We start from the raw sequence: 90,337 nt of genomic DNA on the forward strand, positions 1-90,337 counted from the left end.
ATGAAAAATCCCCCGGGGCTCGCGCCTCGGGGGTTTTTTTTGCGTGCGGGAAAAGGCGGTAAGGCACTCCTCAGCGTGTCGGATCAGCCGCCCACCCCAGCAGCGCTTTGCGCTGCATCGCCGGCTGAAGCCAGTTCCCACAACGCAGGGACAGGTCAATCCATAATCTACGATGTTATGGAACGCCTTCGTTCTAATGTGGGAGCTGGCTTCAGCCGGCGAAGGCACCGTCAGGTGCCCGGGATGGAAGAGGCCACCGTACCTGCTTGCTCCCACCCCAGCGGGGCGGGGCACCACATCACTGGCTAAAGCCGTCTCCTACAAAAAAGCCCTACCATACGTGTGCGATAGGGCTTTGTAGCTTTATGGCGAGAGGGCTAGCCGCAGAGCACTTCAAGTGCTTCCATCATGCTATCCATCTCATCATCGGTGCCAATAGTGATGCGCAAGAAGTTATTAAGCTCCTGCGTATTAAAGTGGCGCACCAGGATTCCACGTTCCCGCAGTCCAGCGAACAGCTGTGCCCCAGCAATCGTTGCGTGTTGTGTAAGGATGAAGTTGGCACTCGACGGCAGTACTTCAAAGCCGAGCGTTTCAAGGCGTTGGCGGGTGCGCTCGCGCGTGGCAATCACTTTTTCGCGGCATGCATCAAAGTGAGCCTGATCTTCAAGCGCGGCAATACCTACCAGGCTTGCCAAACTATCCACCGGGTAAGAGTTAAAAGAGTCCTTGACCCGCTGCAGGCCATCAATCAGCTCGGCTGAGCCTACGGCATAGCCCAAGCGCAAACCGGCCAGGCTACGCGATTTAGAAAAAGTACCGGTGACCAGCAAATTCGGGTAGCGGTCGATTAACGCAATGGCACTCTCTGCGCCAAAGTCAACATATGCTTCATCGACCAGCACAACGCGGTCCGTCACCCGCTTGAGCAACGCTTCTATGCTTTCTAGTGAGTGGGCATGCCCGGTAGGTGCGTTGGGGTTGGCAAAGATTACGCCACTGCGCTCTGACGCCGCCCCTAACGCTTCTATATCCACTTCCCACTGTGTATTCAGAGGGTGGGCGCGCAGCGCCACGTTATAGAGGTTGGCGTACACCGGGTAAAAACTATAGGTAATAGACGGGGTATCAAGCGGTGTGTCATGGCAAAAAAACGCTTGAAACGCCAGGGCCAGTACTTCATCTGAACCGTTGCCCACGAACACCTGCTGGCTTTCTACGCTAAACGTTTTGGCAAGCGAGGCGCGAAGTGCCGCCGATGTGGGGTCGGGATAGAGACGCAGATGGTCCGTTGCATAGTCGCGCAATGCCCGACCAACGCCCGGTGCCGGGGGGTAAGGATTTTCATTGGTATTGAGCTTGATAACACGCTCACGCGGCTGCTCCCCGGGTATATAAGGGGTTAACGCCTTAACAGCGGGACTCCAGTATTGGCTCATGCGGGTAACCTGATTATCCTAGGTATAATAGGCCATGGTCGCTTGATGCTCGCTCAAGCGCAAGCATTCAACTATGTTATTCAACTGCGTATTCAAATACGCATTCAGGTACGCATTCAACGATGACTAGGGGTGGGCGTCGCACCTTGTAACGGTTATGCTGTCATAATCGCGCGAAAGAAATGTATGACCAACACGATAAGGAGACACCCAATGCAATTCAGGAGTTTGCTAGCCGGTTCGGCTATGTTGGCATTGTTGGCAGGCTGTGCAACCGGCGGGCCTTCGGGCCAAGACGCTGATGCAGGCGTTAGCGCGTCCCAAGAGCAGTACAAGGGAACGCTGCCTTGCCGCAACTGCGATGGTATTGATCTAGACGTTACCATGGTAGGTCAAGAGATGAGTCCGGCTGAAGAGCGTACCTTTACACTGGACGCGACTTACCGTAACCATCCTCAAACACCGCCCCCAGAAAACTATGCCGGTAACTGGGAAGTATTAAACGGTACTCCGTCTGACCCGGACGCGACTGTTTATGAGCTTACCCCGAATGGTGATGGTCAGGTTTACTACTTCCAGCGTATCAATGAGCGCACGTTAGAGTTAATCGACCCAGAGCGTCGTCGCTTTGAAAATGGCGAAATGTTGCAGCTACAGCGTCAATAAGCTAGCAGTAACATCCTGAGGCGGCCATTGGCCGCCTTTTGCATTTTAGGGCCAGACAGCATTAACGATGATCTAACAGTAACGGGAGTATTAGCGCGGTGGCTAAAGCCAAAAGTGCCTTTGTATGTACCGAGTGCGGCGCGGAGTATCGCAAGTGGCAGGGCCAGTGCTCCAGTTGCAATGAATGGAATACGCTTAGTGAAATTCGTCTGGCTAGTGCGCGCCCCGGCAGCGGCAGTGCTGGATCTGGCCGAGCGGGCTACGCAGGTGACCTTTCCAAGGATGTGGTCGACCTAAGCAATGTCGATTTAAGTGAAGTGCCCCGGTTAAGCTCGACCTTCAACGAGTTCGATCGCGTATTAGGCGGCGGCTTGGTGCCCGGTTCAGCCGTGCTCTTGGGGGGTAACCCAGGGGCGGGTAAATCAACGCTGTTACTGCAAACCGCCTGTAAGCTTGCTCAAGAGCGGCGCATTATCTACGTCACGGGGGAAGAGTCACTGTCTCAGGTAGCCATGCGCGCTCACCGCTTGCAGCTGCCTACCAGCGGCTTAAAAATGCTTGCAGAAACCAGTGTAGAAACAATTCTTGCCGTAGCAGAACGTGAGAAGCCCGAAATACTGGTCATTGACTCTATTCAGACCATGCACCTTGAAGATATCAGCTCAGCGCCGGGTGGAGTCGCTCAGGTGCGCGAGTCCGCCGCCGCGCTTACCCGCTTTGCCAAGCAAACCAATACGGTACTGCTATTGGTTGGGCACGTAACCAAAGACGGCACGCTGGCAGGCCCCAAGGTGCTTGAGCACATGATCGATGCCTCGCTGTTATTGGAAGGCGGCGCGGATTCGCGATTCAGAACGCTGCGAGGCCAGAAAAACCGCTTTGGCGCAGTCAATGAACTGGGCGTTTTTGCGATGCTCGAACAAGGCCTGAAAGAGGTTAAAAACCCCAGCGCCATTTTCCTCTCGCGTCAGGAAGAGCAGGCGCCGGGAAGCTTGGTGATGGTGGTGTGGGAAGGCACCCGGCCCATTCTTGTGGAAGTGCAGGCCCTGGTGGATGAATCTGCCTTGGGCAACCCACGCCGTGTGGCAGTCGGGGTGGACCAAAACCGGCTTGCCATGCTGTTGGCCGTATTAAATCGCCATGGCGGTCTGTTTACCGGCGACCAGGATGTGTTTCTCAACGTAGTAGGCGGCGTGAAGGTTCTAGAAACCAGTGCGGATCTGGCGGTGCTGCTGGCCGTGGTCTCTAGCCTGCAAAACAAGGCATTGCCTAAGGAGCTGGTGGTATTTGGCGAAGTGGGGCTTTCCGGCGAGATACGCCCTGTACCCAGCGGGCAGGAGCGCATCGCTGAAGCGGCCAAACATGGCTTTCTGCGCGCTATCGTACCGCGGGCCAACGCACCGAAGCAGTCACCCAAGGGAATGGAAGTCATTGCGGTGGATAAGCTTAGCGACGCGCTAGAGGCGCTTTAAGTAGGCTACGCTATAAAGATTGTTATAAAAACATCGAGTGCCAAGGAGAGACACTATGAGTTCGATTCGCTTAACCCAATACAGTCACGGTGCTGGCTGTGGCTGCAAAATAGCCCCTGATGTACTTGACGGTATTCTCGCCAAGGCGGGGCCTGCGGCAGGGCATAAGCAGCTTATTGTGGGTAACCAGGGGCGAGAAGATGCCGCCGTTTACGATCTGGGCGATGGGCGGGGTATGATTGCCACTACTGACTTCTTTATGCCGATTGTCGATGACCCGTTTGATTTTGGGCGTATCGCCGCCACGAACGCCATCAGTGATATTTACGCCATGGGCGGTACGCCCGTTATGGCACTTAGCATTCTTGGCTGGCCGTTGGATAAGCTAAGCGCCGAAATTGCCGGTGATGTGGTTGCCGGTGCTCAGGGCGTTTGCCGTGAGCTGGGTGTGGCCTTGGCGGGCGGCCATTCGATCGATGCGCCAGAGCCTATCTTTGGCCTCGCGGTTAACGGGTTGATCGATCTGGACAAGCTCAAGCTCAATAGCCGTGCCAAGCCAGGGGACCTGCTGTTTCTGACCAAGCCGCTCGGCATTGGCTTGCTGACCACGGCTGAAAAGCAGGGGCTGCTGGAGGCAGGACATCACGGCTTAGCTCGGGAAACCATGCTTAAATCCAACCGTATCGGCATTAAGCTTGCCGATGTGAAAGGCCTCAACGCCATGACGGATGTCACCGGGTTTGGCTTGGCAGGACATTTGTCGGAAATATGCAGCGCCAGCAATGTCATGGCCCAGATCGACTTTCGCCGCTTGCCTCGCCTGGCCCAGGCAGAAGCCTACCGTCGTCAAGGTGCTGTTCCTGGCGGCACACGGCGCAATCGTGATGCATTGGGTAAAAGCTTACCTCATATGGATGAAGCCCACTGGCAGTGGCTTTGCGACCCTCAGACCTCAGGCGGCTTACTACTGAGTGTCGACCCCGCCTGGCAGGATGATATCGAGCGGATTGGCCGCGAGTTCGGCCTATCGCTTCAGTCGTTTGGCGTTATGAAAGCCCGCGAGGGCGAGGCCCTGATTGAGGTCGTGGGATAGTGCCTAAAATAGCACCTGAAACAGTTCTTAAGACGGTTCTTGAGACAGCGCTCGAAACAATACCTGCTTCACTACGTTTGATCAGCGAAGCGCGGCCTTTGATCGATGTGCGTGCCCCGGTAGAGTTTGCTCAAGGGGCACTGCCGGGCGCGGTAAATCTTCCCTTAATGGTCGATGAAGAGCGCCGCCAGGTGGGCATCGCTTATAAGCAGCAAGGCCAGAGTGCGGCCATTGCCCTGGGCGAGCAGTTGGTCAGTGGCGATATCAAACAGGCGCGTATCGCCGCCTGGCAGGCATATCTGACAGAGCGCCCGGACGCAGTCATTTATTGTTTTCGCGGCGGGCTACGCTCGCAAATTGCCCAGCAGTGGTTGAATGATGCGGGAATTGTCAGGCCGCGAATTGCCGGTGGCTGGAAAGCCATGCGTCAGGCACTTTGCCAGCGCGTAGACGCCGCCGCTGAGCAGCCCATGCTTGTGGTCGCAGGGTTAACCGGGTGTGCTAAAACCACGCTGATTAATCGCCTGGATAACGGCGTTGATCTTGAAGCCTATGCCAATCATAAAGGCTCTGCGTTTGGTCGCCAGCCTGAAGCACCTGCCACGCAGATAGATTTTGAGCATGCGCTCGCCGCACGGCTGTTAGCTCTGCCGGGTAATTTGATCATGGAAGATGAATCTCGCCTAATCGGCAACGCCAACATACCGCTCACCTTTTGGCATGCTATGCAGAAGGCGCCTCGTGTACGCATAGAAATGCCGCTTGATTGGCGCCTTGACCAGCTCCAACACGACTATATTATTCAGCTGGAAAAGGACTATGTCGCGCACTTTGGGCCTGCGCAAGGCTGGGAACTGATGCAGCGTCAGTTGGGCAATGCGTTAATTCGTTTGGGGAAACGCCTAGGCAATGCCCGCCTTCAGCGTTTACAACGCTTACAGGTTATGGCCTTTAAAGCCCATGAAGAAGGCAATCCGCAGGCTCACGAAGCGTGGCTTGCGCCACTGCTCACCGAATACTACGACCCGCTTTATCGCTATCACCTTGAAAAACAGCGTGCGACAGCGGCGCCGGATCTGCATATAGGGGATTGGGACAGCTGTTTGGAGGCCGCTAAGCAGTGGAGCGCCTAGCGGCTACGTTAGGATGTCATTAGAAAGCTTTGAGCCATTGCATCATGACGCGATCAAGCAGTGGTGCCAACTGGTGAAAGCGGGCTGTATCCTCAAGAATTTGGCTGTCTTCCTGGATAAAACGCTGGCCGGCAGGCGTCGTGGTAGTGCCCGATGATTCGCTGTCACCCAGCAGCTGGGTCACGCTGGCAAGCGTGACTTCCAAGTGGCACAGTAAGCCAATAACGCGACCGCTATCCCAGCTGAAACCCTGCAGCGGCGCCGCCGGGCTACCGCCCAACGGCAGGGCGCTTTCAGGCAGGCTAAACACATGGCGATGCCACATGAACGCCTCAAACTGCTCGGGTAAATCAAACGGGCTTTCCGGGGCCAGGGAGACAGTATGCCAGCCTCTTTCGGGATAGGTGCCTGGGGCCACGACCGCATCAAGCGCCTGAGCTACCCAAAGGGCGCCCAGGCCAATGCCCAGAAGCGGTTTCTGGCCATCCAGGTAGCGGTTAATCAGTTTATTCTCGGCTTTAAACCAGGCGGGCGGTTCGTTAAGAAACGCCTCCGGGCCATCTAATATAATCAGCGCATCGCTTTCTGCCGGACGTGGCGTCAGTTCGCCTGCGTAAAGATGAAAAACGCTGTAACTATGCCCCATACTGCTCAACCAGTCGGTTAAGCGGGCGGGGTCATGATCAGCGCTGTGCTGTAGCAGATGTATATGCATGGTAATCTCCTCGCCGACCGTCCACAGTAAAGGCTGTCTGTGTTTATAACAGCGCTGTTGCGACCATAACGTATTGCCCCCATTTCACCAATATCGCGCGTTAGGAAATCAGTATGGAGTCTAAACCCTTAGGTTTTTATCAGCAGTTACAGGTGCTTCCGCTAGCGGCCCAGCAAGCATTTATGGCTGCGCTGTGTGAGCGCTTACTGCCTAACTATGCCCTATATGAACAGACGACCGGTCAGGGCGATGGTCACACGCTGCGTACCGTACTTAACTTGGTGTGGGAGCGGTTGAGCGTACCCAATGCGAGCATTGATTTTGCCCGCCAGGCTGAAAAACTGGCCGAGTGCGAGCCGCCCGCAGAGGATGAAAGTTTTGGCGCCCGCCGTGCGCTGGATGCCGTCGTTTCCATCTCGGCGCTGCTGGACACCTTGCAGGGAGACTCGCCTGAGGCAGTGCTGGATGTCAGCCGTACCTCACGCGCCGGGGTGCGCGCTTTTATTGAGCTGACGGAAGGTGAAGAGGATGCCCAAAAACTTGCGCTGCTGATCCGTGATCATCCGTTAATGGAAGACGAAAACGATTTTCAAGACGCGGTATTGGAAGCGGTAAGTGAGCCGCTCAGCAAAGCCGCGCTTAAAGAGATTCGTCAGTTAGGGCGCAATAACGGCATCAGCAATCTGGGGCTAAGTCTGGACGAAGACGACGAGTAAAGCATGGCCTGCCTAAAAGCGCAGGCCTGCGGTTACCATCATGCCGGCAGTGCCGAATATGATTAAATCGGATTCAAACCGCTCCCACTGCACTCCAATACTCGGCAGCAGCACCGGGGCAGTTTCAAAGTGGTTGAGCGGGATTTTGTCCCGGTACTCGCCTTTGTAGCCATGCAGTAAGCCCCCGGTTAGCTTGGCTCTGATGTTAACCTCTTCCGAGAACTGCCACAGAGGAAATTCACGCCCTGCATACACGTACCAGGTGGGCTGCTCATAGGAGTTCTTAAACCGTCCTATTCCCGTCAGCCAGCGATCGGGATTATGTAGCTCAACGCTGATTAAATTCTGGTGATTGTTATGTTCGGGGTCCGGATTAAAATGGCGGGTATAGAGGCTGGTTTGGACAAGCGTATGGTCAAGCTCAAGGGTAGGCGGCCAGTCGGGTAGGGAGAAGGCTGAGGCAGAAGCGCTCAGCCAAAAACCGATTAGCCCTCCCAGGTATGGGAAGCAACGAGACATTTAAAACTCCTGAGAAGAGGGCTATGCAGTGAAAGCGGCCGCTATAGCCGCATTTCGATGCCGCGTTCCGCCATGTACCGCTTTGCTTCAGGAATCGTGTATTCACCGAAGTGAAAAATACTGGCCGCAAGAACCGCATCCGCGCCGCCTTTAAGCACGCCATCTACCAAGTGGTCCAGATTGCCCACGCCGCCGGAGGCAATGACCGGAACGCTTACCGCTTCTGAAATCGCGTGGGTCACGCCGAGATCAAAACCGATCTTGGTACCGTCGCGGTCCATGCTGGTTAACAGCAGTTCGCCCGCTCCCAGCTCGACCATTTTCTTGGCCCACTCCACCGCATCAAGCCCGGTTGCACGACGGCCGCCATGGGTGAAAATCTCCCAGCGCGGCGGCTCGCCTTCACCGGATACCCGCTTGGCATCAATCGCCACCACAATACACTGGCTGCCAAAGCGCTCCGCTGCTTCACGCACGAACTCAGGGTTAGTAACCGCTGCCGTGTTGATCGAGACTTTATCGGCCCCGGCATTGAGCATGGTGCGAATATCGTCACAGGTACGAATACCGCCACCTACGGTTAACGGAATAAACACTTCGCCGGCAATGCGTTCGACCATTTCCACTGTTGTGTCACGGTCTTCATGGCTTGCGGTAATATCCAGAAAGGTAATCTCATCGGCACCCTGCTGGTTATACCGCTGGGCAATTTCCACCGGGTCGCCTGCATCGCGAATGCCGACAAAGTTGACGCCTTTCACCACCCGCCCAGCGTCTACATCCAGGCAGGGGATAATACGCTTGGATAAACTCACGCGCCGCCTCCTGTTAGCTGATCGCTAAGGCGTTGTGCTTCAGCCACATCCAGGCTGCCTTCATAGATCGCCCGACCGGTAATCGCGCCTAAGATGCCGCTATCCGCAACACCGCACAGCGCTTTAATATCGTCTAGGTTAGTGACGCCGCCAGAGGCAATCACCGGCAGACCGCCTTCACGCGCCAGTTGAGCCGTCGCTTCGACGTTAACCCCTTGCATCATGCCGTCGCGAGCGATATCGGTGTACACGATGCTGGAAACGCCGTCATCGGCAAAGCGCTTGGCCAGATCCACTGCCTTCACGGTAGAGACTTCCGCCCAGCCGTCGGTGGCCACAAAGCCGTCTTTAGCGTCCAGCCCGACAATCACATGGCCGGGGAAGGCGCGGCACATCTCGCCCACAAACGCGGGTTCTTTAACGGCCTTGGTGCCAATGATCACGTAAGACACGCCTGCATTCAGGTAATGCTCGATGGTCTCGGCATTGCGGATGCCGCCGCCAATTTGAATAGGCAGGTTGGGATAGGCACGTGCTATAGCCGTGACGGCATCGCCATTCACCGGCTTGCCTTCAAAAGCGCCGTTCAGGTCGACCAGGTGAAGGCGGCGTGCACCGGCTTCTACCCAGCGGGCGGCCATTGCAACCGGGTCATCGCCGTAAGAGGTCGCATCGTCCATACGCCCTTGTTTCAACCGCACACATTGGCCGTCTTTGAGATCGATCGCAGGAATTACCAACATAAATAAACCTCTTAGGGCGTCCAGGTGACAAAGTTTTCGAGTAAGCGCAGGCCTGCTCGGGAGCTTTTTTCCGGGTGAAACTGTACGGCAAAGGTGGCATCACGGCCAATCGCCACGTGGGCGCCTACCTTGCCATAATGTGTGGTGCCAAATACCTGGGCATCGTCGGCAGCATTCACGTAGTAGCTGTGTACGAAGTAGAAGTGCTCGTTATTATCGATACCGGCCCACAGCGGGTGATCATGGTGCTGCTCAACCAGATTCCAGCCCATGTGGGGTACTTTCAGGCGCTGCTCGTGTTCGTCGCGCATGTCGGTGGGGAACTTATCAACGCTGCCTTTGAAAAAGCCCAGACAATCAACGCCGCCGTTCTCTTCACTGCGCTCCAGGAGCATTTGCTGGCCTACACAAATTCCCAGTAGAGGCTTTGCCTGACGCGTCAGCATATCATCAACCAGGCCTCGCAAATCGGTGCGTTCAAGCTCGCCTACGCAGTCGCGGATGGCGCCCTGGCCTGGCAATACCAAACGCGTGGCGCCTAAAATGCGCCGCGGATCGCGGGTAATAATGACGTTTTCATGGGTAACGTGTTCGAGCGCCTTCGCGACAGAATGTAGGTTTCCCATCCCGTAGTCGATTACAGCAATGGTCATGAAGCGCTCCTTAATCGAGTGAACGAACAGTTGCTTGCACTGTTGCCTATCCTACAGCGCGCCATTATAGGCTCCCTTTGGTGGAAGGCATCTGCCCCGCCATACGTGGGTCTTCGGCGACAGCCATACGCAGAGCACGCCCAAAGGCTTTAAAAATTGTTTCGGCCTGATGGTGAGCATTAAAGCCTTTAACGTTGTCGATATGCAGCGTTACGCGGGCATGGTTGACGAAGCCCTGGAAGAACTCCCAAAACAGCTGGGTATCCATGCGGCCTATCGTATCGCGAGTGAAGTCGACATTCATATAAAGACCGGGCCGACCTGAGAAATCAATCACCACGCGCGAGAGCGCTTCATCAAGCGGTACATATGCATGCCCATAACGATAAATGCCGCGCTTATCGCCAATCGCTTCGTTAAATGCCTGGCCTAATGTAATTCCCAGGTCTTCAACGGTATGGTGGTCATCAATATGCAAGTCGCCCGTCGCCTGGATATCAAGGTCTATCATCCCATGGCGCGCAACTTGATCAAGCATATGATCTAGAAAGGGAACGCCAGTTTCGCAGCGAAGATGGCCTTCGCCATCCAGATTGACGCTGACAGTAATCTGGGTTTCATTCGTATCACGGCTAACCGTGGCAATACGCGCTGCCATGTTGTATCTCCTGCGCTCTAGCGCATTCTGAGGGTAAGGCGATGGGCTACATTGTCTCACCACCGTATAATCAGGACGTAAATCTGTGGCAAAGCGACCATTATAGAGAATCGGTGCACTCATCCGCTACAATGCGCGAAAGGTAGCCGCCGTTTAGGGCATTAAAAACTGCAGCCTGTCTGCTTTGGCGAAGAGGAATTCACCATGCCGGTGACACTAGAGCACGTCGACTTGGCTCGTTGGGACGCCGATGAGCAAGTGCGCCTCGACCTGATACGCATTTATGAAGATGCGCCCAAAGAGCGGGTGCCTGCCCAAGACGTCCTGCCGTTTATTGAGCAGCATCTGAATGCTCACCATTTTTTTGCCTGTGCCCACTTTAATGATCATTTATTGGGGGCGGCGGCTATTCAAGAGGGTCCCGACCGGGCCTGGTGGCTCTCTGAGCTATGCGTTCGCAAAATCACCCGCCGCCGGGGCGTAGGCTCGCGGTTGATGGCACTGCTCGGAGAGCAGGCCAAGCAGGAAGAGCGTAAGCTGCGCATTGAAACCACGCACCTACCGCTGGCCGATCAGGTTCTGCTTTCCAAGCTTGGCTACCGCCCTGGCACCAATGCCGAAGGGCCAACATCAGGCAAGCCGCTAATTAGCAATTTTGTTGAGCTAGACCCACAAGGGAAAGGGTAATGAAACAGTTATTACGTATTTTGCTGGCTGCTGTCGGTATTCTCGGCATTGTGGCAGTGGCGGCGGTGGTCTATGTCACCACCTTTCTGGATCCCGAGGACTTCAAGCCGCGCCTGACATCGGTGGTGGAAGAACACACCGGGCTGCATCTGGCGCCTGAAGGGCCGATCACCTGGTCATTCTACCCGCGTATTGGGGTGAGCGTGGAGCAAGCCCGCGCTTGGCTGCCGGAGCAGTCTGAAGAGGACACCTCGTTTGCTGCCATCAATCGTGCTGAAGTCAGCGTTGCCTTTGCACCTCTGCTGCGCGGGGAAATTGCCATTGATGGCTTAACGCTGGATGGTATGCGCTTGAACCTGGAGCGAGACGCCGAAGGAGAAGGTAACTGGGAGCCCTTGCTTGAGCGTCTGGCTGAAAGCGGCGACGAAACGGCGGAAACGGTCCTGGCCCCGGCTAGTGCCGGGCCGCATGCCGATGCGGGCAGCCTATCGGTGGTGCTGAATATTGCCAGTGTCGAAGTCAGAAACGCCGATATCCGCTTCCGTGATGTCCAAAGCCAAGCGCTGTGGCGCCTTCAGTCGCTTAATGTTTCAGGCAGCAACGTCAATCCGGTAAGTCCTTTCCCGTTAAAGACCATGTTTACCTTAACCAAGCATAACCGCCTGGATGCCGAAGCGCTGGAGCGCCCACCTGAGCTAACCAGTGATATTGATCTTGAAACACGCATGCGTCTCCAGCTTGCTGAAGACCGCGTAGTGCTGGAAAACACCCGGCTAAACACCCAAACGCGTATGGGAGCAGAGGGTGAACCACAGCGGCTTAGCTTAAAAGCCGCTGAAATGATCGCCCGCATGGATGAGAAGCAGCTAAGTATTAGCGAAGGCGTTTTAGAGGCGGGTCTGCAGAATGCAGAAAAATGGCAAGGTAGCCTGGCGCTAGCGCTCGCCTTTGGCCTGGAAAGCAACTGGCAGGCGCAAACGGCGCAGCTGAAAGATTTTCAGCTCACCGGGCCTGACGGACTGCGCATGAGCGGCCACCTTAATGTTGAGCAGATGTTCGATGCGCCCGAGTACCGTGGGCAGATTACGGCCGCGCCCTTTACGCTACGTCCCTGGCTAACGCGTACAGGCATTGAGCTTAATACCACCAGCGAAGCCGCCCTTAGCGATATTGCCATGACCAGCCCCATTGAGGGCAATGCAGAGCAAGTGTCGTTATCCAGCCTGTCGTTGGTTGTCGACGACAGTACCTTTACGGGGCAGGTGTCGGCCGCTCTGGATGGCTCGCAGGTAGCGTTTGACCTGGAAGGTGATCAGCTTGACATCGACCGTTATCTTCCTGGTCCCACGACCGCCCAGCAGGCCAGCTCGGGCTTGCTACGCAAAGCGTTTGCTCAGAGCTCGAATACCTTGCTGCCTCAGGTTTGGTTGAGTGAACTGTCACTTAACGGCGATTTAAGCGTTGAATCCTTTTTAATGGGCGGCCTGACCTTTAACAATACCCGCCTGCAGCTGCGTGGTGAGGACGGTCTTCAAGAGCTAACGGCGTTTGAGTCCCAGTTCTATGGTGGAGAGCTTAATGCCACGGGGCAGCTGGATGCCCGTGAGCGAGTGATGGAGTGGGCGCTTGCCCCCACCGTTAACAACGTACAAATGGCGTCACTCATCGAAGCCATCAGCAACGATGAGGATCCTTCACCGCTAAGAGGGCGCCTGCATTTGGATGGTGAGCTGACCTCACGGGGTAACAGCCGTGAAGCGTTAACCAGCAACCTTAATGGGCAGCTCAATGCCCGCCTTAATGAGGGCGCTATTTTAGATATCAATATTTCTCAGCAGATGTGTGAGCTGGTCGCCCAGTTGGAAGGCGAAGGCACGCTGCGTGATTGGCATACCGACACGCGTTTTGAGCGCTTCGACGCGACGTTCCAGGTACGCAATGGCGTGGTAACCAGTGATAACCTGTTGATTAAGCTTCCGGGAATTGATGTGAACGGTGAGGGCGAGCTCGATTTCAACAGCCTGAACTTCGATACCCGTGCTAACGCGCGCTTGGTGGATACCGCTGACGCCGCATGTAAGGTGAATCCACGTTTGGAGCAGTTGCCGCTACCGGTACGCTGCGAAGGCCATCTTGGCGGTGCCACCAATGAGTGGTGCCGTTTCGACCGCTCTGCCTTTCAAACCGCTGTGGTTGACCTGCTGCGTAATGAAGCCGGTAATCGCGTAGCAGACGAGCTGGAAGAGCGTGTAGAAGGCTCTTTGGACAAAATAGATGAGCGCCTTGGCGAAGGTGCCGGTCAGGAACTTCGTGAAGGCATCCGTCGTCTATTTAACTGAGCATTCATGCAAGACACTCTGCGCCGGCCTCAATGCCGGCGCTTTTTTATTGCCCCATGATTAATTGGCACGCTGCGCCAAGTATTTTACGAACGCTCTATCGAAGGAAACCGCATGGCTGATATGCCCACTCCCAGGCTTACGGCAGAAGAGTTCTATCGTCGCCTGATCGCCTGGTTCGACGAGTATGGCCGTCATGATCTGCCCTGGCAGTCGCCCCGCAGCGCTTACCGCGTGTGGGTGTCAGAAATCATGCTCCAGCAAACCCAGGTAACGACGGTTATCCCTTATTTCGAACGCTTTATGGCGCGCTTCCCTACGCTTGAGTCGCTAGCGCTGGCCCCTCAGGACGAAGTGCTGCACTTATGGACAGGGCTTGGCTATTACGCTCGAGCTCGCAACCTACACAAGGCCGCTCAGTTGGCGCTGGAAGAGCACAGCGGCGAGCTGCCAACTACAAGTGTTGAAGCGCTCACCGCGTTGCCGGGCATTGGCCGCTCAACGGCGGGTGCGATAATTGCCCAAAGTACCGGCCAGCGAGCGGCGATTCTGGACGGCAACGTCAAACGCTCGCTAACGCGACTGCACGCTATCCCTGGCTGGCCTGGTAAGCCAGAGGTAGAGCGTAAGCTATGGACGCTTGCCGAATACTACACGCCGTCTAACCGCCTGGCGGACTTCACTCAGGCGATGATGGATTTTGGCGCCACGCTATGTAAGCGTAGCAAGCCTGACTGCAAGGTCTGCCCGTTTAATGATGTTTGTCTGGCATATGCCCAGGGCGAACCTCAGCGCTACCCGGAGTCCAAGCCTAAAAAAGCCCTGCCTACCCGCAGCACTATCATGCTGCTGCTACAGGATAGCCAAGGGCGGGTCTGGTTAGAGCAGCGCCCGCCTAGCGGATTATGGGGCGGCTTATGGAGCCTGCCGCAATTTGAAAAACACAGCGAGCTCAATGACTGGCTGGAGATGCATGCCGTATCGCCCAAGCGCCAACCCACCATGCCCAGTTTTCACCATACCTTTAGCCATTTTCGCCTTGAAATTACCCCTCAGCCGGTTTCGTGCGATAGGCTGAGCGAGGTACGTGAAAGCGGCGTATGGTATGACGTTGAAAATCCGCGTGAGCTGGGCTTGGCAGCCCCTGTAAAAGCGCTGCTTAGCCAACTAACGCCCTTTACGCTTAACTTAACGCCAGGACGCGTATAGGTGCCTGGGCCTGTAGATCACAACTCGATCAAGACCAATCCAATAAGGAGCATCCATGAGTAACACGGTTTTTTGCCGCAAGTACCAAAAAGAGCTGCCGGCTCTCCCGTTCCCGCCGCTACCCGGCAAGCAGGGCCAGGAGATTCAAGCAACCGTTTCCAAACAGGCCTGTGAAGAATGGCAGGCACTGCAGACTCGGCTGATCAATGAAAAGCATCTTAATATGCTCGACCCGGAAGCCCGTGCGTACCTGATGGAGCAAATGCAGCGCTTTCTGGATAACGAAACAACCGATCAGGCGGAAGGTTATGTGCCGCCTACGCAAGCGTAAACGAACACTCAGGCTGGCAGAAAACGCAGGAATTACGGGCGTTTCAGCCCTGCGCCGTTAGTCGTAAAGTTAGCCTAAGCGACGGTTAGAAAAGAAAGTTTCACAAAGGTGTTGACGAAAAGCTGAATTTTTAGTTTAATACGCACCGTTGGCAAGGGCCAGATAGCTCAGTTGGTAGAGCAGGGGATTGAAAATCCCCGTGTCGGCGGTTCGATTCCGTCTCTGGCCACCAAACGTTGGGGTATCGCCAAGTGGTAAGGCACCGCTTTTTGGTAGCGGTATTCCCAGGTTCGAATCCTGGTACCCCAGCCATTGCCAACAAGATTTCTTGTTGACTGATTAGCTTAACCGCAACCCAGTCATTTTCTCAAGAAAATGTGAAGCGCCGACATAGCTCAGTTGGTAGAGCAACTGACTTGTAATCAGTAGGTCCCGGGTTCGACTCCTGGTGTCGGCACCATCAAAAGATGGTTAAAAGCAACATATTAGAGAATCCGAAAAAGCCGTCCGAAAGGGCGGCTTTTTTGTGCGCGTTTGAAAAGTACTCATAGCCAATTAAGCTGCCGACTTTTCTATCAGAAGACGAATTGAGTTATATCCTAGGTAATCGCCGTTAGCTTTTTATACGTACTAGAGGATAGCGCTCAACCAACGAAATAGTTGCTAGGTAGTATGCTTCAGGAAGGTTGCTATCGGCTTGTGCTGCTGGCGGTGGATACAACGCTACAAGTGATAGCCCGATAAAATTAACGGATAGATAGGGGCTGTTTGTTAGCCTGGGTAGAAGTGGTGGGGCCCTCCTTGGCCTATCGCGCTTCCTTGATCCTTTCGCATATTGCCTTCCATTGCCCTTCCCTGGGCTAGCGCGACTCAAGTGGGCTACTGCGATTAGTAGCCCTTAGAAGTGTAGCTACTTTGATAGAAAATAATGTAGTCAATCGACGACAATATTTGTAAGCATTTTCTTACATGGAAACAATAATCTTATAAATTTCAAGGATTTTTGCTATGCCACATTAAATTTTCTTACGATTGCCATCGCGACGGTGCCAACACGTTAGGAGGTCGCGATACAGCTAGGATGATCCGAGCCTTTGCAAGGTCAGCACGTGGTGGGTAAAGGCGAGATGTAAAGACAGGTAATACAGAAGATAAAACAGCAACGCCTCTATACAACAACGCCCCTATGAAGGGGCGTTTGGTGTACTCATGCCTTCCTGGCATTTGGTCACTCATCCTGAGTGGAAATTCCTTTTCGTTGGTAGCTTCCTGCCGCCGACAACTTTATACTAGACCATGTATAATATGTGCACAATAGATGAGTAAGAAAAAATTATACCAAAATTTATACCATTCCTTTCTAAGCTTAATTTTTCCTTTTCTATACATCACCAGTTTCCAATCTGTGACCGCAAAGCCGCTGCAACACTCTCCGATACGGGTTAGATACATTACCGAATGCCCTGACTGCCAATGCTCTACCCATCAGCCTTTGACCCTTGGCGGGCGAAGCCAGTTTTATCTGTTATCCATGTGCTGGCGATGAGAGGGCAGAGTCAAACAAACAAGCTGCTCCCTTTGGTTTGCTTAAGCAATCGCCACCGGCTGAAAGTCCCTCTTGAAGCGTTTGGTAATAAAGCCTCTATAAATTTAATGTTATTAAACTTTTACAGATGTCTTTATCATTAATTTAAAGTTTCTATTTATTTAAATTAATTGGATTATTGACATGAAATAAAAGCTTGTTAATTACAAAGATTAAAAAGCTTTCTTATTGACTATATCGCTTGAAACAACTTATGAGTTGGCTACTCTCAAATTACTCGATTAACTAATCGAGTTCCACGGAATGATTTGGTTTTACCGAATGCATGAAAGGAGATGAATCATGGCTAACAATCGCAACGACAATGGAATGAGTCGCGAAGAAGCAGGCAAGAAAGGTGGCGAAGCTACCTCTAAGAATCACGATAAAGAATTTTACGAAGATATCGGCCATAAAGGCGGCCAAAAGAGTGGTGGTAACTTCGCGAATGACCCAGAGCGCGCTTCCGAAGCTGGTAAGAAAGGCGGAGAGAACAGCCAAGGAGGCCGTAATTCCTGATCACAGCCGAATGAGATTGGCCATTAGGTTTTACGCAAGCGCTTAAATGGTAACCCTTTATAAAACGTAGTGGTGGCATATATGTGTTACTGATTTTTAAAGGGTTGTTATGCAGAAGATTGAGTTTCTTAACCAGAATTAACTAAGCGTTAGTGCTTTTAATGAGCAAGGAAGCTTTTGTTAAACCTTTATGGAAAAAGGTGGTTGAGTAATTAGATCGATACTGCATAGCGTTTAAGTTTTCTGCCAGGGAGTTTTCTCCCTGGCAGTTACTGTCGGAGAGGTCACCATGTTTCACCATTCAGCAAAACTTCAATATCCGGTTAAAGTCGATAAACCTAACCCTGAATTTGCCATGCTGCTCCAGCAGGCTATTGGTGGCATTGAAGGTGAAATTCGAGTAGCGATGCAGTATTTTTTTCAGGCGATGGGCGCGCGTGGCGATGACCGCATTCGCGACCTGTTAATGTCGACAGCGACAGAAGAACTTTCGCATATTGAAATGCTTGGTCATGCGGTTGCGCTTAATTTGGAAGGGGCGCCGGTTTCTTATCAAGAAGCTACCGCAAAAGATCCCATCATGAATGCCATTCTTGGCGGTGCCAATCCTCGCCATTTGCTGTCATCAGGGCTTTCTGCCATGCCGGTAAATTCTAATGGCGTGCCGTTTGATATGAGCCATATCTACGCGACTGGTAACGTAGCCGCCGATATGTTGGCAAACGTGACGGCTGAGGCAAGTGGCCGAGTATTGGCATCACGTCTCTATAACTGGACTGACGATCACGGCATGAAGGATTTTCTTTCTTTCCTGATCGCTCGGGATACTTACCATCAGCAGCAGTGGCTGGCAGTGATCGAAGAGCTAGGTGGGCTGGGCGCAAATCTTCCCATCCCCAACTCAACACCTGAAGATCACGAAGCAATGCAACACTCGTATTATTACCTCAATACGTTGCTTGATAAAGAAGCACCTAAAGGACGCTGGGGTGAAGGCCCATCCTTTGATGGCCGTAGCCAGTTCTCGGTTCGCAACCAGCCAGCACCTGAAGGTCAGGAGGCGACGCTTGGTATGGCTAAGGAAAAATCAGGCGCTCAGAAGGACCAGATTGATCCGTCTAAGTAAACAGCTATGAATTGCTCAGTTTCTTAAAGGAGAATGCACGATGGAAACCAAGTATCTAGAGAACTGGTTGCGTGATGCACATGCTATGGAGCAGCAAGCTGAGAAAATGCTGAGATCCCAAGCAGAACGCTTGGAGGATTATCCAGAGCTTAAAGCGCGAATTGAGCAGCATTTAAATGAAACCCGTCACCAGTCTGAGCGATTAGAGCAGGCTATGGCCGGAATAAATATTGATACTTCCGCGCTAAAAGATCTGGGCGGCAAGTTAACCGCGTTCGGTCAGGCGCTCGGCGGCATGATGGCAGGCGACGAAGTCATGAAAGGTAGTATTGCCAGCTACGCCTTTGAGCATTTTGAAATTGCCAACTACAAGGCATTAATCCAGGCGGCTGAAAGTGCAGGCCAGACTGGAGTGGCCCAGGTATGCAGAGAGATCCTCAAAGAAGAAGAGGATATGGCTGCTTGGCTTGCCGATCATATTGAATCTACTACTACCGAGTTTTTGCACCGTGCGGATAATGACGATCTGCGCGCCAAGCGGTAAGTGCTTTCGCCGCATACCCTACTAATTAGGCCCTTTCCTCGGTAATTATTTGCCGAGGTTTTTTTCTGGCTAGCTGTGCCTTATGCGTTAACGTATATCGCTCTACAACAAAGCCGCCCACGCGTTGGGCGGCTTTGTTGATTTTAAGGCGAGCTAACCTCTGTAAGGCGCGGCTTACAGAAGATCCCGGGGAATAGTTGACTCCCAATTTTTTGAGAATACCCGGTACTGCCCTTCATAAGCATCCATCTCGGCATGAATGATAAAATTAGTTTCGGTGCAGGTAAGCACGGTGCGCGTGTAAACCTGCGTATGCCAATCATCGCGCTTGAATGAGCTTTCTGTGACGGTTTCCCCGCGTGCAGAGGTAAAGTCATTACCTACCGTAGTGTAATACTCACGGGCACACCGATGAATTTCGGTACCTATATCGTTAATTCGAAAGCACCCCTGATCGTTAACGACTTCCAGCGTAGAGCTTTTAGTCGCCAAGTCTTGATGCAATAACCAATTATGCTTGCTGGGTGCAAGATTGGTGATCTCAAGAGGAGGGGCAGACTGCGGAGCGTCAAAGTGCGTTAAGCCATCCTCTTCATGACCTGCGCAACGCACGGGTAGCTTGAGCACGCAATGATTAAACGAAATATCTACCTGAGCAGGTTTTGGGGGCAACCAGGCAAGCGGCCAGTAGGAGGTTGATACAGAAACCCGTAATTGATGCCCCGCCGGAAACTGTTGCGCAATACCGTTCATATCAATGGTGACCCGATAAGTCCGGTGCGGCTCAAGCGGCGTTGGTTCCGCATTGCTATCGCGGTGGGTAAGGTTGAGTAAACCGTACGTTACCCGGGTGGCTTTACCATCTGGCGCTACATCAGAAAGACGCACTGCCAGCATTGCCTGTGGCTGATTGCTTGAAACTTCCAGCTCTAATGAAGGCGTACCAAAAATATGTAACGGCTCAGCTAAAGCATCGGTACTAAAAATAAGCGAGCCGCCGTCTTCCTCGCGCTGATCACCGGGTAGATCCGGCGTGGCGGCATATGAGCACCATTTGCCTGCCGCCAAGCCTACGCTTAACGGTGACTGTAGCCCCATGGTGGTAGGCTCAGTGCCGCGTTCAGGTTCGCTAGCCGAAGACAGAGGCGTTAACCGATAAGGGGACAATAAATAGTGTTGCTCCTGAATATTATTGGATGGCCATAAAGGCTCTGCAATCCAGCGGCCAGGTCTGTCTTCGTAGGAGTTATCTGGAGGGACGCTGTCTTGCTCCCAGGCGCGCAGCATGGGTTCATCCATAATGCCGTTGTCTTTGCCTTTCAGCCAGTAGTCCCACCAGCGCAGTGCCTCTTGAAGAAAGCCAATGGCAGGTCCCGGAATACCTTGATGAGGATACTTATGCCCCCAGGGGCCAATAAGCCCTTTGCGTGGGACCTCTAAATGCTCCATTAATCTGAAAACGGTATTGGTAAAGCCATCCGCCCAGCCCCCAACAGCATATACCGGGCAGCGTATAGCGTCGTAGTATTCGCAAACGGAGCTTGCCGACCAATATTCACTGCGCCGCTGATGGCGCAGCCACTTATCAATCCATAGGCCGCTTTCTTCCATGCGTTCGTGCCACATATCTCGCCAGCGGTCGCCGACAATCAGCGGGTCGGGCGGTAAGGCGTTAAAGGCGAGCATGACGGTGGCTTCAGATAAATTATCCCCGAGAAGGCAGCCACCCATATAGTGCATGTTGTCGGCATAAAGATCGTCGCTTGAACATAAGCTGATAATCGCTTTTAGCGCCGGCGGCTGCTTGGCGGCAACTTGTAGGCTGTTAAAACCACCCCACGAAATACCCATCATGCCGACGCTACCGTCACACCAGGCTTGGCGGGCAATCCACTCGATGGCATCCACCGCATCTAACTGCTCTTGCTGGGTATATTCATCAGTGAGCACTCCATCGGAGTCACCGCTGCCACGCATATCCACTCGCACACATACGTAGCCATGGCCCGCCAGATAAGGATGATTGGTAGCATCGCGGCCACGCGTGATATCGCGCTTGCGATAAGGGATATACTCCATAATGGCGGGCAGAGGGGTATCCTGGGTAGCTTCAGGCAACCAAATGCGCGCCGCTAAATGTTGGCCATCGCGCATGGGGATAAAGACGTTTTCTATCTCGCGGACGTTATAAGGAAAGTCGTTGATAACTTCCATTTTACCTCCTTCAAAGATCCACTTTTTCGATTTCAAAATCTAAAAAGTCTAAACAGAATTTATAGCGTTCCTCGATCTCCTCATGGTTGTTACCGGTGATATACAGCGTACCTAACCGATAGCAAAAACTATCCTGATGAAGCAAATCGCTAAGGCGCTGACCTGGGGAAACGTCCAGGCATACGTCGGTATGAGGTAGTTGCTGTTGCAGTGCCTGGATGTTTTCTTGGCTAGGCACCCGCGTAACGATGCCATCTTCATGGGCGTAAGGGATAAAGCATTTTGCCGCCACAGGTGCCACGCCCTGGCGGCTTAATAAAGAAGGGCGCTGACCCAAGGCGATGTCGATCGCCACCTCATGGTTGGACATGCCATCCACCAGAACGAATATCTCGCTATGTGACTGTGAAATACGCGTATTGACTTCTATCAGCCAAAGTTTGTCAGTTGCTTCGTCCCACATGAATTCAGCATTAAAGCAGCCATTATCGTAGCCAATATGGGTAAGAAACGTTTTAGCGGCTTCCACCATTTTATGGTGTACATGCTCGGGTAGATTGCTGGGGTATTCCAGGCGGTCATAAAGGGTTAATGAGTCATCAGCTCTGGGCTGTGAAATAATTCCATGCACATTGAATTCGCCCTGAAAAACCGTGCCCTCAGGAGCCGCCTGTACCCCTTTTATGATCTCTTCAACAATGCAGGAATTACCATCCAGTTCTTTGATCTCTTCCGGTAAGTCGGCGTACTCAAGCGCTTCATTGAACGGGTCGCCAAGCTGGCGAATACCCTGACGAATTTCCTCAATAGCCTGATCAAATTGCGCTTGGTTCTCTACTTTGAAGCCCAAATGAGACGAGAATGCTTTTACCGGCTTTATCCAGAAAGGAAAATCAAGGGTGACCTGATCAATCGGGTTCTCTTTGAAGGGATCTACGCCGCAGAAGTCAGGTACGACGTCAGGAATAACCTTCTGCTGCTCAATACGGCTCCAGAGTTTATGCTCACAGGTTAAAACGCTGGTAATAGACGGCGAAGGGATATCATATTGCTGACAAAGTAAGGGGACTAATACGCTAGTTGGAAAGTCCCACTGAGCGATGATGCCATCGACAGTGCCAGCGAAATTCTCTAATTGAGCCTTCGCCACATTTAAAAGCTGATTAAACGACAGACTTTCAGCCTCAACTGCTGTATTAACACTAAGTAGCTCATGAATATCCAAAGCTTTAGCTTCTCTTAGCGTTTCCATCGCGCGACGCTGTTTATCTTCTAAAGCAATAACAAAGATATTACGTTTCATCATTCTCTCCTTGAATTAGAAAGCCTACTCCTGATGCTTCAGATTAAGTGTAAGATAACTATCCAGTAACATCCTTGATATATGTAATTTTTAAAAGTTCCTTAAGCACTGGCTGAGTTTAATTTTTAACAGGTTTTAAAGTGAGGTTTATGCGGTTTTTAAAGGACATAGCGTTTTCATTGTGTTTATAAATGTAACGCTTTTTATCAGATGCGATACTTCACAAAAAAACCGTCAGGTAAGTAAAGTGAGGTTTTAGAAGGAATCATTTTAAAATTTAATAATTGTTAAAATTCTCCATCGATAACACGTTAGAGCTGTACTCTTAATCAGATTGATGAGGCAAATAGTCCTTGTTTATATTTTCGGCGTTGACTATATTTTTCTCGCCCCTAATCTCTTTTGGTTGTATTACGACTTTACTTTAAGATTATTATGTATAGCTTGTGTCTAACTACAAAGGAGTGTAGAAATGGAACAGGTAATCGCTGGAAACTATAAGCTTATGGATAAGAAAAGCTTTAGTAACTTTTTTAATGACTTCGAAACTAAAGGTTTCGATATAACTTTGGAAAATGTGCTGGGCCTATATGGAGAATTAGGCCAAGAGTCATTAAACAGTTTGTATGAAATACCTAGAAAGATAGTTGAACTAAAGAGAAATCAGAAGATGTTCTCTTTATGTGATGATCGTGCGGACGTATTCGTTGTTAAAGAAGGATGGGCTAGCCTATGTCATTTCAATGATAAACGAGGCCAGGATATATGTAACGTGTTTATGCCTGGTGATATTATTGGGGTTAGAGAAAGTTTCTTTGAAAGCCATGAAATCACCATTTTAGCGCTTACTAATTGCAAGCTAGAAAGAGTGCCGGTTGAAAGTATTCATAAGCTTTTTAAAACAGACATGGATATTAGAAAGGCCGTTATGTCCTATATTATGGTCAACGATAATATCACCATTGAGCGCCTGAGAAGCTGCACACATCACCGTTCTGAGGAGCGTGTCGCCCATTTTTTATTGGAAATTTATACGCGATTTTGTTTTAAAGGATTGCTGCATACAAATATTTACTCATTCCCTGTTACCCAAGATGTGGTGGGTGAACTGTTGGGTATAACCAGTGTTCACGTAAGCCGATGTATGACTGCTTTAGAACAGAAGAAGTTTATTCGTAAGACGCGAAGCAGTATCAAGCTTCTAAAGCCTGATGAGATGGCTAAGATAACAGGCTTTGATAGCGATTTTATTTATGGACATATTCGTCTTGATTGAATTATTTAAATTCATTGTCGATGGTTGTCAAGTGATCGCTAATAGGTTTGTCAGAGAGCTTAATGTTTCGTTGCGTTAATTATTTAAACTGTGAATTTTAATGATTTGAAATGCAATATATATAGTTTTCATGAATTGAAGGATACCTATTTTTACTAATTAAAGTGAGTGATAGGCCTGCTGAATTAAAAGTGTCGAATTATTGATGCCTCTGCCCGATGCGATAGATTTTCGCGTGAGCTGTTTTGTAAAGCTCATGCTTTTTTGCGTACAGTTTTTCTAATATTCTTGTTAAAAGTTAACCTATGTTTGTTTTTTTAAAAATGCTGGGTGATTCGTGGGCTAGTAGATAGTGGTTGGTGCCCCCTAGTGATCTAAGAATTAAGGCTGAAACGTTATAAGACTATTGCCTAGTGTTCAAAGGCTGCCAGGGATTGCCGCTTAAAGCGGCAGGCGGCGTAATGCTTGGCCAGTATTTTGATAAGGTTGCCCAAATAATGAGAGTGGCTTTCTACTCATAAAAAATTAAGACGAATCTCATAACGCACGTTATAAAAGCCGGATAAAAGGTTGCAGTCATGTATAGGTTGGCTACCTTAGTTATGGCATGACATTGATCTGAAATTTAATCATACAAGGAGTGGATTAGATGACAGTCAGCAATCTATCTTTCCATAATGTAATGGCTCATAAGCAATATAGTGAGCTAGCGGATGTACCATCTTCTAATCCTTCAATGGCGCAGGATGTTTATCCTTCGCGCTTGGCCGAGTCGCCCCAGGCATTGTGGCAGCCTCGCCAGGATGCGGTAATAAAAGGGCGGCATCTGTCCGGTCCGCTTAGTAAAGCGCAGTTGGAAGAGTTTGAGCGTAAGGGGTTTCTTTTTATCCCTCATCTTATTAGTGGCGATGAGCTTGATGAGCTATGCGATGAGATGCAGGCGTTAATGAGCACTGATGCATACCGTCATCAGGATTTCAGTATTACCGAGCCTGAAAGTAATGAAATCCGCTCGCTGTTTGCGGTACATAAGTTATCAGAACGCTTAGGTGCCTTGGCAAGCGACGAGCGTGTGGCCGGTGCAGCGCGGCAGATCATCGGTGATGATCCGTACGTGCATCAGTCACGCATAAACTATAAGCCTGGGTTTGCCGGTAAGGGGTTCAACTGGCACTCAGACTTTGAAACTTGGCACGCGGAAGACGGTATGCCGGGTATGCACGCAGTCAGCGCCTCGTTAATTCTGACCGACAATCACGAATTCAATGGTCCGCTGATGCTGATTCCCGGCTCACACAAGAAGTTTGTGCCGTGCCTGGGGGAAACGCCTGAGGATAACCATAAGAGTTCGTTAAAAGCGCAGGAGGTGGGTGTGCCAAGCCCTGAAGCGCTGACTGAGCTGGTGGCCGAGCACGGCATTGAAGCGCCCAAGGGAAAAGCGGGCGGACTGCTGCTGTTTGACTGCAATACGCTGCATGCGTCCAATGCCAACCTGTCGCCAGATCCGCGTAGCAACGTATTCTTTGTATTTAACCGCCCGGATAATCGTTGCCGTGAGCCGTATGCGGCACCCAAGCATCGCCCGGATTTTCTTGCTCATGCGCCTGATGACAGTCAGTCATTAGCTAAGTGATTTTCCGACTAGCGACAATCGCGTATTAGGTTGTGGAACATGCACATAGGTAGGGTAGACTGTTGCGTCTGTCGTTAAGAACGCGGCACGTATAATGAGAAGGAGAATACCCCCCATGCGTCTTGTTCCACAATTTACCGATGGTCAGGCATTTTCCCATGCGTTGGGCAAAGTCGTGTGTGTTGGCCGCAACTACGCTGACCATGCTAAAGAACTCAACAACCCGGTGCCTAGCGAGCCGCTGATATTTATCAAGCCAGCCACCAGCGTTGTTGATATTACGCAGCCGCTTAACCCGCCTTTTTCGCGTGGTGATGTGCATTACGAAGCTGAGCTTGCGCTGCTAGTGGGTGAAACCATTACTCATGCAACGCCTGATGAAGCAGAACGTGCGATTGTGGGGATCGGGCTTGCTCTGGATTTAACCCTGCGTGATGTACAAGCGCAGTTGAAAGAAAAAGGTCATCCTTGGGAAATTGCCAAGGGTTTCGATGGTTCATGTCCGCTATCTCAATTCTTACCGCTTAGCCGTGTGCCCAACTGGAACGCGCTCACCTTTACGCTGGAAATCGATGGCGAAGAGCGCCAGCACGGCGAAGGTTCGGATATGATTTTTGCGATCCCGTCACTGGTCGCAGAAATGAGTCGTCACTTTACCCTAGAGCCTGGCGATGTGATTTTAACCGGTACCCCAGCAGGCGTTGGTGAGTTATCCCGCGGTATATCATTACGCTTGACCCTGACCGGTGGTTTGGAAATTAATACGTCGGTAGTTGAGTAAACCAACTGGTTGAGTAAGCCAACGTTTTGCTATTACAAAAACGCCCCAAGGTTGATCCCAAGGGGCGTTTTTAATGCCGCCGCTATTACTTCAAGGCGTTACTCTAAAGACGCTACTCTAAATAGGTATAGCCTTCCAATCCTTCACTCAGGCTGGCCGCAAAGCTTTCACGCTCCTGGTCGGAAAAACCGCTCTGCGCTATTTGCTCGGTCAGCTTGCGCTTTAACACCTCTGCATCAAAGTTAACGTAAGCCAGTACGTCCGCCACGGTATCACCAGCAAGCGGGTTGGAAAGCACCCATTCGCCGTTTTCGTTCAAGGCGGCATCTACCGAGTCGGTATCGCCGAAAAGGTTATGTAAGTCGCCAAGAATTTCCTGATAAGCGCCGACCAGGAAAAAGCCTAGCCAGCGCTCATCTTCTGAAGGCCACTCAGGCAGCGGCAGCGTGCTTTCCACGCCCTGGCCATCTACGTAGCTGTCAATTCGCCCGTCAGAGTCGCAGGTAATATCCTGAATAACCGCTCGACGAGTCGGTGGCTGGTTTAACCCGCTCAAGGGGAGCACGGGAAAAATCTGCTCAATGCCCCATACGTCAGGCACCGACTGGAAAAGTGAGAAATTAACGAACAGCTTGTCGGCAAGCTTCTCCGCCAGTTCGTCCATGATTTCACGATGGGCACGGTTGCGGGTATCGAGCAGGCTGCGTAGGCGGGCACACGCCGCTAGATAAACACGCTCGCCTTCAGCACGGGCGTTGATATCGCTTAACCCCAGAACAAAACGATCTTGAAGCTCACTAACTGCTTGTAGCAAATCGTGCCACGCTTCCACCAGCATGCGCGGTTCCTGAGGCGTGGCAAGCTGGTCAAATACGCGCCATAGGGCATCGACCTGTATATCGTCTTGCGGCGATTTTTCAGGGGGCGTATCGTCGATACGCTCCTCGCCAATCACGTTGGTAATCAACACCGCGTGATGCGCAGTTAAGGCCCGCCCTGACTCGCTGATTAAGTGCGGCTGAGGCAGGTCGGCTTCTTCGCACAGCTGGGCGAAGGCACTGACTACATTGCGCGCGTACTCGCGCATGGAGTAGTTGGCCGAACAGTAGCTACGCGAGCGAGTGCCTTCGTAGTCGATGCCCAGGCCACCGCCCACATCGACCGTATCAATGGGCGCGCCAAGAGTGATGAGGTTTTCATAAAAGCGTGCGCACTCACGCAGGCCGCGCTGAATGTCGCGAATATTGGCGATCTGCGAGCCCAGGTGAAAGTGGACCAACTGAAGGCTCGTCAGCGCGTCCTGGGCACGCAGCGTTTCGACTACCTCAAGAATCTGGCTGGCGGTCAGGCCGAACTTGGATTTCTCACCGCCGGTGTTTTGCCACTTGCCCTTGCCTACCGAGGCAAGGCGGGCGCGTAGACCAATGCGGGGCGTAACATCAAGCTCCCGAGCCTCATCCATGATCAGCTCAAGCTCTGAAAGCTTTTCCACCACCAGATAAACGCGATGGCCGAGTTTTTCGCCCAGCAGGGCAAGGCGTACGTACTCGCGATCTTTATAGCCGTTACACACAATCAGCGAAGAGCCGCCGTCCGACAGGGCAAGAACGGCCAAAAGCTCGGGCTTGCTGCCTGCTTCAAGGCCTACTCGGCCATTGCCACGCTCGGAGGTTGCCAGAATCTCTTCCACCACGCGGCGCTGCTGATTGACCTTGATCGGATAAACCGCGGTATAGCCGCCCTGGTAGTCAATATCGCTCATGGCCGCGTCAAAGGCGCCGCACAGCTGTTCTACCCGGCCATGAAGAATGTCGCTAAAACGCACGAGTACCGGCAAACGCAGACCTGCATCCTGCAATTGGCACACCAGCTCACGCAAGGGGAGAGCAGGGCCTTCAGCATCGGTGCCCAAGGGGCGTACCAGCGCTTGGCCGTGGTCGTCGACATCAAAGTAGCCGCTGCCCCACTGATCGATATTCCATGTGCGGCGGGCACTTAGTGCCGATCCGTTCGTCTGCGTTGCACTCATAAATCAGCCTCAGGCAGTGGTAAGGCGCCATACGCAATGCGCGCGTTTAAAATGGTATGAAAACGCTCAGGGTCGTGGGGCGTCAAGTCATGAGCGGGTGGGTCGACATAAACCACCAACAAGCGCGACAGCCAATAGCGTAGTGCGGTCATGCGCAGCATGATCGGCCATACGTCGCGCTCATCCGGTGTTAGCGGGCGACGTGCCTGATAGGCGCTCAGCACGGCGTTATAGCGCTCGGCATTGAGCGTGCCGTCTTCGTTAGAGGCCCAGTCGTTGATCACAATGGCCAGGTCAAACAGGAAATCCCCCGTGCAGCCGTTGTAAAAATCGATAATGCCGCCCAGGTGATCACCGTCGAACAGGGTGTTATCGCGAAACAGGTCGCCGTGGATCGCGCCTTGGGTCAACTTGTCGTACTGGCTAAAAGCGCTTTCGAAGTCCTCGACCTCGTTTTTCATCAAGGTCTGGTCATCCGGGCTTAAGTAGGCCAGCACCTTGTGGTGCATGGCCTGGAGCCAGTGCAAATCGCGGGGGTTCGGGCGATGACCGGAAAAGTGCTGGGATACCACGTGCATGCGCCCGAGTGTATCGCCCAATGCCTCGCACTGGGTCAGATTGGGGGCATCGGGATGCCGGCCCGGCATGCGCGGAAACAGCAGGGCAGGCTTATTGGCCAAACTGTGCAGTGCGATGCCGTCGCGGTCATGAACCGGGCCTGGCACCGGCAGGCGGTGCTCGTCCAGATAATCGAGTAGTTCCACGAAGAACGGAAGCTCCTCGTGTTCACCTTGTTCAAACAGGGTTAGCACCAGTTCGCGGCGTTCAGTAGTAACAAAAAAGGTCGAGTTTTCCGTGCCGCCCGCCACTCCTTGCAGAGAAACAAAGCTGCCAACATCGAATTTGTCTAAAAACGCAGCGACCTGTGCGTCGCTAAGCGGAGTAAATACAGCCATTAAGGTCTCGCCCAGGTTGCTAAGCCCATTATTGTAGCGGCTTGCTGGCTGAGTTGGCAGCGTTGTTAAACGCTTAAGCTGATTTGTCTGGACGGTTTGTTTCAGCCCGCAGCGCTTAGCGCGTATCATGAAGCTATACTTTTTTTGCAATGGATATTGGTTATGGCCCGTGCTCCGATCGTGCTCGTCGATGGTTCCTCGTACTTGTATCGTGCCTTCCACGCGTTGCCGCCGTTAACAAACACCAAAGGGCAGCCGACGGGGGCTGTGAAGGGCGTGCTCAACATGCTCAAGCGGTTGATCAAGGATTATCCGCAAAGCCCCATGGCGGTGGTGTTTGATGCGCCGGGCAAAACCTTTCGCGATGAGCTCTTTGAAGACTACAAGTCGCATCGCCCGCCGATGCCTGACGATTTACGCAGCCAGGTAAGCGCGCTGCATGCCTGCGTAAAAGCCCTAGGCTTGCCGCTTTTATGCATCGAGGGCGTTGAAGCGGATGATGTGATTGGCACACTGGCCCACCACGCGACGCAAGCCGGGCGGGATGCGGTGATCTCGACCGGCGATAAAGATATGGCGCAGCTGGTTAACGCGCATATTACGCTGGTGAATACCATGAAGGATGAAACGCTGGATGAAGCCGGCGTGGAAGGCAAGTTTGGTTTGCCGCCTTCACTGATTATCGATTTCCTCGCCCTGATGGGTGACAAGGTGGATAACATCCCCGGCGTGCCGGGTGTGGGCGAAAAAACCGCGCTTGGTCTGTTGCAGGGAATGGGCGGCGGGCTGGACGCCATTTATAGCGATCTTGACCGGGTTAAGACGCTGTCGTTTCGCGGTGCCAAGACGCTGTCCAAAAAGCTTGAAGAGCATCGTGAACAGGCCTATCTCTCCTATCAGCTAGCCACGATCAAAGTTGACTGTGATTTGCCGGTTGGCCTCGATGATCTGGACATCGCCCATCCGGATCGTGAGCAACTGGTGGCGCTTTATCAAGAGCTGGAATTCAAGCAGTGGCTGGCCGAACTCCTGGAGGGTAAAGACGAAGGCGTTGATGACGTAAAAGGTGGCGAGCCGGTGCCAGCCAACGCCGAGGAAACCAGCGATGCGATGCCTTCCAGCAGCCAGAGCCGTCAGGACCATGTCATCGTTGAGCAAAGTGATCTTGACGCCTGGCTTAAGCGGCTAAAAAGCGCCCAGCGGTTCTGCTTCGATCTGGAAACGACCAGCCTGAATTACATGGAAGCTGAAATCGTGGGGGTTGGCCTGGCGCTTGAAGCCGGTGAGGCGGCCTATATTCCGCTGGCCCACGATTACCTGGATGCGCCCGCTCAGCTGGATAGAACCAGCGTATTGGCAGCACTCAAGCCGCTGCTCGAAGATCAAAAGACCATCAAGATTGGCCAGAACCTCAAATACGATATTTCCGTACTGGCCAACTACGACATTAGCGTTGCCGGGCCGCTCGCCGATACCATGCTGGCCTCTTACGTGCTGAACTCCACCGCTACGCGCCACGATATGGATTCACTGGCGCTTAAATACCTGGGCGAGAAAACCATCTCGTTTGAAGAGATCGCCGGTAAAGGCGCCAAGCAGCTGACCTTCAATCAGATTGCGCTGGAGCAGGCGGTGCCTTACGCCTGTGAAGACGTGGATATCACCCTGCGCCTGTACGATACGCTGCGCCCGCAGGTAGAAAGCGAAGGGCGTCTTGCAGAGGTGCTGGATCGCCTGGAGCTGCCGCTAATCAAGGTGATTTCCCGCATTGAGCGTAACGGCGTGGCCATCGATGCCGAGCGCCTGCACGAGCAGAGCCAGCAGCTTGATAAACGCATTCGCGAGCTTGAGCAAAACGCATTCGAGCTGGCCGGGCGCGAGTTCAACCTGGGCTCACCCAAGCAGCTGGGCGAAATTCTGTTCAATGAGCAGAAAATTCCGGTGATCAAGAAAACCCCCAAGGGCGCGCCTTCCACGGCGGAAGCGGTGCTTGAGGAGCTGGCGTTGGATTACCCGCTGCCCAAGGTGATCATGGAGCACCGCGGGCTTTCCAAGCTGAAATCCACCTACACCGACAAGCTCCCCAGGCTGATCAACAAGCAGAGCAAGCGCGTCCATACCAGTTACCATCAGGCGGTCACGGCCACCGGACGGTTATCGTCGTCAGACCCGAACCTGCAAAATATTCCCATCCGTACCGAAGAAGGGCGCAAGATTCGTCAGGCGTTTATTGCCCGGCCTGGCTATAAGATCGTTGCCGCCGACTACTCGCAGATCGAGCTGCGCATCATGGCGCACCTTTCTGAAGACAAGGGCCTGCTAGAAGCATTTGCCGAGAACCGCGACATTCACACCGCCACGGCGGCGGAAGTCTTCGGCACTGCGCTGGATAAAGTATCAAGCGATCAGCGGCGCAGCGCTAAGGCGATCAACTTCGGACTGATTTACGGCATGAGCGCCTGGGGCCTGGCGCGCCAGCTGCGTATCGAGCGCAATCAAGCGCAGACATATATCGATCGCTACTTTGACCGTTACCCGGGCGTGGCCCGCTACATGGACCGAATCCGTAGCCAGGCGGCGGAAGATGGCTTCGTCGAAACCGTGCTGGGGCGCCGTTTGTACCTGCCGGAGATTCACTCGCAGAATCGCAACCGCCGCCAGGGCGCTGAGCGTACCGCGATCAACGCCCCCATGCAGGGCACAGCAGCGGATATCATCAAGCAGGCGATGATCGACGTGGATGCCTGGCTTGCAGAGGGCGAATTCGATGCACTGATGGTCATGCAGGTACACGATGAACTGGTGTTCGAGGTTAAAGAGGACCAGGTGGAAGCGTTTATTGGTGAAGTGCAGGCGCGCATGCAGGCGGCTGCCGAGCTTAAAGTGCCGCTGATTGTCGAGGCCGAAAGCGGGGCTAATTGGGATGAAGCCCACTAAGGTATACCGCAAGACGGCCCGCCAGAAGGCGGGCCGTTGATAGCCCAAGCTGACCATGGGCAGCTTTTGTCTACATTCGCCTAAAAGACTAGAAAATATTGTTAGAGTAGCTTCGTGCCGACCGGAACAGGCTGATCCGGTACACATAGCGCAACGTCACCGTTCTCATTGTTAAAGCCCGTGATTAGGCATTCCGACATGATAGGCCCAATCTGCTTTGGTGGAAAATTAACCACTGCCACTACCTGCTTTCCCACTAGTGCTTCAGGTGTGTATAGCTGAGTCACTTGTGCACTCGACTTCTTCTGGCCGATCTCGGGGCCAAAGTCCACCAGTAGCTGATAAGCAGGCTTGCGCGCTTCGGGAAACGGCTCCGCTTTAATAATCTGTCCCACACGCAGTTCTACTTTAGTGAAGTCATCCCATGCAATCGTCATTATTAAAAAAACCTCTATCGCCTTTAGGTTGGGTCCGCCAGGTTAATCATGCCTTATTGTTCAACACACTAACGCTTAGCTGATGACCTTGTGCACTCATTTGGTCTGTGCCGAGAAGCTCAGGCAGGCGCACCAGAGCCGTTATGCTTGTCCTGCACGTCGCGCACTGGTCCGTGACAGCGCGGCCCAATCCAGATGACCCTCCGCATGAGCCAGGCTTTCGATATGTGCATCTGATAGCGTACTGGCCAGGGGGAGCGGCACATTGACCTGTTCTGCTGCCGCCTGCGCTAGACGAACATCCTTCAAGCCTAATGATAGTTTGAAGCCCGCCGGTTCAAAGCGCTCCTCCGCAATGGCTAAGCCATAGCCCTGATACACGGGAGCCGAGAAGACCGTGGAGGTCGCTAACTCCAGAAAGTCGGCTGCGCTGGCATTGTGGCCTCGCACTAGCGCTGCCGCTTCACCCATCGTGCCGATAGCACTGGCAATCATAAAGTTGACCGCCAGCTTGACCGCATTGGCCTGTTCAGGGCGCTCACCTATGTGCCAGGTCTTGCCGCCGAGTACATCAAACAGGGGCTGTACCGTTGTCAACGCAGCGGCATCGCCCGCCGCGAGAATATTGAGCTGACCAGCTTCGGCCACATTAACCCGACCCAGCACCGGTGCGGCAAGGTAGTCAATACCTTGCTCGCGGTGTGAGTCGGCAAGCTCAGTCGCCAGAGCGACGGAAACTGTTGCCATATTGATGTGGATAACGCCTGGACGGAGTGATGCAAGCACCTGAGCGTCCAGTACAATGGCGCGTGTAGCGTCATCATCAGCCAGCATTGAGAGTACGATGTCTGCCTGTTTAACGGCGTCGTCTGGTGTGGTTGCCACCTTGGCGCCGAGTGATGCAAGTTTTTCAACTGGTGCTGGCGAACGATTCCAGACATGTACCGCATAGCCAGCATTGAGAAGGTTGATCGCCATTGGCAGGCCCATAGTGCCAAGGCCGAGAAATGCAATGTTCATGTGATGTCCTTTGAATGATTATGGAAGTGATCGTTTTCTAAATGGCCAAAAAAAATCAGCCCAGTGCCTTTAGCGCGGCATCCACCACTGCCAGCATATCTTTACGGCGACGACCGGTTTTTCCCACCACGCGCATTCCCTGGGTAAGGCACAGCAGCATGCGAGCGGTTGTTTCGCAGTCCACATGGGGAGCAAGAGACCCATCCTGCTGGCCCTGGCGGATCATATCGGCCAGCATGGATTCATTGCGGGTTAGCGCCGAGATGACATGCTCGGCCACATACTGATCGAATGCCGAAAGTTCGGTTGCGCTACCAACCACCAGGCATCCCTGCTGCCCTTGGGCACCTTGAGCCGATTCGGCGTAAAAGATAAGCACATTGCGCAGGCGTTCAAGCCCCGTGCCTGTGGTGTCCACTGCCATACGCAGCAGCTGTGTGCGTTGTGCGCGATAATGCTCGAAGGCCGCCAGGAAGATGGCTCGCTTGCCCTTAAATGCCTTATAGAGGCTCCCCTGGGTCAAGTCCATCGCCTTGGTTAGATCAGTGATCGAGGTGCCGTGGTAGCCACGCTTGCTGAACACCTCTACAGCTCGATCTAGCGCTTGATCAATATCGAACTCGCGTGGGCGGCCGCGGCTGCGTGAAACGGTTGATGTTGGACGATGCGATGTGGTCATGGAAAACACATTGGAAAATGATCGTTTTCAAATTTAGCATAAAATCCATGTAATGGCATTGTTTGTTGACTATGTCCTTTACAGCTGATGTTTTAGGTCACAGAAGCCGCTAAACAGCAAAACGGCCCGCCAAATGGCGGGCCGTTTTGTTTGCGTGGGGGAGGGCTTAGCGCCAGCCCACACGGTCAAAAATACGAATGGCTTCGGGATTGTTCTCACCCAGCACATTGATATTCAAATCATCCTTCTTGAAATCACCCCATGATTCCAGAACCGGGTCTTTCTTGATGCCGTCGACGACCGGGAACTCATAGTTACGCTCGGCGAGAATTTCCTGGGCGCCGTCAGACGACAAGAACTCCAGGAACTTGATGCCGTTTTCAGGGTTTTGCGCATTGGCAACCAGGCCCGCGCCGCCAACGTTAACGTGGGTGCCACGATCATCCTGGTTGGGGAAAATGACCCCGACCTTGCGGGCTGCTTCGCGGTCAGATTCGGTGTCGGAATGCAGCATGCGCACGTAGTAGTAGTGGTTGGCAACGGCCAGGTCACACTCACCGCTGGCAACGCCGAGGATCTGGTCGGTATCGCCACCTTCCGGGTTGCGCGCCAGGTTGTTGACTACGCCCTGGGCCCACTCTTCGGCACCTTCTTCACCGTGGTGCTCAATCATGGATGCAAGCAGCGACTGGTTATAGATGTTGTTGGAGGAGCGAATGCAAAGTTTGCCTTCAAACTGCGAATCCGCTAAATCTTCGTAGCTTTCGATCTGGCTGGGGTCGAAGTTTTCACGGTTATAAAAGATCACTCTGGCGCGCTGGCTAAAGCCAAACCACAAGCCGTCAGGCTGGCGCATCGACTCAGGCAAGCGCTCGTTGAGCACCTCAGAATCAACGCTTTGGAACAGGCCATCCTGCTCGGCGCGCCATAAACGGCCCGCATCCACAGTCAGCATGACATCCGCAGGGCTGGCAATGCCCTCACGCTGCATGCGCTCCATCAGCTGGTCGGAGTCGCCTTCCAGAACGTTCACTTCAATACCCGTCTCGTCGGTGAACGCTTTATACAGAATTTCATCCGAATCGTAGTGGCGGGCAGAGTAAATGTTGACCGCATCGGCAAGTGCCGTGCTTGAAACCGCGGCACCCGCAAAAATAGCCGCGATAGACGCTGAAAGGCGTGTTATTTTCATATGGTTAGCATCCTAAATGATTATGATAATAAGTTGCATTAAGGTTGTTGCTATTGAAGCCTTTCGCAATGCCGGGGTCAAGAAAAAGTGCCAGGATCAATAAAAAATAAGAACAAGGCGTTCGTGGTCGCGCAACCCCGCGTGCATATCGGGGCAATGAAAAATACAATGGCAGGATATTCAACGTAGCCTGCCGGGCAGCACGACATATGTGCTGGTCAAATAAGACGCTGGTTCAACGAGAGCATGGTGACATTATGGCGGTAACCGTTTCATCCCTCGAAAACACCACTCACATGGCCCTGTCGCTAGACAAAGTCCATCACACGTTTGCGGCAAACCAGGTGGTAAAAGGCGTCTCGTTAGACATTGCCCCGGGCGAAGTCGTTTGCCTGCTGGGGCCATCGGGGTGCGGTAAAACCACGTTGTTACGTATTGCTGCGGGGCTGGAGATTCTTCAGCAAGGAAGCGTTAGCCTGGAAGGGCAGGCCATTGCAGCGCCCGGTCAGCGCCACCTGCCGCCGGAAAAGCGTAACGTCGGGTTGGCGTTTCAGGACTCGGCGCTTTTTCCCCACTTGAGTGTGCTTGAAAACGTCACCTTTGGGCTCAAGCAGATGCCCGCACGCCAGCGCCGTGAACGCGCGGTCGAGCTGTTGGCTCAGTTGGGAATGGCGGACTACATCGATACCTATCCGCATATGCTGTCTGGCGGTCAACAACAGCGCGTTGCCTTGGCCCGGGCGCTGGCGCCAACACCCAAGCTGATGCTGCTCGACGAACCCTTTTCAAGCCTGGATGCACGCCTGCGTGACCGCATTCGCGACGATACGCTGCACGTGCTGAAGAAGCTTGGGTCAGCCACGTTACTGGTGACCCACGACCCGGAAGAAGCCATGTTCATGGCTGACCGAATTGCTCTTATGCGCGACGGCCGGATTATTCAAACGGGCACGCCGCGTGAGCTTTACTGCACGCCGGTCGACCCGTTTGTAGTGACCTTTTTTGGTGAGGTAAATGAACTCAGCGGTACGGTGAATAATGGCCGTGTGCAGACCCCGGTAGGCGAGATAGATGCCAGCTGGCTGCCCGAAGACAGTAAGGCGCGGATCATGATTCGCCCTGAGGCGCTGCGGCTTCAGGAGCGCGACTTGCCCGCAGACGCTCACCGGCATAGCCATGTCGTCATGGCAAAGCTACTGGGCCGTTCCAGCCTGATTCACCTGTGCGCCCACGGAGCTGATGGCCAGGAAGCGCATCTACATGCCCGCGTGCCCGGTGTCTTTCTACCCCAGGAGGGCCAGCCGATTGATATCGACCTGGACCATTCTCAGGTGTTTGTTTTTCAGGATGAAGCTTAGGTAGAACTGCCCAGTAGGTTTACTGAGCATGGCTGCCGGGCCGAGCCCGGCGCATGGCCAGGCTAAGCAGAATCACCGGCAAGATACCCACCACGACAATGGCCAGCGACGCGGTGGAGGCCTCAGCCAGACGCTCGTCGGACGCCAGGCTATACGCGCGTACCGCCAAGGTATCGAAGTTGAACGGCCGCAAGATAATCGTCGCGGGTAGCTCCTTCATGACATCCACAAACACAAGAATTCCGGCGGCCAACAGGCTGCTGCGCATCAGCGGCGTATGAATACGGCGCAGCGTGCCGCCCGCCGTTTGGCCCAGGGTACGCGAGGCGGCGTCCATATTGGGGGTCACTTTGCCAAGGCTTGCCTCAACTGCATTAAACGACACGGCTAAAAAGCGCACGACGTAGGCGTAGATTAAAATAAACGCCGAGCCGCTAAACACTAGGCCGATAATTTTTCCGTAGTGGGCGTGTAGCCACGTATTCAGCGTGCTATCCAGCCAGGCAAAGGGGATCAAGATACCCACCGCGACCACCGAGCCGGGAATGGCATAGCCCATGGCGGCGACCCGAGTAAATAGACGGGCGCCGGGCGAGTTATGCAGCCTGACGCCATAGCTCAACAGCACAGCAAGGCCTACGGCAATCAACGCCGCTACCGTGGCGAGGCTTAAGCTGTTGGTAGCAAAGCGGATAAAGCGCGTGCCCAGCAAGGCGTCGCCCTGCTGAATAGCAAGGTTCAGCAAAATACCGCTCGGCAATAAAAAGCCGATGACGATAGGCAGTAAGCAGGCGAGGGTTGCGCCGAGAGCGCGCCAGCCGTCCAGGCGGTACTCAGGCAACTGTTGGTAGCGGTTGGTGGTATGAAAATAGCGCCGCTTCCCACGCGAGAAGCGCTCCAGCAGCACCAGCACCATCACGAACGTCAGCAAACAGGCCGCCAACTGAGCGGCTGCCACGGGCTCGCCCAGCCCAAACCAGGTTCGGTAGATGCCGGTGGTAAAGGTATCCACGCCAAAAAACTGCACCGCGCCAAACTCGTTGAGGGTTTCCATCAGTACCAGCGAAACGCCACCCACCAGGGCCGGGCGCGCCAGCGGCAAGGCAACGCTTGCAAACAGGTGCCAAGGGCCACGACCCAGCGTGCGCCCTACATCAAGCACGCATACCGATTGCTCAAGAAAAGAGGCGCGGGCAAGCAGATAAACGTAGGGATACAGCACAAACGTGATCAGCGTCGCGGCGCCGCCTAGCGAGCGCACGTTGGGGAAGTAGTAATCGCCGTACTGCCAGTCAAACCACCCACGTAGCGCACTCTGTAGCGGTCCAGCCACCTGCAAAAAATCCGTGTAAGCGTAGGCGATGACATAGGTCGGCACCGCCAGTGGTAATAAAAGCGCCCACTCAAAGATTCGTTTGCCCGGGAAGCGGCACATCACCACCAGCCAGGCGCTGCCAGCGCCAATGATTAACGTACCCAGCCCTACCCAGAGCACGAGCCAAAAGGTATTCGACAGATAGCTGCTCAACACGGTGCTCGCCAGGTGCTGCCAGACGCCTTCGGTGGGCACGAATATATAGCTCAAGACGACCAGAATCGGCAGGGCTACCGTCAGCGCAATCAAGAACAGCGCACATGACCACGGTGTGAGCGACAGCGTAAAGCGTGATATAGCGTCTGGAAGTAGCGCCAATCGTGAACGGCGAGCGGGAATTGGCACGTCGTTGTCTCCTGGGACGAGGCTGGCAGCGCTGACTCGTCAATGCGAAAAAGTAACGGCTGCAAATAGTATCACTTGGGCACTTCGGCTGCAGCTAACCCTCTATCTATATAAAAAAACCATACAAAACCCCCGCCTAAGAGCGGGGGAGTAGCGGTAGAAGGTGAGTGCTGAACGTGTTGGCCGGTTAGTAGCCGATCATCAAGCTGGGCAGGCCCGTGACCAGCCAGGGGAAGAATGACATCAGTACACAGGCCAGCAGTATAAGTGCCACAAACGGTACTACGGCTTTATACAGATCGACGATCTCGACCCCAGGCGGAGCCACGCCTTTCAGGTAGAAAAGCGCATAGCCAAACGGCGGGGTGAGAAACGAGGTCTGCAGCACCACGGCTACCATGACCACAAACCATAGCGGGTCGACACCCATCTGCTGAATGATCGGCAGCATGATGGGAAAGCTCAGCAGTACGATGCCGGTCCAGTCGAGGAACATGCCTAGCACAAATACCAATAGCAGCATCATGATAAGTGCACCGGTATTGCCGCCGGGCATGGCCAGCAGCAGGTCTTGAATCACCTGCATACCACCGCCGCGCGAGAATACGCCGGTAAACGCGGTGGCGCCCACGAGCACCAGCATTACCATGGTGGTGGTTTTTCCCGCTTCAAGCAGCGTTCTGAAACAGGTGGAAAGCCGCCTGTCGCCAAAGATCAAAAACAGAATAAAGGCGATGAAAACGCCAATCGCAGAGGCTTCTGTTGCAGTGGCAATCCCGGTAAACAGCGCACCCAGCACCCCAAGGATCAACGACATGGGCGGCACCACATATTTGCCCAGCATGATTAGAAGCTGCTTGGTGCTAACTTCAGCGCGCTCCTCTTTAGGCACGGGCGGGCCGTAAGAGGGTTTAAAGTGGCAGATCAGCAGGACGTAAAGCGCATACATCACGCCCAGCATCAATCCAGGCACCATGGCGCCCGCAAACAGCGCACCCACCGAAACCGGCGAGTAGCTCGCCATCAGGATCAGCATAATGCTCGGCGGAATCAGAATGCCCAGGCAGCCGCTGGCCATGATCACGCCTGCACTGAGCTCCTTGTTATAGCCATACTTGAGCATCGGCACTAACGCGATCATGCCCATCACGGCAATGGAGGCGCCGACAATGCCGGTCGTCGCGGCCAGCAACACCGAGACGATGACCACCGTTAGGGCTAATCCGCCGCGCAGGTTGGCCAGCAGTAGACGCATGGCGTCAAACATTCGCTCGGTAACCCCGGAGTCGTTGAGAAAGCGGGCCATGAGTACAAAAAGCGGTATTGCCACAAGTACGTAGTTATCCATGGCATTGCCATAGATATTATTGATCAGCGTGCCGAGCACTCGCTCTCCTGGGCCAAGGAATGCGCCAATGACCGCTACCCCGCCCAGCACAAACGCAAGCGGGTGGCCCATAAAAAGCCCCACCAGCAGGCCGCCAAACATGACTAATGCGAGCAATTCGGGACTTAGGTTCATGTCGGCGTCTCCTCGCGTAACTGCATTATGGTCCGCAGGACAATGGCGATGGCTTGCAGCAAAAGTAGCGCTGCCGCCAGCGCAATCACGCCCTTAATGGGATAGACCGGAATCGACATCATGCCGTAGGTGGTTTCGCCACGGCTAAACGCTCGCTCGAAAAACAGCCACCCGTACTTGAGCAGCATCCAGATAAACGGCACGAAGAAAACCACATAGCCCACTAGCTCAAGCAGTGCCTGTTTTTTGCGCGATAGCAGACGCTTAAGAACATCCACTTCTACATGAACATGGTGACGTAGCCCGTAGGCCGCCATCAGCATGAAGTGCGCGCCAAACAGCATCTTGGTGATATCAAAGGCCCAGTCGCTTGGGCGGCCGAACACAAAGCGAGAAATAATATCGAACAGCACTATCAGAGTAATGATGGCAATCAGCGGCGCAATCAGGCGTCCAAACGCTTCATTGAGTGCATCAATGGCTTGGGCAACGGCATTCATGGGAGATCTCCGGTCAGCACAACAACCGCCCCGGCAATGCCGGGGCGAAACATGAGCGCCTTACAGGCAAGCTTCGATCTCTTCCAGGGAAGGCAGATTGTTCATGGTGCGGCTCATATTGAAAGGCACTGAAACGTCACGCCACGTCGCGTACTCCTGCAGGTACGTAATCATAGAGTGATAAACCTTAGCGTGATCGGGGTTTTCACAGGCGCCCTGTACGATGACCTGGTTAGTGACGTCTTGAATGCGTGCCAAGTCCTCTTCAGAAAACTGGTTGATCGTTACCCCTGCATCGATAAATTGCTGGGTGGCGGCGTTGGACTCATGCTCAGACCAGGACAGCGACCAAGCCATAGTGGCGTCAGCGGCAATGCGCAGCTTCTCCTGGGTCTCTTCAGAAAGCGCGTTCCAGGCATCCATGTTGATCATGACGCCAAACACGCTGGCCGATTGGTGCCAGCCCGGTGTTGCCCAGTTATCGGCGACTTCGGCAAAGCCTGCCTTGAAATCCACGCCTGGGGTTGAAAACTCACCGGCATCGATCACGCCACGCTCGATTGCCTGATACACCTCACCCCCGGCAAGTGTTACCTGTGAGCCGCCTAGCTGCTCCAGAACACGCCCTTGGTCACGGCCTGAGAGACGTAGACGCTTGCCTTCAAGGTCCGCAATGCTCGCGATTGGCGTGCGTCCCATAAAGCCTGACTCGTTATTAGTAATGCCGTAGGGCAGGTACATCATGTTGTACTGGCCATAAATCTCTTCGTAGAGTTCACGGCCACCCCACTGCTGAATCCAGTTAAGATAGTCGACGCCGTTAAACAGGCTAGTAGTGGTGGCTAGAGGAGAGAAGGCGGGGTTTAAGCCAGCCCAGTAGCCGGGCCAGTCACCGGAGGCTTCGATGCTGCCGGTTTCCGTGGCATCAAACACTTCTGTGCCGGGCATTAACGTACCGCCAGATCGAAAATTGATCTGTACTTCGTCGCCGGCGAGTTTATTAACCAGTTCTACCCAGTGCTGATCAATCTTGATGAGGTCAAGGTTATCCGGCCAGGTAGAGGTCATTGTCCACTGTTCTTGGGCTTGTGCAGTGGTGGCGAGCGCTGCGAACGTGATGCTTGCCGCAAGCGTGGTGAGGCTGAATCGAGTGATCTTTTTCATGTTATTTTTCCTGGTTGGCTTAAGGCATTATTAGTGTTTGTTACCGTAATGCAGGAAAGTGCAATAAAGGAGCTAACGTTTACGTAAAGTAGAGCAAGCGCCTGACTGCACCGCTAAATTAGCACAGTCTTACTGCTGCGGTGCAATCTGAGTAAGATAAGTAAAAATCGAAACTTTTTATATTTTGAAATTTTATATTTATTTTAATCAGTTGCTTACGTTTTTTTCGAGATTTTTTAGCCTGCTTGATTAGGATGCTTAGCGTTGAAAAACGCCTTTTTGTTCAACCAAAGTTTTAAAAAAGTTTTAAATAAATAATGGAACTTAGGAGGCTCAATGCCAGCGTTGTCACAAGAAGGATTGACGAAAACGTTAAGTATGCCTGGTCAGTCACCCTTGCGAGCTTTAATGGCTCATGCCAAACGCTTACACAGGCGCCGATGGCGGCAACTGGTATGGCTTACGGGAGACCCCGGTGAGTGCCGTGATCAAGCTCTCAAACTATGGCAGAGCGCTTGCTGGCAAGCGCCTTTATGGGTTGCCCATCAGACAGATAGTGCTCCGGTCGAGTCTTGGCTCACCCCACGTAAAGCACGTACGCGTTTGGGCGCCGAGCACCAGCTTGTGGTCATGGATGCCAGTGGCAGCGCGGGTTTTGACCCTGAAGCATTGGGTGCGCTGGCGGGTACGCTGACGGCGGGCGGCTTGCTGGTGCTGATAACGCCTTACCCTTGGGGTGAGCGCCCAGACCCTGATTATGCCCGGTTTGCCGATCACCCCTGGCAGTGGGAGCAGTTAACCGCCCACTATTTAGCGCGTCTGGCTCGCCTGCTTGATGAGCGCACAGATATCGTTACCTGGCACGTGCCCGATCGGCCGCAGCTTCCCCGCTTGAGCGCACGCTCAGCGCACCAAGAGAGCGTTAACGACAGCGCATGCGCGACGCTCGATCAGGCCGCTATCGTTACCCAACTGGTGAACTTAAAGCGCCGCCGCCCGCTGGTCATTACCGCGGATCGAGGGCGGGGCAAAAGCGCCGCCCTGGGAATTGCCTGTGCGCGGCTTCTAGCAGGCGGCACGTCGTCTATCATCGTCACGGCTCCACGCTTGAGCGCGGTGGAAAGCCTGTTTATGCGCTTGGAAGCTCTCTGCCCCGAGGGAGCGCGCATCACGCCCAGCCGCTTTCAGCTCGCGAATAAAAGCGAGCTGTGCTTTTTACCCCCCGATGTGCTCACCGAACAGGTGGCGACCAAGAAACTGGGGGGCGATGGCAGTTATTTAATGGTTGATGAAGCGGCGGCGACTCCGGCTTCCCTGCTGGCTCAGTGGCTTACGGCATTTCCGCGGATTGCGTTTGCGACCACTATTGATGGCTATGAAGGTTCTGGGCGGGGGTTTGCGCTGCGCTTTCGCGATGTGTTGGCGCGGCTTACACCGCAGTGGAAAGCGCTAACGCTGAATACGCCGATTCGCTGGGCCGCGGGAGATCCGCTTGAGGCAACGGTCAACCGGCTGCTGTTGTTAAAAGCGCCTCTACCGGTCTCTGATCAGCGCGATCAAGCGCCAGCCTCTTATACGCTCGAGCGCGCCGAGCTTGCTCAAGACGAAACTGCTCTTGGGGCTATGTTTGGCCTTCTGGTGCAGTCTCATTACCGCACGTCGCCCAGCGATTTGCGTCAGCTTTTGGATGGACCGGGCACTTCGCTGCGGCTGATAGGCCAGAGCAGCGCACCGCAGGCCGTATTGGTGGCCCGGGAGGAGGGCGGCTTTACGGCTGAGCTTGCCGAGCAGGTGGCGTTGGGGGTGCGACGCCCTCAGGGCCACCTGATGGCCCAGTCGCTTGCCGCGCATAAGGGCAGCCGCGCTGCGCTTACCGCTCGTTGGCGGCGTGTGGTGCGGATTGCCACGCATCCTGAACGCCGCCGGGAAGGGTTGGGCCAACAGCTAATTGCCGAAGATAGTCGCGAGGCCGCGGGCCAAGGAGTAGCGCTGTATGGTGCCACGTTCGGCGCGGAAGCATCTCTGCTACGCTTCTGGCTGGCTCAAGGGTTTCAGCCCGTGCGCTTGGGCATCACGCGTGAAGCGGCCACAGGGGAATTTGCGGTAATGGTGGCCAGGGCGCTGAACGCTGAGGGCGAGAGCGTATTAAGTAGCTTAACGGCAAGTTTTAGCGCGTCACTACCGGGGTTGCTGGCGTTCGAATTAACGACGTTACCGCCTGACGTGGTGGCGTTATTGCTAAGGGCGCTGCCTTCAATGCCGCTCACTGCTGCAGAGTGCCAAACCATCAACGATGTAGCGCACGGGCACCGTGACCCGGTATTCGCGCGGGCGGCGCTTCAAGCGCTGGCGCGTGAAACCAGTCGCCTGCAGGATATAAGCGCTGCCACTGCACACCAGCAGTTAGCGGCGTGGGCGTTTCAAAATCGCCCTTTAGCGGCAGCACACGGTGATAGCGTGCGTGCGCTGCGCCAAGTCGTTGAACAATTAGCCTCACAATACATACTTTTCCCGCATCGTTCGGAGGAGTAAAGTGGGGCGATTACTGATAATGAAGAGTTTTTATGAACGCACATTTAGACGCGTTGACGCCGTCCATCGTTTGGCGCCACTTTCGTACGCTGTGTAACACCCCGCGCCCGTCTGGGCACGAAGCCGCGCTAGTCGCGATACTCGAAGCCTGGGCCGATGCTCAGGGGCTTGCCCACGACCGTGATAGCTTTGGCAATTTACGTATTTGTAAACCGGCCTCGCCCGGCTGTGAGCAGGCACCGGGGGTTATTCTGCAGGGCCATTTGGATATGGTGGCCCAAGCCAATTCCGACAGCACCCATGATTTCACGCGTGACCCCATCAGTACCTATGTAGCCGATGGTTGGCTGCACGCTGAGGGCACAACCCTTGGGGCCGATAACGGAATGGGCGTAGCGGCGATTCTCGCCGTGCTTGAAGATGCAGAGCTTACCCATGGCCCGCTTGAAGCGCTATTTACCCTTGAAGAAGAAACCTCCATGGGGGGCGCGCTGAACTTGGCCGAAAACTGGCTGAAAGGCTCATTGCTGCTCAATCTGGATAGTGAAGACCGCGGCGAAGTGTATATCGGCTGTGCGGGTGGTGCTGACGTGGTGGTTGACGCCCTTCTGCCGAGTGCCGCGCTGCGTGACGATGAACAGCTGATCGATCTTGCCCTAACGGGGTTGAAAGGCGGCCATTCGGGGATTGATATTCATAAGCCGCTGGGCAATGCCAACCGCCTGTTGGTGCGTGCGCTGCGTACCCTAGAAGCGTTTGATGCACGCCTGGTGAGCTATCAGGGTGGCACGCTACGTAATGCCATCCCCCGCGAAGCGTTTGCTCAGCTTGCCCTGCCCGCTGACGACGTGGATGCCGCTTTTGACGCGCTGAAGGCGCTGGAAAATACCCTGCGTGCCGAGCTAAGTACGGGCGATAGTGGTTTGGTGTTGAGCGCTACTCGAAGCGTAAATCATGAGGCCTTCGAGCCGCTAACTCTGGATGCCAGCACTATGCTGGTAGCGGCGCTACATGCCGCGCCGTGCGGAGTTGAGCGTATGAGCGCCGATGTGCCGGGCGTTGTGGAAACGTCCAATAATTTAGGCGTATTAAGCCTTAAAGCGGGGCGCCTGCACCTGTGCGCGCTAGTACGCTCCCTGCACGATACGGCAACCGCCGCCTTGGCTGATCGCTTTCAGGCGCTGTTTGGGTTAATTGGCGCGCGCGTGCGTGTGGAGAACAGCTACCCCGGTTGGGTGCCTCACCCAGGCAGTGCGTTACTTGCCATCTTTAACCAGCGCCATGCCGCTCTGTTTGAGCAGAAACCTGCGGTTAAGGTCATTCATGCGGGGCTTGAGTGCGGCATTATAGGCAGCAAATACCCGCACCTGGATATGATCTCGTTTGGCCCGCTGATCCGCGGCGCTCACTCACCGGACGAACGCGTAGAGCTTGCCTCGGTCGATGAGTTCTGGCGCATGCTGCGCGCATTGATGGAAGATTTAGCTCAGAAAGGCTAGCCAACGCTAAACGGCACCGCTTAGGTGCCGTTTGTGTATCTATATCTGCGAGGAGTACTTGTTACTTACCGAGGTAAGCGTTCAGCATCCAGATAGTTTTTTCCTGCTCGCGAATATAGTCACTGGCGAGTGATGCCGTACCTTCGTCATCGGCATCCGAGGCGAATGACAGTACTTCACGCTGCAGCTCAATCAACGTCTGGTAGCCTTTTAGTACGCCATTCACGCACGCCTTGCCATCGTGAACGTCTTTATCTTCCTGAATGTGGGAAAGCGTGGCGTAGTCGCTATACGCATGTACTGGCTTGTGACCCAGGGTCAGAATACGCTCGGCGACTTCGTCTACCTTGGTCAGCAGGTCGGTATAGAACTCTTCAAATTTGACGTGCAGCTCAAAGAAATCGCTACCCTTAACGTTCCAGTGGTAGCCACGCACGTTCATGTAAAAGATCTGATAGTTGGCCAGCAGGTGATTAAGCTTTTCAGCCAACTGGCTGGCGCTGCTTTCATGTAAGCCAATGCTATTGGTATCGGTCATGTCGTACCTCCATGTTGGAGCCGAGTAAAACGGCTATCAAATCGTTTGATTAGCATAAAACGTCGCTAAGGCGCTGCAAACCAGGTTTTGTGTATCGCGCCCATAGCCTTATAGCATTGCGTTTACCGCTATAACGTTTGCGCTCTCACTGAGTAATGCTGGCGCGGGCAGGGTTTTTCAAGGGGCGATGTTTTCAAGGGCAATGTTTTCAACGGCAATATTTTCAAAGGTCAGGGTTTTCAAAGGGCGAGGGGGTTATCCACACCCGGATAATACTTTCACAGCGCGCCGCCAGCAGTTCAGCGGTTCTGGGCAGCGCCTGTTCCAGGGTCATGGGGCCATCCGCCAAGGCAAACGCTGCTGTTACGCCTTCATCAAGACAAGCCTGCCAGCCGTCGCCTAGGCTGCCAGCGAGAATGATGACGGGCTTGCCCAGACGCTGGGCCGCGCGGGCAACGCCGATAGGCGTCTTGCCCGACATGCTCTGCCCATCCAGTCGGCCTTCTCCGGTAATCACAAGATCGGCGTTATTGAGCAGGGCGGGCATATCGGCCTGCTGCATAATCATTTCAATACCAGGCATCAGCGTGGCATCAAGAAAGGCGCGCGCGGCAAACCCCATACCGCCAGCGGCACCGGCACCTGGTAAGTCGCGATAATCCTTGCCCAATACGCGGGCGCTGATATCGGCAAAGCGGCCCAGGGCGTGGTCAAGTTGAGCCACTTGATCAGGCGAGGCGCCTTTTTGCGGGCCGAATACCGCACTTGCCCCGCGCTCGCCTAACAGTGGGTTATCCACATCGACTGCGGCTTCCACGTTAAGTGACGTTAAGCGTGGGTCAAGCCCCGAAAGGTCCAGCGTTTCAAGCGTCGCCAACGCCGCGCCGCCTGGGGCAAGCGGTGCGCCACTGGTTGCGGTTAGTTTTGCGCCCAGCGCTTGCAGCATACCGGCGCCACCATCGTTGGTGGCGCTACCTCCCAGCAGCAGCAAGGCTTTTTCGGCGCCTTGATCCAGCGCTGCCAAGAGCATCTGGCCCACGCCAAAGGTGGAGGTATGCAGCGCGTCACGCTCTTCAGGGGTTAAGTGTTGCAGGCCGCTGGCTTCTGCCAGCTCGATAAACGCGGTACGCTGTTCACCCAGCCAGCCCCAGGCGGCTTTACGGGGACGGCCTAGCGCATCCTGAACATCGACAACGCAGCGCTTGGCGCCGGTCGCGGCAATCAGTGCATCAAGGCTGCCTTCGCCGCCGTCAGCCATCGGGCAGCAGTGCGTTTGCGCTTGGGGCGCCGCTTTAAGGACGCCCTGAGCCATCGCCTTGGCCGCCTGTTCAGCGCTTAAAGCATCTTTAAAACTATCGGGGCAAAGCAGGATATTCATTGCACGACCTCCGCAAATTATTGTCTTTCATCTATCGTGATGTCTTTCATCTATCGTGATATCTTTCATCTATTGTGATAGTAGGCGAGCTTAACGCGCCGCTTGGTGACAGACCAGCCGTGATGAACGTTCGAGGATCTAACATGAAGCCGATACCAATTACGCTAACCTGCCTGTTGGCACTGGCAGGCTGCCAAGTGACGCCAGACCGCTTGCCCCAGGCTGAGCCTGCGCCTTCTGCGGCGTGTTATTTCCCGAACCACGTGGCTGGCGGTGAACTCGGCGCGCTGCGCCAAAGTGTCGAGGTGCTGACTGAGTGGGGCTTTGAACTTGATTCCACCGATACAGCATTAGGCCTGGTCAGCGCAAGCCGACAAAAAGCCCTACATGGTTACTACGATCCGTATGATCGCGCCTATGGCTATGGCAGCGGAATGCGCCTTTTCGGTGGGTTGGGTATCGGGCGCGGCAGCGGTGTTGGCGTGGGGCTGGGCTTTGGCGGCGGGCTTCATCAACAGCCCCTGGAGGTCGAGCGGGTGTCGCTGTTAATCAGTGAGGAGTCCGTGCGTATCTCGCGTGATATTCGCCGCTTCGACCACCTGGGCGATATACGTGAATCCTACAGCGCGAGTAACCAGGATTTCTGCCAGCGCTTTGAAAGTGCACTCGGACAAAGCAGCCGGCCGATGAGGAGCGTGCAATGAGGCAACGTTGGCGGGTAATCATGAAATGGGCGAGTGTGAGTGCTTTGCTGGCACTGCTGACCGGTTGTGCCACTACATCACCTTCTGCCCCGCGCGAGCTGGTGTATGCCGCCCCGGTAGACACCACGTTTCGAAGTGCGGTTGAGCTAATGATGGAACAGGGTTACGTGATACGCCATGCCGATTTGGCGCTAGGCCGTGCGGAGGGCGCGCTTGCCCGCTGGCCGGAGTATCGTCTGCAGGTTCAGGTAAGGGATGCTGGTCGCGGCAGTCAGGTTAGTGTTGCGGCCTGGCGAGGTAATCAACCGCTGCCGCCGTATTTGCTGGATCCGTGGCTGGTCAGCTTACAAGCAAAATTGGGATTAGCACCGTGAAGCAATGCAGTCATCAGGTAATTGAAAGCTCCCGTTATACTGCAAAGCGCTGGGCGCTGGCGGCAGGTGCCATCAGCCTTATGCTTAGCCCGCTTGCCGCCGCGCACCCCCATGGCTGGATTGATTTCAGTATCCGGGTCATGACCAATGATGAAGGGGTAGTGCGTGGCTTGCATCAAATCTGGCGAATGGACCCCTTTTACAGTTTGGTAGTGTTTGAAGAACTCACCCAGGTGGATGGCGTCAGTCTGGACGAAGGGCTTGATCAGTTGGGCCTGGAAATACGCAATAACCTTGCCTCGCAGCACTACTTTACCGAAATCCGCCGAGACGGTGAGCCGCTGGCGCTGGGCGAGGTCAGCGAATATACCGCCATGGAAAAAGGCGGGCGGCTTATCTTTACGTTTATCCTTCCTCTGGAAACACCCCAGCCGTTAGCCGGGCACTCCCTCGATTATCAGATATTTGACCCGACGTATTACATTGAAATGGTTCATGAAGCAGAGAACAACCAGCCAACTGACAATGCGCTGGTACTGCACGGTGAGCCGGCCTGTGCGCTAAGCATTCTAGGCGCTGATCCTGACCCTGAATTAGTCATGCAGGCGGCGCTACTGGACGTAGACGAAGAAGGTGAACCAGGGCTGGGGCGCCACTTTGCCGAAACCGGTCATATCGACTGCCGTTAATCGGGTGCGACTTTCATAAAGCGATATAGCTTTCAATGATCAAAATAGGGTGTGTTATGCAGTCGCTTGTAATGCGTAGGCCTTGGGCTTTGGTCGCTCTTTTGGTGCTTGGCGCGGTGGCGTTGATATGGGGATTGCAAGGCGGTCTACAGGGGGTGAGCTATCAGCTACTCGCTTGGCAGCGGGAACTTCACCGCGCGCTTACTCTGGCGATTACCGAACTTGCCCGTGAACCTACGCGTGCCACCTGGTGGGTGTTATTAAGCGTAAGCTTTGGCTATGGCGTTTTTCATGCCGCAGGGCCAGGCCATGGTAAAGCCGTGCTGGCAACGTATTTAGCCTCCCATGGTGGCGCCACCCGTCGAGCGCTGGGGCTTTCATTTGCCGCTTCAATGCTGCAAGGCGTTACCGCAATTGCCATGGTTGCCATTCTGGTGCATGGGCTAGGGTGGCTGACGCGCCAGGCCATGGGGAGCGTTGTGTGGGTCGAGCAGGCAAGCTTTTTACTGGTAACGCTGCTGGGTGTCTGGCTGTGCGTTCGGGCTTACAAACAGCTGCGCGCCGCCTATCGTCCGGTGAGTTCGATGACGTTTCATCCTGTAAGCCAGGATCACCATCACAGCCATCACCATAGCCACGACCACGGGCATCATCACTGCTGCGGTGGCGCGCATCATATTGAGCCGCAGCAGGCACTGGACTGGCGCACTGCCTTGATGACCGTTTTCGCGATTGGTATGCGCCCCTGCAGCGGCGCGGTGTTGCTACTCGGTGCGGCCAGCCTGCTGGGCCAGTTTTATGTTGGCGTGCTATCCGTATTGGCCATGTCGCTGGGTACCGGGATTACCGTATCAGCACTTGCGCTGGCCAGCGTCTTTGCGCGCAGGTGGGCCACGCGGCGTTTAGCCAAGCAGCAGCGCGTATCCCAACACCTTCACAAGGCGGTCGGCTGGGCGGCGCTTGCGGGTGGCTTAGCGATTATCTTGCTCGGTGTGACGCTTTCGATTGCCAGCGTTTCCCAACCCGCCAGTACGCCGCTGCTTGGTGAGCCGCCGGCCAGGCAGGGTAACCCGTTGATGCGTTGAGAGCAGGTCAATCAACCGCCAGGCGATCAATATGAGCGATAAGCTGATCACGCAGGCTGGCAAGCTGGTCAAGCGCATAAGGCTCGGCGCTGCCGTTACCCCATACCGGCGCGGGCCAGGTCGCATCAGCGTGCTTTCGCACTACGACATGAATGTGCAACTGCTGAACCACATTGCCCAGCGTTGCAATATTGAGCTTGTCGCCATCAAAGAGCGTTTTCATCACGCTACCCAGCTGGGTAGCTTCTCGCCATAGCTGCGCCTGATCTACGTCGGATAGCTCGAATACTTCGCTTACATTATCCAGGCGGGGGACTAAGATCACCCACGGATAGCGCGCATCGTTCATCAATAGCGCCCGGCAAAGCGGCAAGTCAGCAATTGGAAACGTATCGGCTTCCAGGCGTTGATCAAGAGCAAACGTGTTCAATGGGCGCACTCCGGGCGTGTTGGGGTTGGTAAAAGCAAAAAATAGGTAGGTAAGAAAGCAGAATATAGTAGGTGAAATAAGAAAATGAAGACAGCCGCAGAAACTAAGCCATGGAAAACAGGCGAAATTGCCAAAACGCTGTTACGCTGAAAGTACTCCTCAGAAAGGTAGACATTGCCAGAGGAGATTTCTGTTGTCTGACACGTTAAGGAGAACATCTATGAAAAAGCTTTTAGCGACGACTTTTATCCTATTAATGACGGCAGGCGCGTTAGCCGGTTGCAACACAATTTCTGGTGCTGGCCAAGATGTGCAAGAAGGCGGTCAAGCTGTGCAGGACGCCGCTAGCTAAGGTTAGTGAAACCTTGACGATGTCGAGCGGGCTAGGCGGACGCCTAGCCCGCTTTGTGTATTAGCCACCTATTCTCTATAAAACAATTAATTAACTATAAATCAGGGCAAGCCTATGAAAACGTGGCTATATACCGATGCGGTACGCTCCTCGAAAATTGTATTAAGCGGTGGAATGCTTGTGTTGCTCTCGGCGTGCGCCATCGGGTCAGATGCCGCCAAAACGTCGGCTGCCAATGAAGCCCAGGACGCACCGCCTACATCCATGGATAGCTGCGATACCGAGGCGGTGAGCTATGCCATTGGTGAGACATTTGATGAAGCAAACGTGCCCCAGCTACAAAGCGAGAGCCAGTCGCGCCAGGTGCGGGTACTGCGACCAGGGGACGCGGCCACGATGGACCATCGTCCCGATCGGTTGAATGTACATCTGGACAATAACGATGATATCGAAGAGCTGCGCTGCGGTTAACGTAAAATCAGGATGACACACGCGGCGGTGAGTAGACCCATGATGATATTGAATGCCCTCCAGGCACCGTCACTTTTGATCCAGTGACCGATCGCCATGCCAAAGCCCGCCCAAACGGCCAAGCAGGGCATGGCGACCAGTTCCGCAAATCCGGCCAGTATGAGGGCATTGACTACCGCCGAACCGTTTTCAGGGAGAAAGCCCGCCATCAAGGCAAGCCCCATGATCCAGGCCTTGGGGTTGGCAAACTGAAACGCCGCTGCCTGCCAGAAGGTAAGCGGTATGCTATGTGAGCTGCCCTTAAGGTTAGGCGGCGGAGCGCTGGCGATTTTCCAGGCAAGATAGAGCAGGTAGGCGCTACCCAGCCAGCGAAGCCCCAGCTGTATGGCAGGAAATCGCTCAAACAGCACCCCGAGGCCCAGCGCTATACTCGAAAATAGAATAAAGCAGCCACCTACAATACCTGCCATATGCGGCAGGGTACGCCTAAAACCAAAGTTGGCGCCTGACGCAGTGAGCATCACGTTGTTGGGCCCAGGGGTTAGTGTCATCGACATGATATAAAGGGCTACTGGCCCAAGTACTAACCACTGGCTACTCATAACGATCCTTCCAACGTTGACGGTTAACCTGCTCTTTGAGCATTTCCAGAATATCGTACAGCACCAATTCTGTGATCCGATTGCTTTTTTCATCGACCGTCAGCCAGCTGTCGAAGCCGCTTTCCGCCGTTCGCTCGATTAACTGTCTGAATTCCGGCGAATGAATACCCAACGCCAGTTCATCTACCAGCCGCTGAGCAACACCGCTGATGGATGCCTGCATGGCGTTGGCCGCCGTTTGCCCCATGGGCAGGCGGTGCAGGCGCTGGATCTCGGGGCTTTCGCGCAGCGTACGGCTCACCAAGTCATCAATGGCCGTCATCGCCGAGGCGCGATTAAGCTGATACGCCTCGCCAACGGTGCTTTCCAGACGCTGGACGATTTCACTGATCAGCTGCGTTTTGCGCGGCATGATTACCCGGTCAATCACGCGCTCGGTGAGCGAGTCGCTGGACAGAATCTGCTGCTGCACATTGCCCAAAAGCCGTAGAGCAATACGGTCAGAAAGTTCTTCGAGAAGGATATCGTAGTACTTGAAGAAAAACTGATAAATGGACCAGTGCTTAACGTTAATGATGCGTAAGCGGTGCAAGCGGTGGAGTAGCGACACCACGCGCAATACACGCAGTAAGCGAAAGCCGCTTAACGGAATGCAGCCCAGTACGTCATACCAATGTACAAAGGGGTAAAAAAACCAACGATGATAACGGCGCTCGGCGACCGCTACGGTCCAGCCAAGCAGTATGTCGGCAACAAAAAAGCCCACAAAAAATAGATCGATATGGAAAAAACGGCTATGGACTTCACGCTCGTAAAACGCGTGAAAAGCAGGCGTTAGATCAGCGATGGCCTGATTGATTGGCGTGATCAAATACAGAGAATCAAATAGCAAAAGTCCCAGGTTCAGCACTACCGCAATCAGAATCAGTAAATCCCAACCGATATGAGCGTACTCAACAGGCCTGGGGAGTTGTGGGTAGCGCCGCCTAATAGGCATGCAACCTCCTTGTTGATGGAAAAAACCAATACAGCGTACTAGCGCTACACAGCGCCTGCATCTAATCAATTAAGCCTGCGCCTGACAGTTTAAGCCTGTGACTGATAGTGCTGCTGGGTTAATTTCTCTTCCTGTTCGGCCTGCTTGCGGTGTTTTTTGCGCAGAGCCGCTTTTTCAAAGCGCAGCTTTTGAATCGGGGTCGTTAGTACCAACGGAGGCACGCCAGCAGGCTTGCCATCAGCATCGACAGCCACCATGGTTAGATAACAGCTATTGGTATGACGAATCAGCTTGTTACGGATATCTTCGGCAACCACTTTGATACCGATCTCCATAGAGGAGCGGCCCACATGATTGACGCAGGCTAAAAAGGTAACTAATTCGCCCACGTGAATCGGCTGCTTAAACAGTACCTGATCCACGGATAGGGTCACTACATAGTGCCCGGAATAACGGCTAGCGCAGGCATAGGCGACTTCATCCAGCTTTTTAAGAATGGCTCCCCCGTGGACTTTACCGCTGAAGTTGGCCATGTCGGGTGTCATGAGTACGGTCATCGACAGTTCGTGCTGCCCGGGTAAATCCGTTGGTGCTGTATCTGACATAACGTGTCCTTGGTTTGACTCTGCCCGCCTGTGGGCGGGCAGAGGGTTCAAGGGCTTAGAACCAGACTAAGCCCACGGAAATAATAATCCCGGTAATCAACAGCTGAATAAGGCAGAAGCCCATAATATCTTTGGCTTTCAAGCCCGCAATGGCCAGCACCGGCAATGCCCAGAAGGGCTGCAGCAGATTGGTCCAGGCATCGCCCCAGGCAACGGCCATCGCCACGCGCGAAATATCAGCCCCTAGTGCTTGCGCAGCGGGCAGCATAACCGGCGCTTGCACTGCCCACTGGCCTCCACCGGAAGGTACAAACAGGTTAACAATCCCGGCACTAAGAAACGACCAGAACGGCAACGAGGTAGCCGTGGCAAACGAAATTAACCATTCCGACATGCTTTGAGCCAAACCTGACTGCACCATGATCGCCATAATGCCCGCATAAAACGGGAACTGGATCACAATCCCGGCGCCGCCCTTAACCGCTTCATTAAGGCTGGTCAGCAGGTTGCGTGGGGTGCGGTGAAGCACAATGGCTAAAAACAGAAACAGGAAGTTAACGATATTAAGGTTTAAACCACCGTTTCTGAGGATGAAGTGGTCAAGCAAAAACAGCAGCCCAGGCACGCCAACCAGCAGAGAAAGCGCCATGCTGTTTTCAAGTCTTTCGGCGGGGCGGGTAATCCGGCCCTGCGATACTGGCTCGTCTTCCAGCAGCTGGCTATCGATATAAACACTGTCTTTCTCGTCGGGCAGCATTAAGCGATTTACCAGCGGCACCGCGATAAACAGACACACGACTATTGCCAGGTTAAAGAAGGCGAAAATAGTGGAGCTGGTGCTGATAACGCCAATCTGATCTACGGTGAAGTGGCCTTCGGTGGCGATCGTCAGGGGGATTGAACCAGCTAAACCGCCGTGCCATACGATAAAACCGGAGTAGGCGCTGGCAACCAGCAGGCGATAGTCCACCCGCACCAGGCGGGCAAGCTCTTTAGCAAAGAGCGCCCCGACCACCAAACCAAACCCCCAGTTGATCCAGCTGGCGGCAAGCGACACCAGGGTGACCAGGATAATCGCCCCGCCTGCGCTTTTTGCGGTGCCCGCAAGCTTTTGTAGCATGCGCTTTACCGGCGGCGAGCTTGCCAGCATGAAGCCTGTCACCAGCACCAGCAGCATCTGCATGGAAAAGGTTAATAATCCCCAGAAGCCGTCCCCCCACATACGCATCACCGCCAGTGGCGTTTGGCGCTCCACGGCAATGGCGGCAACCGCTGCTACGATGGTCAGGAGTAGCACAAAAATATACGGGTCGGGCAGATAGCGCTCGACCAGCTTGACGGCCGGTTTCGATATCATTTTTAGCATGAGTGGCTCTCTTATTTTTTATAGGAATTGCGTTGCTAATATACGGCGGTGTGGTACGGCTTTCACGTTTAAAAAAGTCCGCTTTTAGAACGATAAGCCAATGGATAGCACGGCGGCGGATTTATTTAAACGCTTAACACCAACGGGTATGCCGGTAGCGTTGATAGTACCCAATAAGCACCCCGGAACGAACCGTAATAAACAGCGTAAAGGCGAGCCAAAGACCATGATTGCCAAGGCCTTGAGTAAGCCACCAGGCGGGCAGGTAGAAAAGAATGCCGATAAAGATGCTGTTGCGCATTTCACGTACCGCGCTGGTGCCGATAAAAATACCGTCTAGAAGATAGCTCCACACGGCAATTAACGGCATTGCCACCATCCAGGGAAGATACACAGCAGCGGTTGCCCGCACTTCCTCAAGACCTGTCAGCAGGGCAACCAAGTGATTACCGCCGAATGCGAAGAGCAGCGAGGCGCCGCCTGCCGTCCAGAAAGAAAACAGCGCCACCCGGCGGACGATAGATGCCAGCTCCTGCCAGTCGCGGCGGCCATAGGCGCGGCCGACCAATGATTCCGCCGCGTGGGCGAAGCCATCGAGTGCATAGCTTGTCAGCATAATAAACTGCAGCAGTACGGCGTTGGCGGCCAGAACTGTATCGCCCTGACGCGCCCCCTGCGCGGTAAAAAAAGCCATGACGAATAGCAGCCCGAGCGTGCGGACAAACAGATTGGCGTTGATATTGAAAAGGGCCGTATAGGCGGAAAGCGCCAGCAGCCGAGCACGCGAAAAGTGCCCTTCAAGTGTTTTAAGCTGGTGCAGCACCAGATAGCCGCCAAACGCCAGCGCGCTATAGTCGGCAATCACGCTTGCCCAGGCAACGCCATTGCTGGTCATGCCTAGCCCCACCACAAACCAGATATCCAGCACGATATTGATACTGTTGGTAAGCAGCAGGATCATCAAGGTCACGCGAGAGTTCTGTTGACCTAAAAACCAACCTAAAATCGCATAGTTGGCCAGAACAGCGGGGGCCGACCACAGTCTTATCTGAGCATATTCACGGGCCAGGGGCGTCGCTGCGTCACTGCCGTCCAATAGCTTCAGCCCCAAGGAGACAAGCGGAGTGGAGAACAGAATTAAGAGTACGCCGATCACTCCGGCGATGATCAGCGATTGGCCCAGCAAATGGCGTACGTCGCTATCGCTTTCCCGGCCCATTGCCTGAGCCACCAGGCCGGTAGTGCCCATTTCGTCACACTCGTGTAAATTTATGTTGACATGAGCCTGTAAGCATTGAAAAACGCGACTTTATGTTCAAAGCGGCCCATTTCTAATGACAAGTTTATTAATGTAAGAATATTGACAGAATTGCAGTGGTTTCTGCGTAAATTATGTCAACATTATTATTGCGTGTAATAGTTGAGAGGGTAAGGTATCGCGCAGGATAGTTTTGAGCGGGTGCCCACTTATAGTAGCTGCGCTAATAGCTCAGCCAAAGGCTGAGCTTTGTATATCAGTCTAATAGGTTTACCCGCAGCTTCTCCCCCGCTTTGCGCGCTTCACAGTCGACTCTGACACTTCAAAGTGCTTAGCAGTCTTGCTGATGCTTGCCTCGTTCTCTTCCCTCCAGAGCTTTATCTCAACGGCGTCAGACTTCTTGGGACGACCCAGGTGTCGGCCTTCAGCTTTTGCACGTCGTATGCCAGCCATTTGTCTTTCCCGGATGTTAGAGCGTTCGATCTCCGCCATTGCGGCTAGCATCGTAAGCATTGCTTTTCCGATGGGAGTGTTGAGATCAAACCCTTCACGCAGGCTGATGATCGACACTCCTTTGCTTTGCATGAATTGCACCGTATTCAGCACATCGACTGTATCTCGACCTAGACGATCAATCGCATAGACCACTAGCACGTCGCCTTCACGTACATATTCTGCCAGGGCCGAAAAGCCCGCACGCTGCAGAGCAGGCAACACCCCCGAAGTTGCCTCGTCACTCCACCAACGTTCGATATTATGGCGATGCGAAATCTCGCTACGTTGAGAGTGAGTGCTCTGATCACTAGAGCTGACTCGGAGATAGCCGATCATTGCCATTGAGCTGTACCCTCAATTTTGGATCATAAGGTAGGGCTTTCTTTTGAACCTAGGCCATAACCCAAAAAGACACTTATGACCCATATAGATTCAAAGATAATAGAAGTAGGTCAAAAGGTACGCTTTTTGACCCACAAAACCTTACAGAGTCTATATAAGAGACAAAAGATGTTGGCGGTAATATTCCGAGAAGCTTAGCGTTAGCAGGGGAGGCTCAAGAGACAGCATCTCACGCTCATTAATGTTTTCTGCAGATAACGGTGGACCATTATCTGCAGCTGACTCTCCCTTTTGAGTGCTGCTCATTTGATTGGAACCCGCTTGCTCTAATCTTAGGTTCAGCTTTTGGGTTTGAAGCATTGCCTGATCTTCGGGCAAATCGTCAGCAATTCGCTGCGAGTATTTACGCAGTAGCGGCTCGGCGATCACATAGAGCCATGCTGTTACATCTGAGTCGCCCATTTTGCGTAAAATGCGCCCTAAAACCTGCCGGTAATGCAGCTCTGTTCGAATCCTGCTCAGGTACGTACAAACGCATAACCGTTGGATATCAGTTCCTTCGGAAATCATGCTTACCGCGACAATCCAGCGCGTACTGTTATATCGGAATTGGTCAATTAGTTGATGCGCCTTTGGTGTTTGGCTAGTTACCACCACATAACTTTCACCCTTATGAAGCAAAAGCTCAGCGATTTGATGAGCATGTTCAATATCAGTAGCAACGACTAGACCGCCAGCATTAGGCACGCTGTTCCGCTCTTTGTTGAGTCGGTCAATGCCTAGGTCTAGCACCGCATTCAGGATGTCGTCGTGTCGCAACAGGTCTTCGTAGCTGACTGGCGACTCACTAAGTAGCTGTTGAAATGAGGAAAACGCTCTTACCGATGCTGTGCTCTCGTTCTCTTCGGTCAAGCGGATCAGTGGGTTATCGATGAGCGTAATTCGTGGCGAGCGGCATACACCGTCTTGAATGGCGGTTTTAAGGTCGTAACGGTAATCGCAAATAAGTTTGCCTTCTGGATCGCTGTAGCGAGCTAATGCGATAGGTAACTCATCCGAACGCCAGGGCGTTCCTGACAGCGCTAACGTGTAAGTGGCCGCATTTTGGATACGCTGAATTATCTGCTGGCCCCACGTGTTGCTGAGGAGCGGATCATGGCCTGCACAGTGATGTATCTCATCGAAAATGGTCAATGTGCGATGTTCTGTGAATAATGTCCAAAAATCCTCAGGGTGATATTCCATTGATTGGTAGGTATAGGCAGCCCCTACCGACGCAAGCGTATCGCCAAACCGCTGATTCAACACGACGGTAAAGGTACGTTGGATACCAGCCACCACTTCTCTCGTTGGCGCAAAGCAGATAACAAAATCAATATGTCCTTCTTCAAGGAGCCATCGCGTCATTTCAGCTGCCAGTCGGGTTTTTCCGCTCGCAGGTGTTGCTTGCACGAAAAAGTCGCTATGGAGTAAGTAGTGAATCTTCGCTAGCTCCAAGCACTCTGCTTGCCATCTCCGCAGCCTCGTGCTCATGTACCCCCCAGCCGATGTAGAGATTTTTCTAGCGCACGCACTCGGCCCATTAAGCGTGCGCTCCGGTCATAAGCATCACGATGATCAACCACGATACTCGGCTTGAGATCGGGGTATTCATCCATAAGCTCACGGAACGCCTCGACTTCACCCAGTGTAGAAAGGAATTCACTTTGCGTTTCCTTTAACGCTTTCTCCAAGGCGTATTGGCTCGAAGCCTTCATAGCACTGGGGCTCTGTTCACTACTACTTTCGTCTTTTGGAATAACGGTTGTCTCCGTTGTTTCATTAGCTGTTTGCGACACGAGCCGCTGGTGCCATGCTTCAAAGCTTTCTCCCTCTAAGCACAAGCTCGCTTCTCTTATTGAAGGCAAAACAAAATAGAGCTGATCCCGTTTGCGTTTTTCACGGTCTTTCTCCACCAAACCAGCGGTGATTAGCTTTTTAATTCTTTCGTAGATAAAACGTCGCAGAGCAACTCGTTGCTCTGCTGCTATGCCATGTTGGTGTGCGTATTGATCACGGAGGCTGCGTATCGTGAATTGAGCGTTATCAGTTTCTAAAAGGAGCTCGAAAATGCGCTCCTCAATCGAAGGAGGGGTACCCGACATGACCATCACCGTAGGAGAGGTAAAAACGAAATGCGGATTATAGTCCGTGGCTAGATAGGCCGCAACGAAGGATAGTCCCGCCAAAAGGAAATGAGGCGGGTATGAGTGAGCTAGCGACGACGCTGGGTAGAAACATTAGGGAAAAACGAAAGAAAAATGGCTTCTCGCAAGACGCCTTTGCCTTAGCTGCTGGCATCGACCGCAGCTATATAGGAAGAGTCGAACGTGGAGAAGTTAATATTACCGTGGAAAAATTATATGAGATCGCTGCCGTGCTCCAATGCGAGCCAACCTCTCTTCTGCCTGCTCAAAACACTCTGTGAAGGAGAGGGCTAAAACCGGCCAAAAGCGGTCTTTTAGGAGCCAATAATATAGCGTTTTAACGCTCGCAACACCGGACAATTTGGGGCGAAGCGGAAAATTGTTCCAAGTGCTTGCGCTTGTTATACATTACCTGCACCATCTTCGCATTGTTCAAATTCATCAATAAGCGAACATTAAAATAAATTAAGCAACCCCTTAGGGAAGCGACCAAGAATGTGTTTCATATCAAGCTTCTCGGTTTCTTAATTTTTTAATGATAATCCTTTATGTCTATAAGAATCTGTTTTAATTTTTGGAAATCTTCGTTTTCATGATCGAAACTCATATTAAGGGTCTGACGTATGATCGCGGCCCTATCCGCACTTGAGTCGGTCCCAGTTTGCCCTTCCACGTATAAACCAATATATTCTTTGAATCGGCCTTTACCTGTGCTACCAATTCTCCTTTCAATGTCCTCTTTACCATTAATAGTTGATGCTTCCCAAATGAGTTCTTCAGGAATTTCTACAGGAAGGAAAAAGCATTTCTCAGAAAGATAGCGAAGATACTCCCTTTTGGTTTGTTCAATACGCCCACCTGAATCCCTGTCATTTCCTCCATCGTTTCGGAAGTTTAATTTTTCAACACTTTGTTGACAGTAATGCTTTATTACTTGATCTAAGTCGTTACGTGAAACGCTTTCCTCTCTAGGCCATTCTCCTTGATATATATCTCCGTCAAAAATCACAAAAATATTGTCATCTTGTTTTCGTGAATGAACAACTAGGTCTTTGAAAATTGAGCTTTCCCCACCAGGGTAATACTGCACATCAATTGATTCCTCAAAATCTGCACCTAGAATTTTGAGCGCATGATCGACTAATGATTTGGCTGCAGCGTCCTCTACAATAATACGCTTTTTGTCGTAAACTGTTTGTCCAATTTGAATAAACGCATCATTAACATAAACATTTCCAACGACCCTAAATCTCCCCTCACTATTAGGCACAAAAACTTTTATGGCACTCTCAGGAAGTCCCTCCAAAAACACTGGCGAATGGGTGCAAATAATTACCTGATGCTTTTTATCTCTGCATATCTCAAGTAAATAATCTCTTAGTTTCTTTTGAGCCCCTGGATGCAACGAGACTTCAGGTTCGTCCAGCAAAATGAGCGAACTCTCTTCTGCATTCGCTACTGTGTTTACAACCCGAACAACAGCCATCTCTCCTGAACCAGCAAAAGCTTCAGTATACGATCTTTCTTTCGAAATAAACTGGACAGAGTATCCTAAAGTACCAAAGATTGAATGCTTTACCATCTTGCAGCCGATATAATTTTTCCCCAAAATATAGGAAATAATCGACACTTCATCATCACTCAAATTAATAGATGGTTTTGAATTAAGCTTTTTACTATTTCTTCTAAAAGAGTGCGCGCGTTTACCAGTCAGAATTGGGGTAAGCTGGTTTTTAACCCATGACCTCAAACGATCCTGTTTGGTATTATATCGCACTAGATTTTTAGGCTGTTCCCCAAAATAAAAATACTGATCAAAAGCGCTTAACTCTGACCTAAAATCTAAGTACTCAACATTAATTTTGGGCACTTCCCACCTTTTACTTGCTAAACTTCCTGGCTCTGGCTTACCGTTAACCTTTTGAGGAATTAGCATTCCATACTCTACTGAAGCTCTTTTGGGTTCCCAATAGTCAGGGTTTACTCGTCTTCGACCATTTATAATTTTATCATATTTAACCCTTAGCTTAACAACCTCCACAAACTTCTTAGCTTCCTCATTGTAATATTCATATATAAAACAGCTTGGTTTTCCTCTACTTTCTTTGATTGGATCAAGATTTGTTGAAAACCAAAAATTACCCACAGACTTATTAGCAGGTGCTCCTTGGATCGCATGTAGGACAGAGCTTTTCCCACAGCCATTTTGGCCAACAAAAACTGTCAGAGGATATTCAAAAGATATTTCGCAATTTGGTTCAATATTTTTATAAACAGGAAATCGAATCTTGTGAATAAAGTTAGGAAAATTATCTTTTAATTTTTTTTTAGATTTTGATAGATCGCTTAATTCCTGAAGTGTTTTATTATTTTTTTTCATATTGACTCCGAAGAATTTGCTTACCTAGCGCGCGAGCGAATCTTGGCGGAACAGCATTACCTATGATTCGCGCAGCATCAGTCATGGACTTTGATTTTATCTTATAACCTTTGGGGAATGACTGAATTGCTGCTCCTTCTCTGATAGACAAAGCCCTATTTTGCTCTGGATGCCCAAATCGACCATTTGAGTAGCTAATAAACTTGGTTGTTATAGTAGGCGAAGGTTTATCCCAAAAAAGTCTCGCATAGACATCCCTAAAACAGTTATCCTTTCCGATGTAAGCTTGGAGTTGCAATTCAGAATTGTCTTTCCAAGCCAGTCGTGTTCCACCATCAACTGGCGTAGCTTTGATTCTTTTAATGTTTAAAAGAGATAGCTTAGCAGTACTATGAAACTTAGCAGAGTAATCTACTGTGCCCGGCGAGATAGGTGTAAAATATTTATAGTCACCTATGGTATCCCTTAATACCGGCCGCTTGCCTTTTTTACTTTTTGGTAGAGACACTTTTCGAACACGTGACGCGATTAATACATATCTTTTTCGCTTTTGAGGAACTCCGAAGTCACTGCAATCTAAAACCCCGTCCGCAAAAAAATAGCCCATACTCTCAATTGAAATTTTGAATCCATTGATCGGTGAATCGGATCTTTTGGACATGCCAGGGACATTTTCAATCAAAATATAGCCAGGATTAAAATATTTTACAAAGTCGTGAAAATAGCTCAGCAAAAAAGCCGTTTTCTTGGATTTATTCTTATCTGTATTAATTAAGCTCCAGTATTGGCATGGACTACAACCGACGAAAATTAGGTTGTCGTCATTTTTAGCAAGGTTTAGATCGTTTTCCAACTCCTGAGGGGAGTACTTAGATATATCATGATTTAAAAAAAGGCTCGACTTGTGGTTTGCCTCGTATGTAGGTGCAACGGAAATATCATTGTCAATTCCCGCTATGATATCGATACCTGCCTGGCTTAAGCCTAGGCTCATGCCCCCACCACCACAAAAAAAGTCAACTGCTTTTAACATTGTCTAGCCATTTCTGTTTATGTTTTGTCCAGTTTCGTACCTGACGCATCACAGCATAGGTTCTTCGAATCATTATACCCTAAAGGAGTACCGAATCATTGCCAAATCATGGAGTCAACGTTATTGATATTCAAATGTCCAAGAAGCTAGAACATCGGAACTCAACGAGTCTATCCTTGATGTCCGCTTTGGGTCGAGGCTGTGTGAAAACGTAGCTGTCGCTATACTTTCCCCATGACAGATCGTGGGAGGTACCGATGAAACGTTTCGTCGCAGGTGAATCCCGGTCCCAAGCTACGTTGTTTCCTGAACTCCTGGATGATTTCGTCTCTGAAGACAATCCGGTTCGGGCCATTGAGGCTTTCGTGGACGCCCTCGACCTCAAACAGCTGGGGTTCAAAGGTATTGATCCCCATGCCACGGGTCGACCCGCCTATCATCCCGCTGTACTTCTAAAAATCTATCTTTACGGTTACCTCAACCGCGTGCAATCGAGCCGCCGACTTGAACGTGAAACGCAGCGGAATGTTGAACTCATGTGGCTAACGGAGCGTCTCGCACCAGACCCCTACGAAATGCCTCTTTGTTGTGATGCTCAGAACTCATCTTCATTAATTAACTGAAACACCATTCTCTTGGCATGGCTAAGATCATTCTTAGCTAGCACGTGCCAATCGTACACTTCGCTTCCTGGCAACATTTCCTGACCCACCGAACAGCGATCCCGCTCGTATCGAAACCTTGTACCCGCTGGCGATTGCCATTCGACAACGTTATCACCACTAAAAACTGGCTTTAAATCACTTATTTTTCGTATAGCCATCGTGGTCAGCCACCTGAAGCATATTAATCTTTATTAATTTACTGATTTTGTTAACTTTAACGCTAATCGCCGACAGGTAGCACATGGTATTGGACGGCCAAAAGGAGCCGATATAATCACGACCTAGCGCCAGACGGGCAATAGGCGGCTTGAGCAGTACCTGGCCGAAACCACACGGCTGGTTGAATATGATAAATTTATAGATAACCGCGACGAGCGTAGAGCATCCAACTACGGTCGGCCTTGAGGCCGTTATCTAAACAGCTGTCTCAAAGATAATCACCATCGTTTCGGAAATTTGTATTCTAACGAAACAAGTCATAACGCGAACCCTAAACACCGAAGGAGAGTCTATACATGCCATCTTTATCGCCTGATGCTTTGGCTATACTTCTCCCTCTCGGCATTCTTTTCTCCGCTCTACTCATGTTCGGAGCAGGCCTTGTATGGGCCCGCTACCGCGATTACCAGAACGAAAGGCAAGATCGAGAAAAGTTAATTCAAGCTATTTTGGACCAGATCGAACCTTGGGCAGGCTCTCGATCCTCCGCCTGGGCATGGTATCAAACCTATCCCATTTCGGCTCTCGGTGGACAGACAGCCCAGCAACTAGCCGCTCAAGGAAGAGCTTACGAGGTAATCGCGTACATAGCCCATATTCGCCAGGGAGGATATGCTTAACCCGGCCTATCGCTTGTTTTACGTTTTATGTGGCTTTAAGTACGCGTAACCACTGAGTAATACCGGATAGACCCGTTTGTATAGCGATGGTCGGAATCAGACCGTCGCTAACCGGCCAAAAGCAGTCTTTTAAGGTATTCTAATATAATTAGTTTTCAGCGCTTTATTAAAATTCAGTTAATAATTGGAGGGCTGCAAAGCGTTCGAGAGGAGCCTGCATACACTAGCTAATCGGCACACTCAATACACTTTAGTACTAGTGGGTCCCAAGTGAGGCGTTTGGCCCCAATCCATTCGCCGCACTCGATACACTCACCGAAGTTTTCACCCTCTATACGCTGAAGTGCAGCGGCAATCTGCTTCAGCTTTAGCTGGCGGCGCTGCTCACCTGCTTTGGCCATCGCTTGCCCCTGCATTGCATCCATACGCGACAGCCGACCTACCGACGTTTGATCCAACATCACGGTATCCCGGGAGTCTTCGCTGCTCGCGCTCTCCTCGCGAAGCGTGGTGTCGAGTGTCATCAGTTTCTCACGGATAACGGCTATATCCACCTCGGGGTGATTCATCTGCGTCTCCAGTTAGCCTACAATCGTTACCCTACTAATTTGTTTGATCGCGTAAGGGACTATTCGATGGGCTATCGCACCCTGCTGCGCGATCACCGCAGCGTACTCAGTATCGCTTTTTTGGCCATGTTTAGCTCAAGCCTTGGGCAGAGTTATTTCATTGGCCTCTTTCAAGCCCCTCTTTCAGGCCACCTTGGGCTTAGTGTCGGCCAGTTTGGCACCGCTTATGCTGTGGTTACTCTGATAGCGGGCTTCTGCATGCTGCGCTTTGGGCCATCTGTTGATTGGATAAACCCACGACGTTTCGCAGCAATCATATTAATACTGCTATTAACCGGCGTTGTGCTGCTTACCTTATCGCCCTGGTGGTGGTTAGGGATAGTCGGCCTTGGCATAGTACGGCTATGCGGTCAGGGTATGTTGACCCATTTGGGCAACACGCTTGCCGCCCGAGAGTTTTCCACCATGCGTGGCCGCGCCATTGGGTTGGCAAACTTAGGCATTCCACTGGGTGAAGCGCTGCTACCACCGTTGGTTGCTGCGGCGCTTATCTGGAGCAGTTGGCAAACTTTTTGGTGGCTAATGTGCGGGACTATTGCACTTCCATGGCTGTGGCTGCTAATGAAAGCCCCCTGGCCCAGCGCGCCGAGCGTTAAACCGACGAAACAAACACCCCACGGCCCTCGCCCCTTTCGTGATAAACGCTTCTGGTTGTTATTGCCCCTCTTAATGTCACTGCCTATCACCATGACGGGGCTATTTATTTATCAAGCCCAATTAACCGAAGCCCTCGACAGCTCACTGGCGGTTTATGCACTGGCGCTGACCGGCATGGGGTTCGCCAAACTGCCGGGGGCGTTACTAGGCGGTCGATGGATCGATAAATTTGGGCCCGTGAAGCTAGCGCGCCTTTACTTGTTACCCTACGCCATCGCTATGGTGATGGCGCTAACCATCGGTGGGAACATCAGCATTTGGGCACTAATGGTAGGCGGCGGGTTGGCCATGGGCGCTCAGGAGCTTATCGCCTCTGGTCTGTTGATCAAGCTATGGGGCGCTGAGCATCTTGGCAAGGTACGCTCAGCACTTAGCGCATCCATGGTGTTCTCCACCGGCATAGCGCCTGCGGTACTGGGGTTAGCCCTTGGAGTGGGTGCACCCTTTTACTCGCTTTTATTAGGTATGCTGGTGTTCATCGTTGCCGGATGGCTACTGGCACAGCGCGTGCTGCGGGAAGCAGCCAACTGCACGGCGGAGCAGTAAGTAGCAAGCAATGAAAGCAAGTGTTCAGCGCAAAGTTAACACCGGCAGTTGGGCGTTACGCTGCACCGAGGTCGTAGTACTAATCACTAGAAGGTGGCGAATGCGCGAGTGGCCATAGGCGCCCATTACCAGCATAACGATACTGTGCTCCTGCTTATAGGTACGCAGCTTCTCTTCCACTTCGCCCGCGCCTTCGCAGTGCACGTAACGTTTCCAACGCCCAGGTAAGCTGCGAGCGGTGTTCAGCTGTTTCTGCGCCCACAATGACGGCATGACAAGTAATGCCTTCAAACAAGGGACTTTTAGCTAGCATTTCCACCCCTTTACGGGCCGGTTACTAACGTCAAACGCGATCATCACGTTGTGCGGTGCCAGAAACTGGGCGGTCTCAATGACCAAATGCAACACCTAACCTATCAGGTAGGGTATTGCCATGACTAATTGTTATCGCCATGTAAAGCCACCGGTTAGCCACTGTCGCTACCAAATGTGCCTAATTCCCTTAGTGCGGGTAAGGTAATGCTTCGCTACGACGCTCGTCCGATAGGGCACCAGGGTGATAACTGGTATTTAATCTGCTAACATTATCTGCGCGGTTACTGGCTACGAGGCTTCTTTAACGAAGGCTTTTCGCTGTCGATTGAATACATCAGCAGGACCATAAACCATGCCACACCTACTCTCACAGTTGATGACCCCACCCTAGTTTTTTGCCCGACATTTATGCACTCCGCTTGATTGCTTTTCATGACAAAATATCATGAAAAACAATCGGTTACTTATGGACTAATGCAATAAGTGCTGGCAACGATGACGACCAACCCACCCTAAGCATTGTTTGATGTGCGGACTAAAGCACTTACCTCACGTTGGTAAGTTTTTACTCTTCAAACAAGGCGAATTCATTGCAATACCTACCTCTTCCTCACACTGCGTTCTTTGACGAAACCTCTTCCTCACAGCTGTTTGTGGCGACTCTGCTAGAAAAAGCAGATATTCATATCAATGGAGACCGTCCCTGGGATATGCGGTTAAATGCCCATGGCGTGATAGAAGATGCCTTAGCACGAGGCAATCTCGGCCTAGGTGAGCGCTATATGGACGGTGATTGGGAAACCGATGACCTCGATAAGTTCTTTTTTAAACTGATGCGTGCCCGTCTTCCCGATCAGGTCAATCACAGCAAATTAGTGTTTCACCACCTAAAAACACGTTTGGTCAACTTACAAACCGCCAAACGTGCGTTTCAGGTCGGCGAGGCACACTACGACCTTGGCAACGATTTTTATGCCGCCATGCTCGACAAGCGCATGACCTACACCTGTGGCTATTGGAAAAATGCCAAAACGCTCGACGAGGCCCAGGAAGCCAAGCTCGATCTGATTTGCCGTAAACTCAAGCTCAAACCCGGCATGCGCGTGCTGGATATTGGCTGTGGCTGGGGAAGCTTTATGGCCTACGCCGCCGAACATTACGGCGTTGAGTGCGTAGGCCTGACGATTTCAAAAGAGCAAGCAGAATACGGCAAGCAGCTAATGCAGAGCGGGTTACCGGTTGAATTCCGGTTAAAAGATTACCGGGATGAAACTGAGCAGTTTGATCGCATTGTGAGCGTCGGCATGTTCGAACATGTTGGTCGCAAGAACTATCGTGAGTATATGCAGGTAGCCAATCACTGTTTAAAAGATGACGGCCTCTTCCTGCTGCATACCATCGGCAAAAATGTACGCAACACTTCCCCCGACCCCTGGATTGATAAGTATATTTTCCCCAACGGTGAATTGCCCGCCTTGAGCCAAGTGACCAACGCTGCGGAGTCACTGTTTGTGGTGGAAGATGTACACAACTTTGGCGCAGATTACGACCGCACGCTAATGGCTTGGTATAAAAACTTTGAAGCGAGCTGGCCTCAGTTCAAAGACCAGTTCAGCGAGCGGTTTTACCGTATGTGGCGCTACTACCTGCTGAGCTGTGCGGGTGCTTTCCGCGCTCGCGACATTCAGCTGTGGCAATTTGTACTCAGTAAAAAGGGTGTGCTCAGTGGCTACGACCGCGTTAGCTAAGTCGTTTTCGATGCTTGCGTTTGAAAATATTAAGCCACGACTCACTATTCATTAATTGGACTGTTTAATGCATAACACTTTTACCCTCTTTACATCCGAATCCGTTTCAGAAGGCCACCCCGACAAGATTGCCGACCAAATATCCGATGCTGTATTAGATGCCATCATCGCCCGTGACAAGCAGGCGCGGGTGGCTTGCGAAACCATGGTTAAAACCGGTGTGGCGATTATCGCCGGTGAAATCACCACCTCCGCATGGGTGGATTTGGAAACGCTGGCTCGCGACGTCATCACCAATATTGGCTATAACTCGTCAGATGTTGGTTTTGATGGTGCCACTTGCGGTGTGATGAACCTAATCGGCAAACAAAGCGTTGATATTGCCCAGGGCGTTGATCGCACCAAGCCCGAAGATCAAGGTGCTGGTGACCAAGGCCTAATGTTTGGTTACGCCACGAACGAAACCGAATCGTACATGCCCGCCCCGATTCACTATTCGCACCGCTTAGTCGAGCGTCAGGCAGAACTTCGTCAACACGGTTTATTACCGTGGCTACGCCCCGATGCCAAGAGCCAAGTGACCTTCCGTTATAACGCTGCGGGTATGCCCTGTGGCGTTGATGCTGTCGTGCTATCAACTCAGCACGACCCCAGCATCGACCAGGAAGAGCTTCGCAGCATTATTAAGCACGAAATTATTGAGCAAGTGCTGCCTGATGAATGGCTGGATGAAAACACCCAGTACCACATTAACCCAACGGGTAAATTTGTGATTGGTGGCCCGGTGGGCGATTGCGGCCTAACCGGTCGAAAAATTATCGTTGACACCTATGGCGGTATGGCGCGTCACGGTGGCGGAGCATTCTCCGGAAAAGATCCCTCAAAGGTCGACCGCAGTGCTGCTTACGCGGGTCGCTATGTCGCCAAAAACATTGTTGCCGCTGGTTTAGCCGATAAGTGTGAAATACAAATTTCGTATGCAATCGGTGTCGCTGAACCCACATCTGTGGCCATTGATACCTTTGGCACTGGCACCATCGACGATGCCAAGATTGTGAGCCTTGTTCGGAAGCATTTTGACCTCAGGCCCTTTGCCATTACCACTATGCTCGACTTGCTGCACCCGATGTATCAGCTTACCGCCGCCTACGGTCACTTTGGGCGCGAGCCGTTTGAGCATAGCTACCACTGGATCGATGATAAGGGCGCGGCGCAGGTAGAAACCTTTACCGCTTTCCCCTGGGAAAAAATCGATAAAGCCGAAGCGCTACGTCAAGCAGCAGCGTTGTTAAATTAATTAAACCAGCCTAGGAGCCGTATATGTCAAGCAAGATATATTGCATTGCCAACTTCAAACCCAAGCCAGGAAAAGAGGAAGCCGTATTTGAAGCGCTTCAAAGGCTAGAACCAAATACTCATCGAGAAGATGGCTGCCTAGCATACACAGTGACTCGCCATATTGATCACCCGAATGCCAAAGGGGCGAGTTACCCCATTGTCTTTCACGAAGTATGGGCTAATCGTGATTCGTTCGAAGCGCACTGCAATCGCCAAGAGATAAAACAGTTTTTTGCCCAACACGTGGAAGCTAAGGACGGCGATATCGATCACGCTAATGTCTGTGTATATAGCGACGAACCTTATGACTACGATGCGCCTAGAATCTAAGTCCACACCGCTGTACGGCTCCACCTCCAGTTGAAATAGAAAATAATCTCCCTAGACATTAATCATTGGATATACCACATGACTGAGCAAAAAATGAACGTCGAGAGCTTTAACCTGGATCACACCAAGGTGAAAGCCCCCTATGTACGCCTTGCTGATATCAAAGAGGGCCAGAACGGCGACCGTATTCATAAATACGATTTACGCATTTGCCAACCGAACCAAGCTCACATGGAAATGCCCGCGCTACACTCACTCGAACACCTGATGGCCGAGCTTTCACGTAATCATACGGATAAGGTCGTGGATATCAGCCCGATGGGGTGTCAGACCGGTTTCTATATCGCGATGATTAACCACGATGACTATGAGGAAGTACTGAAGATACTCGACCAGACGCTGGAAGACGTTTTAACGGCTACCGAAGTACCCGCTTGCAACGAAATGCAGTGCGGCTGGGCCGCCAGTCATAGCCTGAAAGGCGCTCAAGCTCTTGCCAGCGATCTGCTTGAAAAACGCGATGAATGGACACAAGTCTTTGCTTAAAACGATTCTATCTTGAACTTAAGGTCATCTAGCTCACTAACCATCAACTTAGGGTATGAACCAAGCGCTTCACGAATTCACACCATCGCGCTTGGCCTACTCTAGTGGTAACCACATCCTACGGAACACCAATCCTGAGTAGCGGTCAATCGAAGTAAGATTCCGCTTCAATTTATCCCAGATACCTTTGTTTAAGGTCGCTGGTAACTGCATGAGGTAACTCAATGGCACGGTTACACAACGGCTTTTGCCCTACGCCACCCTAGCGCTACTCCCCCCAGACAACGCTATGCATTCATTGCATTTTGTAACGCAATGACTTTGCCGAAACCGAACTGTGAGTGGAGTGACCATGCAATTACAAAACGCCTTTATTCCCAACATCGACGAAATAACCACGTCCACTGAGTGGACTAGCGTGCACAGTTATTTACCCACCAATGCCAAAACACCCTTACTGGTGGTTTATCGCGATATCCATGGGGCTGGTGTGACATCGGCTATTTTAGAACGCGGGCGATTTCTTAGCGTTACTAATCGCGCTTTGGTCCGTGGCGTTCAGGCTTGGCGCTACATGGAGGAGTAATTTCATCCAGTTTTACTCTTCGCCAAACCACACCACGAGGTCAATATGGAAAACGCCGCTCTTGCAGCTCAGTTCCCCATTGAACAAGAAGTAAAACGTCGTCGTACCTTCGCCATCATTTCGCACCCTGATGCGGGCAAAACCACCTTAACCGAAAAGCTATTGATGTACGGTGGCGCAATCCGTACAGCGGGTACCGTAAAAGCCAAAAAGAGCCAGCAGTTTGCCACCTCCGACTGGATGGAAGTGGAGAAGCAGCGGGGTATTTCAGTAGCAAGCTCTGTCATGCAGTTTGAGCACGAAGGGTGTGTAATTAATCTGCTCGATACGCCAGGCCACAAGGATTTTTCCGAAGATACATACCGCGTGCTGACCGCTGTAGATGCCGCATTAATGGTCATTGACGCGGCTAAAGGGGTAGAAGCACAAACCATAAAATTATTAGAAGTTTGTCGTCAGCGTAAAACCCCGATTATCACCTTTATCAATAAAATGGATCGTGAAGTTCGTGAACCATTAGACGTCATTGATGAAATTGAGCAAATTCTAGGTATCGCCTGTGCCCCCATTACTTGGCCTGTAGGCATGGGAAAAGAATTTGCTGGTGTCTTCGACTTGCGTCGCCACCACATGCTTAAATTCACCCCAGGCGATAACACTGCTCATCAGGCAGTGGAAGTGCTAGAAAGCGTGGATGATCCTTACCTCACCAAGAATTTTCCTATTGCCCACGCCACTTTCAAAGAGGAGTTGGAAATTGTTCAAGAAGTAGCTGATCCTTTTAACCAGGAAGCTTTTCTAGCAGGTGACTTATCGCCGGTATTTTTCGGTTCAGCGATTAACAACTTCGGCGTGCGCGATATTCTAGAGGCGCTTACCCAGTGGGCACCTTCTCCACGTCCTAGAGAAGCGAAAGAAACAACCGTCTATCCAGATGGGGCACAATTTTCAGGTATCGTGTTTAAAATTCAAGCCAATATGAACCCACAGCATCGCGACCGAATTGCCTTCTTACGTATTTGCTCAGGCGTCTATCGGCAGGGATTAAAAGTTAACCACGCGCGAAGTGCCAAGCCTATTCGACTCGACCACGCTATTACCTTTATGGCTCAAGAACGCGCACACCTTACCACCGCCTATGCAGGTGACATTATTGGTATCCCCAACCACGGCAAGCTGCGTGTTGGCGATGTGCTAAGTGAAGGCGAGCTATTGGCTATGGTAGGCATCCCTCACTTTTCACCTGAAATTTTCAAAAAGGCGCGTCTAAACGATCCGCTACGCTCAAAGCAGTTAAACAAAGCGCTTAAAGAGCTAGGTGAAGAAGGCACTATCCAGGTATTCGACCCGCTAGAAAAGACCGGCATGATTATGGGCGCCGTTGGGCAGCTACAGTTTGAAACCGTCGCTCATCGCTTACTCACGGAATACAACATTGACGCTACCTTTGAAAGCGTGTCGGTGCATAAAGCGCTCTGGGTATCGAGTGAGGATATACACCAGCTAAAGCGATTTACCCAAGCGAGTGCTGAACGATTAGCCTACGACGCAGCAGGCGCCCTGGCCTTTATGCCCCCTACTCGCGCCGCACTGGACATTACTATTGAAAGATGGCCAGAGCTTACGTTTCACACTACCCGCGAAATAAGCGCTTTTTGAACTAAGTCTTTCTTTACAAGACGTTAAGACGTAAATACTCCCCATTTAACAGGCACTATGGATACCAAAACCAACATCTCTCAACGCGACGCTGAACACCGCCAGTTAATGCACACCCTTGAACGCATTGACCTGAACGTAGAAGAAATTAACCAACGTCTAGCGGCTTATGCAGAGGACATACAGGCCCAGAAAGAGTATTTATGGACAAGCCGGGATGAGATGGATCACATCGAGAAAATCTCCGCTCGCGAGTCAATTGAGCAAGCGGTAATGACTGGCGACAATGCCTTGGCACGCCGCCATAAACTCGAAAAGCTCAGGCACTCACCCTATTTTGGGCGCTTCGATTTTGCCCAGTGGGGCTCCCCTAAAGCGACTCCCATGCCGATTTATATCGGCATTCACCACTTTTACGACGATCTGGCCGGTCAAAGCTGTATACACGACTGGCGGGCCCCCATTGCATCACTGTTTTACGATTACGAAACAGGCCCCGCCAGCTATCAAAGCCCGAAAGGTGAGATTAGCGGCCATATCGCCCTCAAGCGGCAGTTCAGAATAAAAAAGGCCAGCATCGAGCTGATGATTGATAGCGATGTCCACGTGGTCGATGACGTGCTTCAGGACACGCTGAGTCAAGCCTCTGACGACACGATGAAGAACATCGTCGCTACTATTCAGCGCGACCAAAATGCGATTATCCGTAACGACGAAGCCCATACCTTGATTATTCAAGGCGTGGCGGGCTCTGGAAAAACCTCGATTGCACTGCACCGGATTGCTTTTCTGCTGTATCGATTTAAAGACACGCTCACCTCCGAAGATATCTTAATTATCTCGCCCAACCAGGTGTTTTCCGACTACATCGCCAACGTGCTGCCCGAACTGGGTGAAGAGACCGTTAATCAGGTGGGGATGGAAACACTGGCTGACGAGTTGCTCGACAGCCAGTACCGGTTTGAAACATTTTTTGAACAAACCACGGCGCTACTGGAAAAGAACGACGCGGCTATGAAGGCGCGGCTACATTTCAAAGCCTCACCTGAATTCCTAAAGCAGCTTGATCGTTACGCAGCCGACGTAGAAGCGAAGCGCTTTACGGCTGAGGATATCTGGATTGCTCGGCGATTAGTGCCTAGCTGGCTACTGGAAGAAGTGTTTAAAAAGCATCGCAACCTACCTACCAATGAGCGCCTAAGACAGGTGAGCTGGGAAATAGAGCAAAAAATTGGCAATCAATATAACTATGATTTAGCGCCTGATGAGCGCAAGACACTCAAAGCCACCATTAAAGGCATGCTACAGCAGAAAACGCTGCGTGAGACCTACAAAGAGTTTTACACCTGGCTGGGTAAACCCGAACTGTTCAAGACGGCTTCGCGGGGGCGGCTTGAGTATGCCGACGTATTCCCCCTGATCTATCTAAAGATGCGCTTAGAGGGAGTTCACTCCCGCTGGCGGAATGCCAAACACCTGCTAATTGATGAAATGCAGGACTATACCCCTGTGCAGTATGCGGTTATCGGCCAGCTGTTTCGTTGCAAAAAAACCGTGCTAGGCGACAGCTACCAATCGGTTAACCCCTATAGCGCCTCGCAAGCTGAGCAGATACGCCAGGTGTTGCGTCAATCCATGTACGTGACGCTAAACAAGAGCTACCGCTCCAGTATCGAAATAACCCGCTTCGCTCAGCATATCGCCTATAACCCCAATCTAGAGCCAATTGAGCGCCATGGCAAACCGCCTGTTATTCACCGCTGCACCTCACGCAAGCAATCGCACACAGCCATTCAGCAGCTAGCCGAAGAGTTTGCAGCCTCAATACATAATACCTTAGGTATTGTGTGCAAAACCCAAAAGCAGGCCAGCCTCGTTTTTAAAGCGTTAGAAGGACAATTCGATAAGCTACAGCTGCTCACTGAGCAAAGCACCGCGTTTGGACAAGGCATTATTATCTGTACCGCCCATATGGCGAAGGGCTTGGAGTTTGACCGCGTTATTGTGCCCGAGGTAACGGCCACCCATTACGCGACTGATATGGAGCGCAACTTACTCTACGTGGCCTGCACTCGGGCGATGCACCAGCTTGACCTTACTTATCACGATCAGCCCTCGCCATTTATCGCAGAGCTGGACAACCATCAGTTTCAAGTAGCTTGATGCTCAAACTTGTTGATTAAGAATTTGATTTTAGTAACGCCCATACGCTCTCGTCATTGGAAGCATAAAGGTATAAGCGCTTTAGGTGTTTTGCCCGTTGCAGCTGTTCACTCAATGCCAAAACAGCTTCCCGAACCGCCTCCTCGCTGCCTTGAATATGAGGGCTAGCGCCGGGTAGAGGAATAGAGAGAGCAGTAAACTCTTCGCGCTCTGCCACCACAATCATTTTACGATAGCACTTGGCCCATAACGCCAGCGTTTTAGTGTCACTATCACTACTTTGGGGTGGTGCAAATTTAATCACTGCTGGGCCCTCCTGAAAAGGTTGCGAAACCAACCAGGCTTCACCAATGACGCCGATTCCTAAGGCGTTTATATGCTCCTGGGTCGCAGGCTTTGCATACGCATTTTCTATCGATAAAGGAACGTCCGCCTGGTGAACAGATATCTCCGTTTTATTGAGTTGCCAAGTCTTCATTAGCCTCTCCTAAGAACAAAAAAGCCGGCGCACTCAAGAAGCGAGGGCCGGCTGCGGGGAAATACGCAATGCGAGCTAAACGGTTATGCGCTGCTGATTATTAAGCCTTAGCGCAAAATCAGCACCGGTATGCGGCTACCACGTAGCATGGCCGTTGTTGTGCTGCCAACCAGCAGGTGACGAATACGCGAGTGTCCGTAAGCGCCCATCACCAGTAGGTGGATGCCGTGCTCTTTTTCGTAGGCTTGCAGGGCTTCGTCCACCTCACCAGCACGAATAGCGCCTTCGGCTTGGTGGCCCGCTTCACGCAACGTGCTTAACGCCCATTCAAGCTCAGAGCGGCGTTCAGCCGTTTCCGCACCGACGATCAGCACATGGCACTCGGTGCCTACGAAGAGCGGTGAACGGGCCAGCATCTCGACGCCTTTACGGGCGGTTTTACTGCCGTCAAAGGCCATCAATATTTTTTCAGGCCGCTTGAAGGTTTTCGGCACCATCAGGATCGGGCGGTGCATTTCACGCACTACCCGCTCAAGGTTAGAGCCAAGATGGCCACTCGCCTGGTGAGCGGTTTCACCGCGCTTACCCACCACCAGCAATCGCACGTCTTTTTCAAGCTCTACTAACGTTTCAACCAGGGTACCGTTGAGCTGGCGAGTGATGGGGTCGCTGACCCCATCCTCTATCGCCCGTTCTTTGGCCGCCTCCAGCATTAGCTTGCCCTGCTCGCGATTCACCTTGGCGCGCTGCTCATCAAGGTCGGAAAGCTCTTTCATTAACCGTTCGCGGGCACCGAAGCGCAGGTTGCCAGAAAGGTTCTGCTCTTCGGGTACGTCAGAATGATTGTCGACCACATGCACAAAGGTTAACGGTGCCTCCATGGCCAAGCTGGCCCAGGCGGCATAGTCACAAACGCCTTCGGAAAACTGGGAGCCGTCAATAGCGGCTAATACTTGATCTGTCATATCGCTCTCCATGCCTTGATTTAGTGGCCGCCCATCAGCTTTTCAACCGCTTCGGGGTCGTTGTGTACCGCATAGCGATCCACTACCGTCGCGCTCGCTTCGCTCAAGCCCACCATTTCTACCTCGGTACCTTCACGGCGGAATTTAATCACCACGCGATCCAGTGCCTGTACAGCGGTAATGTCCCAGAAGTGCGCGCGGGAAAGGTTGATGGTGACTTTATCGATGCTCTCTTTGAAGTCGAACGCGCCGATAAAGCGCTCGGATGAAGCAAAAAACACCTGACCGACGACTTCATATTCACGCTCTTTACCCGGTTCGATTTCTTTAGAGCCGATATACATAATGTTGCCGACTTTGTTAGCAAAGAACATCGCCGCCAACAGCACACCAACAAAGACGCCAATCGCTAGATTATGGGTGCCTACCGTTACCACAACGGTGGCCAGCATGACAAAATTGGTACTCATCGGGTGCTTTTTCAGGTCGCGAATCGATTCCCAGCTAAAGGTACCGATTGCCACCATAATCATCACCGCTACCAGCGCTGCCATGGGGATTTGCGATACCCAATCCGCTAGGAAAACGACCATTAACAACAGCGCGATTCCAGCAATCAGCGAAGAGGTACGACGACGTCCACCGGATTTGATATTGATTACCGACTGACCAATCATTGCACAGCCTGCCATACCACCGATTAGACCCGAGCCAATATTGGCAATGCCCTGTCCTTTACACTCTCGGTTTTTATCGCTTTTGGTATCGGTCAAATCATCGATGATCGTGGCTGTCATCATTGACTCCAGTAGCCCCACCACCATCAACATAATTGAATAGGGCAATACGATCATCAGCGTTTCTATGTTCAGCGGTACATCAGGCCACAAAAATACTGGCAGCGTATCGGGTAGTTCACCCATATCACCTACGCTGCGAATCTCCATACCGGTCATCATATAAACGACGGTAAGAACAACGATGCAGACCAGTGGCGAAGGGATAGCTTTACCAATCGCGGGTACATAGGGGAAGCCATAAATAATCACCAGGCCCGCTAGCGTCATCGCATAGACGTGCCACGTGACATCGGTCAGCTCGGGCAACTGTGACATAAAAATCAGAATTGCCAGGGCATTAACGAACCCTGTTACCACAGAACGCGATACAAAACGCATCAACTCAGCGAGCTTTATATAGCCCGCAATAATCTGTAGCACCCCCGTGAGCAGGGTAGCCACCAGTAAATACTCCAATCCGTGATCTTTAACTAGGGTGATCATCAGCAGTGCCATAGCACCGGTAGCGCCGGAGATCATTCCCGAGCGGCCACCAGCGAAGGCAATAATCACACAGATTGCGAACGAGGCGTAAAGGCCGACCTTCGGATCAACACCGGCAATAATCGAGAACGCAATGGCTTCGGGGATTAGCGCGAGTGCAACAACAAGCCCCGCCAGGGTGTCGCCCTTGAGGTTGGAGAGCCAAGATTGTTTAAACTTTTCGTACATGCGAGGGGTCCATGATTCTAGGTTAACGACAAGCCAAAAACGGGCTAACAGCGCACCAACAATAGGAAGCACCGCCAACACATTGGCACGCTGGGGTAATCAGCTTTTAGTTTTTAAATAGTGGAGAGCTAGCGTTAGGTACGGCTACATTCGTGTACAAGAAAATCAAGTACTGAAGGCTTAAGTACCAGAAAGCGATGACAGCTCAGTGAATGCGCTATCAGCACCTCAAGTGGGGGGAGTTTGGGGCTAGGGTGGAGTCATCAGCCCTAAAAAACGATGTGTAAATACATTCATTGGCAGAAATTCTTTTACAGCTGGGAAAAAGAAAGAGTAGTGCAAAAACGTGCTATATCTTAGCAGCAAACCTGCTGCATTGCACCTAGCGTCTAATGCTACCCTTCGGGTTTCATCACTTCGACATATCAATCCACTACTTTAGGCAGGGTGATCTTACCCCTCGCATCTGGCGTACCATTACGTCGTTTAAGACGATATTTATCACTTGAGACAATCATACAGATTCACCTATTTAAACATCCTGGCTGAAGGGTGAATCGCCCCGGGTTTTTTTAGACACTACCTGGTCTTATACTTGGGGTTTGAGAGGGTAGCCTGAATGGTCGATTTGAGTTCTTGGATAGATTATGCGGTGTTACATTAGCTTTAATTAATTGCCCGCTTTGGGTCGATATAAGCCATTAGCCCGCTCCTGTAGTCATAGACCTGAATCCGTGAAGCCGGCGCCGACACTTTCCCTATCACCGCCAGCGAGCACTTTTTGATCATTCGCCCCGTGCAAGTTGGCTTTCGCAAGCCCGTTATTGCCAAAACCCACCGTGCTGATCGGTGCTGACGGCCCGTTTTGTCATGCCTTTCCACCCGCCAGGCACGACATATCTGGCGATCGCGTGTCGCTTGGAACTGCTTGTGGATAGAGTGTCGCCGATTGACGGTCAGCATGGCGTTCCTCGTGGATAACGCAGTCGGCTCCGCAGCGTCTTGAGCACCGTCATGCGCCCGATATCCTGCCCGAAGTCGAGGATGATCTGCCGTGCCTTGTGAATCACGAGAGCCGCACGGTGCGCAGCCGGCGCCGCTTGGCCGGGTGGCGAACCGGGCTCAGCTCGCCGGTCATGCCTAGCTGTCCCATCAGGCGCAGGATGTTGTAGGCCAACTGGGCGAGATGCAGGATCAGATCGTTGGTGGCGAACTTGCCGGACGGCAAGCGCTCCAGGTCGAGATCGGTCTTGATCTCGCTGTGAAACTGCTCATGGGTGGCATGCGCCTGGTAGCGCTTGATCACCGCCTCCGGCGCCTCGTCCAGGCTGGTCCACCAGCCTTCCAACTCATAGTCCGGTTCGAGCAGCAACTGGCCATCGCGATCGGCGGTGCGCTCTACCAGGCGCATCACGCGTTGGACGACGTATTCAGTCTTGTTGTCGTCGTGGATCGAGACGGTCTGCGGCCACAGCGCCTGGCGCTTGCCAGGACGCAGCTCTTCCCAGTAGTCCGCCGCCACCGCCAGCCAGGTATCTCGATCAGCCGTGGCCGAGCCGCGCGGGTTCCATTTGACGACATAGTCGAGCCGGCGCCCCTCGTCGGCAAAGACCTGGCGTTGCTGTTCGAGAAGCGCCAGGTGCGCCTGGCTGTCGAAGCCGCTGTCCTCGCGTAACAGGATCGGTTGCTTGGTCAGGCATTGGGCGCGAGGCAGTACCCGCTCCAGGAAGGCGTTGCTCTCCTTCATGGTGTGCTGCTTGCCAGGCCGCAGTTCCAGACCCAGGCACCACCCTTCGTTGCCCAGATAGGCGGCGATCGGGGTGTAGCCATCGACCTTCTGGTAGGTCCGCGAGACGCCTTCCTTCTTCGAGTTGCTGTTGTCCATGACGAAGGTGTCGATGTCCAGGCAGACGTGCGTCGTCTCGGCGGTGATCGGTGCTTCGATCAGTGACAGCAGGGTCGTGGACCAGGTGGCGGTGCGCGCCTGCAGGTCGTTGGCGGCAAGTTTCTCCAGCCGCTGTCGCAGTGTCGCCGTGCTCGGCACCTTCTGCAGGGTCAGCAGCTGCTGGAACGGCTTGTCGCGGCGGAAGTTCTCGATGGCGTCATAGTCGCTCATGCCCAGACAGAGCAGGCCCAGGTAGCTCTTGACCACATCGCTGGTACGCATGCCCAGTGTGGTGGGGAAGCGGCCATCGATGCTGTCGACGCCGGCGATCTCGAAGCACTGCCCGATGATCGACAGCCCGGCGTGGCTGGTGAGGGTGCGGCGACTGGCGCGGAACTTTATGTTGGGCATGGCACTGTCTGGGTGAATGGCGATAATGGCTATATTGCCATGCAGGTCAGTGGGTTAGAAGTGCTTCCGGGGGCCGGTCTCACGGATTCAGGATTATGGCAGCTGTTGGTGAACTTGGGCTTGTTGCGATTTCTACAGAAGATGTTGTTCTCAATCAACAACTCCATGCGTTCGTATGTTCTGATTCAGTTCAGAATGAATACCTCGCATACGCACTTAGCGCTCAGAAGTATTACATGGAGTCAGTGGCATCCAAAACTACTATTCCATATCTGAACAAAGCAAACTGTGAGAGCATTCCCGTTCCTTTGCCTCCCCTTCCCGAACAAAAAAAGATCGCCCAGATCCTCTCCACCTGGGATCAGGCTATCACCGCCACCGAGCGCCTGCTTGAGAACAGTCAGCAGCGGAAGAAAGGATTGATGCAGCAGTTGCTGACCGGGAAGAAGCGGTTGCCGGGGTTTGAGGGGGAGTGGAAAAAGATTGAACTAGGTGATGCTTTGGACTATCAGCAACCAACGCCATTCCTCGTTAAATCGACAGAATACTCCGATGATTTTCCAACTCCAGTTCTAACCGCTGGAAAAAGCTTCTTACTGGGATATACCGACGAGACATTCGGAATTTACGATGAAGGGCTCCCAGTCATTATCTTTGATGACTTCACTACGGCTAGCCAATTCGTGGATTTCCCCTTCAAAGCTAAGTCCAGCGCCATGAAAATGCTGACTCCGAAACATGGGTATTCAATCAGGTACATATTCGAGGCGATGCGTATGATCCGATTTGCGGTAGGTGGTCATCAGCGTCACTGGATTTCCATTTTTGCCAACCTGGTAATTCCTTGTCCAAGCCTTGAAGAACAGAACGCTATTTCAGAAGTTATTGCTACAGCTGACAAGGAATTATCCGCAATACAAAGCCGTCTCGATATGCTGAAACAAGAAAAGAAAGCTCTAATGCAGCAGCTGCTGACCGGTATGCGGCGTGTGCAAGTGGAGGCCGCATGAACACCACCCCGCAAGGGAACGAGCAGCATGCCAGCCACATTCCCGCCCTGGCGACACTGATCAACCTGGGCTGGACGTTTCTACCCGCCACCGAGTGTCAGGCGCTACGAGGCAGCCAGCGGGATGTGGTGATGAAGCCGGTGTTAGAGCGTGTATTACGCCAGCGCCGATTCGAGTTTAAGGGCGAATCATACCCTCTGTCTGACCAGGCGATTGATCAAGTTATCAGAGAGATCACGACGCCCTCCATGGCTCAAGGGTTGATGGACGCCAACCAGTCCGTGTACGACATGTTGACGCTGGGCATTACCGTGACCGAGTTCGTGGGCGGCAAGAAAGCCCAGCCAACGGTTCACTTGATCGATTGGGAGCACCTGGATAACAACGAATTCCACGTCACCGAAGAGATGGAGGTGCTTTCCACACAGGGTACTCACACCCGCAGGCCCGATGTGGTGGCGTTCGTTAACGGTATTCCTTTGGCGGTGATAGAGGCAAAACGAGCCGCCTCCGGCAACCCCAACAAGAACATGGTGGAGGAAGGCATCAGCCAGAACCTCCGCAACCAGAAAAACGATGAAATCCCTTACCTGTACGCGTTCGCCCAGTTGCTGCTCGCCATCAGCAGTAACGATGGCCGATACGGTACGACCCACACCCCGGCTAAGTTCTGGTCGACGTGGCAAGATGAAGCGTTCGACGATCAATACGTTCAGGGCATCAAGAACCAGCCCTTGTCTTCATCGGTTAAGGACGCGCTGTTCCAGGGCAAGCCCCTGAAGATTCGGGCTTACTTTGAACAGCTATGGTCAAAACACGTCACGCCGACCGAACAAGATCGGCTTTTAGTAGGTTTGCTGGATAGGCACCGGTTTCTGGAGTTTCTACGATTATTCATCCTGTTCGACCGCAAAGTAGGCAAGATTGCGGCCCGTTACCCCCAGGCGTTCGGCATCAAGGCACTGTTGGAACGCATCTCCGGCTTTAAGCCCAGCGGCGAACGCCGGGGCGGCGTACTTTGGCACACCACTGGCTCAGGTAAATCGTTCACCATGGTGTACCTATGCCGCGCTCTACTGCTTAGTGACGCGCTTAAGAATTGCCGGGTCATCGTCGTCACGGATCGGGTGGATCTTGAGAAACAGCTATCCAAGACCTTCCTAACCGGTGGGGCTTTTGGCAGTGATATCGCCGGTAAGAAACGTGGTGACTCGCTCGCCAAAACGCGTTCCGGCAAGGAGCTGGCCAAACGCATAGGCCAAGGCAATGAGCGGATTATGTTCACCATCATCAACAAATTCGCTTCCGCCGCTAAGCAGCCAGAATGCTATAACCACTCGGAAAACATCATCGTCATTGTGGATGAAGGCCACCGCAGCCAGGGGGGTGAAAACCACCAGCGGATGCGGCAAGCCCTACCCAATGCATCGTTTATTGCCTTTACCGGCACGCCGCTACTGAAAAACGAGAAAAGCGAAACCGCTGAGAAGTTCGGGGCCATCATTCACGCCTACACCATGAAGCGGGCGGTGGAAGACGGTACCATTACGCCACTGCTGTACGAAGAGCGAAAGCCGCTGCTCGATGTGAACCAAAAGGCGGTTGATAGCTGGTTTGATAAGGTGACCGCCGCACTGTCAGATGACCAGAAAGCCGATCTCAAGCGCAAGTACGCCAAGCAAGGCCAGATCTATACCGCGCAGGATCGCATCAAGCTCAACGCGTTTGATATCAGCGTGCATTTCAGCGAGAACTTCAAAAAAGCCGGATTAGAACTGAAGGGCCAGCTGGCTACCGACAGCAAACTCAGCGCGATTCGCTATAAACAGGAACTCGATAGCGCAGGCATGGTGACCAGTGCCATCGTGATTTCCCCACCGGATACCCGCGAAGGCCATACCGATGTGGATGAAACCAACCTGCCTTTAGTGCAAGCGTGGTGGAAGCAGAACGTTACTGGCGACCCACAAGATTACGAGAAAGCCACGATAGAAGATTTCGGCACCGATGGCCCACCGGACATACTCATTGTTGTTGATAAGCTCCTGACAGGCTTTGATGAGCCTCGTAACACCGTTCTCTACATTGACAAGCAGCTTAAAGGCCACAACCTGATCCAGGCTATCGCTCGCGTCAACCGGCTGCACCCTCAGAAGCCCTTTGGTTACCTGATCGATTATCGGGGTATTCTCAGAGAACTGGATACTGCCATTAAGGATTACCAAAACTTTGAGGATCAGACTCAAGGAGGCTTTGCCATCGAGGATATTGAAGGCCTGTATGCCAACGTCGACACTGAATACAAGAAGCTGCCAAGGTTGCACGATCGGCTTCTGAGCTTCTTCGGGCATATTGATAACCGCCTAGACCCAGAACCCTATCGCCAGGTCTTCATGCCTAAATATGAAGCCGACGAGGACGGTGTAGAGGTGGATGTTCGCCAGGCACTGCGGGAAGACTTCTATGAGGCCGTCACCCACTTCGGGATGTGTTTGAAAACGGCGCTTTCTACGCAAAGCTTCTTTGATGATAAGGCGTTTACCGAGGCGGATATCCGCCGATACAAATCCGATTTGAAGTGGTTCTCTGACCTGCGCAAGACCGTACGCATGGACGCCCAGGAAACCGTCGATTACTCCGCTTACGAAGGCCAGATTCGAGATCTTATTGATCGTTATGTCACCGGTGTCCATGTTGCCCCCGGCGATGAGGCCGTGCTTATTGACCCCGTAGAGAGCAACCCTGATAACTGGAGCGACGAGAAGACCAAAAACGAAACCGATAAAATCAAAACGCGTACCAAGAAGACCATCGAGGAGAAGCTAGGCGACGACCCCTACGCCAAGAAGGTGTTCTCAGCACTGCTGAAGGAAGCCATCGAAAAAGCCGAGTCGATGTTCGACTACAAGGCGCAGTTCAAGCTGTTCAGCGACCTAGAAGCCAAGGTCGAAGAACGGGAGGTGCCTGATCTACCATTGGAAGCGTTCAGCGGAAACAAGCATGCCCAGGCCTACTACGGCACGTTTAAGCTCGTGCTGGGTGATGACTTCGCCGTATTGGAAAAAGACAAAGGCGAGCAATTGATCGAAGAGGCCTTTGAGATGAACACGGTGGTTAATCGCGCAGTGGCAGAAAACTCACTGAACCCCGTGGGCATCGAGCAAGATGTACGGAAACATTTACTTCCACAGCTGTTCTCACTGGTAGGTTTGGATAAAGCCAAAGCGATCCTGGATGAAGTTGTTCAGATTCTGCGTAACGGAGTAGCAAAGTGATGACCGCTGTGGATGCCACGCAGGACGAACAACCAAGCGTGTATCAAACGCGCTACGGTGAACGAACGTTCAGCTACCACCTGTGCTATCTGCCCGAACATAAAAAAGCCACTATACGGGTGCATGTTCACCCTAATGGCATGGTGCAGGTGGATGCACCCGAAAAGTCACAGCTCCCCGAGATTAAAGCGGCGGTGCAGCGCCGGGCGAAATGGATACTTAAGCACCTGGATGACATTGAAGAACGCAACCGCTACGTGCAACCAAGAGCGTGGGTAAGCGGTGAGAGCATGCTCTACCTGGGGCGTAGGTACGTACTCAAGGTAATCGACGACCCAAGCCAGCGGAAGGTCACCTGCAAGCTCATAGGCGGCCAACTGCGGGTGCAAGGTAAAGAGCTGACCACTGAGCGTACACAAAAGGCAGTACGCCAGTGGTACCGCGACAGAGCGGAGGATGTGTTTCAGCGCCGCTTGACTATGATGGTCGAGGCATTGCCATGGGCAAAAACGATACCCGATTGGCGCATGATCGAAATGCAAACCCAATGGGGCAGCTGCTCACCCGAAGGCGCGGTGCTACTAAACCCACATCTGATCAAAGCCAACACGCGGGCTATTGACTACGTCCTGCTTCATGAGCTGTGCCACTTGTTAGAACACAACCACAGCCCGCGCTTCTATGCGTTGCTGGACAGGTTTATGCCCGAATGGCGGTCTGTAAAGGAACGGTTGGATGGGCAAGCAGAACAGCTTTTACTTGGAGCTTAAGACAGCAGCTTTTAGGTTATGATTATATGATAATAATAGGAGCCGGAAATTTCCGAAGAAACACCTGAACAGGAAGTTAAGCTAAAACGAATTACCATCAAAACTGAGGCGGGTACGCGTTGGTTTTCCTCCACAGAAGACTTTCAGGGTTGGATTCGTGAACAGACCCAGTTGTATGGTTTTCTTCAAACAAAACTGCAAAATGTTCATGGAGAACATAATTTACAACAGCGTCTTCACCAGCCATGACCACAATTACAAAAACTTGCACAACAACTGAAGCAAATGGAGTCCGGTCCAGATCGTTATGCGCAGCAGGTTGACCAAATAACTTCTCAAGTCAACAAAAAATTGCATACCAAACAGTTATTTACCAGCGAAGCTCCGTTCTCGGATTTTATAGCTCAGCGCATGAATGAGGGCGACTATCAGTGTGCTGCAGTGGCTATTGCCTACTTCCTGGATGAAAACCTAACCAATTTCGATTTAGCACTGGCCACGGGGCTCCAAAAAGTGCTGGACTGGGAACGTGGCGCTTATGGAAAAGCCGAATCAGAGACCCAGTCGCTGTTCAACCTACGAGAAGCATGGGATGAAGAACTAACTCGCCAAACTGGTCAAGCTGACCAAAGCCAGGAACGGCTCGATACTCTGACAGGGCGTGCAGATAAGCTGCTAGAAGGGCAGCGTAAGCGCTTCGAAGAAAATGTCGGCGAATACGAGCAAGAACTTTCAGGCGCTATCGAAAAAGCTCGGAAGGATTTGGAGGCCTTGCCCCAGACCTATGACGACAAGCTGGCACTCCAGGCACCAGTCCGATATTGGAAGCTTCAAGAACAGTACCATCGAAAAAAAATGATACTGTTTGCTGTAGCCACCGGACTTTCTGGAATAATCGCAATCGTTGGTTTAGTACTGTTCGCCTTATATGGATCGCTCAAGTGATCCTTTCCCAGGGCCCACCGTTCTATGGTGAGGCTTCATCCGCTTAGCAGATCTCGTTGCTGGATTCCAAACTGCCAATCCAGATGCATCATCGACTTGTGGGTAATTGCAAGGTTAGTGGCTCGCTTACGATGGATGGGGCGCTTTCATGGAATGGGGACAACGTACTTGCCAAATTACTTGGCATGGTGGCGGTTGTTTACAACCGCTAAGCCAGCCGAGGAGGCGTGGCTTCGCGCGGCGATGATGACTAATCAAAAGAAGATGCCAACATAGCCATGTATATACAATATCATTCAGGAGAGATTGGTGGTTTTTATGTCACTTGTCTATGTCACGGTATTCTTTAGCGCGATCTAGAACGGGTCTGCTGGCGTTATCTCTTTCTGGGAAGTCCAGTACCTTCGTTGGGGGTTTTTCAACAGAGAATAGGTTGTTTTCCAGTAGGACATGCATAGATGCCAAATACTTTGCGTGGGAAATATCCAACATATCCTGTAAGTCCTCAATTTTGGCTTTTAGCTTTTCAGCTTTGTCGGCTTGGCGCTTTTTCTTTAGCGGCTCAGATGATGATTTAATAAAAGCAATTAGGTCATCCATGCCGCGATCTTTGCGGATTGAACTAGGGTCTCGCCCTGCCTCTAGCGCAACGGTTCTATTATTGATCTTTGAGCCCTTAGGGACGACCCTGGTGGTGTCGAATTTTATTCTTTCAATTGCTTCGTAGTAATCCTGATGCTTCATTTCAATCGTCCTCACTGATTAATTTTAGTTCAATAAATTCAATCTCCTGCTGTGCCAGCTTGGCTGAAGGGTGATCTTTATCCATGTACTCAAGCTCAATCTTTAAGCCCTCTTTGTATCTGCGGAGCCTTTCTCCTTCATCATCTCCTCCGAGAACAGCATCTTTACAGCCTTTCACGCAGGGTATGACCTCATCGACATTAAAGTTCCAGCACATCTTTGCTGATAAGCAGCCACCTACGCCAGTTCTCCTGTAGCTGATAGTTCCATCCATCATTAGCTTGTGGATTTCTTCGGGGCCATCCAGCCATTGGGCGGTTCCAATGTTCTTTTCTTGCTGTAGCCGTGAGCCACCGCCGCCTGTAAGTTTGGATTTGGCTTGTACAACTTGCTCATCAAATTCCAATGCTTCAATTAGGCGAATCTCATTCATATAGTCACTTATAACCAAGTGTCCTTCTTGGTTATCAGCAAGCCTTAATATATTTTTAGCCATACTGGAGTTTTCTCGATATAGCATGGTCATAGATTCGCTAAGATGCTTAAACTGAAACTTCAGAGAGGGCAGGCTTACCTTTCCAGATCGTGCGCTATAGACAGCTGTGGAACGTCTGAACTGGTGTTTAGATAGATGCCAATACTCACCTGCTTTGAGGGCGAGTTTCTTGTCATTTCTCCAGTCCCTGAAGGCATCAAATGACTCCAGCTCCACAATGTCTTCTTCCGTAACTCGAAGTGCTTCTGGGTTGGTTTCCGAGAGTACTTTGAACAGGATTTCGCGCTGAACCTTACTGTCAATCAAGTTTCGAATAGAGTCGTCGTTAGAATCACCAAAAAACAAATAGGTGCTATTAGGCTGTCTGATTGATCGGAGCGCTTCTGCAGCTTTGATGGCGGGAAGAACTTCTTCGCATGTGGCCCACGGAAGTTTTGACTCACTGTAATTCGAGTTGGTCATTTTTGAGGTGTGCGCCATAACCAATGGTAACTTTCCGATACTTGGTATATCGATCCAATCGACGCAATTAGGCTGTAGGATTTCGCATTCGTGATGCCGCATCCCTGTGTACACAAAGATTAGGATTCTTGCTGCATCCTGAGTTGCAGAAAGCAAGCGTTCAACTGCAACCCAGCCGTGCTCTGTGCTCTTGGTTTTTACAGGATGTTTTTCAAAGAATCCTGTTAATTCTAAGCTATCAATAGCCTGCTTCGGTGTTACTAGGTGTGGTTTAACCTCTGACAAAGACCCCATTTTTTTTTGGGGGTAGAGTCTTTGCCAGCGTTGGTATATGGAAGAGGCGTTTAGTGGCGATGCCCAATAAAAAGGATTGCTGTAATAGCTCTTATAAAGCTCTTCGATTCTGTCTTGAACCTTAAGGAAGTCCACTACTAGCTCTGAACACTGAGTGATAAGATTGGCATATATCCTTGTCGGTATTAAGGGAGTTCTGCTGTCTTTGCCTTGGTGCTGTTGATAGTTGGAGCGGTTTTTGTCGAGGCTCCTGTCCAATCGTTCAATATTTTTGTCAGTTAAAAATCGAGGTAGTTCAATGTCAAAGGATTCTTTGATATATATAGAGAGTCTAGCGAACTGAATGACTTCAACGCCTTTTCGAAAGCTATTTGGATTCGTCATGCAGCTAGACAAAATCTTTGCAAACGAAAAATTGCTCTCATGAAGCTCTGATAGTGTTTTGTTGTCGTTGTGTGCGATCACAGAGAGCCCTCTCAGTGTAGAGAAGTATTTTGAGAGTGTGACCAGTTTTTGGCGTTTGCCGCCGCTGTGGCTAGGCTCATAGATGAAGTAAAACATTATCAGTTTCATCTCACTGATAATTTCATCAATTAGAACGCAATTTCGTTCATTCCTTTCTGGTAGTTGGCTTTCGAAGTTTAGCCTGACTGGGTTAGATGGTCTGCTGTAGGCCTTATAGTCCCAGGTGTTGTCTGAATAAATCGATGCTACCCTACCTTCCTTATCTCTGGAGATGATGTGACCAGGCTTTGGGTGTTGGATCGAGCCGCCCTCTGGGCATAATGGATCGCTGAAAGTCGCATCAATGAATCTAGGTAGCCAGTTCATTCGATCTCTCCGTTACCTTCTATACCAGCATGTTCTAGTGCTGCGATTTTTAAAGACCAGTAAGGATGTAGATTTCCCCATTCCACCTGTTTTTTCGCTTCTTCATAAAGCGCACGATTCTCAGAGCTCTTAGTGGAAAAAATAGCCAGCAAGTCGTCAATTCTTCTTATCATAGGTTCAAACTTAATCATGTGTTCGTCTATGTTGAGTGACTTTGACTTGCTATGGAGAGGGAGCCATTGACGGATTGATAACAGCATTACGAGTTCGTCTAATGAGCGCTCAAGCCCATAGTGGGCGCAGAAAAAGCAGGTCAGCATGGCCGAACAACGTGGCTCTGGGGTAGCTTCAGTAAAGCCATCATGGCGGCGAGGGCCTTCACCATTGGACAGGCATCTTCCTGTCGTTCCTTGGTGCCCTTCATCCGTTTCTGCTTCTCTGATTCCTACGGGTTCGTTCCTGTATAAATTGATTGTTGTGGCAAGGTTCTTGAAGTAATCATTTAGTTCAGTGATTGCTATTCGATTTTCCACTGCTATGTAATGCTTACGTGAGGTTTCAATGGTGTGTTGGTGTTGATTTGCAGAATGCTCTATATCACCCGTTTCCATGAGGTGGATGTTGATAGAGTAGTCGCGCCATTGCTTTGCTGTGACGCGCATTAAATCTGAGTTCCAAAATACGTTTGGATTTGAAATGAAACTAGATGTAACTGTGTCCATTTCACCGTTGGGCTGAAAGTATCGAGGCCCTTTTAAACCAGTTATATCGCCAATGATGTGCCTGCAAAGCTCAATGTATTTTTTCCAATGCTGTAACATCTTTGGATTCATTCTGACGCTGTATTCACCGCCTTTTCGATCCTTGAAAGAAATTATTCTGTACTTGCCTTCTCTCGATAGGTGAGTTGGCTGAATAAGTGGCATCTTGTTTAGGACGGCTAGATTCGCTCCAGTGTCCCCTAAAAGAATATGGGTGAAATGGTAAGTGGCGGCGTTAAATACACGCTGGAGGAAACTATCGGGGAAGAACATTCCATTCACCATTTCTTTGTAGGTCAGGTAAAGGGTTTTGTACTTTCCAGTATAAGTAGCGGTGCCTGAGTGTGATGTTATGAGCCCATCAGCTCGAAGCGCTGGAAGAATTTCCGTATCCCAATCAAGTAGTCTACCGTTCTGGTCATACAGACGGCTGTACCTGTCGCTATGGCCGTTCCCTCCTCCTCTTGTGTTCAGTTTTT

General features: G+C 52.2%; 78 protein-coding genes, 3 tRNA genes and 4 pseudogenes. 44 read left to right on the forward strand and 41 right to left on the reverse strand.

The features are described 5' to 3' along the window. Positions 1 to 377: 377 nt before the first annotated feature. A complete protein-coding gene (hisC, locus tag ACT3XD_RS08950) occupies positions 378 to 1,439 on the reverse strand; it encodes a histidinol-phosphate transaminase (RefSeq protein WP_192537753.1) in 1,062 nt (353 codons plus the stop codon). A gap of 213 nt (positions 1,440 to 1,652) precedes the next feature. On the opposite strand from hisC, the gene ACT3XD_RS08955 reads away from it, so the two are divergent. From ACT3XD_RS08955 to mnmH, 4 genes are all read left to right on the forward strand, one after another. After that, complete coding sequence (locus ACT3XD_RS08955) at positions 1,653 to 2,105, forward strand: copper resistance protein NlpE N-terminal domain-containing protein (protein ID WP_018918920.1); 453 nt, start codon at positions 1,653 to 1,655, stop codon at positions 2,103 to 2,105. A 98-nt stretch (positions 2,106 to 2,203) separates the two neighbouring features. Beyond that, on the forward strand, positions 2,204 to 3,577 hold the full coding sequence (gene radA / locus ACT3XD_RS08960; protein ID WP_018918919.1) for a DNA repair protein RadA: 1,374 nt from the start codon (positions 2,204 to 2,206) through the stop codon (positions 3,575 to 3,577). A gap of 55 nt (positions 3,578 to 3,632) precedes the next feature. Next, positions 3,633 to 4,670: a selenide, water dikinase SelD gene (gene selD / locus ACT3XD_RS08965; RefSeq protein WP_192537752.1), complete on the forward strand. Its 1,038-nt coding sequence runs from the start codon at positions 3,633 to 3,635 to the stop codon at positions 4,668 to 4,670. Between the two features lie 8 nt (positions 4,671 to 4,678). Then, positions 4,679 to 5,803, forward strand: a complete 1,125-nt coding sequence (gene mnmH, locus ACT3XD_RS08970) for a tRNA 2-selenouridine(34) synthase MnmH (protein WP_407648094.1) — start codon at positions 4,679 to 4,681, stop codon at positions 5,801 to 5,803. A gap of 19 nt (positions 5,804 to 5,822) precedes the next feature. On the opposite strand, the gene ACT3XD_RS08975 is transcribed toward mnmH, so the two are convergent. Next, positions 5,823 to 6,518, reverse strand: coding sequence for a type 1 glutamine amidotransferase (locus tag ACT3XD_RS08975; RefSeq protein WP_192537751.1), 696 nt, complete (start codon positions 6,516 to 6,518; stop codon positions 5,823 to 5,825). A 113-nt stretch (positions 6,519 to 6,631) separates the two neighbouring features. On the opposite strand from ACT3XD_RS08975, the gene ACT3XD_RS08980 reads away from it, so the two are divergent. Next, positions 6,632 to 7,234 carry a YjaG family protein gene (locus tag ACT3XD_RS08980; RefSeq protein ID WP_192537750.1) on the forward strand — a complete coding sequence of 201 codons (603 nt, stop codon included), beginning with the start codon at positions 6,632 to 6,634 and terminating at the stop codon, positions 7,232 to 7,234. Between the two features lie 12 nt (positions 7,235 to 7,246). On the opposite strand, the gene ACT3XD_RS08985 is transcribed toward ACT3XD_RS08980, so the two are convergent. The 5 genes from ACT3XD_RS08985 to hisB all read right to left on the reverse strand — a co-directional run bounded on the left by ACT3XD_RS08985 (position 7,247) and on the right by hisB (position 10,622). Beyond that, positions 7,247 to 7,753: a hypothetical protein gene (locus ACT3XD_RS08985; protein ID WP_192537749.1), complete on the reverse strand. Its 507-nt coding sequence runs from the start codon at positions 7,751 to 7,753 to the stop codon at positions 7,247 to 7,249. A gap of 41 nt (positions 7,754 to 7,794) precedes the next feature. Next, the gene (hisF, locus tag ACT3XD_RS08990; RefSeq protein ID WP_018918913.1) at positions 7,795 to 8,568 is read right to left on the reverse strand and encodes an imidazole glycerol phosphate synthase subunit HisF; all 774 of its coding nucleotides are present in this window, start codon (positions 8,566 to 8,568) and stop codon (positions 7,795 to 7,797) included. Continuing rightward, positions 8,565 to 9,311, reverse strand: a complete 747-nt coding sequence (gene hisA / locus ACT3XD_RS08995; protein WP_192537748.1) for a 1-(5-phosphoribosyl)-5-[(5-phosphoribosylamino)methylideneamino]imidazole-4-carboxamide isomerase — start codon at positions 9,309 to 9,311, stop codon at positions 8,565 to 8,567. Before hisA ends, hisF begins: the two co-directional genes overlap by 4 nt. A gap of 11 nt (positions 9,312 to 9,322) precedes the next feature. Then, positions 9,323 to 9,964: an imidazole glycerol phosphate synthase subunit HisH gene (hisH, locus tag ACT3XD_RS09000; RefSeq protein ID WP_192537747.1), complete on the reverse strand. Its 642-nt coding sequence runs from the start codon at positions 9,962 to 9,964 to the stop codon at positions 9,323 to 9,325. Between the two features lie 64 nt (positions 9,965 to 10,028). Next, on the reverse strand, positions 10,029 to 10,622 hold the full coding sequence (gene hisB, locus ACT3XD_RS09005; RefSeq protein WP_192537746.1) for an imidazoleglycerol-phosphate dehydratase HisB: 594 nt from the start codon (positions 10,620 to 10,622) through the stop codon (positions 10,029 to 10,031). A 204-nt stretch (positions 10,623 to 10,826) separates the two neighbouring features. Between hisB and ACT3XD_RS09010 the strand changes: the two genes are divergently transcribed. The 10 genes from ACT3XD_RS09010 to ACT3XD_RS09055 all read left to right on the forward strand — a co-directional run bounded on the left by ACT3XD_RS09010 (position 10,827) and on the right by ACT3XD_RS09055 (position 18,962). Then, on the forward strand, positions 10,827 to 11,309 hold the full coding sequence (locus ACT3XD_RS09010) for an acetyl-CoA sensor PanZ family protein (protein ID WP_192537745.1): 483 nt from the start codon (positions 10,827 to 10,829) through the stop codon (positions 11,307 to 11,309). Next, positions 11,309 to 13,648 (forward strand): AsmA family protein, encoded by a 2,340-nt coding sequence (locus tag ACT3XD_RS09015; RefSeq protein ID WP_192537744.1) that lies wholly within the window; start codon positions 11,309 to 11,311, stop codon positions 13,646 to 13,648. Before ACT3XD_RS09010 ends, ACT3XD_RS09015 begins: the two co-directional genes overlap by 1 nt. 114 nt (positions 13,649 to 13,762) lie before the next feature. Then, on the forward strand, positions 13,763 to 14,857 hold the full coding sequence (mutY, locus tag ACT3XD_RS09020; RefSeq protein WP_192537743.1) for an A/G-specific adenine glycosylase: 1,095 nt from the start codon (positions 13,763 to 13,765) through the stop codon (positions 14,855 to 14,857). A gap of 55 nt (positions 14,858 to 14,912) precedes the next feature. Then, positions 14,913 to 15,188 (forward strand): oxidative damage protection protein, encoded by a 276-nt coding sequence (locus ACT3XD_RS09025; RefSeq protein ID WP_192537742.1) that lies wholly within the window; start codon positions 14,913 to 14,915, stop codon positions 15,186 to 15,188. Positions 15,189 to 15,344: 156 nt separating this feature from the next. After that, a tRNA-Phe gene (locus ACT3XD_RS09030) sits at positions 15,345 to 15,420 on the forward strand. A gap of 5 nt (positions 15,421 to 15,425) precedes the next feature. Next, positions 15,426 to 15,500: transfer RNA gene (locus ACT3XD_RS09035), tRNA-Gln, on the forward strand. Between the two features lie 72 nt (positions 15,501 to 15,572). Continuing rightward, positions 15,573 to 15,648, forward strand: a tRNA-Thr gene (locus ACT3XD_RS09040). Between the two features lie 1,428 nt (positions 15,649 to 17,076). After that, on the forward strand, positions 17,077 to 17,292 hold the full coding sequence (locus ACT3XD_RS09045; RefSeq protein WP_192537741.1) for a general stress protein: 216 nt from the start codon (positions 17,077 to 17,079) through the stop codon (positions 17,290 to 17,292). A gap of 289 nt (positions 17,293 to 17,581) precedes the next feature. Next, positions 17,582 to 18,418 carry a manganese catalase family protein gene (locus ACT3XD_RS09050; RefSeq protein WP_192537740.1) on the forward strand — a complete coding sequence of 279 codons (837 nt, stop codon included), beginning with the start codon at positions 17,582 to 17,584 and terminating at the stop codon, positions 18,416 to 18,418. A gap of 40 nt (positions 18,419 to 18,458) precedes the next feature. Continuing rightward, positions 18,459 to 18,962: a ferritin-like domain-containing protein gene (locus tag ACT3XD_RS09055; protein ID WP_192537739.1), complete on the forward strand. Its 504-nt coding sequence runs from the start codon at positions 18,459 to 18,461 to the stop codon at positions 18,960 to 18,962. A 174-nt stretch (positions 18,963 to 19,136) separates the two neighbouring features. On the opposite strand, the gene ACT3XD_RS09060 is transcribed toward ACT3XD_RS09055, so the two are convergent. Both ACT3XD_RS09060 and ACT3XD_RS09065 read right to left on the reverse strand, forming a co-directional pair. Then, positions 19,137 to 21,176 carry a CocE/NonD family hydrolase gene (locus ACT3XD_RS09060; protein WP_192537738.1) on the reverse strand — a complete coding sequence of 680 codons (2,040 nt, stop codon included), beginning with the start codon at positions 21,174 to 21,176 and terminating at the stop codon, positions 19,137 to 19,139. A gap of 10 nt (positions 21,177 to 21,186) precedes the next feature. Continuing rightward, positions 21,187 to 22,479 (reverse strand): ATP-grasp domain-containing protein, encoded by a 1,293-nt coding sequence (locus tag ACT3XD_RS09065; protein ID WP_192537737.1) that lies wholly within the window; start codon positions 22,477 to 22,479, stop codon positions 21,187 to 21,189. Between the two features lie 472 nt (positions 22,480 to 22,951). Between ACT3XD_RS09065 and ACT3XD_RS09070 the strand changes: the two genes are divergently transcribed. From ACT3XD_RS09070 to ACT3XD_RS09080, 3 genes are all read left to right on the forward strand, one after another. Beyond that, positions 22,952 to 23,755 (forward strand): Crp/Fnr family transcriptional regulator, encoded by an 804-nt coding sequence (locus tag ACT3XD_RS09070; RefSeq protein ID WP_192537736.1) that lies wholly within the window; start codon positions 22,952 to 22,954, stop codon positions 23,753 to 23,755. A 649-nt stretch (positions 23,756 to 24,404) separates the two neighbouring features. Continuing rightward, positions 24,405 to 25,388 (forward strand): ectoine hydroxylase, encoded by a 984-nt coding sequence (gene thpD / locus ACT3XD_RS09075; RefSeq protein WP_192537735.1) that lies wholly within the window; start codon positions 24,405 to 24,407, stop codon positions 25,386 to 25,388. A 115-nt stretch (positions 25,389 to 25,503) separates the two neighbouring features. Beyond that, positions 25,504 to 26,169 (forward strand): fumarylacetoacetate hydrolase family protein, encoded by a 666-nt coding sequence (locus tag ACT3XD_RS09080; protein WP_192537734.1) that lies wholly within the window; start codon positions 25,504 to 25,506, stop codon positions 26,167 to 26,169. A gap of 112 nt (positions 26,170 to 26,281) precedes the next feature. Here ACT3XD_RS09080 and speA read toward each other — a convergent pair whose 3' ends face one another. Next, positions 26,282 to 28,198 (reverse strand): biosynthetic arginine decarboxylase, encoded by a 1,917-nt coding sequence (gene speA, locus ACT3XD_RS09085; protein WP_192537733.1) that lies wholly within the window; start codon positions 28,196 to 28,198, stop codon positions 26,282 to 26,284. Next, entirely contained in the window at positions 28,195 to 29,154 is a 960-nt protein-coding gene (locus ACT3XD_RS09090; RefSeq protein ID WP_192537732.1) for a homoserine kinase, read from the reverse strand. Before ACT3XD_RS09090 ends, speA begins: the two co-directional genes overlap by 4 nt. Before the next feature lie 162 nt (positions 29,155 to 29,316). On the opposite strand from ACT3XD_RS09090, the gene polA reads away from it, so the two are divergent. Beyond that, the gene (gene polA / locus ACT3XD_RS09095) at positions 29,317 to 32,091 is read left to right on the forward strand and encodes a DNA polymerase I (RefSeq protein WP_192537731.1); all 2,775 of its coding nucleotides are present in this window, start codon (positions 29,317 to 29,319) and stop codon (positions 32,089 to 32,091) included. A 101-nt stretch (positions 32,092 to 32,192) separates the two neighbouring features. Here the strand turns inward: polA and ACT3XD_RS09100 are convergent, their stop codons facing one another. From ACT3XD_RS09100 to ACT3XD_RS09115, 4 genes are all read right to left on the reverse strand, one after another. Further along, positions 32,193 to 32,528, reverse strand: coding sequence for a tRNA-binding protein (locus ACT3XD_RS09100; protein WP_225736117.1), 336 nt, complete (start codon positions 32,526 to 32,528; stop codon positions 32,193 to 32,195). 141 nt (positions 32,529 to 32,669) lie between these two features. Further along, positions 32,670 to 33,548: an NAD(P)-dependent oxidoreductase gene (locus ACT3XD_RS09105; protein ID WP_192537730.1), complete on the reverse strand. Its 879-nt coding sequence runs from the start codon at positions 33,546 to 33,548 to the stop codon at positions 32,670 to 32,672. A 55-nt stretch (positions 33,549 to 33,603) separates the two neighbouring features. Next, positions 33,604 to 34,227: a TetR/AcrR family transcriptional regulator gene (locus ACT3XD_RS09110; RefSeq protein WP_192537729.1), complete on the reverse strand. Its 624-nt coding sequence runs from the start codon at positions 34,225 to 34,227 to the stop codon at positions 33,604 to 33,606. A 166-nt stretch (positions 34,228 to 34,393) separates the two neighbouring features. Then, positions 34,394 to 35,419, reverse strand: a complete 1,026-nt coding sequence (locus ACT3XD_RS09115) for a Fe(3+) ABC transporter substrate-binding protein (protein ID WP_192537728.1) — start codon at positions 35,417 to 35,419, stop codon at positions 34,394 to 34,396. Positions 35,420 to 35,676: 257 nt separating this feature from the next. Here ACT3XD_RS09115 and ACT3XD_RS09120 point away from each other — a divergent pair, with 257 nt between their 5' ends. After that, entirely contained in the window at positions 35,677 to 36,777 is a 1,101-nt protein-coding gene (locus ACT3XD_RS09120) for an ABC transporter ATP-binding protein (RefSeq protein WP_192537727.1), read from the forward strand. 19 nt (positions 36,778 to 36,796) lie between these two features. On the opposite strand, the gene ACT3XD_RS09125 is transcribed toward ACT3XD_RS09120, so the two are convergent. The 4 genes from ACT3XD_RS09125 to dctP all read right to left on the reverse strand — a co-directional run bounded on the left by ACT3XD_RS09125 (position 36,797) and on the right by dctP (position 41,683). Then, entirely contained in the window at positions 36,797 to 38,497 is a 1,701-nt protein-coding gene (locus ACT3XD_RS09125; RefSeq protein WP_192537726.1) for an ABC transporter permease, read from the reverse strand. Between the two features lie 187 nt (positions 38,498 to 38,684). After that, positions 38,685 to 40,019: a TRAP transporter large permease gene (locus tag ACT3XD_RS09130; protein WP_192537725.1), complete on the reverse strand. Its 1,335-nt coding sequence runs from the start codon at positions 40,017 to 40,019 to the stop codon at positions 38,685 to 38,687. Then, complete coding sequence (locus ACT3XD_RS09135) at positions 40,016 to 40,519, reverse strand: TRAP transporter small permease subunit (RefSeq protein WP_192537724.1); 504 nt, start codon at positions 40,517 to 40,519, stop codon at positions 40,016 to 40,018. The genes ACT3XD_RS09130 and ACT3XD_RS09135 overlap by 4 nt, the downstream gene beginning before the upstream one ends. A gap of 60 nt (positions 40,520 to 40,579) precedes the next feature. Then, entirely contained in the window at positions 40,580 to 41,683 is a 1,104-nt protein-coding gene (gene dctP / locus ACT3XD_RS09140; protein WP_192537723.1) for a TRAP transporter substrate-binding protein DctP, read from the reverse strand. A 336-nt stretch (positions 41,684 to 42,019) separates the two neighbouring features. Here dctP and ACT3XD_RS09145 point away from each other — a divergent pair, with 336 nt between their 5' ends. Next, positions 42,020 to 44,215 carry a tRNA(Met) cytidine acetyltransferase TmcA gene (locus tag ACT3XD_RS09145; protein ID WP_192537722.1) on the forward strand — a complete coding sequence of 732 codons (2,196 nt, stop codon included), beginning with the start codon at positions 42,020 to 42,022 and terminating at the stop codon, positions 44,213 to 44,215. A gap of 32 nt (positions 44,216 to 44,247) precedes the next feature. Then, positions 44,248 to 45,714 (forward strand): aminoacyl-histidine dipeptidase, encoded by a 1,467-nt coding sequence (locus ACT3XD_RS09150; protein WP_192537721.1) that lies wholly within the window; start codon positions 44,248 to 44,250, stop codon positions 45,712 to 45,714. Positions 45,715 to 45,775: 61 nt separating this feature from the next. Here ACT3XD_RS09150 and ACT3XD_RS09155 read toward each other — a convergent pair whose 3' ends face one another. Both ACT3XD_RS09155 and ACT3XD_RS09160 read right to left on the reverse strand, forming a co-directional pair. Further along, complete coding sequence (locus ACT3XD_RS09155; protein ID WP_018918857.1) at positions 45,776 to 46,252, reverse strand: Dps family protein; 477 nt, start codon at positions 46,250 to 46,252, stop codon at positions 45,776 to 45,778. A 223-nt stretch (positions 46,253 to 46,475) separates the two neighbouring features. Beyond that, positions 46,476 to 47,630 carry a glycerate kinase gene (locus ACT3XD_RS09160; protein WP_192537720.1) on the reverse strand — a complete coding sequence of 385 codons (1,155 nt, stop codon included), beginning with the start codon at positions 47,628 to 47,630 and terminating at the stop codon, positions 46,476 to 46,478. A gap of 143 nt (positions 47,631 to 47,773) precedes the next feature. On the opposite strand from ACT3XD_RS09160, the gene ACT3XD_RS09165 reads away from it, so the two are divergent. From ACT3XD_RS09165 to ACT3XD_RS09180, 4 genes are read left to right on the forward strand one after another with little or no spacing between them, the layout of a single operon-like run. Beyond that, a complete protein-coding gene (locus ACT3XD_RS09165) occupies positions 47,774 to 48,334 on the forward strand; it encodes a hypothetical protein (RefSeq protein ID WP_192537719.1) in 561 nt (186 codons plus the stop codon). Continuing rightward, positions 48,331 to 48,708 carry a hypothetical protein gene (locus ACT3XD_RS09170; protein ID WP_192537718.1) on the forward strand — a complete coding sequence of 126 codons (378 nt, stop codon included), beginning with the start codon at positions 48,331 to 48,333 and terminating at the stop codon, positions 48,706 to 48,708. The genes ACT3XD_RS09165 and ACT3XD_RS09170 overlap by 4 nt, the downstream gene beginning before the upstream one ends. A 56-nt stretch (positions 48,709 to 48,764) precedes the next feature. After that, positions 48,765 to 49,397, forward strand: a complete 633-nt coding sequence (locus ACT3XD_RS09175) for a DUF1007 family protein (protein WP_263974099.1) — start codon at positions 48,765 to 48,767, stop codon at positions 49,395 to 49,397. Positions 49,398 to 49,453: 56 nt separating this feature from the next. Continuing rightward, positions 49,454 to 50,482, forward strand: a complete 1,029-nt coding sequence (locus ACT3XD_RS09180) for a nickel/cobalt transporter (protein WP_225736116.1) — start codon at positions 49,454 to 49,456, stop codon at positions 50,480 to 50,482. Between the two features lie 7 nt (positions 50,483 to 50,489). On the opposite strand, the gene ACT3XD_RS09185 is transcribed toward ACT3XD_RS09180, so the two are convergent. After that, positions 50,490 to 50,912, reverse strand: a complete 423-nt coding sequence (locus ACT3XD_RS09185; protein ID WP_192537716.1) for an HIT domain-containing protein — start codon at positions 50,910 to 50,912, stop codon at positions 50,490 to 50,492. Positions 50,913 to 51,132: 220 nt separating this feature from the next. On the opposite strand from ACT3XD_RS09185, the gene ACT3XD_RS09190 reads away from it, so the two are divergent. Further along, positions 51,133 to 51,264, forward strand: a complete 132-nt coding sequence (locus ACT3XD_RS09190) for an entericidin A/B family lipoprotein (RefSeq protein WP_192537715.1) — start codon at positions 51,133 to 51,135, stop codon at positions 51,262 to 51,264. 114 nt (positions 51,265 to 51,378) lie between these two features. Beyond that, entirely contained in the window at positions 51,379 to 51,735 is a 357-nt protein-coding gene (locus ACT3XD_RS09195) for an I78 family peptidase inhibitor (RefSeq protein ID WP_192537714.1), read from the forward strand. Here the strand turns inward: ACT3XD_RS09195 and ACT3XD_RS09200 are convergent. The 8 genes from ACT3XD_RS09200 to ACT3XD_RS09235 form a co-directional block, all read right to left on the reverse strand. After that, the gene (locus tag ACT3XD_RS09200; protein ID WP_192537713.1) at positions 51,732 to 52,337 is read right to left on the reverse strand and encodes a LysE family translocator; all 606 of its coding nucleotides are present in this window, start codon (positions 52,335 to 52,337) and stop codon (positions 51,732 to 51,734) included. The genes ACT3XD_RS09195 and ACT3XD_RS09200 overlap by 4 nt on opposite strands. Continuing rightward, a complete protein-coding gene (locus ACT3XD_RS09205; protein WP_192537712.1) occupies positions 52,330 to 53,334 on the reverse strand; it encodes an ion transporter in 1,005 nt (334 codons plus the stop codon). Before ACT3XD_RS09205 ends, ACT3XD_RS09200 begins: the two co-directional genes overlap by 8 nt. An 89-nt stretch (positions 53,335 to 53,423) precedes the next feature. Continuing rightward, complete coding sequence (locus tag ACT3XD_RS09210) at positions 53,424 to 53,939, reverse strand: acyl-CoA thioesterase (protein ID WP_192537711.1); 516 nt, start codon at positions 53,937 to 53,939, stop codon at positions 53,424 to 53,426. A 55-nt stretch (positions 53,940 to 53,994) separates the two neighbouring features. Continuing rightward, positions 53,995 to 55,305: a short-chain fatty acid transporter gene (locus ACT3XD_RS09215; RefSeq protein ID WP_192537710.1), complete on the reverse strand. Its 1,311-nt coding sequence runs from the start codon at positions 55,303 to 55,305 to the stop codon at positions 53,995 to 53,997. 133 nt (positions 55,306 to 55,438) lie between these two features. Further along, positions 55,439 to 56,554, reverse strand: coding sequence for an MATE family efflux transporter (locus tag ACT3XD_RS09220; RefSeq protein WP_225736115.1), 1,116 nt, complete (start codon positions 56,552 to 56,554; stop codon positions 55,439 to 55,441). 279 nt (positions 56,555 to 56,833) lie between these two features. After that, the gene (locus tag ACT3XD_RS09225; protein WP_192537709.1) at positions 56,834 to 57,400 is read right to left on the reverse strand and encodes a recombinase family protein; all 567 of its coding nucleotides are present in this window, start codon (positions 57,398 to 57,400) and stop codon (positions 56,834 to 56,836) included. A gap of 150 nt (positions 57,401 to 57,550) precedes the next feature. After that, entirely contained in the window at positions 57,551 to 58,933 is a 1,383-nt protein-coding gene (locus ACT3XD_RS09230) for a DEAD/DEAH box helicase (RefSeq protein WP_192537708.1), read from the reverse strand. Next, positions 58,930 to 59,544 carry a hypothetical protein gene (locus ACT3XD_RS09235; protein WP_192537707.1) on the reverse strand — a complete coding sequence of 205 codons (615 nt, stop codon included), beginning with the start codon at positions 59,542 to 59,544 and terminating at the stop codon, positions 58,930 to 58,932. The genes ACT3XD_RS09230 and ACT3XD_RS09235 overlap by 4 nt, the downstream gene beginning before the upstream one ends. A 101-nt stretch (positions 59,545 to 59,645) precedes the next feature. Here ACT3XD_RS09235 and ACT3XD_RS09240 point away from each other — a divergent pair, with 101 nt between their 5' ends. Beyond that, positions 59,646 to 59,867, forward strand: a complete 222-nt coding sequence (locus tag ACT3XD_RS09240) for a helix-turn-helix domain-containing protein (RefSeq protein ID WP_192537706.1) — start codon at positions 59,646 to 59,648, stop codon at positions 59,865 to 59,867. Between the two features lie 251 nt (positions 59,868 to 60,118). Here the strand turns inward: ACT3XD_RS09240 and ACT3XD_RS09245 are convergent, their stop codons facing one another. Both ACT3XD_RS09245 and ACT3XD_RS09250 read right to left on the reverse strand, forming a co-directional pair. After that, complete coding sequence (locus ACT3XD_RS09245; protein ID WP_192537705.1) at positions 60,119 to 61,966, reverse strand: ATP-dependent nuclease; 1,848 nt, start codon at positions 61,964 to 61,966, stop codon at positions 60,119 to 60,121. Continuing rightward, positions 61,953 to 62,999, reverse strand: coding sequence for a DNA cytosine methyltransferase (locus ACT3XD_RS09250; RefSeq protein WP_192537704.1), 1,047 nt, complete (start codon positions 62,997 to 62,999; stop codon positions 61,953 to 61,955). Before ACT3XD_RS09250 ends, ACT3XD_RS09245 begins: the two co-directional genes overlap by 14 nt. A 257-nt stretch (positions 63,000 to 63,256) precedes the next feature. Between ACT3XD_RS09250 and ACT3XD_RS09255 the strand changes: the two are divergent. Further along, positions 63,257 to 63,565: pseudogene (locus tag ACT3XD_RS09255) on the forward strand (transposase); the annotation flags it as partial. A gap of 614 nt (positions 63,566 to 64,179) precedes the next feature. Beyond that, the gene (locus tag ACT3XD_RS09260; protein ID WP_192537703.1) at positions 64,180 to 64,503 is read left to right on the forward strand and encodes a hypothetical protein; all 324 of its coding nucleotides are present in this window, start codon (positions 64,180 to 64,182) and stop codon (positions 64,501 to 64,503) included. A 227-nt stretch (positions 64,504 to 64,730) separates the two neighbouring features. Here ACT3XD_RS09260 and ACT3XD_RS09265 read toward each other — a convergent pair whose 3' ends face one another. Continuing rightward, a complete protein-coding gene (locus ACT3XD_RS09265; RefSeq protein WP_192537702.1) occupies positions 64,731 to 65,072 on the reverse strand; it encodes a TraR/DksA family transcriptional regulator in 342 nt (113 codons plus the stop codon). 66 nt (positions 65,073 to 65,138) lie between these two features. Between ACT3XD_RS09265 and ACT3XD_RS09270 the strand changes: the two genes are divergently transcribed. Further along, positions 65,139 to 66,335 carry an MFS transporter gene (locus ACT3XD_RS09270; protein ID WP_192537701.1) on the forward strand — a complete coding sequence of 399 codons (1,197 nt, stop codon included), beginning with the start codon at positions 65,139 to 65,141 and terminating at the stop codon, positions 66,333 to 66,335. A gap of 24 nt (positions 66,336 to 66,359) precedes the next feature. Here the strand turns inward: ACT3XD_RS09270 and ACT3XD_RS09275 are convergent. Beyond that, positions 66,360 to 66,716: pseudogene (locus ACT3XD_RS09275) on the reverse strand (universal stress protein); the annotation flags it as partial. A 524-nt stretch (positions 66,717 to 67,240) separates the two neighbouring features. Here ACT3XD_RS09275 and cfa point away from each other — a divergent pair. The 7 genes from cfa to ACT3XD_RS09310 all read left to right on the forward strand — a co-directional run bounded on the left by cfa (position 67,241) and on the right by ACT3XD_RS09310 (position 75,020). Further along, complete coding sequence (gene cfa / locus ACT3XD_RS09280) at positions 67,241 to 68,398, forward strand: cyclopropane fatty acyl phospholipid synthase (RefSeq protein WP_225736114.1); 1,158 nt, start codon at positions 67,241 to 67,243, stop codon at positions 68,396 to 68,398. A gap of 67 nt (positions 68,399 to 68,465) precedes the next feature. Beyond that, a complete protein-coding gene (gene metK, locus ACT3XD_RS09285) occupies positions 68,466 to 69,695 on the forward strand; it encodes a methionine adenosyltransferase (RefSeq protein WP_192537700.1) in 1,230 nt (409 codons plus the stop codon). A gap of 23 nt (positions 69,696 to 69,718) precedes the next feature. Continuing rightward, entirely contained in the window at positions 69,719 to 70,066 is a 348-nt protein-coding gene (locus ACT3XD_RS09290) for a putative quinol monooxygenase (protein WP_083004072.1), read from the forward strand. A 78-nt stretch (positions 70,067 to 70,144) separates the two neighbouring features. Beyond that, on the forward strand, positions 70,145 to 70,612 hold the full coding sequence (locus tag ACT3XD_RS09295) for an S-ribosylhomocysteine lyase (RefSeq protein WP_192537699.1): 468 nt from the start codon (positions 70,145 to 70,147) through the stop codon (positions 70,610 to 70,612). 352 nt (positions 70,613 to 70,964) lie between these two features. Further along, positions 70,965 to 71,198: a hypothetical protein gene (locus ACT3XD_RS09300; protein WP_192537698.1), complete on the forward strand. Its 234-nt coding sequence runs from the start codon at positions 70,965 to 70,967 to the stop codon at positions 71,196 to 71,198. A 45-nt stretch (positions 71,199 to 71,243) separates the two neighbouring features. Next, on the forward strand, positions 71,244 to 72,857 hold the full coding sequence (locus ACT3XD_RS09305) for a peptide chain release factor 3 (protein WP_192537697.1): 1,614 nt from the start codon (positions 71,244 to 71,246) through the stop codon (positions 72,855 to 72,857). Positions 72,858 to 72,914: 57 nt separating this feature from the next. Then, positions 72,915 to 75,020, forward strand: a complete 2,106-nt coding sequence (locus ACT3XD_RS09310; RefSeq protein WP_192537696.1) for a HelD family protein — start codon at positions 72,915 to 72,917, stop codon at positions 75,018 to 75,020. Between the two features lie 16 nt (positions 75,021 to 75,036). Here the strand turns inward: ACT3XD_RS09310 and ACT3XD_RS09315 are convergent, their stop codons facing one another. The 4 genes and pseudogenes from ACT3XD_RS09315 to ACT3XD_RS09330 form a co-directional block, all read right to left on the reverse strand. Then, positions 75,037 to 75,498 (reverse strand): hypothetical protein, encoded by a 462-nt coding sequence (locus ACT3XD_RS09315; RefSeq protein WP_192537695.1) that lies wholly within the window; start codon positions 75,496 to 75,498, stop codon positions 75,037 to 75,039. 107 nt (positions 75,499 to 75,605) lie between these two features. Next, the gene (locus ACT3XD_RS09320) at positions 75,606 to 76,463 is read right to left on the reverse strand and encodes a universal stress protein (RefSeq protein WP_192537694.1); all 858 of its coding nucleotides are present in this window, start codon (positions 76,461 to 76,463) and stop codon (positions 75,606 to 75,608) included. Positions 76,464 to 76,483: 20 nt separating this feature from the next. Continuing rightward, positions 76,484 to 77,974 carry a SulP family inorganic anion transporter gene (locus ACT3XD_RS09325; RefSeq protein ID WP_192537693.1) on the reverse strand — a complete coding sequence of 497 codons (1,491 nt, stop codon included), beginning with the start codon at positions 77,972 to 77,974 and terminating at the stop codon, positions 76,484 to 76,486. Between the two features lie 956 nt (positions 77,975 to 78,930). Then, positions 78,931 to 80,270: pseudogene (locus tag ACT3XD_RS09330) on the reverse strand (IS1380 family transposase). Positions 80,271 to 80,365: 95 nt separating this feature from the next. On the opposite strand from ACT3XD_RS09330, the gene ACT3XD_RS09335 reads away from it, so the two are divergent. The 5 genes and pseudogenes from ACT3XD_RS09335 to ACT3XD_RS09355 all read left to right on the forward strand — a co-directional run. Further along, positions 80,366 to 81,280 carry a restriction endonuclease subunit S gene (locus ACT3XD_RS09335; RefSeq protein WP_192537692.1) on the forward strand — a complete coding sequence of 305 codons (915 nt, stop codon included), beginning with the start codon at positions 80,366 to 80,368 and terminating at the stop codon, positions 81,278 to 81,280. Then, complete coding sequence (locus ACT3XD_RS09340; protein ID WP_192537691.1) at positions 81,277 to 84,555, forward strand: type I restriction endonuclease subunit R; 3,279 nt, start codon at positions 81,277 to 81,279, stop codon at positions 84,553 to 84,555. Before ACT3XD_RS09335 ends, ACT3XD_RS09340 begins: the two co-directional genes overlap by 4 nt. Then, positions 84,555 to 85,325: a M48 family metallopeptidase gene (locus ACT3XD_RS09345; RefSeq protein ID WP_192537690.1), complete on the forward strand. Its 771-nt coding sequence runs from the start codon at positions 84,555 to 84,557 to the stop codon at positions 85,323 to 85,325. The genes ACT3XD_RS09340 and ACT3XD_RS09345 overlap by 1 nt, the downstream gene beginning before the upstream one ends. 285 nt (positions 85,326 to 85,610) lie before the next feature. Continuing rightward, entirely contained in the window at positions 85,611 to 86,270 is a 660-nt protein-coding gene (locus ACT3XD_RS09350; RefSeq protein ID WP_192537689.1) for a DUF6161 domain-containing protein, read from the forward strand. A 117-nt stretch (positions 86,271 to 86,387) separates the two neighbouring features. After that, positions 86,388 to 86,546, forward strand: a pseudogene (locus ACT3XD_RS09355) (IS1595 family transposase); the annotation flags it as partial. 45 nt (positions 86,547 to 86,591) lie between these two features. On the opposite strand, the gene ACT3XD_RS09360 reads toward ACT3XD_RS09355, so the two are convergent. The 3 genes from ACT3XD_RS09360 to ACT3XD_RS09370 form a co-directional block, all read right to left on the reverse strand. Then, positions 86,592 to 87,014, reverse strand: a complete 423-nt coding sequence (locus ACT3XD_RS09360; protein ID WP_192537688.1) for a hypothetical protein — start codon at positions 87,012 to 87,014, stop codon at positions 86,592 to 86,594. Position 87,015: 1 nt separating this feature from the next. Further along, positions 87,016 to 89,097: a hypothetical protein gene (locus ACT3XD_RS09365; RefSeq protein WP_192537687.1), complete on the reverse strand. Its 2,082-nt coding sequence runs from the start codon at positions 89,095 to 89,097 to the stop codon at positions 87,016 to 87,018. Beyond that, positions 89,094 to 90,337 (reverse strand): hypothetical protein (locus ACT3XD_RS09370; protein ID WP_444280554.1); only part of this gene is annotated, 1,244 nt, incomplete at its 5' end. The genes ACT3XD_RS09365 and ACT3XD_RS09370, both read right to left, overlap by 4 nt.

Source organism: Halomonas sp. AOP7-B1-5 (genome assembly GCF_052353045.1).
Taxonomy (GTDB): Bacteria; Pseudomonadota; Gammaproteobacteria; order Pseudomonadales; family Halomonadaceae; genus Vreelandella; species Vreelandella colorata.

What these genes read in the sequence shown, in the direction of transcription:
- hisC (WP_192537753.1), bottom strand. Translation starts at nt 1,439, where the DNA reads ATGAGCCAATACTGGAGTCCCGCTGTTAAGGCGTTAACCCCTTATATA.
- ACT3XD_RS08955 (WP_018918920.1), top strand. Translation starts at nt 1,653, where the DNA reads ATGCAATTCAGGAGTTTGCTAGCCGGTTCGGCTATGTTGGCATTGTTG.
- selD (WP_192537752.1), top strand. Translation starts at nt 3,633, where the DNA reads ATGAGTTCGATTCGCTTAACCCAATACAGTCACGGTGCTGGCTGTGGC.
- ACT3XD_RS08975 (WP_192537751.1), bottom strand. Translation starts at nt 6,518, where the DNA reads ATGCATATACATCTGCTACAGCACAGCGCTGATCATGACCCCGCCCGC.
- ACT3XD_RS08980 (WP_192537750.1), top strand. Translation starts at nt 6,632, where the DNA reads ATGGAGTCTAAACCCTTAGGTTTTTATCAGCAGTTACAGGTGCTTCCG.
- ACT3XD_RS08985 (WP_192537749.1), bottom strand. Translation starts at nt 7,753, where the DNA reads ATGTCTCGTTGCTTCCCATACCTGGGAGGGCTAATCGGTTTTTGGCTG.
- hisA (WP_192537748.1), bottom strand. Translation starts at nt 9,311, where the DNA reads ATGTTGGTAATTCCTGCGATCGATCTCAAAGACGGCCAATGTGTGCGG.
- hisH (WP_192537747.1), bottom strand. Translation starts at nt 9,964, where the DNA reads ATGACCATTGCTGTAATCGACTACGGGATGGGAAACCTACATTCTGTC.
- hisB (WP_192537746.1), bottom strand. Translation starts at nt 10,622, where the DNA reads ATGGCAGCGCGTATTGCCACGGTTAGCCGTGATACGAATGAAACCCAG.
- ACT3XD_RS09010 (WP_192537745.1), top strand. Translation starts at nt 10,827, where the DNA reads ATGCCGGTGACACTAGAGCACGTCGACTTGGCTCGTTGGGACGCCGAT.
- ACT3XD_RS09015 (WP_192537744.1), top strand. Translation starts at nt 11,309, where the DNA reads ATGAAACAGTTATTACGTATTTTGCTGGCTGCTGTCGGTATTCTCGGC.
- mutY (WP_192537743.1), top strand. Translation starts at nt 13,763, where the DNA reads ATGGCTGATATGCCCACTCCCAGGCTTACGGCAGAAGAGTTCTATCGT.
- ACT3XD_RS09025 (WP_192537742.1), top strand. Translation starts at nt 14,913, where the DNA reads ATGAGTAACACGGTTTTTTGCCGCAAGTACCAAAAAGAGCTGCCGGCT.
- ACT3XD_RS09045 (WP_192537741.1), top strand. Translation starts at nt 17,077, where the DNA reads ATGGCTAACAATCGCAACGACAATGGAATGAGTCGCGAAGAAGCAGGC.
- ACT3XD_RS09050 (WP_192537740.1), top strand. Translation starts at nt 17,582, where the DNA reads ATGTTTCACCATTCAGCAAAACTTCAATATCCGGTTAAAGTCGATAAA.
- ACT3XD_RS09055 (WP_192537739.1), top strand. Translation starts at nt 18,459, where the DNA reads ATGGAAACCAAGTATCTAGAGAACTGGTTGCGTGATGCACATGCTATG.
- ACT3XD_RS09060 (WP_192537738.1), bottom strand. Translation starts at nt 21,176, where the DNA reads ATGGAAGTTATCAACGACTTTCCTTATAACGTCCGCGAGATAGAAAAC.
- ACT3XD_RS09065 (WP_192537737.1), bottom strand. Translation starts at nt 22,479, where the DNA reads ATGAAACGTAATATCTTTGTTATTGCTTTAGAAGATAAACAGCGTCGC.
- ACT3XD_RS09070 (WP_192537736.1), top strand. Translation starts at nt 22,952, where the DNA reads ATGGAACAGGTAATCGCTGGAAACTATAAGCTTATGGATAAGAAAAGC.
- thpD (WP_192537735.1), top strand. Translation starts at nt 24,405, where the DNA reads ATGACAGTCAGCAATCTATCTTTCCATAATGTAATGGCTCATAAGCAA.
- ACT3XD_RS09080 (WP_192537734.1), top strand. Translation starts at nt 25,504, where the DNA reads ATGCGTCTTGTTCCACAATTTACCGATGGTCAGGCATTTTCCCATGCG.
- speA (WP_192537733.1), bottom strand. Translation starts at nt 28,198, where the DNA reads ATGAGTGCAACGCAGACGAACGGATCGGCACTAAGTGCCCGCCGCACA.
- ACT3XD_RS09090 (WP_192537732.1), bottom strand. Translation starts at nt 29,154, where the DNA reads ATGGCTGTATTTACTCCGCTTAGCGACGCACAGGTCGCTGCGTTTTTA.
- polA (WP_192537731.1), top strand. Translation starts at nt 29,317, where the DNA reads ATGGCCCGTGCTCCGATCGTGCTCGTCGATGGTTCCTCGTACTTGTAT.
- ACT3XD_RS09100 (WP_225736117.1), bottom strand. Translation starts at nt 32,528, where the DNA reads ATGACGATTGCATGGGATGACTTCACTAAAGTAGAACTGCGTGTGGGA.
- ACT3XD_RS09105 (WP_192537730.1), bottom strand. Translation starts at nt 33,548, where the DNA reads ATGAACATTGCATTTCTCGGCCTTGGCACTATGGGCCTGCCAATGGCG.
- ACT3XD_RS09110 (WP_192537729.1), bottom strand. Translation starts at nt 34,227, where the DNA reads ATGACCACATCGCATCGTCCAACATCAACCGTTTCACGCAGCCGCGGC.
- ACT3XD_RS09115 (WP_192537728.1), bottom strand. Translation starts at nt 35,419, where the DNA reads ATGAAAATAACACGCCTTTCAGCGTCTATCGCGGCTATTTTTGCGGGT.
- ACT3XD_RS09120 (WP_192537727.1), top strand. Translation starts at nt 35,677, where the DNA reads ATGGCGGTAACCGTTTCATCCCTCGAAAACACCACTCACATGGCCCTG.
- ACT3XD_RS09130 (WP_192537725.1), bottom strand. Translation starts at nt 40,019, where the DNA reads ATGAACCTAAGTCCCGAATTGCTCGCATTAGTCATGTTTGGCGGCCTG.
- ACT3XD_RS09135 (WP_192537724.1), bottom strand. Translation starts at nt 40,519, where the DNA reads ATGAATGCCGTTGCCCAAGCCATTGATGCACTCAATGAAGCGTTTGGA.
- dctP (WP_192537723.1), bottom strand. Translation starts at nt 41,683, where the DNA reads ATGAAAAAGATCACTCGATTCAGCCTCACCACGCTTGCGGCAAGCATC.
- ACT3XD_RS09145 (WP_192537722.1), top strand. Translation starts at nt 42,020, where the DNA reads ATGCCAGCGTTGTCACAAGAAGGATTGACGAAAACGTTAAGTATGCCT.
- ACT3XD_RS09150 (WP_192537721.1), top strand. Translation starts at nt 44,248, where the DNA reads ATGAACGCACATTTAGACGCGTTGACGCCGTCCATCGTTTGGCGCCAC.
- ACT3XD_RS09155 (WP_018918857.1), bottom strand. Translation starts at nt 46,252, where the DNA reads ATGACCGATACCAATAGCATTGGCTTACATGAAAGCAGCGCCAGCCAG.
- ACT3XD_RS09160 (WP_192537720.1), bottom strand. Translation starts at nt 47,630, where the DNA reads ATGAATATCCTGCTTTGCCCCGATAGTTTTAAAGATGCTTTAAGCGCT.
- ACT3XD_RS09165 (WP_192537719.1), top strand. Translation starts at nt 47,774, where the DNA reads ATGAAGCCGATACCAATTACGCTAACCTGCCTGTTGGCACTGGCAGGC.
- ACT3XD_RS09170 (WP_192537718.1), top strand. Translation starts at nt 48,331, where the DNA reads ATGAGGCAACGTTGGCGGGTAATCATGAAATGGGCGAGTGTGAGTGCT.
- ACT3XD_RS09180 (WP_225736116.1), top strand. Translation starts at nt 49,454, where the DNA reads ATGCAGTCGCTTGTAATGCGTAGGCCTTGGGCTTTGGTCGCTCTTTTG.
- ACT3XD_RS09190 (WP_192537715.1), top strand. Translation starts at nt 51,133, where the DNA reads ATGAAAAAGCTTTTAGCGACGACTTTTATCCTATTAATGACGGCAGGC.
- ACT3XD_RS09195 (WP_192537714.1), top strand. Translation starts at nt 51,379, where the DNA reads ATGAAAACGTGGCTATATACCGATGCGGTACGCTCCTCGAAAATTGTA.
- ACT3XD_RS09200 (WP_192537713.1), bottom strand. Translation starts at nt 52,337, where the DNA reads ATGAGTAGCCAGTGGTTAGTACTTGGGCCAGTAGCCCTTTATATCATG.
- ACT3XD_RS09205 (WP_192537712.1), bottom strand. Translation starts at nt 53,334, where the DNA reads ATGCCTATTAGGCGGCGCTACCCACAACTCCCCAGGCCTGTTGAGTAC.
- ACT3XD_RS09210 (WP_192537711.1), bottom strand. Translation starts at nt 53,939, where the DNA reads ATGTCAGATACAGCACCAACGGATTTACCCGGGCAGCACGAACTGTCG.
- ACT3XD_RS09215 (WP_192537710.1), bottom strand. Translation starts at nt 55,305, where the DNA reads ATGCTAAAAATGATATCGAAACCGGCCGTCAAGCTGGTCGAGCGCTAT.
- ACT3XD_RS09220 (WP_225736115.1), bottom strand. Translation starts at nt 56,554, where the DNA reads ATGGGCACTACCGGCCTGGTGGCTCAGGCAATGGGCCGGGAAAGCGAT.
- ACT3XD_RS09225 (WP_192537709.1), bottom strand. Translation starts at nt 57,400, where the DNA reads ATGGCAATGATCGGCTATCTCCGAGTCAGCTCTAGTGATCAGAGCACT.
- ACT3XD_RS09230 (WP_192537708.1), bottom strand. Translation starts at nt 58,933, where the DNA reads ATGAGCACGAGGCTGCGGAGATGGCAAGCAGAGTGCTTGGAGCTAGCG.
- ACT3XD_RS09235 (WP_192537707.1), bottom strand. Translation starts at nt 59,544, where the DNA reads ATGTCGGGTACCCCTCCTTCGATTGAGGAGCGCATTTTCGAGCTCCTT.
- ACT3XD_RS09240 (WP_192537706.1), top strand. Translation starts at nt 59,646, where the DNA reads ATGAGTGAGCTAGCGACGACGCTGGGTAGAAACATTAGGGAAAAACGA.
- ACT3XD_RS09245 (WP_192537705.1), bottom strand. Translation starts at nt 61,966, where the DNA reads ATGAAAAAAAATAATAAAACACTTCAGGAATTAAGCGATCTATCAAAA.
- ACT3XD_RS09250 (WP_192537704.1), bottom strand. Translation starts at nt 62,999, where the DNA reads ATGTTAAAAGCAGTTGACTTTTTTTGTGGTGGTGGGGGCATGAGCCTA.
- ACT3XD_RS09260 (WP_192537703.1), top strand. Translation starts at nt 64,180, where the DNA reads ATGCCATCTTTATCGCCTGATGCTTTGGCTATACTTCTCCCTCTCGGC.
- ACT3XD_RS09265 (WP_192537702.1), bottom strand. Translation starts at nt 65,072, where the DNA reads ATGAATCACCCCGAGGTGGATATAGCCGTTATCCGTGAGAAACTGATG.
- ACT3XD_RS09270 (WP_192537701.1), top strand. Translation starts at nt 65,139, where the DNA reads ATGGGCTATCGCACCCTGCTGCGCGATCACCGCAGCGTACTCAGTATC.
- metK (WP_192537700.1), top strand. Translation starts at nt 68,466, where the DNA reads ATGCATAACACTTTTACCCTCTTTACATCCGAATCCGTTTCAGAAGGC.
- ACT3XD_RS09290 (WP_083004072.1), top strand. Translation starts at nt 69,719, where the DNA reads ATGTCAAGCAAGATATATTGCATTGCCAACTTCAAACCCAAGCCAGGA.
- ACT3XD_RS09295 (WP_192537699.1), top strand. Translation starts at nt 70,145, where the DNA reads ATGACTGAGCAAAAAATGAACGTCGAGAGCTTTAACCTGGATCACACC.
- ACT3XD_RS09300 (WP_192537698.1), top strand. Translation starts at nt 70,965, where the DNA reads ATGCAATTACAAAACGCCTTTATTCCCAACATCGACGAAATAACCACG.
- ACT3XD_RS09305 (WP_192537697.1), top strand. Translation starts at nt 71,244, where the DNA reads ATGGAAAACGCCGCTCTTGCAGCTCAGTTCCCCATTGAACAAGAAGTA.
- ACT3XD_RS09310 (WP_192537696.1), top strand. Translation starts at nt 72,915, where the DNA reads ATGGATACCAAAACCAACATCTCTCAACGCGACGCTGAACACCGCCAG.
- ACT3XD_RS09315 (WP_192537695.1), bottom strand. Translation starts at nt 75,498, where the DNA reads ATGAAGACTTGGCAACTCAATAAAACGGAGATATCTGTTCACCAGGCG.
- ACT3XD_RS09320 (WP_192537694.1), bottom strand. Translation starts at nt 76,463, where the DNA reads ATGACAGATCAAGTATTAGCCGCTATTGACGGCTCCCAGTTTTCCGAA.
- ACT3XD_RS09325 (WP_192537693.1), bottom strand. Translation starts at nt 77,974, where the DNA reads ATGTACGAAAAGTTTAAACAATCTTGGCTCTCCAACCTCAAGGGCGAC.
- ACT3XD_RS09335 (WP_192537692.1), top strand. Translation starts at nt 80,366, where the DNA reads ATGGCAGCTGTTGGTGAACTTGGGCTTGTTGCGATTTCTACAGAAGAT.
- ACT3XD_RS09340 (WP_192537691.1), top strand. Translation starts at nt 81,277, where the DNA reads ATGAACACCACCCCGCAAGGGAACGAGCAGCATGCCAGCCACATTCCC.
- ACT3XD_RS09345 (WP_192537690.1), top strand. Translation starts at nt 84,555, where the DNA reads ATGACCGCTGTGGATGCCACGCAGGACGAACAACCAAGCGTGTATCAA.
- ACT3XD_RS09350 (WP_192537689.1), top strand. Translation starts at nt 85,611, where the DNA reads ATGGAGTCCGGTCCAGATCGTTATGCGCAGCAGGTTGACCAAATAACT.
- ACT3XD_RS09360 (WP_192537688.1), bottom strand. Translation starts at nt 87,014, where the DNA reads ATGAAGCATCAGGATTACTACGAAGCAATTGAAAGAATAAAATTCGAC.
- ACT3XD_RS09365 (WP_192537687.1), bottom strand. Translation starts at nt 89,097, where the DNA reads ATGAACTGGCTACCTAGATTCATTGATGCGACTTTCAGCGATCCATTA.